89 protein-coding genes and 5 pseudogenes (2 of these 94 running past the window's edge) are annotated in these 115,069 nt (G+C 68.3%); 48 read left to right on the forward strand and 46 right to left on the reverse strand.

The genetic code is table 11. From position 1 onward, the window contains the following. From M5C98_RS07430 to nirB, 9 genes are all read right to left on the reverse strand, one after another. On the reverse strand, positions 1–139 hold the beginning of the coding sequence (locus tag M5C98_RS07430; protein WP_272551929.1) for a hypothetical protein. Its footprint begins 212 nt before the window's first position; the window shows 139 of its 351 coding nt (coding positions 1–139); the start codon lies at positions 137–139; its stop codon lies off the left edge, out of view. Between the two features lie 30 nt (positions 140–169). Beyond that, positions 170–8,737, reverse strand: a complete 8,568-nt coding sequence (locus tag M5C98_RS07435; RefSeq protein ID WP_272551930.1) for an RHS repeat domain-containing protein — start codon at positions 8,735–8,737, stop codon at positions 170–172. Between the two features lie 90 nt (positions 8,738–8,827). Further along, complete coding sequence (locus tag M5C98_RS07440) at positions 8,828–9,151, reverse strand: hypothetical protein (RefSeq protein ID WP_272551931.1); 324 nt, start codon at positions 9,149–9,151, stop codon at positions 8,828–8,830. Positions 9,152–9,348: 197 nt separating this feature from the next. Continuing rightward, positions 9,349–9,585 (reverse strand): hypothetical protein, encoded by a 237-nt coding sequence (locus M5C98_RS07445; protein ID WP_272551932.1) that lies wholly within the window; start codon positions 9,583–9,585, stop codon positions 9,349–9,351. 354 nt (positions 9,586–9,939) lie between these two features. Beyond that, entirely contained in the window at positions 9,940–10,776 is an 837-nt protein-coding gene (gene cobA, locus M5C98_RS07450; RefSeq protein WP_272551933.1) for a uroporphyrinogen-III C-methyltransferase, read from the reverse strand. Beyond that, positions 10,773–11,696: a DNA-binding protein YbiB gene (gene ybiB / locus M5C98_RS07455; protein ID WP_272551934.1), complete on the reverse strand. Its 924-nt coding sequence runs from the start codon at positions 11,694–11,696 to the stop codon at positions 10,773–10,775. The genes cobA and ybiB overlap by 4 nt, the downstream gene beginning before the upstream one ends. Before the next feature lie 64 nt (positions 11,697–11,760). Then, positions 11,761–14,709, reverse strand: a complete 2,949-nt coding sequence (locus M5C98_RS07460) for a nitrate reductase (protein WP_272551935.1) — start codon at positions 14,707–14,709, stop codon at positions 11,761–11,763. Between the two features lie 751 nt (positions 14,710–15,460). After that, positions 15,461–15,856 (reverse strand): nitrite reductase small subunit NirD, encoded by a 396-nt coding sequence (gene nirD, locus M5C98_RS07465; protein WP_272551936.1) that lies wholly within the window; start codon positions 15,854–15,856, stop codon positions 15,461–15,463. A 77-nt stretch (positions 15,857–15,933) separates the two neighbouring features. Then, positions 15,934–18,384 carry a nitrite reductase large subunit NirB gene (gene nirB, locus M5C98_RS07470; protein WP_272551937.1) on the reverse strand — a complete coding sequence of 817 codons (2,451 nt, stop codon included), beginning with the start codon at positions 18,382–18,384 and terminating at the stop codon, positions 15,934–15,936. A 628-nt stretch (positions 18,385–19,012) separates the two neighbouring features. Between nirB and M5C98_RS07475 the strand changes: the two genes are divergently transcribed. Next, positions 19,013–19,423 carry a hypothetical protein gene (locus M5C98_RS07475; RefSeq protein WP_272551938.1) on the forward strand — a complete coding sequence of 137 codons (411 nt, stop codon included), beginning with the start codon at positions 19,013–19,015 and terminating at the stop codon, positions 19,421–19,423. Positions 19,424–19,649: 226 nt separating this feature from the next. Here M5C98_RS07475 and M5C98_RS07480 read toward each other — a convergent pair. Next, positions 19,650–20,114 (reverse strand): annotated as a pseudogene (locus M5C98_RS07480) (TolC family protein); the annotation flags it as partial. A 406-nt stretch (positions 20,115–20,520) separates the two neighbouring features. Here M5C98_RS07480 and M5C98_RS07485 point away from each other — a divergent pair. The 3 genes from M5C98_RS07485 (at position 20,521) to M5C98_RS07495 (ending at position 24,675) form a co-directional block, all read left to right on the forward strand. Then, positions 20,521–23,373 (forward strand): IPTL-CTERM sorting domain-containing protein, encoded by a 2,853-nt coding sequence (locus M5C98_RS07485; protein WP_272551939.1) that lies wholly within the window; start codon positions 20,521–20,523, stop codon positions 23,371–23,373. Positions 23,374–23,720: 347 nt separating this feature from the next. Further along, positions 23,721–24,344, forward strand: coding sequence for a hypothetical protein (locus M5C98_RS07490; protein WP_272551940.1), 624 nt, complete (start codon positions 23,721–23,723; stop codon positions 24,342–24,344). A 208-nt stretch (positions 24,345–24,552) separates the two neighbouring features. Continuing rightward, positions 24,553–24,675 (forward strand): hypothetical protein, encoded by a 123-nt coding sequence (locus tag M5C98_RS07495; RefSeq protein WP_272551941.1) that lies wholly within the window; start codon positions 24,553–24,555, stop codon positions 24,673–24,675. A 66-nt stretch (positions 24,676–24,741) separates the two neighbouring features. On the opposite strand, the gene M5C98_RS07500 is transcribed toward M5C98_RS07495, so the two are convergent. Continuing rightward, positions 24,742–24,987, reverse strand: a complete 246-nt coding sequence (locus M5C98_RS07500) for a hypothetical protein (protein ID WP_272551943.1) — start codon at positions 24,985–24,987, stop codon at positions 24,742–24,744. 421 nt (positions 24,988–25,408) lie between these two features. Further along, on the reverse strand, positions 25,409–25,582 hold the full coding sequence (locus M5C98_RS07505; RefSeq protein ID WP_272551944.1) for an IPTL-CTERM sorting domain-containing protein: 174 nt from the start codon (positions 25,580–25,582) through the stop codon (positions 25,409–25,411). 209 nt (positions 25,583–25,791) lie between these two features. Between M5C98_RS07505 and M5C98_RS07510 the strand changes: the two genes are divergently transcribed. Both M5C98_RS07510 and M5C98_RS07515 read left to right on the forward strand, forming a co-directional pair. Beyond that, a complete protein-coding gene (locus M5C98_RS07510) occupies positions 25,792–26,679 on the forward strand; it encodes a LysR family transcriptional regulator (protein WP_272551946.1) in 888 nt (295 codons plus the stop codon). A 188-nt stretch (positions 26,680–26,867) separates the two neighbouring features. After that, positions 26,868–27,407: pseudogene (locus M5C98_RS07515) on the forward strand (transposase); the annotation flags it as partial. Between the two features lie 90 nt (positions 27,408–27,497). Here the strand turns inward: M5C98_RS07515 and M5C98_RS07520 are convergent. Further along, on the reverse strand, positions 27,498–28,052 hold the full coding sequence (locus M5C98_RS07520) for a MarR family winged helix-turn-helix transcriptional regulator (protein ID WP_272551947.1): 555 nt from the start codon (positions 28,050–28,052) through the stop codon (positions 27,498–27,500). A 110-nt stretch (positions 28,053–28,162) separates the two neighbouring features. On the opposite strand from M5C98_RS07520, the gene M5C98_RS07525 reads away from it, so the two are divergent. The 3 genes from M5C98_RS07525 (at position 28,163) to M5C98_RS07535 (ending at position 30,711) form a co-directional block, all read left to right on the forward strand. Next, entirely contained in the window at positions 28,163–28,963 is an 801-nt protein-coding gene (locus tag M5C98_RS07525; RefSeq protein WP_272551949.1) for an SDR family NAD(P)-dependent oxidoreductase, read from the forward strand. A gap of 93 nt (positions 28,964–29,056) precedes the next feature. Continuing rightward, the gene (locus M5C98_RS07530) at positions 29,057–30,133 is read left to right on the forward strand and encodes an alkene reductase (RefSeq protein WP_272551950.1); all 1,077 of its coding nucleotides are present in this window, start codon (positions 29,057–29,059) and stop codon (positions 30,131–30,133) included. 143 nt (positions 30,134–30,276) lie between these two features. After that, entirely contained in the window at positions 30,277–30,711 is a 435-nt protein-coding gene (locus tag M5C98_RS07535) for a GNAT family N-acetyltransferase (protein WP_272551952.1), read from the forward strand. Positions 30,712–30,783: 72 nt separating this feature from the next. Here M5C98_RS07535 and M5C98_RS07540 read toward each other — a convergent pair whose 3' ends face one another. The 4 genes from M5C98_RS07540 to M5C98_RS07555 all read right to left on the reverse strand — a co-directional run bounded on the left by M5C98_RS07540 (position 30,784) and on the right by M5C98_RS07555 (position 38,996). Then, positions 30,784–32,496 carry a methyl-accepting chemotaxis protein gene (locus M5C98_RS07540; protein ID WP_272551953.1) on the reverse strand — a complete coding sequence of 571 codons (1,713 nt, stop codon included), beginning with the start codon at positions 32,494–32,496 and terminating at the stop codon, positions 30,784–30,786. A gap of 374 nt (positions 32,497–32,870) precedes the next feature. Beyond that, positions 32,871–34,496 carry an efflux transporter outer membrane subunit gene (locus tag M5C98_RS07545; protein ID WP_272551954.1) on the reverse strand — a complete coding sequence of 542 codons (1,626 nt, stop codon included), beginning with the start codon at positions 34,494–34,496 and terminating at the stop codon, positions 32,871–32,873. Beyond that, positions 34,493–37,651: an efflux RND transporter permease subunit gene (locus M5C98_RS07550; RefSeq protein WP_272551955.1), complete on the reverse strand. Its 3,159-nt coding sequence runs from the start codon at positions 37,649–37,651 to the stop codon at positions 34,493–34,495. Before M5C98_RS07550 ends, M5C98_RS07545 begins: the two co-directional genes overlap by 4 nt. A gap of 13 nt (positions 37,652–37,664) precedes the next feature. Next, positions 37,665–38,996: an efflux RND transporter periplasmic adaptor subunit gene (locus tag M5C98_RS07555; RefSeq protein WP_272551956.1), complete on the reverse strand. Its 1,332-nt coding sequence runs from the start codon at positions 38,994–38,996 to the stop codon at positions 37,665–37,667. Positions 38,997–39,521: 525 nt separating this feature from the next. On the opposite strand from M5C98_RS07555, the gene M5C98_RS07560 reads away from it, so the two are divergent. Beyond that, positions 39,522–41,192: a methyl-accepting chemotaxis protein gene (locus tag M5C98_RS07560; RefSeq protein WP_272551957.1), complete on the forward strand. Its 1,671-nt coding sequence runs from the start codon at positions 39,522–39,524 to the stop codon at positions 41,190–41,192. 136 nt (positions 41,193–41,328) lie between these two features. Further along, the gene (locus M5C98_RS07565; protein WP_272551958.1) at positions 41,329–41,964 is read left to right on the forward strand and encodes a DUF937 domain-containing protein; all 636 of its coding nucleotides are present in this window, start codon (positions 41,329–41,331) and stop codon (positions 41,962–41,964) included. Positions 41,965–42,171: 207 nt separating this feature from the next. On the opposite strand, the gene M5C98_RS07570 is transcribed toward M5C98_RS07565, so the two are convergent. Further along, positions 42,172–42,450: a hypothetical protein gene (locus M5C98_RS07570; RefSeq protein ID WP_272551959.1), complete on the reverse strand. Its 279-nt coding sequence runs from the start codon at positions 42,448–42,450 to the stop codon at positions 42,172–42,174. 209 nt (positions 42,451–42,659) lie between these two features. Here M5C98_RS07570 and M5C98_RS07575 point away from each other — a divergent pair, with 209 nt between their 5' ends. From M5C98_RS07575 to M5C98_RS07585, 3 genes and pseudogenes are all read left to right on the forward strand, one after another. After that, entirely contained in the window at positions 42,660–43,052 is a 393-nt protein-coding gene (locus tag M5C98_RS07575; protein WP_272551960.1) for a hypothetical protein, read from the forward strand. 104 nt (positions 43,053–43,156) lie between these two features. Beyond that, positions 43,157–43,780: pseudogene (locus M5C98_RS07580) on the forward strand (hypothetical protein). A gap of 329 nt (positions 43,781–44,109) precedes the next feature. Beyond that, the gene (locus M5C98_RS07585) at positions 44,110–44,952 is read left to right on the forward strand and encodes an endonuclease NucS domain-containing protein (protein WP_272553198.1); all 843 of its coding nucleotides are present in this window, start codon (positions 44,110–44,112) and stop codon (positions 44,950–44,952) included. A gap of 69 nt (positions 44,953–45,021) precedes the next feature. On the opposite strand, the gene M5C98_RS07590 is transcribed toward M5C98_RS07585, so the two are convergent. Next, a complete protein-coding gene (locus M5C98_RS07590) occupies positions 45,022–46,005 on the reverse strand; it encodes an IS5 family transposase (protein ID WP_272547916.1) in 984 nt (327 codons plus the stop codon). A 137-nt stretch (positions 46,006–46,142) separates the two neighbouring features. On the opposite strand from M5C98_RS07590, the gene M5C98_RS07595 reads away from it, so the two are divergent. Then, complete coding sequence (locus M5C98_RS07595; protein WP_272551961.1) at positions 46,143–46,736, forward strand: hypothetical protein; 594 nt, start codon at positions 46,143–46,145, stop codon at positions 46,734–46,736. 338 nt (positions 46,737–47,074) lie between these two features. On the opposite strand, the pseudogene M5C98_RS07600 reads toward M5C98_RS07595, so the two are convergent. After that, positions 47,075–47,197: pseudogene (locus tag M5C98_RS07600) on the reverse strand (IS5/IS1182 family transposase); the annotation flags it as partial. A 54-nt stretch (positions 47,198–47,251) separates the two neighbouring features. Between M5C98_RS07600 and M5C98_RS07605 the strand changes: the two are divergent. Together M5C98_RS07605 and M5C98_RS07610 are read left to right on the forward strand one after the other, a co-directional pair. Further along, positions 47,252–47,882 (forward strand): annotated as a pseudogene (locus tag M5C98_RS07605) (hypothetical protein). Positions 47,883–48,094: 212 nt separating this feature from the next. Continuing rightward, positions 48,095–48,541 (forward strand): CBS domain-containing protein, encoded by a 447-nt coding sequence (locus M5C98_RS07610; RefSeq protein WP_272551962.1) that lies wholly within the window; start codon positions 48,095–48,097, stop codon positions 48,539–48,541. A 28-nt stretch (positions 48,542–48,569) separates the two neighbouring features. Here M5C98_RS07610 and M5C98_RS07615 read toward each other — a convergent pair whose 3' ends face one another. From M5C98_RS07615 to M5C98_RS07625, 3 genes are all read right to left on the reverse strand, one after another. Then, complete coding sequence (locus M5C98_RS07615; protein WP_272551964.1) at positions 48,570–49,544, reverse strand: DUF2145 domain-containing protein; 975 nt, start codon at positions 49,542–49,544, stop codon at positions 48,570–48,572. Beyond that, on the reverse strand, positions 49,544–50,005 hold the full coding sequence (locus M5C98_RS07620; protein ID WP_272551965.1) for a hypothetical protein: 462 nt from the start codon (positions 50,003–50,005) through the stop codon (positions 49,544–49,546). The genes M5C98_RS07615 and M5C98_RS07620 overlap by 1 nt, the downstream gene beginning before the upstream one ends. Positions 50,006–50,088: 83 nt before the next feature. Continuing rightward, positions 50,089–50,757 carry a DUF3313 domain-containing protein gene (locus M5C98_RS07625; protein WP_272551967.1) on the reverse strand — a complete coding sequence of 223 codons (669 nt, stop codon included), beginning with the start codon at positions 50,755–50,757 and terminating at the stop codon, positions 50,089–50,091. Between the two features lie 163 nt (positions 50,758–50,920). Between M5C98_RS07625 and M5C98_RS07630 the strand changes: the two genes are divergently transcribed. Continuing rightward, positions 50,921–51,541, forward strand: coding sequence for a TetR/AcrR family transcriptional regulator (locus M5C98_RS07630; protein WP_272551968.1), 621 nt, complete (start codon positions 50,921–50,923; stop codon positions 51,539–51,541). Between the two features lie 147 nt (positions 51,542–51,688). Then, on the forward strand, positions 51,689–53,386 hold the full coding sequence (treF, locus tag M5C98_RS07635; RefSeq protein ID WP_272551969.1) for an alpha,alpha-trehalase TreF: 1,698 nt from the start codon (positions 51,689–51,691) through the stop codon (positions 53,384–53,386). Between the two features lie 80 nt (positions 53,387–53,466). Here treF and M5C98_RS07640 read toward each other — a convergent pair whose 3' ends face one another. The 5 genes from M5C98_RS07640 to M5C98_RS07660 form a co-directional block, all read right to left on the reverse strand. Continuing rightward, positions 53,467–54,891 (reverse strand): hypothetical protein, encoded by a 1,425-nt coding sequence (locus tag M5C98_RS07640; RefSeq protein ID WP_272551971.1) that lies wholly within the window; start codon positions 54,889–54,891, stop codon positions 53,467–53,469. A 508-nt stretch (positions 54,892–55,399) separates the two neighbouring features. Further along, on the reverse strand, positions 55,400–56,206 hold the full coding sequence (locus M5C98_RS07645; protein WP_272551973.1) for an ABC transporter ATP-binding protein: 807 nt from the start codon (positions 56,204–56,206) through the stop codon (positions 55,400–55,402). Beyond that, entirely contained in the window at positions 56,203–57,150 is a 948-nt protein-coding gene (gene ntrB, locus M5C98_RS07650; protein ID WP_272551975.1) for a nitrate ABC transporter permease, read from the reverse strand. The genes M5C98_RS07645 and ntrB overlap by 4 nt, the downstream gene beginning before the upstream one ends. Positions 57,151–57,206: 56 nt before the next feature. Continuing rightward, positions 57,207–58,451, reverse strand: coding sequence for a CmpA/NrtA family ABC transporter substrate-binding protein (locus tag M5C98_RS07655; RefSeq protein WP_272551977.1), 1,245 nt, complete (start codon positions 58,449–58,451; stop codon positions 57,207–57,209). A gap of 441 nt (positions 58,452–58,892) precedes the next feature. Then, positions 58,893–59,519 (reverse strand): ANTAR domain-containing response regulator, encoded by a 627-nt coding sequence (locus M5C98_RS07660; protein WP_272551978.1) that lies wholly within the window; start codon positions 59,517–59,519, stop codon positions 58,893–58,895. Between the two features lie 243 nt (positions 59,520–59,762). Here M5C98_RS07660 and M5C98_RS07665 point away from each other — a divergent pair, with 243 nt between their 5' ends. Beyond that, positions 59,763–60,914, forward strand: coding sequence for a branched-chain amino acid ABC transporter substrate-binding protein (locus M5C98_RS07665; RefSeq protein ID WP_272551979.1), 1,152 nt, complete (start codon positions 59,763–59,765; stop codon positions 60,912–60,914). 93 nt (positions 60,915–61,007) lie between these two features. Further along, on the forward strand, positions 61,008–62,048 hold the full coding sequence (gene tsaD / locus M5C98_RS07670; protein ID WP_272551981.1) for a tRNA (adenosine(37)-N6)-threonylcarbamoyltransferase complex transferase subunit TsaD: 1,041 nt from the start codon (positions 61,008–61,010) through the stop codon (positions 62,046–62,048). 170 nt (positions 62,049–62,218) lie between these two features. On the opposite strand, the gene M5C98_RS07675 is transcribed toward tsaD, so the two are convergent. Next, positions 62,219–62,644, reverse strand: coding sequence for a CopD family protein (locus M5C98_RS07675; RefSeq protein ID WP_272551982.1), 426 nt, complete (start codon positions 62,642–62,644; stop codon positions 62,219–62,221). Beyond that, positions 62,641–62,967 (reverse strand): DUF3817 domain-containing protein, encoded by a 327-nt coding sequence (locus M5C98_RS07680; protein ID WP_336298493.1) that lies wholly within the window; start codon positions 62,965–62,967, stop codon positions 62,641–62,643. The genes M5C98_RS07675 and M5C98_RS07680 overlap by 4 nt, the downstream gene beginning before the upstream one ends. A 113-nt stretch (positions 62,968–63,080) precedes the next feature. Between M5C98_RS07680 and M5C98_RS07685 the strand changes: the two genes are divergently transcribed. After that, positions 63,081–64,064, forward strand: coding sequence for a GlxA family transcriptional regulator (locus M5C98_RS07685; protein WP_272551984.1), 984 nt, complete (start codon positions 63,081–63,083; stop codon positions 64,062–64,064). 122 nt (positions 64,065–64,186) lie between these two features. On the opposite strand, the gene M5C98_RS07690 is transcribed toward M5C98_RS07685, so the two are convergent. Next, positions 64,187–64,564 (reverse strand): Hsp20/alpha crystallin family protein, encoded by a 378-nt coding sequence (locus M5C98_RS07690; RefSeq protein ID WP_272551986.1) that lies wholly within the window; start codon positions 64,562–64,564, stop codon positions 64,187–64,189. A gap of 313 nt (positions 64,565–64,877) precedes the next feature. On the opposite strand from M5C98_RS07690, the gene M5C98_RS07695 reads away from it, so the two are divergent. The 5 genes from M5C98_RS07695 to M5C98_RS07715 all read left to right on the forward strand — a co-directional run bounded on the left by M5C98_RS07695 (position 64,878) and on the right by M5C98_RS07715 (position 70,375). Continuing rightward, positions 64,878–65,759: a DUF2242 domain-containing protein gene (locus M5C98_RS07695; protein ID WP_272551988.1), complete on the forward strand. Its 882-nt coding sequence runs from the start codon at positions 64,878–64,880 to the stop codon at positions 65,757–65,759. A 402-nt stretch (positions 65,760–66,161) separates the two neighbouring features. Beyond that, positions 66,162–67,412: a branched-chain amino acid ABC transporter substrate-binding protein gene (locus M5C98_RS07700; RefSeq protein ID WP_272553200.1), complete on the forward strand. Its 1,251-nt coding sequence runs from the start codon at positions 66,162–66,164 to the stop codon at positions 67,410–67,412. Between the two features lie 832 nt (positions 67,413–68,244). After that, on the forward strand, positions 68,245–68,721 hold the full coding sequence (locus M5C98_RS07705) for a hypothetical protein (protein ID WP_272551989.1): 477 nt from the start codon (positions 68,245–68,247) through the stop codon (positions 68,719–68,721). A gap of 87 nt (positions 68,722–68,808) precedes the next feature. Next, positions 68,809–69,051: a hypothetical protein gene (locus M5C98_RS07710; RefSeq protein ID WP_272551992.1), complete on the forward strand. Its 243-nt coding sequence runs from the start codon at positions 68,809–68,811 to the stop codon at positions 69,049–69,051. 94 nt (positions 69,052–69,145) lie between these two features. Beyond that, on the forward strand, positions 69,146–70,375 hold the full coding sequence (locus M5C98_RS07715; RefSeq protein WP_272551993.1) for a hypothetical protein: 1,230 nt from the start codon (positions 69,146–69,148) through the stop codon (positions 70,373–70,375). A 29-nt stretch (positions 70,376–70,404) separates the two neighbouring features. Here M5C98_RS07715 and mltB read toward each other — a convergent pair whose 3' ends face one another. From mltB to M5C98_RS07735, 4 genes are all read right to left on the reverse strand, one after another. Further along, complete coding sequence (mltB, locus tag M5C98_RS07720) at positions 70,405–71,487, reverse strand: lytic murein transglycosylase B (protein ID WP_272551995.1); 1,083 nt, start codon at positions 71,485–71,487, stop codon at positions 70,405–70,407. A gap of 8 nt (positions 71,488–71,495) precedes the next feature. After that, the gene (locus M5C98_RS07725) at positions 71,496–73,544 is read right to left on the reverse strand and encodes a transglutaminase TgpA family protein (protein ID WP_272551997.1); all 2,049 of its coding nucleotides are present in this window, start codon (positions 73,542–73,544) and stop codon (positions 71,496–71,498) included. 129 nt (positions 73,545–73,673) lie between these two features. Next, entirely contained in the window at positions 73,674–74,714 is a 1,041-nt protein-coding gene (locus tag M5C98_RS07730) for a DUF58 domain-containing protein (RefSeq protein WP_272551999.1), read from the reverse strand. Between the two features lie 80 nt (positions 74,715–74,794). Then, positions 74,795–75,715 carry an AAA family ATPase gene (locus M5C98_RS07735; protein WP_272552000.1) on the reverse strand — a complete coding sequence of 307 codons (921 nt, stop codon included), beginning with the start codon at positions 75,713–75,715 and terminating at the stop codon, positions 74,795–74,797. A gap of 37 nt (positions 75,716–75,752) precedes the next feature. On the opposite strand from M5C98_RS07735, the gene M5C98_RS07740 reads away from it, so the two are divergent. The 8 genes from M5C98_RS07740 (at position 75,753) to M5C98_RS07775 (ending at position 85,033) form a co-directional block, all read left to right on the forward strand. Further along, entirely contained in the window at positions 75,753–76,712 is a 960-nt protein-coding gene (locus tag M5C98_RS07740; protein WP_272552001.1) for a histone deacetylase family protein, read from the forward strand. 25 nt (positions 76,713–76,737) lie between these two features. Beyond that, positions 76,738–77,538, forward strand: coding sequence for an enoyl-CoA hydratase (locus M5C98_RS07745; RefSeq protein ID WP_272552002.1), 801 nt, complete (start codon positions 76,738–76,740; stop codon positions 77,536–77,538). Positions 77,539–77,651: 113 nt separating this feature from the next. After that, positions 77,652–78,974, forward strand: a complete 1,323-nt coding sequence (locus tag M5C98_RS07750; RefSeq protein ID WP_272552003.1) for a mechanosensitive ion channel family protein — start codon at positions 77,652–77,654, stop codon at positions 78,972–78,974. A gap of 139 nt (positions 78,975–79,113) precedes the next feature. Beyond that, the gene (locus M5C98_RS07755) at positions 79,114–79,863 is read left to right on the forward strand and encodes an electron transfer flavoprotein subunit beta/FixA family protein (protein ID WP_272552004.1); all 750 of its coding nucleotides are present in this window, start codon (positions 79,114–79,116) and stop codon (positions 79,861–79,863) included. Positions 79,864–79,865: 2 nt separating this feature from the next. Then, positions 79,866–80,798 (forward strand): electron transfer flavoprotein subunit alpha/FixB family protein, encoded by a 933-nt coding sequence (locus tag M5C98_RS07760; protein WP_272552006.1) that lies wholly within the window; start codon positions 79,866–79,868, stop codon positions 80,796–80,798. Positions 80,799–80,874: 76 nt separating this feature from the next. After that, on the forward strand, positions 80,875–82,665 hold the full coding sequence (locus M5C98_RS07765) for an acyl-CoA dehydrogenase (RefSeq protein ID WP_272552007.1): 1,791 nt from the start codon (positions 80,875–80,877) through the stop codon (positions 82,663–82,665). Between the two features lie 106 nt (positions 82,666–82,771). Then, positions 82,772–83,728 carry an NAD(P)H-dependent flavin oxidoreductase gene (locus M5C98_RS07770; RefSeq protein ID WP_272552008.1) on the forward strand — a complete coding sequence of 319 codons (957 nt, stop codon included), beginning with the start codon at positions 82,772–82,774 and terminating at the stop codon, positions 83,726–83,728. Between the two features lie 162 nt (positions 83,729–83,890). Further along, a complete protein-coding gene (locus M5C98_RS07775) occupies positions 83,891–85,033 on the forward strand; it encodes an acyltransferase family protein (protein WP_272552009.1) in 1,143 nt (380 codons plus the stop codon). 71 nt (positions 85,034–85,104) lie between these two features. On the opposite strand, the gene M5C98_RS07780 is transcribed toward M5C98_RS07775, so the two are convergent. The 3 genes from M5C98_RS07780 to M5C98_RS07790 form a co-directional block, all read right to left on the reverse strand. After that, entirely contained in the window at positions 85,105–85,509 is a 405-nt protein-coding gene (locus tag M5C98_RS07780; RefSeq protein WP_272552010.1) for a hypothetical protein, read from the reverse strand. Between the two features lie 158 nt (positions 85,510–85,667). Further along, positions 85,668–94,220: a GH36-type glycosyl hydrolase domain-containing protein gene (locus M5C98_RS07785; RefSeq protein ID WP_272552011.1), complete on the reverse strand. Its 8,553-nt coding sequence runs from the start codon at positions 94,218–94,220 to the stop codon at positions 85,668–85,670. 96 nt (positions 94,221–94,316) lie between these two features. Continuing rightward, positions 94,317–94,571, reverse strand: a complete 255-nt coding sequence (locus M5C98_RS07790; RefSeq protein ID WP_272552012.1) for a DUF1488 family protein — start codon at positions 94,569–94,571, stop codon at positions 94,317–94,319. A gap of 323 nt (positions 94,572–94,894) precedes the next feature. Between M5C98_RS07790 and M5C98_RS07795 the strand changes: the two genes are divergently transcribed. The 8 genes from M5C98_RS07795 (at position 94,895) to M5C98_RS07830 (ending at position 101,610) form a co-directional block, all read left to right on the forward strand. Next, the gene (locus M5C98_RS07795; protein WP_272552013.1) at positions 94,895–95,599 is read left to right on the forward strand and encodes a Crp/Fnr family transcriptional regulator; all 705 of its coding nucleotides are present in this window, start codon (positions 94,895–94,897) and stop codon (positions 95,597–95,599) included. Positions 95,600–95,803: 204 nt separating this feature from the next. After that, positions 95,804–96,019 (forward strand): transcription antiterminator/RNA stability regulator CspE, encoded by a 216-nt coding sequence (cspE, locus tag M5C98_RS07800; RefSeq protein ID WP_272552015.1) that lies wholly within the window; start codon positions 95,804–95,806, stop codon positions 96,017–96,019. 92 nt (positions 96,020–96,111) lie between these two features. Beyond that, positions 96,112–97,179, forward strand: coding sequence for a S1 family peptidase (locus M5C98_RS07805; protein WP_272552016.1), 1,068 nt, complete (start codon positions 96,112–96,114; stop codon positions 97,177–97,179). A 340-nt stretch (positions 97,180–97,519) separates the two neighbouring features. Further along, positions 97,520–97,816: a hypothetical protein gene (locus tag M5C98_RS07810; RefSeq protein WP_272552017.1), complete on the forward strand. Its 297-nt coding sequence runs from the start codon at positions 97,520–97,522 to the stop codon at positions 97,814–97,816. A 128-nt stretch (positions 97,817–97,944) separates the two neighbouring features. Further along, positions 97,945–99,054, forward strand: coding sequence for a PA0069 family radical SAM protein (locus M5C98_RS07815; protein WP_272552019.1), 1,110 nt, complete (start codon positions 97,945–97,947; stop codon positions 99,052–99,054). A 206-nt stretch (positions 99,055–99,260) separates the two neighbouring features. After that, positions 99,261–99,959: an HAD-IA family hydrolase gene (locus tag M5C98_RS07820; RefSeq protein WP_272552021.1), complete on the forward strand. Its 699-nt coding sequence runs from the start codon at positions 99,261–99,263 to the stop codon at positions 99,957–99,959. After that, positions 99,956–101,176: a M20 aminoacylase family protein gene (locus M5C98_RS07825; RefSeq protein WP_272552023.1), complete on the forward strand. Its 1,221-nt coding sequence runs from the start codon at positions 99,956–99,958 to the stop codon at positions 101,174–101,176. Before M5C98_RS07820 ends, M5C98_RS07825 begins: the two co-directional genes overlap by 4 nt. Positions 101,177–101,256: 80 nt before the next feature. After that, positions 101,257–101,610 (forward strand): cupin domain-containing protein, encoded by a 354-nt coding sequence (locus M5C98_RS07830; protein WP_272552025.1) that lies wholly within the window; start codon positions 101,257–101,259, stop codon positions 101,608–101,610. Positions 101,611–101,631: 21 nt separating this feature from the next. Here M5C98_RS07830 and M5C98_RS07835 read toward each other — a convergent pair whose 3' ends face one another. Continuing rightward, entirely contained in the window at positions 101,632–102,066 is a 435-nt protein-coding gene (locus tag M5C98_RS07835; RefSeq protein ID WP_272552027.1) for a RidA family protein, read from the reverse strand. A gap of 173 nt (positions 102,067–102,239) precedes the next feature. Between M5C98_RS07835 and M5C98_RS07840 the strand changes: the two genes are divergently transcribed. After that, positions 102,240–103,166 carry a LysR family transcriptional regulator gene (locus tag M5C98_RS07840; protein WP_272552029.1) on the forward strand — a complete coding sequence of 309 codons (927 nt, stop codon included), beginning with the start codon at positions 102,240–102,242 and terminating at the stop codon, positions 103,164–103,166. Between the two features lie 10 nt (positions 103,167–103,176). On the opposite strand, the gene M5C98_RS07845 is transcribed toward M5C98_RS07840, so the two are convergent. From M5C98_RS07845 to M5C98_RS07875, 7 genes are all read right to left on the reverse strand, one after another. Next, a complete protein-coding gene (locus M5C98_RS07845) occupies positions 103,177–104,349 on the reverse strand; it encodes an NAD(P)/FAD-dependent oxidoreductase (protein WP_272552030.1) in 1,173 nt (390 codons plus the stop codon). Next, positions 104,346–105,758 carry an FAD/NAD(P)-dependent oxidoreductase gene (locus M5C98_RS07850; RefSeq protein WP_272552032.1) on the reverse strand — a complete coding sequence of 471 codons (1,413 nt, stop codon included), beginning with the start codon at positions 105,756–105,758 and terminating at the stop codon, positions 104,346–104,348. The genes M5C98_RS07845 and M5C98_RS07850 overlap by 4 nt, the downstream gene beginning before the upstream one ends. Next, positions 105,755–106,129 (reverse strand): (2Fe-2S)-binding protein, encoded by a 375-nt coding sequence (locus M5C98_RS07855; RefSeq protein ID WP_272552033.1) that lies wholly within the window; start codon positions 106,127–106,129, stop codon positions 105,755–105,757. Before M5C98_RS07855 ends, M5C98_RS07850 begins: the two co-directional genes overlap by 4 nt. Before the next feature lie 16 nt (positions 106,130–106,145). Continuing rightward, positions 106,146–106,640 carry an Lrp/AsnC family transcriptional regulator gene (locus M5C98_RS07860; protein ID WP_272553201.1) on the reverse strand — a complete coding sequence of 165 codons (495 nt, stop codon included), beginning with the start codon at positions 106,638–106,640 and terminating at the stop codon, positions 106,146–106,148. Positions 106,641–106,728: 88 nt separating this feature from the next. Next, positions 106,729–108,132: an aspartate aminotransferase family protein gene (locus M5C98_RS07865; protein ID WP_272552034.1), complete on the reverse strand. Its 1,404-nt coding sequence runs from the start codon at positions 108,130–108,132 to the stop codon at positions 106,729–106,731. A gap of 190 nt (positions 108,133–108,322) precedes the next feature. After that, entirely contained in the window at positions 108,323–109,258 is a 936-nt protein-coding gene (locus M5C98_RS07870; protein ID WP_272552035.1) for a 2-hydroxyacid dehydrogenase, read from the reverse strand. Between the two features lie 38 nt (positions 109,259–109,296). Continuing rightward, complete coding sequence (locus M5C98_RS07875; protein WP_272552036.1) at positions 109,297–110,196, reverse strand: GNAT family N-acetyltransferase; 900 nt, start codon at positions 110,194–110,196, stop codon at positions 109,297–109,299. 234 nt (positions 110,197–110,430) lie between these two features. On the opposite strand from M5C98_RS07875, the gene M5C98_RS07880 reads away from it, so the two are divergent. From M5C98_RS07880 to M5C98_RS07895, 4 genes are all read left to right on the forward strand, one after another. Then, the gene (locus M5C98_RS07880) at positions 110,431–111,924 is read left to right on the forward strand and encodes an aldehyde dehydrogenase family protein (RefSeq protein WP_272552037.1); all 1,494 of its coding nucleotides are present in this window, start codon (positions 110,431–110,433) and stop codon (positions 111,922–111,924) included. A 215-nt stretch (positions 111,925–112,139) separates the two neighbouring features. Further along, entirely contained in the window at positions 112,140–112,805 is a 666-nt protein-coding gene (locus M5C98_RS07885) for a haloacid dehalogenase type II (protein WP_272552038.1), read from the forward strand. Between the two features lie 38 nt (positions 112,806–112,843). After that, complete coding sequence (locus M5C98_RS07890) at positions 112,844–114,133, forward strand: NAD(P)/FAD-dependent oxidoreductase (RefSeq protein WP_272552039.1); 1,290 nt, start codon at positions 112,844–112,846, stop codon at positions 114,131–114,133. 93 nt (positions 114,134–114,226) lie between these two features. Then, positions 114,227–115,069, forward strand: partial view of an ABC transporter substrate-binding protein gene (locus tag M5C98_RS07895; protein WP_272552040.1) — the 5' portion only. 777 nt of this gene lie beyond the right edge of the window; 843 of the gene's 1,620 nt are visible here — the first part of the coding sequence; the start codon lies at positions 114,227–114,229; its stop codon lies off the right edge, out of view.

The raw sequence follows: 115,069 nt of genomic DNA on the forward strand, positions 1-115,069 counted from the left end.
GCTCGAGCACGATGGTGGCGTCGATCATCGCGTCTCGTTGTCCGCATCCTGCCAAAGCCTTGAACACCCGTTGCCATACGCCGCTTTGACTCCAGCGCGAGTCGCGGGGCTGGACCGCATGCTCGTTGGGTGTTTCCACACAGCCTCGGCCCATCCACCGCATCGCGCGTCAACGCGGATCGAAACGGATCCAGGGTGTCGCCACATCGGGGTTCGGGTTGACTACCCACCAGTGGGCGTACACGCTGACCCCCATCTCGTTGGCGAGCGATTGCGCCAGGCTGAACCGTCCCGGCATGCCGGCGAAGCAGGTGACGAGCTTGATGGGCTGGTTCGTTCCGGTTGCACCATAGCCTTCCTGCCTGAGGAAGGCTGCCAGCGTCTGGGCGGAAACCGGGCGGTTGATGGATGTGCCGTTGGGTGCTGCCCACTCCACCATCGCACTGCCGGCAATGCCGTGGGTCGCCACCACGTCCACGCTGGCGCCGTTGACGGTGGTGAGGTTCTGCTCGAACGTGGCGCGTTGCGCGGGATCCAGGTGGGTCCAGGTATTTTCCATGGACTGGGTGACAGGGTCGTTGGGCATCAGGATCCGTACTTTTCCCCTCAGCATCCCGTCCCCGGCGTTTCTCGGAAAATTGGGATTGCCCGTCGGGTCCGGGAAGGACGGGATCTGCGTGTGCTCCGTGAGCGGCGTTGGATTGACCCCCAGCGATTTGCCCCCGGTGAAAAAGGTCAGGTGCGCACCTGCCGCCATGAGTCCCGCCCCGCCACCCGCGATGCCGCCGATGGCGATGTTCAGCAACGTGGCGCGGCTGAAGAAGGGCTGCCCGGACATGTAGGCAGAAACACCCGAGCCTGCCGCGGCACCCGCCACGCCACCGGAAATGCCGGATACCACCGAGATCGATATCGTGGTGGCCGCCTTGCCAGCGCCGACGGCCAGCGCGGCGCGCGCGGTCAGCGAGCCCAGCGCGCCGCCCGCCAGCGCGCCGGCCGCCCCGGATGCCGCACCCGCCAGCGCATCGATGCCGAATTGCTTCCAGGAGATTGGGTCTCCCGTGGCCATGCTCACCAGATCGCCCGCCATCGACCCCACCACGCCTGCCACGACGCCGACGAGAATCGCAGCGCCCACGCCGGTCCCCAGCAGCAGCACGCCCGCCACGCCGATCGCCAGGGTCGCCACCGCCCCCGCGATGATCCCCCACACGTTCATGCCCTGGGGGTCGGTGAAGCACAAGGGATTGTTGCCCACGTACACGTAGGGCGAGGGGCTTTCCAGCAGCGGGTCCACGCTGAGATAGCGACCCAGCAGGGGGCTGTAGAAGCGGGCATTGCAGTCGTACAGGCCTGAGTCTTCGTCGTAGTTGTGGCCGGTGAACAGCCGCGGCCATGGCACCTGGCAGGGCACCACCGCCGTCGGCGCGCCGTAGATGTCGTAGCGCCATGCCCCGACCACCACGTTGTCGGCATCCAGCACGACACGCACGCTTCCCAGATGGTCCAGCAGTCCGAAATAGAACTTTCCATCGATCCACGCCACCTGCACGTCGATGGCGGAGATGAAGCGGGCGATGGAGGTCGACGTGCCCGAATCCTGCACGAGCACCTCGCCGCCGGGCGAGGGCATCTGCCAGCGTTGCTGCCGCTCTCCGGTGCCGGCCGTGCGCGTGACCTGTGCGCGGTGGCCGTCGGCGTCACGCAGGATGTCCAGGGACGTTCCGTCGCCGCCCCGGTAGAACACCGGGCGGCCGGTGCAGGCGTCATAGCCGGTTTCCCATGCAGTCGCGCCGCCGGGACCGCGGGCCTGGGCAATGGCCCCTGCACGGTCGTATTCCATGGTGAGCGTGCCGTCTGCCGCTGCATAGCTGGAGAGCCGATTGGTCCCATCCTGATAGGCATAGGTCGCGCTGCTGTCCGCCCGGTCGTGGCGGGTGAAGTTGCCGTTCAGATCCATCTGCCAGCTCTGGGCGTTCATGCCGGTGCCGCAGCCGGTCAGCCTGCCCAGCGCGTCCATGTGCGTGCACAGGGGAGGCTCAGGCAGGTCGGCGATGCTGGAGTCGATACCCTGCCGGGCGATTTCCCCGTTGTAGTAGCCCTCGCCGTCGCACGCACCGCTGGTGTAGTTCAGCGTTTCGTTCCACAGCGGGCCGGCGTCGAGGGTTCGCGGCCAGCCCGGCGCTTCGTAGGTGAAGGTGCGCTCCAGCAGGGCGCCCGAAGGGGTCGGCAGCAGCGTCGTCGTTTCGGGCTTGCCCTGCGGGGAGTAGGTGTGCGCGACGAGGACCGTGTCCAGGCCGTTCACTCGGGCCGACACCGAGGTCACGCGTGCGAGCGGGTCGTAGGCCAGCAGGCTGGTCAACTGGGTGGACGAATCGGTACTCGACAGCAGGTTGCCGCCTCGCGACCAGGTGTTGGTGACGGTGCAGGAGCCCTGCGGCGAGCCGGGAATCGTCCGGGCGCGCCGCTCGATCCTCCCGGCCCGGTCGTAGGCGAAGGTCTCCACCAGTTGCGCGCCGCCTTGTGCGCCTTGCTGCATCTCCACCTTCCAGAGCCGGCCTACGAGGCTGTCGGCCTGCGTCGCCTCGCTGCCGTCGCCGTCGAAGTAGCGGCGAATGCCCCATGTCGTCGGCGTGGGGGGCCAAGAGGCGTCGTCGGCCTTTTGCTGCAGCAGCTCCCTGTCCCACGCCTGCTGTACCGTGCCTTCCTCCACGATCCGGCTCAGCGAGTCGTACTTGCGGTAGATGATGTGGCCGTCGGGCAAGCCGCTGCCGTTGGACAGGAAGCGTGCCAGGCCTGAAGTGCTGTACACCATTTCGCAGTTGCCGCTGTCGGGGTCGGTGGTGCCGATGCGGTGGCCCGCGAAGTCGTAGGTGGCGGTCGCACTGCCCGCCGGAATCCCGTTTTGTGACGCTCCAGCGGCCGCATAGGAATTGGGCGGCACGGAGGCGATGGTGCGGCCGGATGCGTCCTGTACCTGGCTCATGCGCCAGTTCAGCGATGTGTCCTGGGCGGAGGTCTGCACCACCCGGCCAACGAGGTTTTCCGCGGTGTCCTTCCAGGCCTGCGTCACCGCGCCGTTGGGGTCGGTGTCGATGACCAGGTGGTATTCCCCGAGCGGCAGCGGGTAGGCGAATTCGCCGGGCGTCTGATTGGTGGAATAGGCCCGGGTGGCGTAGTGCGCGCTGCCCGGCCGGATCGCATAGTCGAAGCCGGGTTGTCCCATGGCCACGGGCCGCGCTAGCGGGGCCGCCTCGAAGGCCGTGCGTGAAAACGGATAGCCACCGGCCTGCGGATGGTATTGGCTGGACAGCAGGCCTTCCAGGGGCGCTCCGCTCCAGAGGCTGCCACCGTCTCCGGCGTTGGTAACCATGCCCGCCTGGTATTCGAAAAGCGCTGCATTTCCCTGCACGGTGATGCGGCTGTTGAGCGCCTTGACCGCGATGTTGCCGCGATCGTCATACAGCCCCATCTCCAGGATGGCGCTGTCACCGGACTCCAGGGAGAGGGTCTGCAAGCTGCGGGACAGGCCGTCGGCATAGCTCACGCTCAGCGCGATGTCCTGCGCCACCACGAAGCCACTGAAGGTGCCGGGTGCGCTCATGCCCACCTGGATGCCGAAGGGGGCCGTGACGTCCTGGCCGGCGTATTCGAAGACCTTGAGGCCGTCCGCGAAAAACAGCAGCCTGCCGGGCGTGGCCACCAGCAGCCACTCGCGCGCACGGCCATCGGCGGCGGCCTGTGCGGACACCGCGCCGGCCGCGTTCCGAAGCTGCCATTCGGGTTCGTCACCCCCGGTGCGCGCCACGAACCATTCGCCCGTGCCCACGAGGACCTCGCCCAGGCTGGCCGGGTCCACCAGGATCCGCGCGGCCAGGCTCTCGGCCGTGAATCCCGTGCGCGCCAGGCGCGCGCCGAGCGGCTGTTGCGACTGCCCCTGGTAGATGAGCCGTCCCTGGCCGCAGGTCCATTCGGATTCGGAGCCGGAGACCGCCGTGTAGCTTTGCAGGGCATCGTCGGCGAAGGGGTCGTAGAAGCCGTCGCCGTTGCCCTGGATGTTGATGGCCGCATTGGGACGGTCCGTGGGGAAGGGATGGGTGCTGTCCACCACGTGGTCCTGCCGGCAGAAGTAGGCCATGCAGATCAGGCTCGGGTTGTTCCACGGGCCGATGGTCGCGGCGGGTTCCGACACCGGGTTGTAGACCGTGCGGGAGATGTTGCCGTTGGGGGTCAGCGCTCCGACCGTCCGAAGGCTCGCGCTGTCGTACACCACGGCCTGGAACTGGCAGTCCAGGGGGGCGAAGGCGATGTCGTCCAGGCGGATCCAGGGGACGGATGGTCCATCGATCTGCACCGCGATCGCCAGGGTTACGGTCGCCGGGCCCGCAAGCCCCAGTCCCGACATGTCGATGGTCCACTGCAGGGGCTGCCATTGCCCGGCGGTCGGCTTCAAGGGGCGCTCCAGGTTTTGGCCTTGGGACGAGGTGATGCGCAGGGTGGCCGAGAAATCCGTGCCGGCGGCGCCCTGGGGCGTTTTCATCCAGAGCGAGAACACCTGCGGCGCCTGGCCCTGCGCGATGGACACGCTGCGCGTCAGCGTGCCCGACGCACTGACCTGCAGGCAGGATTGGCCGGTGGCGGCATCGCCGGCCTGGACGACGCTGCCCTCGGGAAGGCTCCAGGTGGGGGCCTGGTAGTCCTCGAAACTGTCGTAGGCATTGCCCGAGGCGGAGTTGACGAACCCGGCGATGCGGAACCTCGCCCGGTCGTCGTACAGGGAGGCCATGGGGCGGCCCGCGAGGTCATAGGACAGCAGCACCTGCCCCAGTCCGTCCCGCTCGGAGATGCGTTCCTGCAGGAGCCAGCCCTGGCCGGGGTCCGTGCCGTCCCAGGCGGTAAAGGGCACCGCATCGGCCTCGTTCGCCACCCAGGTGTCCGCTTCCGCCCAGTAGGGCGTTCCATCGGCATGCTGCCAGGTCCGGAAGGTCTGCACCTTGCCCGCCTGAAACTGCCAGGCGCCGTCGTCGTCCTGGTTGTGCATCAGGGCCTGCGCCACGGGAGCCAGGATGTTCGCGCTCCAAAGCGCCGGATAGACCTCGAACCCGAAAACGGACGAGCGCCTGGTGGCCCGCCATTGCCCGGTGCTGCCGTAGTACCCGGTCTGTACGGTATCGGGACTGCCGCCGGCAAGGGAATAGGTGAACGTCATCGTGCGTGAGACGCCCTGCAGCACCTCCGTGGACGAGGTCACCTGCGGAACGCCACCATACAGGTTGCGCAGCGTGCCGCCGGCGGGCGCCGTTGCGACCTGGTCGACATAGGTCCATTCGCTGATCTGCGACGACAGGGCGCTGCCGTCAGCGCCGAACACCTGCTTGGAGATGAGCATGCCCGCCACGAGCGAGTAGGCGTCTTCCACTGCGAAGCGGGTGTCCGCCAGCGCCCCGGCCCGCACCTGCCGCTCGGCAGCGGCCTGGAAGCTGCGCGCTGGCAAGCCGTTGTAGAAGTGGCTGGTCGTCCCGCCGTACTGCTGGAGCGCGGGATCGGTGGTGGCCGCGTATTCGGTGACCGTGGCGAACTGCACCACACTGCCGGAACTGTCGGTGGCCGCAGAGACATCGGTGTAGGCGTAGGCTTTTTTCAAGACACCGTAGCCGCTGTCCTGCGTGAGCGCGGTGACCACGAAGGCCCTCAGCGGCGCTTTCACGGAATGGTTGGCATAGCGGTGCAGTGTCATCTCGACGGACGCATCGATGTCGCTGCCGGTCGGGAAGGTCACGAAGCCCGATGGAATGGCCGGCAGTTTCCCGGAAACGGCGGTCTCGTAGCGCAGGGTGTGGTTCAGCATGCGGAACATCTGCTGTCCGGCGAAGGTCTCGCGCACCAGCTCGCCTTGCGCATCTTTCAGGAGCCCGCCATTGCGGAAGAACAGCACCTGCGTGTCCTGGGGAGCGCCGTCGGCGTCCAGCGTCATGTAAGCCAGGAAGTCCGGCGCCTGGTCGATGACCGTCGTGCTGTCGAAGGAGGCCGCGGTGATCTCACCGAGCCGGTGCGACTGCACCGGAGCCCAGCTGGGCCAGACGGACTGCGAATACAGCGTTCCCCCCTGCGAGGCATAGGTGCCCGCGAGGGTGGGAAAGCCGAGCGTCTCGCGCGATGGCGGCGGAGGATCTTCGTCCTGCAGCACCTGCGTGGTCCAGCCCGCGGCCGGATCGCTGGGGTCGAAACTGTCCAGGGCGGAGTACAGCGCCGAAGTCGTGTTCTCCGTTTTCAGCACCGCTTGCCCGTTCCAGGCATACCAGTAGAACTGGGTGCTGGGGTCGGCGCCGGGTGCGTACTGGATCCCGGCGAAGTGGTAGGACCAGTCGACGCCATCGAACCGCAGCACGTTCGGTCCGGAGCCCACGAGGCTGCCGCCGACGAGGGAAGGCCCCAGGGTCTGCAGGAAGGCCGTGGAGAGGTTGGTGAAGCCGGGGCCGTCGAAGACGTCCGGCAGCGCCTGGAAGGCGAGATCGCCGTAATCCGCGTCCCAGCGCAGCACGGCCAGGCGATAGTCGAACGCTTGGATGGCGCTGCCTTTCGCGGTGAACTCCGTGATCCACGCGGCCGCCGCCATGCCGCCTTCGGTGGTCATCTGAAAATACGACGTGGTCCCGAAGGCTGGAATCACCACCTGCGTCGTCGCCAGCGACGCACCCTCATGCCAGGCCAGCAAGGGGTCCCGAAAGCGAAGGTTGAAGAGTCCCTGCTCAGTGTCCGGGTCGTAGCAGAAGGTCAGATAGTGCTGGCCCGCGGCGCAGGCGAACAGACGGGCGTTGTTCCCGCTCTGCGGCGCCTTTTCCGTGGCGATGTCCCAGGACCGGGATTGCCAGTTCAGCGCATAGCGGGTGAACTGGCGGTTGTCCTTGTCCACCACCACATAGAAGTCGCTGCCGCCCACGACCTGCAGCTGGCCGCTGGCATGGGGATAGGGCTCGGGTTGGCCGCCCTCGGAGGCGAAGGCCCAGTCGGCCACCGCGATGGGGCGGCGAGAGGCCAGATAGACCGCGGTGGCGCTGTCGTCCAGGCGAGGCAGCATCAGCACGAAACTGTGCTCGCTGGTGGTCGCGCCGATGCGGTCGACATCCAGGGCGCCGTCGAAACGCTGCCAGGTCTGCCAGGCGGGCATCCATCGGCCCACCCAGGTCAGAACATTCGCCAGCAAGGCGTTCTGCGCGCTGTCATACCAGGCCATCACCACGTAGTCCGAGCCGTACCAGACCCGGGGCGTGGCAGCCGTGTCGCTGCCGAAGGGGTTCGCAATCGTCAGGTTGCGGGCGCCGGGGTCCAGTTCGGCATCGGCCCCGACGTCGATTTCCGAATATTCGTAGCGGGTGATGCCACCGGTCGGCAAGGTGATGGCGGTCAGGGCGCCTGGGAGCGGCCCCTGCCCCTGCAGGTCGTACTCGAAGGAGATGCCGGGCCTGCAGGCGCCCCCGGGAAGGACATCGGTGACCGCCTTGAGGTACCGCTTGAAGCACGCCCCCGTGCCCAGCGGATTGCTGGCATCCGGGGCCGTGAGGTTCACGAGGTCATACCATTCGAAGTTCAGGCGGACCTGGGGTGCGCCTGCGTCGTTGAACACATCCACGCTGTCCAGATAGACCGATTCGAAACGGTCCTGCCAGGCGTTGGGCACCTGGCCGGGGCGCTGCCGTGGGTCCGAGTGAAGGGCGAGGTATTCCTTGGGGGCATCCAGCGACGTGTTGTCGTACGTCATCGGGCTCCAGTTGAATCGGCAGGACCAGCCCAGGTCGTTTTCCATCCGGGCCATCTGGCATTCGCGGGTGTAGGTGAGCGTGCCGGCGCCGACGGTCTGCTCCGACGTGCGGTACGCGAAGGCGATCCAGTTCCCCGCCGTGTTGCGCAGCTCCGCCAGGTTCCAGGCCTGTGCATGGCGCGCCTGCCCTTGCGCCTGCGTGCTCGGCCCGGTCCAGTTGTCCCAGTGGATGCCCCACTGCACGAGATGGCGGTCTTCGATGCCGTCGAGCTGGCGGTCGCTCTCGCCGTAGATCGCGACCGAGCCGTCGGGGCGCACCACTTCCCAGCTGTTCCATTGGGGATAGAACGTGACCTGCCAGAACTGGTAGGGCTCGGTCTCATAGGACTGGCCCGCCGTCTCGATGCCCAGCGTGCCGTCCGCTTGCGGCACCAGTGCGTGGGAGCGGCGCTGCTGCGGATCGTCCAGGCGCCATTCGCCCGGCCGCTCCGTGGGCCGGATCAACGCCGCGCTGGAGGGGCGCCAGCCATGCGTTTCCAGTGCCGTGACCAGCCCCGGCGGCACCCGCCCCGGCAGCGCGCCGGCGAGCACCTGCGCGCTGACCGTGCCACGGCTCCACTGCGTCGGAATGGGCACGAGGCGCAGAGCCTGCCCCTGGTTCATCAGGTAGTACTCGGCATCCTGCAGCGGAGCGCTGCCGGTGTTCGCCACGATCTGATCCATCGGCATGTTCCACCCCACGCCGAGCCCGCCGCTGGGGTGCGTGAGGTTCCACTGCGCCACCTGGTCGGCCACGCTGCTCTGGTACATGAGCGTCAGATCGCAGGCCAGTCCGCCCCGCGCCGGGAGCGTGAGCAACTTGAGCGGAAAGGCCAGGTTGCCCCGGAACAGGTTGACGCCCGTGCCCAGGCTGCCTGCGTCGAACTGGAGAATTCCGAGGGCTGGGGCGCTGGATGACTGACCGGCGGTGGATGGCATGGCGACTCCTTGGAAAAAGAAAAGGCTCCAATGGGAACGGCCCTCCTTCACGCAGCAAAGGAGGGCCGTCCGGTCGGTGAATCAGTGGATTTACTGTGCCCAGGCAATCACCGAGGCGGTCAGGCTGCAACTGGCCGGGTTGAGCTTGTTGTTGCTGTTGTCCAGCAACTGCAGGGTGCCCGTGATCGTCACCGTGGGGGAGTTGGCCTGGGTTTGGACCTGGACGCTGGCGCCCACGGTCCGCAGATGGTGGTCCGTGTTGCCGAAGGACGCGGTGTAGGCCGCAACGGAGGCTCCGGCCGAAATCACGTTCGTCGGGAAGCTGTAGGTCGTCTGTGCTGTGACGATGCCCGCGTCGGACACCGAGGCGTTGGCGACCGGAATCGAAATGTTCTGAACGTACATGGATGGCATGGATTACTCCTTGTTCAAGGTGGGGTGGAATCGGCCCTGCCGCGCCCTCGCGTGCGGACCCAGGTGAACCATGGAGCCACGGCATGGCCCACCGGGCCCGCAGCCAGTGCCGTGAATGCATGGAATACAAAAAAATGAAGGCGGGTGGTGCTTGCCGGCCCGGCGCCGCGCGGCGCCGGGGGCCCGCAGCGCCGTGCTCAGGGGACGGTGATGCCGTGCTTGTCGTTTTCCCCGGTCACACCGGACGACGTCACGCTGTTGGTGGTCCAGAAGATGTAGAGGTATTTCCGCTCGCCTGGAGCCGGATCGCCCCAGTTGTTGTTGGCGGTGAAGACGCGGGTGCCTTTGGCATACGCGTCCGCCACCTGCGCGGTCACATCGATGGTCTGGTTGTAGACGCCGTATCCAGCGTTTTCGATCACGGTAATCGCCATGGTTCTTTCTCCCTTCGAATGTTGTTTTTGGCGGTGCCGCATCGTGTGATAGCGGTGCCTGCCAGGGAGAAATGTACCGATGCGCAGCCGGCTTGTCGCTGACGCGCGGCGCGTTTGAAGCGGGATTCAGAACACTTCAGCTTCTGAAAAATGGCGCCGTATTTCGGCGCCTGCCAGCCTTGCCGCGTGTGTCTGCGATCGAGCCCGGCGCGCTTGGATGCCCGCAGCCGTTTGGCCGGTTTCCGAGGGCTTGGGCGAGCCCCTGGCGTTGCCCGGCACAGTGCGTCGGGCGGTGCTGGGGCGGGGTTGTTTGGTGCAGACTGGCGCCGGTCTGCGGCCAGCGCTGCGGGCCTGTCAGCCGCCCACGGCGTTGCGCAGCGAGACGGGAGTGGTGGTGGCAGGGCGCGCCGCGCGAGGGCCGCCGGCCGCCGCCACGCCGCTCACCACGTCGCCCACCACGATGACCGAGGGGCTGGCGAGTTGCTCGCGCTCGATGGTGGCGTGCAGCTCGCCCAGGGTGGTGAGCGCGTGGCGCTGCTGGGGCAGGCTCACGTGCTGGATGACGACCACCGGGGTGCTGGCGGGCAGGCCGGTGAGCAGCTCCTGCTGGATGTGCGCGGCGCTGCTCACGCCCATGTAGATGACCAGGGTCAGGCGTGCGGCGCGTGCCGTGGCGGCCAGCTGGCGCCAGTCGGTGCCGCTGTCGCCGGGCTTGGCGTGGCCGGTGACGAAGACCACGCCATGCGCGTGTTCACGGTGGGTGAGGGGCGTGCCCAGCAGCGTCATGCCGGCCAGGCCCGCGGTGATGCCGTTGACCACCTGCACGTCGATGCCGGCCGCGCGCAGGTGCTCGACCTCTTCGCCGCCGCGCCCGAAGATGAACGGATCGCCCCCTTTGAGGCGCACCACGTTCTCGCCCTCGTTCACGGCCATGACCATGAGCTTTTCGATGAAGGCCTGCGGCGTGCTCTTGCAGCCGCCGCGCTTGCCCACGTGGACGATGCGCGCGCCGGGCGGGGCCATGGCCACGATCTCGTCGCTCACCAGGTCGTCCACCAGCAGCACGGTGGCCGCCTGGATGGCTTTCAGCGCCTTGATGGTGAGCAGTTCCGGATCGCCCGGGCCGGCGCCGACCAGCGTGCAGCGGCCGGGGGGAACGCCTTCGAAGGCGGGGGGGGATGGGCGATTCATGGGGTTGTCTCCAAAGGGATTTGCCCGGCCAGACGCAAGATGTGTTCCACCTGGCGGGACAGAGGTGCGGGCACCGGCAGCGCGCCGGAAAGCACCTGGCGCGTGTAGCGGGCGGTGGTGTCCACGTCGATCTCCTGGGGCAGGCCGGGCACCTCGCTGGCGGTGCCGGGCTGCTGCTCTTCCCACAGATGGTGCGCGCCGGCGACGAAGGCGTCGTAACGGGGCGTTCGGCGCGGATCGGCGGCCACTTCGCCCTCCAGCCCGCGCGAGAGCAGGGCGTTCATGCCCAGCGTGGCGAAGGTGGCGTGCAGCATCTCCTGGTATTCGGGGTGGGTGTAGGCGGTGACGACCAGCGACGGACCGGCGCAGGGGTTCATCAGCTTGACCACGCTGTGGCCCGGGTTGCGCAGGCCGATGGCTTCGCGCGCGGCCAGCAGGCGGGCCAGGCCCGGGTGCAGGGCTTCGGTGTGGAGGTGGGCCACGTTGCCGTTTGCTATCTTTTCAGGAGCATTCAGGGCAGATATTCCTAGGGCGTCGAGCACATCCGATGCCAGAATGCGCCGCGCCTCGGTGCGCATGCCGTGCAGCAGCACGGGCAGGCCCTCGCGCGCCAGCAGCAGCGCCAGCAAGGGTGTGAGCACGGGCAGCTTGCGCGCGCCGTTGTAGCTGGGCAGCACGACCACGGGCCGGTCGCTGGCGGGCAGGCGGGCCAGGCGGGCGTGGGTGGCGTCGAGAAAGCCGCACATCTCCTCGGCGGTCTCGCCCTTGATGCGCATGGCGATGCAGAAGGCGCCGATCTCCAGGTCGGTGACCTGGCCGTCCAGCACCTGGCCGAACAGGTCGTTGGCCTGCTCGCGGCCGATGGCGCGGGCGCCGCGCGCGCCGCGGCCGAGGTCCTTGAGATAGTGGCTGATGGCCATGGCGTGGGGGTTTTCTGGCGGATCGAAGGGGAGCGAATTCTCCCGCACTTCTGCCAACTTCTGGTTATATGGAGACGGCGGCCGACGCTGCCTGCGGCGTGGTCGGAGCGAGCGGCCCGGTGGCGCGCACCATGCGCTTGAGCTCGGGCACGCACGAGCCGCACTGGGTGCCGCAGCGCAGCGCGCCCTGCAGCTGGGCGAGCCGGTCGGCATCGGTGCCGTGGCACTGCGCCAGGTGGGCGGCGATGGCGGCGTCGGTCACGTTCAGGCAGGTGCACACGGGCTTGCCGCGCGACTGCACGGCCTGCGCGCCGGAGGGCGCCTGGGCGCCGGGCACGAGCAGCAGGCGGCCATAGCCTTGAGCGGGCAGCTCTTCCTGCAGCAGCGTCTTGAGCCAGCCCTCGGCCCGGGTGTCGCCGGCCAGCAGCATGCCGGCCAGCAGGGTGTCGCCGCCCTGGCGCTCCAGGCGCAGCGCGCGGCGCTGGCCCTGGCGGCGGTCGGCGTAGCGCAGGGTTTCGGCGGTGGCGAGGCCCAGCAGGGCTTCGATGCGTTCGATCAGTTCGTCGGGCGCGGGCCCGTGGCCGGCGGCGCGCAGCAGCACGCCGTGGCGCTCGCGCTCGGGGCCCGCCAGGGGCGCGTTGTTGCTGAAGGGCACGCAACTGGCGAAGGGCAGGGCGGGCATCAGCGCGGCCAGCGCCTCGCGCGCGGCCAGGGCGCTGTCGGCCGGCAGCCAGGCCATGGCGAGCAGCCGCCAGGGCAGTTCGGCCTTCAGGATCTTGACGGCGGTGTGCTTGAGTTCGGGCTGCTTGGAGGTGGGGCAGAAGGCCGGCGTGGTGAGCGCGTTCACGCCCGCCAGCGGCGTGCCGGTGGACGACTGCCCGCTCAGGTATTCGCTGCCCCAGTGCATGGCGATGAAGGCCTGCGACAGGCCCACGTCGGTGCTGCCCTGCACCGGCACCACGATGGCGCCGCGCGCGCTGGTGACGTGCACCAGGTCGCCCTCGGCCAGCTGGCGGCGCGCCATGTCCTGCGGGTGCATCTGCACGCTGGGCTCGGCCACGTGGCCGAACAGGCGGCCCAGGGTGCCGGTGCGGCTCATGCCGTGCCACTGGTCGCGCAGGCGGCCGGTGGTCAGGCTGAACGGGTAGCGCGCCTGCCGGGGCTCGGCCACGGGCTGCCAGGCGTTCGCCGTAAAGCGCGCGCGGCCGTCGGCGGTGGGGAACACGCCGTCTTCGTACAGGCGCGCTTTGCCCAGCGGGCGGGGCGGGGCCGAAGGGTCGGCATCGGCATCGGTGTTGTCGGCGGCGCCGGCCGGGCAGGGCCACTGCTGCGGGCCCTGCGCATCGAGCAGCGCCCACGACAGGCCGGTGATGTCCAGGTCGCGCCCGCGCGTGCTCTCGCGGTGCTCGTTCCACACGGCCTCGGCGCCGCGCTCGGCCTCGCCGTCGCCGGTGGCATAGGGGAAGAGCGTGGGCGCACCCGGGCGCAGCCGCGCCTCCAGCCGGTGGGCGAACTGCACGGCGATGGCCCAGTCGTGGCGCGTGTCGCCGGGTGCGGGCACGGCGGGGCGCACGCGGGAGATGCGGCGCTCGCTGTTGGTGACCGTGCCGGTCTTCTCGCCCCAGGTGGTGGCGGGCAGCAGCAGGTCGGCGTACTGCGCGGTGGCGGTGGTGGCGAAGGCCTCCTGCACCACCACGAACTCGGCGCGCTCCAGCGCGCGGCGCACGGTGGCCTGGTCGGGCAGGCTCTGCGCCGGGTTGGTGCAGGCGATCCACAGCGCCCGGATCTCGCCGTCGGCCGCGGCCTGGAACATCTCCACGGCGGACTTGCCGGGCACGCTCGGCACCCCGGGCACGCCCCAGAGCGCGGCCACTTCGGCGCGGTGCTCGGGGTTGGCCAGGTCGCGGTGGGCCGACAGCAGGTTGGCCAGGCCCCCCACCTCGCGCCCGCCCATGGCGTTGGGCTGCCCGGTGAGCGAGAACGGCCCCGCGCCCGGTTGGCCGATCTGGCCGGTGGCCAGGTGCAGGTTGATGAGCGCGGCGTTCTTGGCGGTGCCGCTGGTGCTCTGGTTCAGGCCCTGGCAATAGAGGCTGAGCGTGGGCTGGCGCGCGGCCGGGGCGGCCCCCGCGCCCGGGGGATTGCCGACGCCGGAGAACCAGCGCGCCGCGGTGGCCAGATCCGCCTCGGTGATGCCGCACACCTCGGCCACGCGGGCGGGCGTGCAGTCGCGCACCAGGGCCTTGAGCGCGTCGAAGCCGGTGGTGTGCGCGGCGATGTAGGCGTTGTCCACCCAGCCTTCCCACAGCATGAGGTGCAGCATGCCGTGGAACAGCATGACGTCGCTGCCTGGCTGGATGGGCAGGAACAGGTCGGCCAGCCCGGCGGTCTCGGTGCGGCGCGGGTCGGCCACGATGATCTTCATGCCCGGGTTGGCGGCCTTGGCGTCCTCGATGCGGCGAAACAGGATGGGGTGCGCCCACGCGGTGTTGCTGCCCACGATGAAGAGGCACTGCGCGTGCTGCACGTCGTCGTAGCAGGTGGGCGGCGCGTCGGCGCCAAGCGTGGCCTTGTAGCCGGCCACGGCGCTGCTCATGCACAGGCGCGAGTTGGTGTCGATGTTGTTGGTGCCGACGAGGCCCTTGGCGAGCTTGTTGAAGACGTAGTAGTCCTCGGTGAGGAGCTGGCCGGAGACGTAGAAGCCGACGGCGTCGGGGCCGTGCCGGGCGATGGTGTCGGCGAATTTCTGGGCGGCGGTGTCGAGGGCTGCTTCCCAGGCGATGGGCTGGGGTTTGTCGCCGCGCTGGGGGCGGTGCTGTGGGGTGAGCAGGCGGGTCTGGAGGGTGACGGGGCTGGCGGCGGTGAGGTGGAGGGTGGAGCCTTTGGTGCAGAGGCGGCCGAAGTTGGCGGGGTGGGTGGGGTCGCCTTTCACGTGGGTGATCTGGGCGCCGGTGGATTCGATGATCACGCCGCAGCCTACGCCGCAGTAGGGGCAGGTGGATTTTGTTTGTTTCATGGCGTGGGTTCTTTTGGGTGGCTGGTTGCCGGCTTGTTTGTTGGGTGTTGTGCTATTGATTTTATAGTTGCTGGATGGTTACGTTCCGGGGCCGGGAGTTGCGCCCGGCGGCGCACTCACTTTCTTTTGCTTCGCCAAAAGAAAGTAAGCAAAGAAAAGGCGACCCTGCTGGCTGCGTCCCCGTTCGCCTTTCGGCGAACGGGGAAACCTGCGGTGCTCGGTCGCGGGTCGCGCTGCGGAACTCGCTGCGTTCACTGCGTGAACTCCGCTCAAACAACCGCAGCGAGTCAGATGACGAAGGCAGGTGTGTCCTGCGGCACACCTGCCCGCCCCGCGCCCTGCGCTCCTCGGCGCATCCAGAAGGGAACCCGCCAGCCGGGCCATTGCTTCGCTCGGCCCTGGGTGCGCGGCGCCACGCGCTCGCGCACGGGCGGCCGAGCGGAGCGATGGCCCGTGTGGGCTGTTGGGCCGCTGGGTTCCCTTCTGGATGTGCCGAGGAGCGCAGCGGCTGGCGGAAAAAGGGCCGCGCGCTGTTTGAGCGCAACGCAGTGGAGCGAGTTTGCGCGGACCCCGCCAGCCGCGAGCACCGCAGGTTGCCCGAAGCGAAGCGCAGGGACGCAGCCAGCAGGGTCGCCTTTCTTTTGGGTACGTTTCTTTGGCGAAGCAAAGAAAAGTACCTCGGCCGCCGGGCCGAGACCCGGCCCCGGGAGAAGAAGCCGCAGCCACTGCAAAAACAGAACACAGCCAACACTCAAGCCCCCAACCCAGACCCAACCACTCGCCTCAAAGGCCCCGCCACCGGCCGCCCCCACTCCACCGCATGCCCCGCCAACTCCACAGCATCCAAAAACACCTCCCCCCCCTCCACCTTCACCGCAAACTTCGGCGTACACCCCTCATCCGGCGCCGAAGCCTGCCCATCGCACAACCCGATCGTCCAGTTGTGCAGCGGACACGCCACGCTCGTCCCGAACACGATCCCCTGCGACAGCGGCCCCCCCTTGTGCGGACACCGGTCCAGCAGCGCGAACACCTCGTCCGCCCCGTTGCGGAACACGGCCACGTCCAGCCCCTGCGGCCGTGCCACGCGGCGCGAGCCCAGCACGGGAATGTCGTCCACGCGGCAGATGTATTTCCAGTCGCTCATGGCGGCTCCTTGCGAATCGGGGTGATGAATGATGGTGGGTGGTGGTTGTAGTCGCTGCGGCAATGGCTGGGCCGCGCTCATGGCGCGATGGCGGCGAACTGCCGCGTGTCCACGCGCGCTTCCTGAAAGTCGAACCACGGGTCGGGCTCGCCATCCAGCGCGAACTGCAGCTGCTCCCACAGCGCGCGGCGGCCTTCGTGGTCTTCGAGGATGCGTTTCTTCACGTGATCGAGGCCGACGCGGTTCACGTAGTGCACCGTGCGCTCCAGGTACCAGCCCTCCTGGCGGTACAGCTCGCAGAACGCGCCGGTGTACTCCAGCACCTCGGCGGCGGTCTTGAGCTTGGTGAAGAAGTGCGCCACCTCGGTCTTGATGCCGCCGTTGCCGGCGATGTACATCTCCCAGCCGCTGTCCACGCCGATGATGCCCACGTCCTTGATGCCGCTCTCGGCGCAGTTGCGCGGGCAGCCGCTCACCGCGAACTTGACCTTGTGCGGGGCGTACATGCGCCACATGGCGCGCTCCAGGTCCTTGCCCATCTGCGTGCTGTCCTGCGTGCCCATGCGGCACCATTCGCTGCCCACGCAGGTCTTCACCGTGCGCAGGGCCTTGGCGTAGGCGTGGCCGCTGGGCATGCCGATGTCCTTCCAAACGGCCTGCAGGTCCTCCTTCTTCACGCCCAGCAGGTCGATGCGCTGGCCGCCCGTCACCTTCACCGTGGGGATCTGGTATTTGTCCACCACGTCGGCGATGCGGCGCAGTTCACTGGCCGTGGTCTCGCCGCCCCACATGCGCGGGATCACGCTGTACGTGCCGTCTTTCTGGATGTTGGCGTGGCTGCGCTCGTTGATGGCGCGGCTTTGCGGGTCGTCCTTGGCCTCTTTGGGCCAGGTGCTGATGAGGTAGTAGTTGACGGCCGGGCGGCAGGTGGCGCAGCCGTTGGGCGTCTTCCATTCCAGGAAGGCGAACACGTCGCCGATGGACAGCAGCTTGTTGGCGCGGATCGCGTCGCGCACGGCCTGGTGGCCGTGGTCGGTGCAGCCGCACACCGCCTTGGTCTTGGGCGTGGCGGAGTAGTCGCCGCCGGCCGTGAACATGATGATCTGCTCCACCAGGCCCGTGCACGAGCCGCAGCTGGCGCTGGCCTTGGTGTGCTTTTTCACGTCGTCCAGCGTGAACAGGCCCTTGTCCTTGATGGCCTTGCAGATCGCGCCCTTGGTCACGCCGTTGCAGCCGCACACCTCGTCGGTGTCGGCCATGGCGGCGGCCTTGCTGTGGCCCTGGTGGCCCGCGTCGCCGATGTTGCTCTCGCCGAACATCAGCTTGTCGCGGATGTCGCCCACCGTGCGGCCGTCGCGCAGCAGCTTGAAGTACCAGCTGCCGTCCACCGTGTCGCCGTAGAGGCACGCGCCCACGAGCTTGTCGTCCTTGATGACGAGTTTTTTGTACACGCCGCCGAAAGGGTCGCTCATCACGATCTCCTCGGTGCCTTCGCCGCCCTGGAAGTCGCCCGCGCTGAACAGGTCGATGCCCGTCACCTTGAGCTTGGTGGAGGTGAGCGAGCCCTGGTAGCGCCCGATGCCGAACTCCGCCAGGTGGTTGGCCAGCACCTTGCCCTGCTCGAACAGCGGCGCCACCAGCCCGTAGGCGATGCCCCGGTGCGCGGCGCACTCGCCCACGGCGTAGATGCGCGCATCGGTCGTGGTCTGCAGCGTGTCGCTCACCACGATGCCGCGGTTGACGTGCAGGCGCATCTTTTCGGCCAGCTGCGTGTTGGGGCGAATGCCCACCGCCATCACCACCAGGTCGGCGGGCACTTCGGTGCCGTCCTTGAACCGCACGGCCGTCACGCGGCCTCCGCCGTCCGGGCCGCCCACCAGCTCCTGCGTCTGCGCCTTCATCAAAAACTGCATGCCGCGCTCGGCCAGCGACTTTTGCAGCATCTTGCCGGCCACGTCGTCCAGCTGCCGCTCCATCAGCCAGTCGCCCACGTGCACCACGCTCACCTGCATGCCGCGCTTCATCAGCCCGTTGGCTGCCTCCAGCCCCAGCAGCCCGCCGCCGATGACCACTGCGTGCTTGTACGTGGAGGCGGCGTCGATCATGGCCTGCGTGTCGGCGATGTCGCGGTACGCCAGCACGCCTTGCAGGTCCTTGCCAGGGATCGGCAGGATGAACGGGTTGGAGCCGGTGGCGAGGATCAGCCGGTCGTACTCGGCGCTGATGGCCTCGCCCGCCGCGTTGGTGGCGTGCACCACCCGGCGCACGCGGTCCACTTCATGCACCGTGAAGCCCGTGTGCAGGTGAATGCCGTGCTCTTCGTACCAGGCCCAGTCGTTCAGGATGATCTCGTCGATCGTCTGCTCGCCCGCCAGCACGGGCGACAGCAGGATGCGGTTGTAGTTGGGGTGCGGCTCGGCGCCGAACACCGTGATGTCGTACAGGTCCGGGGCGATCTTGAGCAGCTCTTCGAGCGTGCGCACCCCGGCCATGCCATTGCCCACCATCACCAGCCTGGATTTTTTCATCGTGACCCCCAATGGGTGTTCGTGCCAAAAAACAAAAAAGGCGTCCGCACAGAGCGCGGGCCGTTTCAGCCTGCACATCGGTGGGGACGCCTTCGTCCTGGCCGCCCCGTTTCCGCCATTGGAAGGGGCCAGCCATGTGACCGGCATTGGTCACGGGGTGGGTGTTGCAATGCGCGTGCCAGGTGAAGGCAGTCAGAGGTGTTTCAGGAGAATATGGCTCCACCGCATATGGGACTAGGGGAGTTTGCTATTGATATCGTAGTGTTCTGCCACCCGGTACTGCTCGACGGCGGGGCAGGTGCGAACCGCTTTGGTGCTTGGGGTGGTGCGCAGCAGATGCATCACGAGGCGATGTGCTCATCGCACCATCGCTGCTTCGGTAATCCAATCAATGCTTCGCATCCTTTTTTCCATTAGATGGAATGGAAGACACACTGGGGTTTTCAACTTTTCAAAGGAACCCCCCATGGGATGCGTTCAATCCAGCACGTCGCGCCGTTCCACGCCGATTCAGACCCCTGCGGCAAACACCCCCGTCGCAACCCCAGGGAACCGATCACCGCTGCAACATGGCTCGCCGTATGCAGGCCCAGGTCCAGGCCGAGGACGGACGAGTGCGGCGGGATCCATGGCACCGCGCTCCCCACTACACGCGACAGAGCCAACCACGCGAAACGCCGCACGAACTCTCCGACAGCAGCAGGAAGCCATATCGCTTTTGCTGGAGCATGCGATTCAGTACCCCGACCATGGCGGCATGAAGAGCGCCGTGGCAGCGTGCGAGAAACTGAGTGCAAAAATTCAGAGCTACCTTGTCGGAACAGGACGTCCCGTAGGACCGGATGATGTCAGCAGAAAATTGCAGCGACTTACCAGAATCGTGAACGAACACCGTGCCGAAGTGGTTGCGGCGATGGTTGATCGAGACGAGAGTATTCCTGCTCAGTCGCCGGTTCGGCCGCATTACAACCCCGCTGATTTCGAGGTATCGACCGTTTTCCCTGGAGGAAATCTCGATTACGGCAACTACTATCGTTAGAGCGGGTTCATCAGCAGGCCTGGTGATGACTGAATGCATGCAGCTTTCTTCGGGGCGGGGGGCTCGGACCTTCGCCCATGGATTCGCGCAGCGTAGGGGCAAGAGGCTCGGCTCGGTCCAGCCCTGCCCGCCGCATCGATTTGCCGCCTGCCGCCCGCCTTAGGCCGTCAATGCATTGCTTCGTTGGCAGGCTGGGGTACACCGAGCGCACCCGTCGCATCTCGCGTCAGCGCAGAACCGGATCGTCCGCCGCCGCGCCCGCACCGCCGGCGGCCCAGCCGCCGCCCAACACCTTGTACAGCGTGACCCGGTTCGTCTGTTCGGCCAGCAGCAGGGTGATCTGCGTTTGCTGCGCGGCGTACAGCGAGCGTTGTGCATCCAGCACCGTCAGAAAGCTGTCGGCCCCCAGCCGGTAGCGCGCATCGGACAGGTCCAGCGCACGCTGGGTGGCGTCCAGCAGCGAGCGCTGGGCGGCCAGGCGTTCGCCCAGCGTAGCGCGGTCGGCCAGGGCGTCGGACACTTCGCGGAACGCGGTCTGAATGGATTTTTCGTACTGGGCCAGCGCCGTGTCGCGCGCCACTTCGGCCACGCGCAGGTTGGCGTTGTTGCGGCCGGCGTCGAAGATCGGCAGGCGGATCTGCGGGGCGAAGCTCCAGGTGCCGTTGCCGCCGTCGAACAGGCCGGATCGCCGGCAATTTGCCCCGCCACCTGCCTCGGGCGTCGCCCTCAAATTCACCAATTTCAGGTAACGACAAAAACGGCAACCACTCGTAACATGCCGAATCGGTCGAAGAGACACACCCTCCGGTCCGATGTCACACCCGTGTGCGGAAACCTGAATGGTTCGTCGCGCAACGTTACCAACCCATGGCAGTGGATTCCCGGTCAGGGGCCTGAGCGCGCGAGTCGATCGAGCGCGGGTCTCTATCGGCTCAGGATGGCCTCCTGCCTGACCAAAACCAGTCCGAGCGACTCTGAATATGACCCTGCATCCTGTCTTGGACTTCGCCTGGTTTCGGCGATTCTGGGTATTTCTTGTCGCCTCTCTGCTTCTTGGCGCCAGTGGCGCTGCCCTGGCGCAGCCCGCCTGGAGCACTGTGGCCAGCCTTACCACTGGACGCTACGCATCTGCGGCCACGCTGCTGCCCAGCGGCAAGGTGCTGGTCACGGGAGGTCAAGGCAACAGCGGCGATTCCCTCGCCAGCGCGGAGCTGTACGACCCGGCCACCAATGTCTGGAGCAGCGCGGGCAGCCTGGACACTTCACGCGCCTACCACACGGCCACGCTGCTGCCCAGCGGCAAGGTGCTGGTCACGGGAGGTGCAGGTAGCGGCCTCGTCGCCAGCGCGGAGCTGTACGACCCGGCCACCAATGGCTGGAGCAGTGCGGGCAGCCTGGTCAATGCGCGTGCCTCGCACACAGCGACGCTGCTGCCCAGCGGCAAGGTGCTGGTCACGGGAGGTCAATTCAACAACAGCAATTTGCTCGCCAGCGCGGAGCTGTACGACCCGTCCACCAATGGCTGGAGCAGCGCGGGCAACCTGGTCAATGCGCGCTTTGGGCACACAGCGACGCTGCTGCCCAGCGGCAAGGTGCTGGTCACGGGAGGTGCCGGTAGCGGCTTCGTCGCCAGCGCGGAGCTGTACGACCCGTCCACCAATGTCTGGAGCAGCGCGGGCAACCTGGTCAATGCGCGCTACTACCACACGGCCACGCTGCTGCCCAGCGGCAAGGTCCTGGTCACGGGAGGAATCGGTAACAGCAGCCTCGTCGCCAGCGCGGAGGTCTATGACCCGGCTACCAATGTCTGGAGCAGCGCGGGCAACCTGGTCAATGGGCGCTACTACCACACGGCCACGCTGCTGCCCAGCGGCAAGGTCCTGGTCACGGGAGGAATCGGTAACAGCAGTATCGGCGCCAGCGCGGAGCTGTACGAACCGGCCACCAGTGTCTGGAGCAGCGCGGGCAACCTGGTCAATGGGCGCTACCTGCACACGGCCACGCTGCTGCCCAGCGGCAAGGTGCTGGTCACGGGAGGGGGCAGCAGCAGCGGCAATTCTCTCGCCAGCGCGGAACTGTACGACCCGTCCACCAATGGCTGGAGCAGCGCGGGCAACCTGATCAATGCGCGCTTTGGGCACACAGCCACGCTGCTGCCCAACGGCAAGGTGCTGGTCACGGGAGGGTACGGCAGCGCCCTCGTCGCCAGCGCGGAGCTCTATGACCCGGCCACCAATGTCTGGAGCAGCGCGGGCAACCTGAGCGATGCGCGCGCCGAGCACACGGCCACGCTGCTGCCCAGCGGCAAGGTGCTGGTCACGGGAGGTTTCGTCAACAGCGGCACCGTCGCCAGCGCGGAGCTGTACGACCCGTCCACCAATGTCTGGAGCAGCGCGGGCAACCTGGTCAATGCGCGCTACTACCACACGGCCACGCTGCTGCCCAGCGGCAAGGTGCTGGTCACTGGAGGACTCGGTAGTTCCTTCGCCAGCGCGGAGCTGTACGACCCGTCCACCAATGGCTGGAGTAGCGCGGGCAACCTGGCCAATGGGCGCTATCAGCACACGGCCACGCTGCTGCCCAGCGGCAAGGTGCTGGTCACGGGAGGTGCCGGTAGCGGCACCGTCGCCAGCGCGGAGCTGTACGACCCGGCCACCAATGGCTGGAGTAGCGCGGGCAATCTGGGCACTGCGCGCTATCAGCACACAGCCACGCTGCTGCCCAGCGGCAAGGTGCTGATCAGGGGAGGTCAAGGCAACACCAGCCTCGTCGCCAGTTCGGAGCTGTTCACATCAGACCTGGGCGCCCCCATCACCCGCCAACCGGTTCTGACCAGTGCCAGCCCAGGCGCCCTGCGGCCAGGGGCTGCGTTGACCCTCAGCGGCACGCTGCTGCGCGGTGACAGCGAGGCCAGCGGAGGCTCTACCAACAGCTCGGCGACCAATCTGCCGCTGGTGCAGCTGCAGCGCCTGGACGGCGGGGCAACCGCATGGCTTGCACCCGCCGCGGCCAGCAGCACCAGCTACACCTCGCAGCCTTTGCCGTCTTCGCTCGCCAGCGGCTGGTATGCCTTGCGTGCGGTGGTCAACGGCATTGCTTCCGACGCACTGCTGGTGCGTGCCGTCACCGTACCCAACCCGCCGACGGCGGTAACGTCCTCGACGGGCGACGGTGCCGTTGCATTGACCTGGGCCTCGCCAGCCGATGACGGCGGCAGCGTTGTCACCGGCTACACCGTGCTCAAGCAAGCTGTGCCTGCGGGCGCCAGCACGGTGGCGTGCACGACGACCGGCGCTTTGGGCTGCACGGTCTCGGGGCTCACCAACGGCCAGGCATATTCCTTTACGGTGCGGGCCGCCAACGGGGTGGGCGACGGCGCCCTGTCAGCGGCGGCCCTGGCCACACCGCAGCAGTTCGTCAACCCGAGCGTGCCTTTGACGGGGGTGCCGGGCGGGGGCAACGCCTCCGTGCAGATCGCTGGGGGGCCTGCGGGATGCACGGTGGGCGCGCTGAACATCGACACCTCCGTGCCTCCTGGGGCACCCAGCAACGCGAGCTTTCCGCTGGGCGTGCTGCGCTTCACCGCCACGGGGTGCGACAACGCCACGCTCACGGTGAAGGTGACCTATCCCAGCGCCATTCCGGCTGCGGCCCAGTTGCGCAAATACGGTCCGCAGACGTTCGGAGCACCGAACAGCTGGTTCTCGCCCAGCGGCGCCAGCATCAGCGGTGACCGCTTGACGGCAACCTACCAGGTGACGGACAACGGGCAGGGCGACAGCGACGGCACGCTGGGCAGCATCAGCGATCCATTCGCTCCCATGGTGCTGGCCGCAGTGCCGGGTCCTAGTGGCGTGGCCGCGATTCCCACGCTCAGCGAGTGGGGCCTGATCCTGATGTCGCTGATGGCGGCGGGGCTGGGAATGCTGGCGGTGCGCAGGCGCACTTGAGACGGCAGTGCGTGTGGGCTAGGGTGCTACCGCGAGGGGTGGCGTTGGGCTCTGAGTCGTCGGTGGACAGCGTAGCCCCAAAGCTGCCGTTGATTCAAAACATATGGATCGGTGTCTGCAGAGCGCACAGTTGGCGAGCTCGGTTGGGCTCACTGTCACGCCATAGTTTGCCTACTTCACGCTTGCCGGGTTTCATGAGAAATTTATACCTGTTTATTTACGCCGCATCCTGCTTCGCAAGCCAACGGGCAAGCGGGTTGCGAGACCTTTTTTCAAAGGGTGTATCGTCACGCCCCGGATGTATCAACCGTGTTTTGCCGTCGACATTGAATTAGAGCTTGCCAGCCATGCCATTTCCCAATTGTCATAACAGGTCGAATCCAAACAACCGGAAGAGCCTTGCTTCCGCATACGTAATCACGCCTTTAGCTCATACGAAATTGTTGCCAGGGCAGAAGCTAACGGGATGCTGCGGCCCCATTAAGGATGAGTGCTACACGTTCTCCTATCAAAACAAGTCGGCCGCGACGGATACTGGGCTTTTCAGTGTTGGCCGCCACTGCGCGCTAGATTTTTTGACCCTAATAGGTCAATCTGCCCCTCCTTGTTTTAACCCGCTGACATCACCGTCCAGCAGCGGAGGGGGAGGGGCTGCATCCGCGGCAAGTTCATCGACAATGTGCGCCTTAAATATTGAGGTATATCAGGCCGTCAACTTGCTTACGCTTGATTGGGGGCCACCTAAAGCCTCACTTCAAACGATCTTGACAGCTATTTTTTTAGCTCCCACGAGTGCGATTTCGAATAACCATGTCATACACCTGAACAATATTATTGGCAAAGACCACCAAGGAAGAAAATTTGCTGCGATTATCACTGCACTGAAAGCCATGCACCCAAATATGAGGATTTTCACCTTTCCAAATATTCAAGCTGTGCTTTTCAATGCCAATAAAGCCAGCAATTTCTAGGCAATCTCTAACCCATTACTCCAACAGACCTGCGCGAAAAGCCGCGCAGGCCGGTGAATTCAGACGTTAAAGCGCCATGGTCTTCCTTGCACTCACTCCTGCGGGTCTACACCGCGCAATCGCCCATTCAAAGGCTTCTCCGTTCCCAATTTGGTGCGGCGCGGACGCTATCAGCGAGTCCGACTACTAAGCTCTTGAATCTGTCGATGTGTCGCGCTTCATCTATCCGCTTGCCGGTGAGCCTGGTGAAATTCTGCAGGGCGCGATTGAAACGATTGCAGAGCATCACCCCAACGCAACTATCTGGGTTGAGCATGTGTCCGCGCTTTAACAAGTACGTCAACGGGACGCCAAACTGCTGCGCAGTTTGGTTCCCCCCGTTGCGCTACGGCGCTCGTTACGTCCAACGTTGAACACCATGAGACCCCGCCGCGACGAAATCATCGAAGCCCTCGCCGGCATGTCGCGAGCCGAAATCGCCGAAGTTGTATGCGAGGCACTTCGTGGCTTCGACGCTGAGGGGCTCCGCTTGTGTCTGGTTGAGGTCCACACGCCGTCGCCAGAAGCTCCGCCGGATGTCGAGTTTGTCGCCTTGCCTGCGCCTGGGTATGACCGTCCGGGTGTTGACGATCTGAACGAGCAAGGGAAATGCGAGAGTTGCGGCACGCGCGTGGTCGCGGTCGCCAAGCTGGCATCTTGCCCCGTATGTATGGGAGAAGTCAGGTGCACCTGATGTTCAACCTTTCGCTGCAGCGGACGGCTTGGCCGTCCGCTGAGCTTGCACGTTGAGCGCCCGCCTCACTTTGAGTTGACTGGCTGCTACTGGCCGAAAGCCGTCGCCGCCCGCCAAGCGGCGCAAATCAGGCACTGTCGCGCGCTCAATCGAGACAGGCGTCCAGTATTCCGTCCCTTGGCAGCCTGTTCGTTTTCCACACATCCTGTTCCCGCGAGAAACGACTCTCGATAGCCCATTCGGCCCGGCTTGCAAGCCGGTCACCATTGGGGCCCTGGAGATTCGCCCACCGTCCCTGCTCGGATTCAATTCAAGTGGCGTGTCGCATGCGTCAAGCCATCAGGCCGAGCAGCAAACTCATCAGCACCAGTCCCCATTGAGACAGAGCGGGCACACCGGTTATCCCGGCCGCAGCCAGGACGACCATCGGCGCGAACGGATCGTCAATGGCGCCCACTGAGGTGTTCGAATCACCGGCTTGGTTGTCGGTGACTGAATAGGCCACCGTGCGGCGGTCGCTGCTCAGCGAATAGCTCGCCGCTGGCAGCTCAAATCATGCAGCTCACGGGTTGGCCACCAAACCTGAAGATCAGCGCGCAAGTTCTAAAGCCAGCGGCGTACCGCAGTTGGATGCCCTTCTCGGGCTTCTCCCATTCAATAGCTGGGCTGGATAGACTGCGCGCTGTTTGATGCATTCAGCATCTGGAGTGCTCAATGGACTTGCTCGACAGCATGCAGGTGTACGTGCATACGGTGGAAAAAGGCAGCCTGAGCGCTGCCGCACAAGCCTGCGGAATCTCCGCCACCATGGCCGGCAACCACCTGCGCACGCTAGAAAAGCGGCTGGGCATGCAACTGCTGAACCGGACCACGCGGCGCCAGCACCTGACGGCCCTGGGCGAGGACTACTACGCGCGCTGCAAGGAGATCCTGCGGCTCGTGGCCGAAACCGACGCGCAGGCGCAGAACCTGCAGCTCGCCCCCGCCGGCAAGCTGCGCATCAGCGCGCCGGTCACCTTCGGCACCGAGGCGCTGATGCCGGCGCTGTCGGTGTACCTGGCGCGCTACCCGGACGTGAGCGTCGATGTGTCCTTGAGCGACCGCGTGGTCGATCTGATCGAAGAGGGCTTCGAAGCCGCGATCCGCATCGGCCAGCTGCCCGATTCGGCACTGATCGCCAGGCCGCTGGCGCCGTACCGGCTGATGATCTGCGCCTCGCCCGGGTACCTCGCGCGCCGGGGCACGCCGGCCCGGCCCGAAGACCTGAGCGGGCACGAATGCCTGTCCTTCAGTCCTGCCGCCCTGGCCAACTGGCGGTTGTACAGCGGCGACGACGACGGGCTTTGCATTCCCGTGTCGGGCCGCGTGCAGGTCAATAACGGCCAGGCGCTGCGCGTGGCCGCGCTGCATGGTCTGGGCATCGTGCTGCAGCCTGCGATCCTGCTGGAGGCCGATGTGGCGGCCGGGCGGCTGGTGCGGCTGTTTCCCGGGCATGACCTGCCCGTGCGGCCGATGAGCGTGGTGTACCTGCAGGACCGGTACCGGTCGCCCAAGCTGCGCAGCTTCGTGGAGTTCCTGGTGGAGCGGTTCACTGACGGTTGAGGGTGCGGCGGCCGGGATTCGCTGTGCGATTCGGCCAAAGCCACCCTGATCCCGGAAAGTATTTAGTCCGCGCTGAACAACGCGCAAGCCGTTGATCTTGCTTGCATTTTTTCAGGTTGATGGATGCAGCATTTGCAAGGTATGGTTTTGCCAGTACCTGTTTTCTTGCAAATTCCTCCGGAGATTCCATGGGCCCGAAGCCTTCGCAGCCGCAGAGCGACGAGTTGTTCATCTCCCGGCTGGACGAGTTGATCAACATGCGTCACCCGCTGGTCAAGCTGGCCGCGTTGATCGACTGGGCCGAGATCGAACGCACCTTCGCGGTCTCGTTCACATCCGGCCGCGGCCGGCCCGCCTTGCCGGCGCGCCTGGTGGCCGGCCTGCCGTACCTGCAGCACACCTTCGACGCCTCCGATGAGGCAGTGGTGAACACCTGGGTGGAGAACCCGTACTGGCAGTTCTTCTGCGGCGAGACCTACCTGCAGACCGAGGCGCCCATCGACCCGTCCAGCCTGACGCGCTGGAGAAAGCGCGTTGGAGAAGAAGGCGTGGAGACGCTGCTGGCCGCCAGCATCCAGGCTGCCCGGCGTGGTGGTGTTGTGAAGAGGTCCAGCTCGCAGCAGGTGATCGCGGACACCACCGTCATGCCCAAGGCGATTGCGCACCCTATTGACAGCCGGCTGCTGGACAAGAGCCGCCAGCACCTGGTCAAGGCCGCCGAAGACAACGGGGAGTGAGGAGGGCGGGTGCGACCCTGCCTTGGCGCACAGCGCCCAGGCCGGTGCGCATGGGTCGGGCCGTTCCGCCTGCGGCACGCCTTAAGGGGCCGGCGGCACCCGTGCCGGGTTTTCCGCCTGGTAGGCCACCATGAACGCATCCGACGCCACCTGATCGGCCAACGCCCTCAAGCTCGCTGCCGAGGCGGGGCCGAGAACGGCCTCGACCCGTTCGTTCGCCGTGGCCCATCGCACGATCGCATCCGAAAGCAAACGCTTGCCGAGCGGCGTCAGCACGCCCCGCTTGGTCCGCCGGTCCTGGGCGTCGGGCCGCAGCTCGACGATGCCGTCGCGCACCAGCGGCCGCAGCGCATGGGTCAGGGCCGACAGCTGGATGGCGAGCCGGCCCGCCAGGTCCTGCAGCGCCGGTCCTTCGGCTTCGGCGCTCTTGAATTTGGCGATCTCCCCCATCAGCGCCAGCTGCGTCGCCTTGAGGTTCAGCGGCGCGAGGGCGTCGTCGTACAGCTGCCCCAGCCTGCGGGCCGCCAGGCGCACCGCCGTGTTCGTGCAGACCTGCACGCCGGCCAGGACAGGCTCTGCGGCCGTGGCCTGGACCCCTGCGTTGGGCGTGTCCATCGGGTTGTCGGTAATTCCCATGCGTTTTAAAAGGTTGAGTGCTGCACCATTGAAATCAAGCCGAGGTTCGGCTCTACATTTGAGCCCTCAATCAATTTGGTTGAGCCCTCAATTTTATCGGAGAGATAGCAATGACCCATCCCCCATCCCGGAAAGTCGCACTGATCACCGGGGCTTCGGCCGGCATCGGCGCCGTGTATGCCGATCGCCTGGCGGCCCGTGGATACGATCTTATTCTGGTCGCCCGGCGCGCCGACCGCCTGCAGGCCCTGTGCGACCGGCTTGCCAAGGCGCATGGCATCCAGGCCGAGCCGATCGTGGCGGACCTGGGCCAGGCCGACGACCTGGCGCGTGTCGAAGCGATTTTGTCCACCAACGACAACCTGCATGTCCTGGTGAACAACGCCGGCATCGCGCGGCTGGGCAAGGTGTCCCAGCGGTCGGCGGACGATGCGCTGTCCCAGATCGCCCTGAACATCACCGCGCTCACGCGCCTGACCCAGGCGGTGGTGCCCCGCTTCATCGCGAGAAACGCGGGCCTGATCGTCAACATCGGTTCCGTTCTGGGCATCCATTCGCTGCCCATCAGCGCGGTCTATAGCGGCACCAAGGCCTTCGTGCTGCACTACAGCACGGGCCTGCAGCAGGAACTGGCCGGCACGCAGGTGAAGGTCCAGGTGGTCCTGCCGGCATCGACGGCCACCGAGCTGTGGGACCTGTCGGGCGTTCCGCTGGCGGCGCTCAACAAGGACGGGTTGATGACGGCCGAGCACATGGTCGATGCGGCGCTCGCAGGGCTGGACCAAGGCGAGACGGTCACCTTCCCATCCGTGGCCGATGCGGGCCTGTGGGACCGGTACGAGGCCGCCCGCTCCCAGCTGTTCGCCGCCACGCAGGTCGGCACGCCCGCCCCTCGCTACCAGGTTCTTTGACGCGAGCCCATCGGATGCCTTTCTTTCGCAGCCCGATGGTTTCTTCTTCTGCTTCTTCTCTCCCTTCGCGCCCCTTCTTTTCCAGGACCCCCCATGCTTTTCGAACCCTTTTCCCTGCGCAACACACCCCTTCGCAACCGCGTGGTGATGTCGCCCCTCACGCGCCACCGCGCGGTCGAGAACAACACGCCCAATGGCCTGATGGCCACCTACTACGCGCAGCGCGCGGGCGCCGGGCTCATCATCACCGAGGGCACGTCGCCTTCGCCGAACGGCCTGGGCTATGCCCGCATTCCCGGCCTGTTCAATGATGCCCAGGTTCAAGGCTGGAAGCAGGTGACCAGCGCGGTGCATGCCCAAGGCGGCAAGATCGTCGTGCAACTGATGCACACGGGCCGCGTGTCCCATCAGGCCAACATGCCGGCCGGCGCCGACGTGCTCAGCGCGTCGGCCGAGGTGTGTCCCGGCGAGATGCGCACGGATTCGCAAGGCAACCAGCCGCACACGCCGCCACGCGCCATGACCGAGGCCGACATCCAGGCCGTGATCGGCGAATACACCACGGCGGCGCGCCTGGCCATCGAAGCCGGGTTCGACGGCATCGAACTGCACGCGGCCAACGGGTATCTTCTGGAGCAGTTCCTGAATGCCAACATCAATCGCCGCACGGACGGCTATGGCGCAACCGCCGAAGGGCGCAACCGCCTGGTGCTCGAAATCGCGCGTGCGGCGGTGAAGGAGATCGGCGCTGAACGCGTGGGCATCCGCCTGTCGCCGCATGGGGTGGTCAACAGCGCCGGCCCGTTCGACGGCGTGGATGCGCAGTACCTCGCCCTGGTGAAAGCGCTTTCCGCGTTCGGCCTCATGTACGTCCACGTGCTGGACCACTCGGCCATGGGCACGCCACCAGTTCCCGCCCAGCTCAAGGCCGATCTGAGGGCGGCTTTCGACGGCCCGTTCATCCTGGCCGGCGGACTGGACAAGGCCGGTGCGGAGCGCGCGCTGGAGGGCGGCCTGGCCGACCTCACCGCCTTCGGCCGGGCTTTCATCGCCAATCCGGATCTGGTCGAACGGATGCGCCAGGACGCGCTGCTGAACGCGCCCGATCCGGCCACGTTCTACACGCCCGATGCCAAGGGCTACACGGACTATCCGGCGCTCGCCGGGTAACCATGGTTGGGTTTGTACAGAGGCTGCGGGGGGAGCACCGCTCCCGGGCCGATGGCCTTCGGCTGCGGCCACTTTCCTTCGGGCGCCTGACCCGGTCCGAGCGGGCGCCAGCCTAGGCTCGGTGCCCACGGAGGTTTAAAACGATGTCGTACCAAGAGATGAAGGCCAGCGTCGAGCGGCTGCCCACCCAGGCCCCGAAATTCGATACCGAGCGATGCCTGGTCGTCCCGCTCGGCCCCGACAAGGCGCGCGAGCTTCTCGCCGTGCTGCTGCAAGATGAACTTCTGGCCGCGCAATTGCCCTGGATGGTGGAGAAAACCGCCGACGGCGCGCGCAAGGAGGCGTTCCTGATCGGCATGCAGTGCGCTGCCGAGACCACGCTGGTCTGGGGCATCGTCGAGCGGGCACGCGGCGCCTACATCGGCGCGGTGATCGCCCGCAGCGCGATCGAAGGGCTGGACGTGGAGGTGCTGTGCGCCTCGCAGTTCTGGAACCAGGGCATTGCCGACGAGGCCGGCTGGCCCGTCGCCGAGTGGCTGGAAGAGCACGCCGCCGTCGAACTGGTGCCGGCGGGCTGAGGCTGGCCTTTCAATTCGTCGGCGGAACCGGCGTGGCAAGGCGGCCGCCAGCCCTGCCAGGCGTGACGGCCCTCAGTGGGCTGCCCACTCGTCCTGCCGCGCCGCACTGGCGGGCTTTGCCAGGGCCGGCCGGCTCGTCACCGGCGCAGTCCGCAACGCGGCAGATGCCGCGGGCACCTTGCGAGGGGCTGCCGGCACGTGCACGGGCACGGGCGTGAAGCCATGGAAACTGCTGTCGTCCAGGTCGATGCGGAAGGTGCGCACGATCTCGGTGAGCCGCTGGGCCTGCTGGCTCAGGTTGTCGGCCGCGGCGGAGCTTTCCTCCACCAGGGCGGCGTTCTGCTGCGTTGTCTGGTCCAACTGCGTCACGGCCGCGTTGATCTGGCCGATGCCCTGGGTCTGCTCGCTGGTGGCGGCGCTGATTTCAGCGATGAGGTCGGCCACGCGCTTGACTTGCTGGACGATGTTCTCCATCGAGGTGCCTGCGTCGCCGACAAGTTGCGAACCGGTTTCCACCTTTTCGACGCTGGCGGAGATCAGGGCCTTGATTTCCTTGGCGGCGTCGGCCGAGCGTCCGGCCAGGCTGCGCACCTCGCTGGCCACCACGGCGAAGCCCCGGCCCTGCTCGCCGGCGCGGGCCGCTTCCACGGCGGCGTTGAGCGCCAGGATGTTGGTCTGGAAGGCGATGCCGTCGATCACGCTGATGATGTCCGCGATCTTGCGCGAGCTGCCACTGATCTCGCCCATGGTGTCTACCACCCGGCGCACGACCTCGCCCCCCTGTTGCGCGGCGGCGCTGGCAGAGTTGGCCAGCTGGGTGGCCTGAAGTGCCGTGTCTGCGCTGCTGCGCACGGTGGTGTTGAGCTGCTCCATCGAGGCGGCCGTCTGTTGTAGGTTGCTGGCCTGCTCTTCGGTGCGGTGGCTCAGGTCCACGTTGCCGGAGGCGATCTCCCGGGCGCCGGTGGAGATGCTGTCGCTACCCTGTCGAACGCGGCTCACGATGTCGCGCAGGCTGTTGCGCATTTCGTTCATGGCCGCGAGCACGCTGTCCTTGTCTTCGTTGCGTGTGGAGATGTCCACCATCAGGTTGCCCTGGGCCACCTCGCGCGCCACGTTGGCGGCGTAGGCGGGCTCGCCGCCGAGCTGGCGCAGCAGGTTGCGCACCAGCAACAGGCTGCCGGCAACACCCAGCAAGGAGATCAGCACCAGCGCCACCAGCGCCACCGTGCGGGTGCTGGCACCCGTCGCCAGTTGCTGCTGGAGCTGGGTCTGAGCGCCTTGCTTGATGCGCGTGGCGATCTTGTCCAGCGTCGTGAAGACGGCGTTGGCGTTGTCCTTCACCTCTAGCCGGTTCACCTCGGCGCCGCCCGGGATGTCGTTCGCCTCGATGCGTTCGATCTGGCGGTTCATGCCCGCGCGCATCTTGGTGTAGGCCGACTGCAGATCAGTGGCGAGCGGCTTGGCATCGTCGTTGATGTTGCGCGACAACGCCTCGATGAGCTTGTCGGCCTTGGCGAAGCGCTCGGTGTTCTCAGCCTTCCACGTCTTGATGAGGGCCGGGTCGCCGATGGCGATCATGCGCAGGATGTTGATGTCCACGCGGGTGAGCAGCCCATCGAGTTCGCTCACGTAATAGGAGTTGGTGAAATCTTTCTGGTAGAGCTGGTCCAGCCCCTGGGTGATGTCGGACATCTTGACCAACTGGAACACGCTCAGGCTAGAGAAGGCGAGCAGCACTGCCGTGATGACACCCAGAAGCTTTTGGCGGATGGTTAGGTTACGCATTGAAAGCCTTTCGAGTGAAGTAGGACAGATGCTCAGTTTGATGGGATTCTGAAAATTGGTGAAATTTTGTTTACCGCGCGTTGGAATTTGCACAGAAACCTAAATTTGATAATTTAATTAATCTTGCAGTCTTTTTTATCATTTTAATCATATTTTTGGGGTGAAAATTGCTATGAGGCCGATTGCAACTGCGATTGCAGCCGCGATCTCATGCGCGGATTGGCATGTGCTCGGACGTGCGGGCATGGGTTGAGGCAGGAACGGCCGGCCGCAGGCGGCCCTTGGCCTGCCTGCCAGAAAGAAGGCCTTCTTCGCCTGTGTTGCAGGCCAGTGGGCGTGGATGACCTACCGGGCGGCCCCGGGATGGCTCAAGGTCAGGGGGCCACGTTGGGGGTGGCGGCCCAGCCGCCCCCCAGCACCTTGTACAGCGTGACCCGGTTGGTCTGCTCGGCTTGCAGCAGAGTGATCTGCGTCTGCTGCGCCGCGTACAGCGAGCGCTGCGCGTCCAGCACCGTGAGGAAGCTGTCGGCCCCGAGCCGGTAGCGCGCATCGGACAGGTCCAGGGCGCGCTGGGTGGCGTCCAGCAGCGAGCGCTGCGCGGCCAGGCGCTCGTCCAGCGTGGCGCGGTCGGCCAGCGCGTCGGACACTTCGCGGAACGCGGTCTGGATGGATTTTTCGTACTGGGCCAGGGCGGTGTCGCGGGCCACTTCGGCCACGCGCAGGTTGGCGTTGTTGCGGCCGGCGTCGAAGATGGGCAGGCGGATCTGCGGCGCGAAGCTCCAGGTGCCGTTGCCGCCGTCGAACAGGCCCGACAGCGCATTGCTGGCCGTGCCGATGGAGCCGGTGAGCGTGATGGACGGAAAGAACGCCGCGCGCGCCGCGCCGATGCTGGCATAGCTGCCCTGCAGCGTGCGCTCGGCCGCGCGCACGTCGGGGCGGCGCAGCAGCACATCGGAAGGCAGGCCGGCGGGCACGGCGAGCAATGTGGCGGCGGGCGTGGCGGGGACCACGGCGGTGCTGGTGTTGCGGGGGGCGCTGCTGCGCGAGGTGCCGTCGGCCGGGGCCGTTGCTGTGGCGGGCGACACCGTGGTGGGCGCTGCATTCGCTGCGGCGGCCAGGGCCACGGGCGGCAGCAGGTCGTCGGGCACGGCGGCGCCCACCAGCAGCGCGAGCGCGTTGCGGTCGCGCGCGACCTGGGCGGTGTAGGTGGCGACGTCGGCGCGCGCGGTGTCCACGGTGGTCTGCGTCTGCGCCAGGGTCAGGCCCGAGATGGCGCCCAGCGCATGGCTGCGCTGCGTGAGGTCCAGCGACTGCTGGCGCGTGCGCAGCGTGTCGCGGGCCAGTTGCAGGCGGCGGCCGTCGGCATCGAGGGTGAGCCACGCGTTCACGGCCTCGGCCACCAGGCTCAGCTGCACGCTGCGGCGGTTTTCGGCGGCGCGCAAGAACTCCTGCAGTGCGGCGTCGTTCAGGTTGCGCACACGTCCGAAGAAGTCGATCTCGTAGCTGGCAAAGCCCAGCTGCGCGCTGTATTGCCCGCCCACGTTGGAGCGGCCCGCGGTGGTCAGGTCGTCGGCGGTGCGGCTGCGGCTGCCCGCGCCGGTGGCGTTCACGCCGGGGAACAGGTCGGCGCGCGAGACGCCGTACTGCGCCCGCGCCCGTTCGATGGCCAGCACGGCCACGCGCAGGTCGCGGTTGTTGGCCACGGCCATCTCGGCCAGGGCGCGCAGGCGGGGTTCTTGCAAAAATTCGGCCCACTCCAGGGGGCGGTCCAGCGGATCGGCCGGGAGCGCCGTGGCGGACCCGTCACCTGAGGTGGCGGGTGCGGTCACGGTGACCGGCACCGAGCCCGTGCCCAGGGACGCCGGCACCGGCAGCGCGGGCGCCTGGTACGGTGGCGCCAGGTTGGTGCAGCCGGGCAGCGCGGCCAGCGCCACGGCGGCGGCCGCTGCCCAGGCCAGCGGGCGGTGGGCGGTGAAGGCGGGGGCTTGGCGCGGCGTCATGCGGGGGCTCCGGTGGGCTGGCCACCGGCCTTGGCGGCCCGGTCGGCGAAGAAGCCGCGGATGAGAACGAAGAACACGGGCACGAAGAAGATGCCCAGCACGGTGGCGGAGATCATGCCGCCCAGCACCGCAGTGCCGATGGCCTGCCGCCCGCCTGCGCCGGCGCCTGTGCCGATGGCCAGCGGCAGCACGCCGAAGCCGAAGGCCAGCGAGGTCATGAGAATCGGGCGCAGCCGCAGGCGCACGGCCTCCAGCGTGGCGTCGATCACGCTCTTGCCCTGGGCTTGCAGCTGGGTAGCGAACTCCACGATCAGGATGGCGTTCTTGGACGACAGCCCCACGGTGGTCAGCAGCCCGACCTGGAAGTACACGTCGTTGGACAGCCCGCGGATGCCGATGCCCAGCAGCGCACCCACGATGCCCAGCGGCACGACCAGGATCACCGAGAACGGGACCGACCAGCTTTCGTACAGCGCCGCCAGGCACAGGAACACGAACAGGATGGACACGGCATACAGCAGCGGGGCCTGCGAGCCTGACAGCCGCTCCTGGTAGGAGGCGCCCGTCCATTCGTAGCCGATGCCGGGCGGCATCTCCTTCATGATGGTTTCCACCGCGTCCATGGCCGCGCCGGAGCTGACCCCCGTGGCCGCGTCGCCCACGAATTCGTAGCTGGGGCTGCCGTTGTAGCGCTGCAGCTGGGGCGAGCCGTAGGTCCAGCTGGTGCTGGAGAACGCCGAGAACGGCACCATGAGGCCCTGGCTGTTGCGCACCGTCCAGGGCGCGATGTCCTGGGGCAGCATGCGGTAGGGCGCATCGCCCTGCATGTACACGCGCTTGACCCGGCCCTTGTTCAGGAAGTCGTTCACGTAGGTGCCGCCGATGGCGCTGCCCAGCGTGTTGTTGACGTCGGTGGTGGCCAGGCCCAGGGCGCCGGCCTTGGCGTCGTCGATGGCCACGCCCAGCTGCGGCGTGTCGTCCAGGTTGTTGCTGCGGGTGTTGGACAGTTCGGGCCGCTGGCCGGCCAGCTGCAGCACCTTGTCGCGCGCGGCCACGAGCGCGTCGTGGCCCAGGCCGTTCAGGTCCTTGAGCTGGAAGTTGAAGCCGGCATTGGCGCCCAGGCCGCGCACGGCCGGCGGCAGCACGACGAAGATGCGCGCGTCGCGAATCTTGGACAGGTCGCGCGTGGCCTTGCGGGCGATGGCGTCGGCGCTTTGCGAGGCCAGGGGGCGCTCGCTCCAGTCTTTGAGGCGCACGAAGCCGCGCGCCGAGCTTTGGTCGCCGTTGGAGCCGGTGATGGAGTTGAAGCTCACCACGTCGGGCTGCGCGGCGAAGTACTTCTGCACCTCGTCCATCACCACCTGCAGGCGGGTGTTGGAGGCGCCTGGCGGCAGGGTGATCTGCACCTGCACGGCGCCCTGGTCTTCGTTGGGCAGGAACGAGGTGGGCAGGCGCAGGAACAGCACGGCCATGCCGCCCACGATGAGCGCATACACCAGCATCATCCGCCCGCCCCGGCGCACCACGCGGCCCACGCCGCGCTGGTAGCCGTCGGCCGTGCGGTCGAAGCGGCTGTTGAAGCCGGTGAAGAAGCGGTCCACCCAGCCCAGCACGCCCCGGCGCGGCGCGCCGTGCGGGCTGTGCTGGCCCTGGGGGATGGGCTTGAGCAGCGTGGCGCACAGGGCCGGCGTGAGCGTGAGCGCCACCAGCACCGACAGCACCATGGCCGAGACGATGGTGATGGAGAACTGCCGGTAGATCACCCCGGTGGAGCCGCCGAAGAACGCCATGGGGATGAACACCGCCGACAGCGTGAGCGCAATGCCCACCAGCGCGGGCGTGATCTCGGCCATGGACTTGCGCGTGGCCTCCTTCGGGGGGAGACCCTCCTCGCTCATCACGCGCTCGACGTTCTCCACCACCACGATGGCGTCGTCCACCAGCAGGCCGATGGCCAGGACCATGCCGAACATGGTCAGCGTGTTGATCGAGTAGCCCGCCACCGACAGCACGCCGAAGGTGCCCAGCAGCACCACGGGCACCGCGATCGCCGGGATCAGCGTGGCGCGGAAGTTCTGCAGGAAGATGTACATCACCAGCACCACGAGCAGCATGGCCTCGACCAGCGCCTTGACCACCTCTTCGATGGAGGCGCTCACGAAGGGCGTGGTGTCGTAGCTGGTGAAGGGCTTGAGCTGGTACGGAAAGAACGGCTGCAGCTCGGCGATCTTGGCGTTCACCGCGTTGGCCACCGCCATGGCGTTGGCGCTGTCGGCCAGCACCACGCCCATGCCGGCGCCGGGCTGGCCGTTCAGGCGCGAGGTGATGGTGAGGTTCTCGGCGCCCAGCTCGATGCGGGCCACGTCTTTCAGGCGCACGATGGCGCCGTCCACCGTGGACTTGAGCACAATGCCCTCGAACTCCTCGCGCGACTGCAGCTTGCTGCGCGCGGTGATGGTGGCGTTGAGCTGCTGCTCGCCCACGGCGGGCAGGGCGCCCAGCTGGCCGGCGGAGACCTGGGCGTTCTGCGCGTTGATGGCGTTGCCGATGTCTGACGGCATGAGCGCATATTTCTCGAGCTTGGCCGGGTCCATCCACACGCGCATGGCGTAGGGCGTGCCCAGCGTGGCCACGTCGCCCACGCCGTCGATGCGGCTGATGACGTCCACCAGGTTGCTGGAGATGTAGTCGCCGATGTCCACCTGCGTCACGCTCGGGTCGGGCGAGGTGAAGGTGACGATCATCAGGTAGTCGTTGCCGCCCTTGGTGACGGTGACGCCCCGGCTCTGCACCGCGGGCGGCAGGCGCGACATGGCCTGCTGCAGCTTGTTTTGCACCTGCACCTGCGCCACGTCGATGTTGGTGCCGGCATTGAAGGTGAGCGTGGTGCGCGAGCCGCCCGAGGCATCGCTGGTCGAGCCCATGTAGATCAGGTTGTCGAGGCCCTTGAGCTGCTGCTCGATCACCTGCGTGACCGATTCCTCCACCGTCTTGGCCGAGGCGCCGGTGTAGGTGGCGCTGATGGACACGCGCGGCGGCGCGATGTTGGGGTACTGCTCCAGCGGCAATGTCTTGATGGACATCGCCCCCGCCAGCATGATGACGATGGCGATGACCCACGCGAAGATGGGCCGGTTGATGAAGAACTGTGCCATGGCGGGCGGTCCTTCAGCGGGCGGCCGGGGCCGCAGCGCCGGATGCCGCGGGTGCCGCAGCCGGTGCGGCCGAGGACGCCGAGGACGCGCCGCCTGCCGGGGCTGCCGCCGCCTTGGCCGCCACCTCCACCGGCTTGACCGTGTCGCCCACCTTCACGCGCTGCAACCCGTCCACCACCACGCGGTCGCCGGCGGCCAGGCCCCCCACGGCCTGCCAGCGGTTGCCCACGGCGGCCTCGACCTGGATCTTGCGGCGCTCGACCTTGTTCTCGGCATTGACCAGCAGCACGCTGGCGTTGCCGGCGGTGTCGCGCGTCACGCCCTGCTGGGGCACGAGCAGGGCCTGCTCGTTCACGCCTGTCTCCAGCACGGCGCGCACGTACATGCCGGGCATCAGCAGGCCGTCCGGGTTGGGGAACACCGCGCGCAGGGTGACCGCGCCGGTGGCGGGGTTCACCGTGACGCCACTGAACTGCAGCCGGCCGGCCTGGGCGTAGGTGCTGCCGTCCTCCAGCTTGAGCGCCACGCGCGCCTGGCCTTCGCCCGCGCGCTGAAAGCGCCCCTTGGCCAGGTCGGTCTTCAGGCGCAGCACGTCGGTGCTGGACTGGGTCACGTCCACGTAGAGCGGGTCGATCTGAGAGATGGTGGTGAGCGCCGTGGTCTGGTTGGCCGTGACCAGTGCGCCCGGCGTCACGGCCGAGGTGGTGGTGCGGCCCGAGATGGGCGCCTTGATGCGGGTGTAGCCCAGGTTGATGCGGGCGTTCTCGACCGCCGCGCGGTTCACGGCCAGGTCCGAGCGGGCCTGCACCAGCACCGCCTGGCTGTCGTCATACACCTGGCGGCTGATCGCATCGATCTTGACCAGCTCGGCATTGCGACGCGCGTTGGTCTCGGCCGTGCCCACGGTGGCCTGCGCCTTGCCCAGCGACGCTTCGGCGCTCGCCAACGCCACCTCGAAGGGCGAGGCATCCAGCTGGTACAGCACCTGGCCGGCCTTCACGTCCGCCCCTTCGGTGAAGAGCCGCTTTTGCACGATGCCGCCCACCTGCGGCCGGATCTCGGCCACCAGGAAGGCGCTGGTGCGCCCGGGCAGCTCGGTGGTGATCGACTGCCGCTCGGGCTGGATCGTGACCACGCCGGCTTCCACCGGGGCGCGCGGCGCAGGCTGCTTGGCGGCCTTGTCCGAACACCCGGCCACCGCGAAGGCGGCGGCCAGCACGGCGGCGCCTGCCCAGCGCAGGGCGGCGGGTGTGGCGGACGTGGGGGTGAATGCGAGAGAGGGCCGTGGGGCGAGGGCAGCGGGGGCGGCGGGCAGCGAGCGTGTGGCGGATCGTGAGGAATTCATGGGCGAGGCGCGGCTTTCGTTGTGGCGAGCATTCTGACGGTCAATTGAAAAGATCGTGTGAAGCTGTAGCAGTCAGGAAAACCCGCTCGGGCGGGCCCCGTGTCCGGACCTTGCAACCTTCATGCCGCCTGCTGTCCCCCGGCGGGCACGGTGCCAGCAGGAGCGGCCACCGGGGGCGCTGGCAGCGGAGTGTGAAGCCGCGGTCCGGCGCCATGCCGAGGGCCTGCCGGTGTCGCGGCGGTTTTCTGTGGGGCGGAACGGTGTTTTTGGGGCAAAAAGGGCTCTATGCCGCCGTATTTATTGCCTTTGTTGCTATTAAATAAATAGCAAATGGGTGGCTTGTAAACGACTGCCCCGCGTCTGCGGGGCCCTGCGCTCTTGACCCAGATCAAGCCTCGGCCGAAAGCTTTCCACAAGCCGGGATGCCGCCCCTACCATCGGCCGCACTGCTCCCAAGACAGTGGCCTGCGGCGCCGTGCCGCACCGTCTATGCGAGACAAAGCTTCTTCTCCAGAAAGGCTTCCCATGCGAAGAAATCTTCCGGTCAGCACGCAGGAATACCCGTTTCCTTCCGGCGAGACCCTGGTGTCCACCACCGACCTGAAAGGGCGCATCCTCTACTGCAACCCGATGTTCATCGAGGTGAGCGGCTACGAGCGCGATGCCCTGCTGGGCCAGCCCCACAACCTGATCCGCCACCCCGACATGCCCGAGGAGGCCTTTCGCGACATGTGGGACACCATCGGCCAGGGCCGGCCCTGGTCGGCCGCGGTGAAGAACCGGCGCAGGAACGGCGATTTCTATTGGGTGATGGCCAACGTCACCCCGCTGATGGAGGGCGACCGCCCCGTGGGCTACCTGTCGGTGCGCACCGAGGCCACCCCCGAGCAGGTGCAGGCGGCCGATGCGCTCTATGCCCGCATGCGCGCCGAGACCGAGGCCGGCCGTCCGGTGCATGCGCTGCGCGCGGGCCGCGTGGTGCGCCTGACGCCGATGGGCCGCATCGCCGAGTGGACCCAGGTGGGCGTGGGCGGCAAGGTGGCGATGGCGTTCTTCACGGTGCTGGTGGCCGCCTTCCTGGCGGGCCTGGTGGATGGCGAGCAGGGCCTGTTCTCGGCAGCGGCTTGGGCCGCCGTGGCCGGCGTGGCACTGGCCGGGTTTGCCTACGTGCGCCGCGTGGCCGTGGTGCCGCTGTCGGACATGGTGCGCGCCGCCAACCGCATGGCGGCCGGCGACCTGACCGAGCGCATGCGGGTGAGCCGCTCCGACGGGGTGGGCGACCTGCAAAAGGCGCTGAGCCAGCTCAACGTGAACCTGCAGTCCATCGTGCGCGATGCGCTGCAGGAGACCGAGAAAATGCGCGTGTCCAGCCGCGCCATCGCGCAGGGCAATCAAGAGCTGTCCGCGCGCACCGAAACCCAGGCCAGTAACCTGGAGGAAACGGCGGCCTCGATGGAGGAGATCACCGGCACCGTGCAGCACACGGCCGAGTCGGCCCGCCAGGCGGCCGAGCTGGCGCGCCAGGCCACGGGCGTGGCCGAGCGCACCAGCGGCGCGGTGGACGGCGTGGCCGCCACCATGCAGCAAATCCAGGCCGCCTCGGGCCGCATCGGCGAGATCACGCAGCTCATCGACTCCATCGCCTTCCAGACCAACATCCTCGCGCTGAACGCGGCGGTGGAGGCGGCGCGGGCCGGCGAGCAGGGCCGGGGCTTCGCGGTGGTGGCTGCCGAGGTGCGCAGCCTGTCGCAGCGCACGCTGACCGCCGCGCGGGAGATCCGCCAGCTCATCGACCAGTCGGCCGAGAAGGTGGGCGAGGGCCGCCAGCGCACCGAGAGCGCGCAAAAGACCATGCAGGAGTCGCTGGACCTCGTGCGCCGTGTGGGCGCGCTCATCGGCCAGATCCACAGCGCCGCCGACGAGCAGCGGGCAGGCATCTCGCAGGTGAACAGCGCGGTGGCGCACCTGGACGGCATCACCCAGCAGAACGCCGCGCTGGTGGAAGAAAACGCCGCCTCGGCGCTGGAGCTGCAGTCGCAGGCGCAGACCGTGTCGGACGCGGTGCAGGTGTTCCGCGTGCACGGCGGCTCCCGCGGTGCGGCGGTGCCGGATGCCGTGGCGCTGCGCAAGGCGGCACGGGCCGTGCCACCGGCAGGGCGCCTGCTGCGCGAGCGGCCTGCGCTGGCCGAGCGCTGATGGCGGATCGCCGGGCGCGGGGCCGGCCCGGGATCGGACGGCGCCACCCGGATAGCATTCGTGCCCAGGGCCGATGTCCGGCCGCTACGCCCACGGCAATGCCGTCGCATTGCCAATCGCCAATGAAGGAGCGCCCATGAACCCGTCTTCCCCCTCTCTCGCCGATGAACTGATGGCCCAGCTGCAAGGGGCGCCGCTCCAGCAGCTGTCCAGCCAGCTGGGCACCGACGCCACGCAAACCCGGTCCGCCGTGGAGACCGCGCTGCCCCTGCTGCTGGGCGCGCTGGGCCGCAACGCTGCGCAGCCGCAGGGCGCCGAGGCGCTGCTGGGGGCCCTGCAGCGCGACCACTTGCCGGCGGCCACCGGCAGCGGGGGCGGGCTGGACCTGGGCGGGCTGCTGGGCTCGCTGCTCGGCGGTGGCGGTGGCAGTGCCGGCTCGGGCGCCGACATCCTGAGCCATGTGTTCGGCAGCCAGCGCCCGCAGGCCGAGGCCGGCCTCGGCCAGGCCACGGGCCTGGGGGCCAACGCGGGGCAGTTGCTCCAGTGGCTGGCGCCGATCGTCATGTCGTTCCTCGCGCAGCGCGTGCAGTCCGGCGGGCTCGATGCCGGCAGCCTGGGCCGCACCCTCGGCCATGAGCGCGAACGTGCCCAGCAGCAGGGTGGCCTGGGCGGCGGCGTGCTGGGCAGCCTGCTCGACCAGGACGGCGACGGACAGGTCGGCCTGTCGGACCTGGTCAAGCTGGGCGGCGGATTGCTCGGCGGGCGCCGCTGAGGGGGCCCGGCGGGCGGGCGCTGCGGCCCGCGGCGCCCCTGCGGACTGGCGCGGCCGGGTTTGCAACCCATTGCTTTGCCGCCCCATTCCGGCAGGGAAACTCTCAAAATCTCTGAATTTGCAAGTTTGAGCGCCGTAAGTCTTTGATTTAAAGGGCGCTGAGTGCCGGGTATCGGGGTTTTGAGAGGTTCCCAGTGGAAGAATGAATCAGCGCTCAGCAAGTCGTCCGGGCAATGCTGGAAGCAGCGGCCACGGCAGGCAGCTATCCGGCCACAAGCCGCCGTTCATGTGCCACAGTTGGACTTCCTTTGAATCTTGAATCTGAATGTGGCAAATGAGTGTCGTCCGTTGCAAACCAATCACCGCCCCGTTCTGGGTCCGGACAGCTATTGCGTTCTTACTGGCGTGCGCATCGACCTTCTTGGCGCTTTTGCTCACATCGGGTGGTTTGGAACTCCAGAACAAAGGAACGCTGTTGGCAGCCATCCTTGTTGTTCCTTTGGCTTTCGCTGCGAAGCTGGATTGGCCTCCAGGAGCTTCCATCGCATTGGCTGGCGTGACCTACTTCTTATTCTGGATGGGTGCGGTCTGGTGGGTGACGCATCCAAAGACAATGGACAGCACGTGAACTGCGGGTGCCAAGACTTGGCGAACGCTGATTGTGGTCAGTCCTCACAGCAGATACTTAAAGCAAAATGGAACCAACCAAGGACGGTCGCAGAGTGGCAATAAGTCTTGTGTGCTGGCTCTTCTCCAGCGTTGGTGTCTTGCTGTCGCTAACGATGATCGTGGGCTCATCGATTGTTGCCGTGATCGCCGATCCCGCTTCGGCAGTCAGGGGAACGGGTTTCTACCTTGGAATTGCAGCTGCTTTCGCTTGGTTGGCACTTATCGTGATGAACCTCGCCTGGCTGAGGGAAGAGCGAACGTCCCTGCTCTGGCCGATGGCTGGTGGATTGGCTGGCATGGTATGTACAGCGGCCTTCTTGCCCTTCATTTTTCTTTTCCTACCCTGCGTCTTGCTGGGCCTGTATCTGTGCAGCGTGCATTTGTCCGGCAGCGCCAGCGATGAGACAAGCGCTAATTAGTCGCTGGTTCTCCGTAGCTCACGATTTTTTCGCTAACTTTTTGGAACCTCTCAAAACCCAGCCGCTCTCTTTCTGACCCGAGAAACCCTGCCCCTCCGCTTGCCATGATCACACCCCGCAGCCCACTAAAGTTGGGCCTGTTCGCCGAGGCCTCGCGCCAGCACAAAAGGGATGCGGTGGGCGATCCGCTGCAAATGATCGCGCGGCACATCGACTTCGGCGAACTGGCCGGGCTGGCGGATGCCCTCATCGAGCGGGGCGATGGCCGCAAGGGTGGGCGGCCTAGCTACCCCACCGAGAACGGGCACGGCCAGCGAGCACGACGGGCACCACTTCGATGAGGTGCTGGACATGCACAACACCGGGCGGGCGGTGCATGCGGACGAAGCCTAGCCGAGCCGCCAAAGGCGCCAGATGCTGAAAGTGCTGGGATTCGTGGATGCGATGCAGCGCAGGGCCCGGGCAGGCAAACCTTTGAGTGAGTGGCAGAACAAACGCAACCAGCGGATCGCAAAGAAACGGGCCAAGGTGGAGGACATGTTCGCCGGTATCCGCCACCTGGGGGCAAGTTCGGGCAGGCGCGCGCCACGGTGGGGATGACGATGATGGCCGCCTGCTACAACATGAAGCGCCTGGCATCGTTCCTGCAGCGTGGCGTGGATGCTTTCTTCAAACCCGAACCCGGTACTTGCACGGCACAGATGCGCCTGCAAACAGCGAAAGCATGAGCCTGTGGGGCCGCGAAGCCCCACGGTCACGGAGGCTCAGGCCCCCTGAACAGGCGCTATTGCGCATTCAAGGCGCTGAACTATGCGCACATGGCCTGGGGCTCTCCAGGTCAGGGGTTTTGAGAGGTTCCCGTAAGCTATGTCGATAAAACTGAATATGCTTCGCCTCCGAGGGCATTGAAGCTAGCTTTATAAGCGGTAAACCAAATGAATCTTTACGAATCGGCAATTAGAGACTACTTGAGCGAAAATTTAGGCTGCGTTGACCAGAACCTCGCTTTAGTAAAAAAAGAATTCAAACTCAACAGTGCGCTAGGAGCTGGGGGGCAATAGATATACTTGCCAAAGATGAGCTGGGACATTTTGTTGTAATTGAAATAAAGCGAAGTAACCAAGCCGCTAGAGCAGCGCTCCATGAATTGACGAAATACGTTGCGCTTTTGAAATCGACACTGGGCGTTCAGTTGGAGAGAATTCGTGTTCTTTTGATTTCTACTGATTGGCATGAACTGGCGGTCCCTTTTTCTGAGTATCTTCGGACTGTGGAAGTACCTACAGAAGGGCTGGTGATACAGGCTGAACCAAACGGCGAGGTGACGAGTGTCAAAAAGTTTACCCCTGTCACCCTCGAAAGACCGCTGAGCCTAGAACGCATGCAGCAGATATATTTATACGAGAATGCTGAAAAGCGTGACCAAGCTCTGGCTCAGATCGCTAATGCCGCCCGCCAGGCATCAATAGTCGACTTTATAATCTTGAAGGTTGACTATGAGGGCGACAAAGTTCAAGTTATTAATCCGCATGGCGCGTATTTTCTCTTCTCTGCGCCAGTTGACTACAACGACAAAGCTAGCCTAGATAATTTTATTGCGAGAACAGGAATTAATTGGGAAGAGCTTGATTCTCCCAGTGAGAATTTCCTATGTTGGATGCAGGAATTCGAAGAGGTTGACTACGACAGCTTCGAAATCGGCTATCCCGAAAAGCTTTCATCAATTTGCTCAACTGGGTGGCGACCTAAGTTGACGTACCGTGCGGGTCGATATGAAACCAACTCAGAACTGATGCCAGATGAATCGCTAAGGAAGGTCTGCAAAACCCCATTCGTCAGCCCGGCACAGCCTGATGTTGAACGGAAGGTCCGCCTGATTCCTGCGCAATCCGCTGCTTAGGCCCGATTGGCACGGTTTACAGGCCCGTTTCAGCCCTTGCGGCGCCACCTCGGCACCCCGCAGACGCACCTATCCCTGCAGCGCCAGGATCCGCTTCCTGGCCATCCACAGATTGCCCAGCGCAAACAGCATCATGAGGCGCGCCGTGTTCTTTTCCAGACCTCGGTAGCGCACCTTGGCGTAGCCGAACTGCTGCTTGATCACGCGGAACGGGTGTTCGACCTTGGCTCGCACGCTGGCCTTCAGGCGCTCGGCTTTGTCCAGCAGCTTGTGAAGTTCCCGCTCGGGATCAAGTGCCTTGCGTTTGCCCGGGCGCATGGCCACGTGCCACTTGATCTTGGCCTTGGCTTTGCTCCCTTGCATCTCCTGGCGCTTGTCCACGCCCTGGTAGCCTGCATCGCCCCAGGCATGCTTTTCTTTGCCATTCAGCAGGCCTGCTGCCTGCGTCACGTCGTTGACGTTGGCGGCTGTGCCGATGACGGTGTGCACCAGTCCCGAGTCGGCATCCACGCCAATGTGCGCCTTCATGCCGAAGTGCCACTGGTTGCCTTTCTTGGTCTGATGCATCTCGGGGTCTCGCTCACCCTCTTTGTTCTTGGTCGAACTGGGCGCTGCAATGATGGTGGCGTCCACGATGGTGCCTGTCTTGAGCATCAGGCCCTGCTGGGCCAGACCGGTGTTGATGGCAGCCAGCACCTGCGGAGCCAGTTGGTGCTTCTCCAACAGATGGCGGAAACGCAAGATGGTGGTCTCATCGGGCATGCGCGCTGCACCATCGAGGCCGGCGAAGCGGCGGTACAGGGGCCGCTCGTGCAGTTCTTCTTCCATGGCCGGATCGCTCAGGTTCCACCACAGCTGCAGGCAGTGGATGCGCAGCATGGTTTCGATGGGGAATGGAGGGCGGCCACCCAGGGCCTGGTGCGCGCCCCGGGCGAACGGAGCAATGAGGGCCACCAGCGTTGCCCAGGGCACAACCTGGTTCATCTCTTCGAGGAAGATCTCCTTGCGGGTCTTCTTGGGCAGTGGGTCCAGGCCCAGGGTGTATTGATCCATGGCGCCATTGTCTTGAATGCTTGGCGCTGGGGGAGGATCAGGCGGGGAGGTTTTGCAGACCTTCCCTAATTCGTGAAGCCATGCATTTGGAAAGCGGGGGGGCTTTCTATCTTTATCGGACGTCCTCGCCGCGATTCATGCCCAGTTGGACTTCATTTAAAAAAGACAGTGATAAAGTTGTGCAAGGATGCCGCGTTTGGGCGGAATTCCTTGAGCAAGTGATAGAAAGAGCCGAAAAAAGCACTTCGCCTCCGACCCTCTCCTTATGCTTATACCATTATGGCGACCTGCCCTATGGTTTAGCCAAGGCCTTCGAAAGTAAGGAATACGAATATATTTCTTCGTTGCAGTTGATCGAAAATAATTCAGAAAGTGTTAATTTTTATATTGGATTATTAGCTTGGTCTGGGGAGAATGTCGCAATAGGCGGCGAGGATTTTATAAATAGAATATTTGGTGATTTTATGCACTATGTTGGCTCACGTCATTTTTTTGAGCATAGAAAACTCTATGATAAGTCTTGTGAAATTTTGGGCTTAGAGAGTGTTATATTAAAAATATCGAATCCCGGCTCTGATTCAGAAGCAGTTGAGCTATACCATCGATCCGACAAGTCGACGTCGAACCGGCCCGCCAAGCTATTAAGTGATTTTCTAAATTACAATCAGGCATTTCTTGCTGATTTATCGGCATTTCTTCGGGCGCGCACCTTTGATTTTGGATTAAATTAAACCATTTAACGATTTATTTTGCGGCGGATATTATCCTTTGCATCTTTATTTCGGAAGTGCCAAATTCTTGGGGATGCACCCTAAAATTCTTTCTATTAAATCCCTGGTGTATTTTTTATCTCTTATTTCTCTCTCAGGGACACTCATCCGAGTGAGCATAGAGTTGCACTCCGCCTAAGGATGGTCTGCAAAACCCCATTCGCCAGACCAGCGTGATGCAACAGTGAACTTACGCATCGTCTGATGCCTGGGTCATCTGCCTGTTTGCACCTGTCTTACGGGGACAGCAGACCTGTTTGTGCTTCGGCAATGTCCAGTTTGGCACCCCGCTGGCGCACCTATCCCTGCAGCGCCATGATGCGCTTGCGAGCCATCCACAGATTGCCCAGTGCAAACAGCATCGACAACTGCGCCGTGTTTTTCTCCAGGCCCCTGTAGCGCACCTTGGCGCAGCCGAACTGTAGGGAACCTCTCAAAACCCATCCGGTCCCTTGTTGATCGAGAACGCATGCTCCATCCTTTGCCATGATCACCCCCGTAGCGCCCTGAAGTTCGACCTGTTCGCCGAGGCCTCGCGCCAACACAAGAGAGATGAGGTGGGCGATCCGCTGCAGGTGATCGCGCGGCACATCGACTTCGCAGAACTGGCCCGGCTGGTGGATGCCCTCGTCGAGCGGGGCGATGGCCGCGAGGGTAGGCGGCCTAGCTACCCCACCGAGAACGGGCACGACCAGCGAGCACGACAGGCACCACTTCGATGAGGTGCTGGACATGCACAACCGGGCGGGCGGTGCATGCGGACGAAGCCTAGCCGAGCCGCCAAAGGCGCCAGATGCTGAAAGTGCTGGGATTCGTGGATGCGATGCAGCGCAGGGCCCGGGCAGGCAAACCTTTGAGTGAGTGGCAGAACAAACGCAACCAGCGGATCGCAAAGAAACGGGCCAAGGTGGAGGACATGTTCGCCGGTATCCGCCACCTGGGGGCAAGTTCGGGCAGGCGCGCGCCACGGTGGGGATGACGATGATGGCCGCCTGCTACAACATGAAGCGCCTGGCATCGTTCCTGCAGCGTGGCGTGGATGCTTTCTTCAAACCCGAACCCGGTACTTGCACGGCACAGGTGCGCCTGCAAACAGCGAAAACATGAACCTGTGGAGCCGCGAAGCCCCACGCTCACGGAGGCTCAGGCCCCTGAACAGGCGCTATTGCGCATTCAAGGCGCTGCACTATGCGCACATGGCCTGGGGCTCTCCAGGTCAGGGGTTTTGAGAGGTTCCAGTCAGGGTGATGCCTGTTGCGCCCGACCCGGGGTTGGGCGGAAACTGCGGCCATCCACGCCACTTCACAACGGGAGGCCCCATGACCGCAGTCGCCGACATTCTCAAGACCAAGCCCAACGCCCAGGTCCACACCATCGGGCCGTCGGATTCGATGCTCGACGCGCTGCGGCTCATGGCCGACAAGGGCATCGGCGCGCTGCTGGTGATGGAGGGCGCGCAGATCGCCGGCATCGTGACCGAGCGCGACTACGCCCGCAAGGTCGCGCTGCTGGGCCGCACCTCCGGCGCCACGCAGGTGAGCGACGTGATGACCCGCGCCGTGCGCTTCGTGCGGCCGCACCAGACGAGCGAGCAGTGCATGCAGCTCATGACCGACAACCGCCTGCGCCACCTGCCGGTGGTGGACGATGCCAACCGGCTCGTGGGCCTGATCTCCATCGGCGACCTGGTGAAGAACATCATGTCGGAGCAGCAATTCATCATCGAGCAGATGGAGCAATACATCACCGGCGGCCAGCGCAACTGATGCCGGTGGCGCGCCGCCCGGTCCCCATCTAGGGATCGAGGGGGATAGAGTCGTCCTGCGGCCCGGCCTCGCACCCCGGGCCCAGTGCCTGCCAGCCGCGCCGCACGACGATCTTGCGGCGGTCGTGGCACAACTCGATGCGTTCGGCGCCCGGCAGGCGCCCGTGCACGAAGGTTTCCAGCGACGTGGGCAGGCTCACCCGCATTTGCAGCGCATACAGGTCGTCCCTCGGGTGGTCGTCCACATGCACCAGCGGCGCGAAATGCGCGGCGAACAGCACGCCGTGCGATCCCAGGCCGATCGGCTCGGGCCGGAAGCCCTCCGAGCGCAGCCACGCCTGGGCGCGCTCGCGCGGCGATGGCTGGGTGCTGCCAGCGCGGTCCGCGCTGCCGGCCGGCGCCCAGGCGCTGGCCATCAGCTCCGCCACCCACTGGTTGCAATTTTGGTAGCGCGTGCTGAACGGGTAGGCGTTGGCGCTGTAGTCGGCGGCCAGCAGCTCCAATGCCGTCCGTTGGTCGAGGGCGGTGCGCTCCAGCGCGTCGCTCTGCGGCGCGGGCAGCAGCACGATGGAAACATACCCCTGGGACGGGTCGTCCCGGCCCATCAGAAACCCCGGAATGCCCTGGTCGAACAGCCGGGGCCGCGACTCGTCGCAGGTGTAGTAAAGCTGGCGCACGGACCAGGGTTTGGCTGCGTCCGGCCGCAGGGCGAGGCCGGCGTGCGAATAGCGCACCCCGAAGCGGCTCAGGTCCAGGCCCGAGCGCGAGATCAGCGCCACGCGCTGCCCCGATGCGTCCAGCACCTGCTTGACCACGGCGGCAAAGCGCAGCATGCGGTCCTGGTCCGTGGCGCTGATGGGCGCGGGGGCGTCGCACAGGCCCCAGGTGCCGGCGCGGGCCGGCGTGTCCACGCCGAGTGCCGCGAGGCCGATGGCGGCGATCCCGGTCCAGCGGGCCAGCGCCTGCCGGGGACGTGCGCCGGCAGGCAAGGCGGCGGGCGGCATCACAGGGCGAGCGGCCGGGAATCCATTTCCCCGTACCAGTCGTCGGTCAGCACCAGAAAGAAGGCTTCGCGGGTGTCGCCGCGCGCGAACTCGAAGCCATAGGGCCGCTGCCGCGCCTGCACGAGGTCGCCGGCGGCGAGCGGCTGCGCGCCCTGCGCCTGGCGTGGCAGGTTCAGCACGAACTCGTGCGGGGCGCCCGCTTCGGTCGCGCGCAGCTTGAGGCCTGTCGCATCGGGCCGGCCAGGCACCTGCACCACTTCGATCACGCGGTATTCGCCCTCGGCCAGGTGCCGGTCGCGGCCCCCACCGCCGCTGGAGTGGCCGATCGAGTCGGACGCGCTGGAGGCTGCCGACCCCGCGCTGGACGCCATGGAAGTGAACAGTTCCGCATGGCCGGGCAGCGCGGCAACGGCCAGGAGCGAGGACACGCACGCGGCGCGAACGAGGGTGGGCAGGGTCATGGCAATCCTTGGGGCCGTGGTGGAAATGGGGGCGCGTGCCGTGTGCTGGGGCCGGGGGCGGAGGGCGGGGCGGGTCATGGCACTCACTGGAACTGTTCCACCAGTTCGTCCGCCCCCTTGGCGATGCCGGCCTGCGCCGCATCCAGGGTGCCGAAGGTGGCGCCGATGTTCAGCGCGTTCGGGTACTGCTTGGTCACGAAGGCGTCGAGCAATTGGTTCGACACCGCATCGAAAATCTCCACGGCGTAGCTGACCGATCCGGTGAACGTGCCTTCCTTGCCGCGAATGCCCTGCACCAGGTTGTAGGGCCCGCCGCCGATGTCGAAGCGCGTGAACGTGCTCAGGCCCCGGGTGGTGAGCTTGGCACCCGTGAGCGTCACGCGAAGGCGCAGTGTGCCGGGGGAGGGCTGGGTCACGATCTGAAAGCGCGATGCCAGCCGGGCCGTGAACTGCGAGCGCATGTCGCTGGCCAGCTTGCGCCGGTGCGCCTCGGGCACGTCCTCGAACTGGTGGTCCGGCCCGGTGTAGATCACGATGGGGTCGAGGATCGCCTTGGAATACTGGCCCCAGTCCCGGTGCGATGCCACGCGGTACGGAATGCGGCCGGTGTCGTCCTCCAGGTTGGGCCGCAACTGGGGCGCGGACTGCAGCCCCGAGTAGGCGACGGGTTGCGTGCTGGCGCAGCCGGCCAGGGCCGCGACGCACAGCAGGGCCAGGAGCGCCGCGGGGCGCGAAAAGGTTTTGGCATGCATTGGAGGGTTCCCCGCAAAAGAGTGGATGAAAACGTCCCAGCCCCCGGGGTCGGTGCCCCGGAAACCAGTTCATAACTGAACATGTGTGTACGCTATAGTATGATTTCACGCAGGGAGCCCTGTCAAGTAAAGAGTACAAGTTAGTTCACTTTTGGAGATGCGAATGCGGGTCAGGACCCAGGCGCGGCGGGATGCCATCGTGGAAGCGGCGGCCAAATTGTTCGAAGAGGTGGGATACGAGGCGGCGTCGATGAACGAGCTGGCCAAGCGGCTCGGGGGCTCCAAGGCCACGCTCTACGGTTATTTCCCGTCGAAGGAGCCGCTCTTCGTCGCCGTGGTGCAGTCGCTGGCGACCTCCCATCTGGCCGATGCCACCTCCCACCTGCTCACGGCGCTGGAGACGCGCCCCCCGATGCGGCCCACCCTGACGCGGTTCGGGGACGAGGCGCTGCAGGTGATGCTGAACGACCGCCGCGCACTGTCGGTGTACCGCATGGTGCTGGCGGATGCGGGCCGCACCAACATCGGCGAGCTGTTCGACGGTGCCGGCCCGCGCCAGTGCATCGACGCGCTGGCCCGGTTCATGGGCGCCGCCATGGCGCGTGGCGAGGCGTGCGAGGGCGATCCCCAGATCATGGCGATGCAGTTCATGGCGCTGCTCACCGCAGAAACGGGCCCGCGCCTGTACCAGCAGGACCCACCGTCCGTTTCCGTCGCGGACATCCACGCGCGCGTGGTGCGGGCCGTGGACTTCTTCTTGAAAGGCGCGGCGCCCGGGCCCTAGGCGTGCGGCACGGGGCATACGCCGCCCTACCGACGCCGCCTCGGCGCCTTGTCCTGCGCATTTGCCGGGGCTGCGGAGCGAGCCCGCCTGCCCGGCCGTCGTTCAATAGAGCCATCCCCAAAGTCCGCCCCTTCGCCTGGAACCCGAATGTCCGCTTTGCCTTCTTCCCGCACCGAATCCCCCGTCGCCACGCCACTGTCCGCAGCGGGCGGCGACCCTTCTTCCCACATTGCATCGCGCCGCGCCGCGGCCGCCCTGGCGCCGGCGGCAGACGCCCACACACCCGCGGACCGCTACGAAGAACTCTTCATCGAGGTGCAGCGCCAGCGCATCTTCGAAGACTCCAAGACCTTCGTGGACTGCGCCCCGCGCCAGGCGCCCGAGGCCATCCTGGCCGCCTACCGGGCGCAATGCCAGGCGCCGGGCTTCGACCTGCACGCCTTCGTGCACCGGCATTTCAAGCCGCAGACCCGCGCCTGCGATGGCCCCACGGTCGAACCCGGGCTGACCATGGCGGCGCACATCGATGCGCTGTGGGACGAACTCACCCGCCACCCCGCCCACCACCCCTCGCGCGGCTCGCTGCTGGCGCTGCCGCATGCCTACGTGGTGCCGGGCGGCCGGTTCGTGGAGATGTATTACTGGGATTCTTACTTCACCATGCTGGGCCTGGTGCGCAGCGGCCGGCGGCACCTGCTGCACACGATGACGGACAACTTCGCTTACCTCATCGACACCTACGGCCACGTGCCCAACGGCACCCGCACCTATTACCTGAGCCGCTCGCAGCCGCCCGTGTTCTCGTTGATGGCCGAGCTGTGCGAATCGTGCGCGGGCCGTGGCGCCCTGCAGTACCTGCCGCAGATGCGGCGCGAATACGCTTTCTGGATGGAGGGCGCCGACACGCTCGCCCCGGGCGGCGCCCACCGCCGCGTGGTGGCGCTGCCGGACGGCGCCGTGCTCAACCGTTACTGGGACGACCGCGACACGCCGCGCGAGGAATCCTGGCGCGAGGACGTGGAAACCGCCGCCCACTGCCAGCGCCCCGCGAACGAGGTGTACCGCGACCTGCGCGCCGCCGCCGAGTCGGGCTGGGACTTCAGCGCGCGCTGGCTGGACGACGGCGCCTGCGGCACCTGCCGCACCCAGACGCTGTCCAGCATCGGCACCACGCGCATCCTGCCGGTGGACCTGAACGCGCTGCTGCACAAGGCCGAGACCACCATCGCCCGCCTGAGCCGCACGGCAGGCGACACGGCCACGGCCGACGCGTTCGACCAGCAGGCCCGCCGGCGCGCCGAAGCCATGTCCCGCGTGCTGTGGAACGCCGAGGCCGGCGCCTTCCTCGACTACGACTGGCGGGCCGGCACGCCGCGCCCCACGCTCAATGCCGCCACCGTGGTGCCGCTCTTCACCGGCACGGCCACGCCCGAGCAGGCCCAGGCGCTGGCCGCCACCGTGCGCCGCCGACTGCTGGTGCGGGGCGGCCTGTCCACCTCGGAGACCGCCAGCGGCGAGCAGTGGGACCGCCCCAACGGCTGGGCGCCGCTGCAATGGATGGCGGTGGAAGGCTTTGCCGCCTACGGCGCGGGGGACGAAAGCTGCCGGCAGTTGTCAGAGGACATCCGCACGCGGTGGGTGAAGACCGTGCAGGACGTGTACGACCGCGAGGGCAAGCTGGTCGAGAAGTACTCGCTGTGCGAATCCAGTGACAGTGCCTCCACCGGTGGCGACGGCGGCGAATACCCGCTGCAGGACGGGTTCGGCTGGACCAACGGGGTGGTGCGGGGCTGGCTGCCCGATGCGGCCCGGCCGGAGACCGGCGGCAGGCCGCCTGAAAAATAGCCCCACGGAGGCCCGTGGCCCCGGCGCTGCCCGGCGCTGCCCGGTGCTTCATCCGGGCGTGCGCCAGGCCGATGGGCCGGCTACGAAGGAATGGCCCAGACCGAGGTGGTCTTCCGGTCGGCGGTGTTGGCCTGGGTGGTCACGATGCAGGCATTGCCGTGGGTGCCGTCCGTGCCGAAGGACATCACCACCGTCGGATTGCTGGCGGGGTACGCCAGGATGTACATCAGCGGCACGTAGATGATGCTGTCCATGTCGATCCCGTTGTAATGGACCTCGTTGTCGTTGTTGACGGTGAGGGTGTCGGACTGACTGTTCGTCATGGGCGCGCCCTGGAAGGCGGACAGCGGAACCGGGTTGAACAGCGTCGAGCCGGTGATGGCCTGGCCGTTGATCGTTCCGCTCAGCGACGCCAGCGATCCGTTGGCCGCGCTGTAGCCCCGCGTCAGCTGCAGCGTGATGCCCTGGTCCGGCATGCTCAGCGTGCCCCCTTTGAAGGACATGGTGAAGGGGTTGAAGTAATGCCCCTGCGAGGTCACGCCATCCAGCGACACGCTGATCATCACGAAATTCAGATCCCACCCGGTGTCGGGCAGCACCGTGGCGTACTGGGACTGGATGGACACGAAGGCCGTTGGCTGCAGGGGCTGGGCCGCCGTGCCTTGAATGGTGTAGTAGCCGCTGAAATCGGCCAGCTGGCAACTGCTGAGGTCGTACAGTTCCAGCGCTGGCTTCTGGGCCTTGGGAATGGTGACCAGGGACCGGGACACCAGCGGGACTCCGGTGCCCGCGATCATGTTGTTGCAGGCGAAACCTTGCTCGGCCGCCGTGCCCATGATGAGGTTGACCTTGGCGCTGCCTTGCATGAAGGTGAAGAAGTACATGTTCAGGTTGTACAGGTACGTCGTCACCGGGGCCAGGGTGCCGGTGTTGGTGCCTCCGTCGTACTGCAGCTGGTTGCCTGCCCCGATTTGCGCCACCTTGCTGCCACTGTCCTCATCGAAGTAGTCCCCTGCGAACAGAGAGGCCGGAATGGGGTTGTTGTAGGTGCCGCCTACCACCGGCACCGCCGCTTGCCCGGGCAGGGCGATGGTGCCTGAACAGGAGGCGACCGGGCCGAAGCCGCCCTGCGGCCGGGTGAATGTCAGCTGGATGGACAGCCCCCCCGTCTCCCAGGTCTGGCTGAGGGTGGTGCCGTCGAAGGTGCCGGTGAACGCATAGCGGGTGGCCGTCTTGCCGTCCAGCGAGATGATCAGCGTCAGGTCGAAAAACGGTGCGGCGGCCTGCGGGTGGACCACCATGTTGGTGTCCACGGCGAAAAAAGCCCCCACGGCATTGGCGAGCGGGTAGTAGCCGTTGAAGGGCATCAACGCCTGCGTGTCGGCATTGGCCGGAATCAGGATGCCGGGATTCTCGGCAATCCTGCCCAGGAGTTGCTGGTAGTAGGCCTCGGTGTCCTGGGTGGTGGCCGAGCGCCGAACGGACGATTGAATGTCTTGGGTCATGATGGAACGATGAGAAATGCTGGAATGGCAGCGGCGGCCACGCGGATCGGGCCGACGCCGGATGGGGCGAACGGTGGCGGTCGCCGCTTATCCGGACCCATTCCATTCCCATCGTTGGTGGTTGAACGGCTTGCGCATCGGGAACCCCCTCTCTTTGGGTGGACGAACGAATTCTTCTGCTGGGCGACGCTCCCCCGCTGCAGCCGGGTGCGCCGAAGCCACGCGTCTTTTGCCTGTCTTGCAAAAGCCGTGCGGTGCCTATTTTTCGGAAGATCGTCGCCTCAGGTCAATCCGGGCACGCCAGCTTTCGCTCACAGGCTATCGGGGTTGGACTAAGCCGGGATGACAAGGCCGTGAAGCCTTCGTGCGGGCCGCGGCGCCCGCGGCCCCGCCGTTCAGGGCGCGGCCGCCGCACCCGCCATGGCGGCAGGCGCGGGGGTGCCTCGGGCAGCGCGGCGGTGCGCCGTGCGGCCACCGCTGCGGCCTGGAACCATTCGCCGGCCCTGGTTCAGGCTGCCTTCTCCACATGCGCCTGGCGCGTGTACAGGAAATCGATCACCGCCTTGCGGCTGCGCAGGTAGCGCGGGTCTTCGGCCAGGGCCACGCGGTTGCGCGGGCGCGGGATGTCCACCGCCAGCACCTCGCCGATGGTGGCGGCCGGGCCGTTGGTCATCATCACGATCTTGTCGGACAGCAGCACGGCCTCGTCCACGTCGTGGGTGACCATGACCACGGTGCTCTGCGTGCGCGCCACGATCTCCAGCAGCTCGTCCTGCAGCTTGGCGCGGGTGAGGGCGTCCAGCGCGCCGAAGGGCTCGTCCATCAGCAGCACCTGGGGCTCCATCGACAGCGCCCGGGCGATGCCCACGCGCTGCTTCATGCCGCCCGAGATCTCGCCGGGGCGCTTTTGCGCCGCGTGCGTGAGGCCCACCAGGGCCAGCGCGGCCTCGGTGCGGGCCTTGAGCTGGGCCTTCGGTTCCCGCTTGCCGAACACGCGCTCCACCGCCAGGTGCACGTTGCCTTCGCAGGTCAGCCAAGGCAGCAGGGAGTGGTTCTGGAACACCACCGCGCGCTCGGGGCCGGGGCCCTTGATCTCCTTGTTGGCGCACAGCAGCGCGCCGGCCGTGGGCACCGTGAGGCCGGCGATCAGGTTGAGCAAGGTGGACTTGCCGCAGCCCGAGTGCCCGATGAGGGCGACGAACTCGCCCTTGGCGATGGACAGGTCGATATCGCGCAGCGCCGGAAACAGCCCCTTGGCGGTCTTGAAGGTCTGGGCGACGCCTTGGACCTCGATGAATTTCGCGGGGTTGTTCATGCCTTCACCTCTTCGAACGTGAATGCCGTGGCCAGCTTGACCAGGGCGTATTCGAGCAGCAGCCCGACGATGCCGATCACGAAGATCGCGATGATGATGTTCTTGACGTTCAGGTTGTTCCACTCGTCCCACACCCAGAACCCGATGCCCACGCCGCCGGTCAGCATCTCGGCCGCCACGATCACGAGCCAGGCGGTGCCCACGGCCAGGCGCACGCCGGTCAGCATGTAGGGCAGCACGGCGGGAAACAGGATGGTGGTGGCGATCTTCCACTCGGAGAGGTTGAGCACGCGGGCCACGTTCATGTAGTCCTGCGGCACGCGCTGCACGCCCACCGCGGTGTTGATGATCATGGGCCAGATCGAGCAGATGAAGATGGTCCAGATGGCGGCCGGGTTGGCGCCCTTGAACACCAGCAGGCCGATGGGCAGCCACGCCAGCGGCGACACGGGCCGCAGCAGGCTGATGAGCGGGTTGAACATGCGCGACAGGAAGTTGAACCGCCCGATCACGAAGCCCGCGGGAATGCCCACCAGCGCGGCCAGCCCGAAGCCGACCGCCACGCGCTCCAGCGAGGCGAGCACGTTCCAGCCCACGCCCTGGTCGTTGGGGCCGTTGCGGTAGAAGGGGTTGCTGAACACCTCCAGCGCCTGCTTCCAGGTCTCCAGCGGGCCGGGAATGCTCTGCCCGGTGGTGGAAGACACCACGGCCCACAGCCCGATCAGGAGGCCCAGGCCGCAGGCCGGCGGCAGCACGGCGAGCCAGAAGGCGCGCGAGGCGGCCGCCCAGTCGCGGGGCGCCCGCGGCGGGCTGGGCGGTGCGGACTGCAGGGGTTTTTGCCCCGATGCCGGCGTTTTGATTGCCGGTGTTGCTATCGTTTGCATAGCATTCGGGGCCGCGGCGGGGGTGGGCTCCGGCGGGGCGTGGAAGACGGCGCTGACCATGGTGGGGTTCTCCTGGCGGGGGCTGGGGGCGTTTCAGGCGGTGGCCACGGGATCGATCAGGCTTTGATCTTGAAGCTGTCGGCGTACTTGGCCGGGTCCTTGCCGTCCCAGACGATGCCGTCCATGAACTTGCTCGACCGCATGTCGCTCTTGGGCACGGGCGCCTTGGCGGCGGTCGCGGCCTGCTTGTACAGGTCGATGCGGTTGATGGACTGGGCCACGGCCAGGTAGTTGGGATGTTCCTTGAGCAGGCCCCAGCGCTTGTGCTGCGTGAGGAACCACATGCCGTCGGACAGGTAGGGAAAGTTCACCGCGCCGTCGTTGTAGAACTTCATGTAGTTGGGATCGTCCCAGGTCTTGCCCAGGCCGTTCTGGTAGCGGCCCAGGATGCGCTGGTTGATGGCGTCCACGCTGGTGTTCACGTAGGCCTTGCCGGCGATGGTCTCGGCCATCTTGTTCTTGTTGGCCAGGCCCTCGTCGATCCAGCGGCCGGCCTCCAGGATGGCGGCCGTCACGGCGCGCGCGGTGTTGGGGTACTTCTGCACGAACTCCGAGGTGGTGCCCAGCACCTTCTCGGGGTGGTCCTTCCAGATGTCCTGCGTGGTGGCGGCGGTGATGCCGATGCCGTCCATGATGGCGCGGTGGTTCCAGGGCTCGCCCACGCAGAAGCCGTCCATGTTGCCCACGCGCATGTTGGCCACCATCTGCGGCGGCGGCACGGTGATCACCTTGGCGCCCTTGAGCGGGTCGATGCCGTTGGCAGCCAGCCAGTAGTAAAGCCACATGGCGTGCGTGCCGGTGGGGAAGGTCTGCGCGAAGGTGTATTCGCGCTTTTCCTTGGCCATGAGCTGGGCCAGGCCCGCGCCGTCCACCGCGCCGGCATCGGCGAGCTTCTTGCTCAGCGTGATGGCCTGGCCGTTGTTGTTCAGGGTCATGAGCACGGCCATGTCCTTCTTGGGGCCGCCGACACCTAAGTGCACGCCGTACACCAGGCCGTACAGCACGTGGGCGAAGTCCAGCTCGCCGTTGGCCAGCTTGTCGCGCACGCCCGCCCAGCTGGCTTCCTTGGAGGGCACGATCTTCACGCCGTACTTCTGGTCGATGCCCAGCACCGAGGCCATCACCACGCTGGCGCAGTCGGTCAGCGGGATGAAGCCGATCTTCACTTCCTTCTTCTCCGGCGCATCGGAGCCGGCCGCATACACTACCGAACGCAGCGCGGGGCTCACGCCCACGGCCCCCACGGCGGCCGCCTGCAGCACGGTGCGGCGGTGGAGACTGGTTTTGGACAGATCGGTCATGGATGGCATCCCTTGGCTTTTGCAACGTGAAAAACAAAAAAAGGCGTCCTCACACGACCGCAGGCTGCCTTGAGAGGCAGCGCCGCGAGCGGTGGGGACGCCTTTGTCCGGATTTTGCCAGGACCACCCGCCATTGGATGGAGCCCGGCAATCGACCAACGTTGGTCTTGCCCAGGGTCGTTGCAAGCCTTGTGCCAGTGCGGCCAGCAGGATGCATTTGCTATTTTTTTTATAGCTATATGCCCTAGTGCTAATTGCGGTAGAGGCCTTTTTGGTTCTGACCGCTTCGGGGCGAGCGCCACGCCGGTGTGGGCCATGGCGGGCCTTGGCGCGTGCAGGGCGGGGCGCCCCAGGGCGCGCGATGGTGCACTGCCGCACTGCCCTTGTGCAGCGCCGCCCGCCCGGCCGGTCCAACGATCAGTCGATCAACAGATCGATCGATCAGCCCAGCAGGTCCGCCACATCCAGCATGCGCTGGGCCACCTCGACCAGCTTCATGCCCTTGTCCATCGCGCTCTTGCGCAGCTTGTCGTAGGCGGCCTGTTCGGTCAGGCCCTGGCGCTGCATCAGCAGGCCCTTGGCGCGGTCGATGGTCTTGCGGTCCTTCAGCTCGCTGCGGGCGTCGGCCAGTTCGGCGCGCAGGGCCTGCTCGTGCTGGAAGCGCGCCATCGCCACGTCCAGGATGGGGCGGATGCGCTGGGGCGACAGCCCGGCCACGATGTAGGCCGACACGCCCGCGGCCACTGCCTGGCGCACGTGGGCGGGGTCGTCGTCGTTGGTGAACATCACGATGGCGCGCGGCGCATCGCGCGTGGCCATCACCACGTGTTCGAGCGCGTCGCGAGCGTCGCTCTCGGCGTCCACGATCACCAGGTCGGGCTGCAGCTGCGCGAGCCGCTCGCTCAGGAACACGTCGGCCGGCAGCGTGGCCACCAGATTGAAATTGTTTTCCAGCAGGCCGATGCGCAGCGCCCGCGAGCGTTCGGCCTGCAGCTGGGCGTGCTCGTCGTCCTCGGCGCCCACCGCCAGATCGGGGGCCACCACCACGATGCGCAAGGAGTCGGTCATGCCCCAAGCTTAAGCAATAAATACGCCCATCCTGGTGCGCCGCAGCGGTGCAGAACGGCGGATTCAGCGCTTTGGCCCGAAAGGCGCACTGTGCGGGTGCATTAGCGTGGCTTTCTGCCTGGGATGGAAATTGCTAATGGATGTAACTTGCTATGGAGCAGGGGTTACCCGATAGCGTAAGACTCTTCGGTCTTATATACATCCGGATACATGTAAACCACTGAATGGATTGGAGCTGGGTCTATGAGCACACAAGGAAGCAGGCGTGCCGCGCTGCTGGCGATCGCGGCGCTGGCCGCCACGTTGGGGGCGGGTTGCAGCAAGGTGCCCGACACGATCAAGATCGGCGTGGCGCAGCCGCTGTCGGGGCCGCTCGGCGCGCTGGGGCAGGACATGCTCAACGGCGTGATCCTGGCGGTGCAGGAGATCAACAAATCCGGCTTCGTGGTCGATGGCAAGACCGTGACCCTGGAAGTGGTCGCGCAGGACGACCGGGCCGACGCCGAATCCGGCAAGAAGGCCGCGCAGCAGCTGGTGGAGTCCGGCGTGGTGGCGGTCATCGGCAACCTGAACTCGGGCGTCAGCATCGCGGCGGCGCCCATCTACGGCGAAAAGGGCATCGCGCAGCTGGCCATCTCCACCAATCCGCGCTTCACCGAACTGGGCCTGCCCACCACCTTGCGCCTGGTGGCCAACGACAACCTGCAGGCCCGCGCGATGGGCTCGTTCGCCGCCACGCAACTGGCCACGGCCAGCTACGCGGTGCTGGACGACGGCACGCCCTACGGCAAGGGCCTGGCCGATGGCGCCGCCAAGCAGTTGGCGACCGACAAGAAGGAAGTCACCGTGCGCCAGTCGTTCGACGACAAGACCACGGCCTTCGACGAGGTGGCCCGCCGCATCCAGGCCGCCAAGGTCGGCGTGATCGTCACCACGCTCAACGACTTCCAGGTGCTGGAGTTGCTGCAGGCGCTGCAGAAGATCAACTACACCCAGCTGTCCGTGCTGGGCGGCGACACCATCAAGACCACCGACATGGTCAAGGGAATGGGCATGGTGACGGCCATCTATGCCACCTCGCCCGTGCTGGAGGCGCGCGAGTTCGTCTCCGGCCGCCAGTTCCTGGACCGCTACAACACCGCCTTCAAGAAGCCGCCCGCCTATGGCGGCCACTACAGCTACGACGCCACCTACGTGCTGTCGGCCGCCATCAAGCAGGCCAAGTCCGCCGATCCGAAGGAGATCACCAAGGCCCTGCGCGCCATCAACGGCTACGCGCCCGTCACCGGCACCATGACGTGGGACGACAAGGGCGAGCAGCGCTACGGCGCCGTGGGCGTCTATAACCTGCGCGCGGGCAACTGGGAACTGCGCATGCGCTCCGACCGCTGGTGACCGGGCGGCTGCGGTCCGGCGCCGCGAAGCGCCCCGGGCCGCGCCATTGCACGGGGTGGGGAAGGGCGGCCCCCAGGTCCTACACTTGCGCGCATGAGTCTGTTGATCCTCGGAATCGAATCCTCCTGCGACGAAACCGGCGTGGCGCTGGTGCAGTCGCCCACCGGCGAGGGCGTGCCCACGCTGGTCGCCCATGCCCTGCACAGCCAGATCGAAATGCACCAGGCCTACGGCGGCGTGGTGCCCGAGCTGGCCAGCCGCGACCACATCCGCCGCGTGCTGCCCCTGACCGAAACCGTGCTGGCCGAATCCGGCCGGCGCCTGGCCGACGTGGACGTGGTGGCCTACACGCGCGGCCCGGGGCTGGCCGGCGCGCTGCTGGTGGGGGCCGGCGTGGCCTGCGCCCTGGGCGCCGCGCTCGACAGGCCCGTGCTGGGCGTGCACCACCTCGAAGGGCACTTGCTGTCGCCCTTCCTCAGCGCCGACCCGCCGGAATTTCCTTTCATCGCGCTGCTGGTCTCGGGCGGCCACACCCAACTGATGCGCGTGGACGGCGTGGGCCGCTACGAAATGCTGGGCGAGACCATCGACGACGCCGCGGGCGAGGCTTTCGACAAATCCGCCAAGCTCATGGGCCTGGGCTACCCCGGCGGCCCCGCGCTGTCGCGCCTGGCCGAGCAGGGGGACCCGGCGGCCTTCAAGCTGCCGCGTCCTCTGCTGCACAGCGGCAACCTCGATTTCTCGTTCGCCGGCCTCAAGACTGCCGTGCTCACGCAGGCCAGGAAGCTGGGCGACGACCTCCAAGCGCGCAAGGCCGACCTGGCCGCCAGCACGCAGGCCGCCATCGTCGATGTGCTGGTGCGCAAGACCGCCACGGCGCTGCAGCAGACCGGGCTGCGCCGCGTGGTGGTGGCCGGCGGCGTGGGGGCCAACCGGCACCTGCGCGAGCAGCTCAATGCCGCCTGTGCCCGCGCCCAGGTGCGCGTGCACTACCCCGAGCTGCACCTGTGCACCGACAACGGCGCCATGATCGCCATGGCCGCCGCCATGCGCCTGCAGGCCGGCCGCCAGCAGGCCAACCGCGACTACGCCTTCGACGTCAAGCCGCGCTGGCCGCTCGATACGCTGCAATAAGGAGTGGCGGCCAAACCGCTGAGCAACCGCTGGCAGGCGACCGCGCCGGCGAGCTGACGCATTGCCAGCCGGGTGCACCGTTGCCGCTCTAAGCGGATGCACCGCTGGCCGCAGCCCGCGAACCAGGCATGGGGACCCTCGGCCACCGGACGAGCGAACTCCGGCTACGGCTACGGCTTTACCGTCACCAACACGGCGATGGCCGCCGAAAGCGCGGCGACTGCCGTGGGGCCGTGTCGAAGCAGCGACGGCGGGGGCGCGGTCCCGCTTTGCAGGCGCCGGCGAAGCGTTGCCGACAGCACCCCGTGAATCGCTGAAAGGGCAATGACCAGCGCCATCTTGCCGAAGAGCCAGGCTTGTCCGATCCAGCCACCCCCTACCGCGAGGCCAAGGCCAAGCACCCACACCAGCGCCATGGACGGCGTGGTGACGCGCCGGTCCCACTGAAGCACCGCCGTACCCAAGCGCTTTTCATGCGGCAGGAGCACGCCGCCGGCCGGCGGCCATCGCGATGCCACCACAGAAAGCAGCAGCAGGCCTCCCACGAAGATGAGGGCCGCGCCGACGTGCAGGCCCTTGATCCACAGGTACATCATCGAAGAACCCACCTGCTGTACAGCCCTCCAAAGGGCAGGCAGGCCGCGAGCATCAGCTTCCCCGCTGCTTGCTTTGAAATGCCTCCGCTTGCCGCTGTTCGCACCACGGTCCATCCCAACGCGAGGAACGCAAACCCGTGTATCGGCCCCATCACGGACACGGCCATTGGAAAGCCTCCCAGATGCTTCATCGGCACCGCGACAAAAAGCAGCGCCAACAGCGTTGTCGCTTCCAGGACGCACCAGGTGCGAAGGGCTGCGAAACCGTGAACGGGCCCATCCGGGCGGGAGGAAGAGCCAGGGGCTGGATCGTGATGAGTCATTCCCCATTCTTGCGGGAACCCCTACACTGGGACAGTGGCAAGAATGCCAGTATTCGATGGTTTTGAGACAGGGCCTCCGGATTGCGCCGCGCGGCCCTTGTGCCCCCTCCCGTATGACCTCAACGAGACCTCCGCCCCAAAGACCCCATCGCATTGCATGTCTCGCGCTCCCGGGCGTCTTGTCGTTCGATCTGGCGACCGCCTGCGAATCCTTTCGATTTGCGACGAATGCTTCTGGCATGCCCTGCTACCAGATCGCGGTATGCGCGGAGCAGCAGGAACTCGATGCAGGCCCCTTCGCCATACGCATCAGGCACGGCCTGGAACCGCTCGAGACGGCTGACACGATCGTCGTGCCGGGCGTCCTGCTGCCTTCGCCGCCCCTGTCTCTGGCCGCCTCGCAGGCTCTGCGCCGGGCGGCCGAGAGAGGCGCGCGCATCGCTTCCATCTGCTCCGGTGCCTTCGTTCTCGCCGAAGCGGGTTTGCTGGATGGGCTGCGGGCGACCACCCATTGGTTGGCCGCGCCGGCATTGGCCCACCGGTATCCCGCCATCGATGTCGATCCGTCGGTGCTGTTCGTCGACAACGGGCAGATACTGACCTCTGCAGGGGCCGCTGCGGGCCTGGACCTCTGTCTGCACATGATCCGTGCAGACTTCGGCGCAGCCGTCGCTGCGCACGTGGCTCGGTTGTCCGTGGTGCCGTTGCAGCGCGAAGGGGGGCAAGCGCAGTTCATTCCAGCCCCGGCGCAGGCCACCGACAAAAGCCTGCAGCCCCTGGTCAGCTGGGCCCTGGCAAACCTTCATCGGCCAATGACCCTCACGTCCCTGGCCCAGCAGGCGTGCAGCAGCACCCGGACGCTGCACAGGCGGTTCAGGGAGCAGTTCGGAGAGTCGCCCGCGCAGTGGCTGTCCCGGATGCGCGTGCAGAGGGCGCAAGAACTGCTGGAACGCAGCAGTCTCTCGGTGGAGCAAATTGTCAGCCAGGTGGGCCTGGGTTCTGCCGCGAACTTCAGGCTGCAGTTCCAGCGGATCGTCGGCGTGAGTCCAAGCCACTACCGCAAGAGTTTCGGCCGGCGCATCGATACGGGCGATTAGCCCATTCGCAGCCCGTTCAGCCGTCAAGCAGCGGTCTTTCCGTGGAGACGCCGGGGCACAGAAAAGCGCCCTGGCGTTTCGGCCAGGGCGCTTTGCGTTCTGCTTGCCTCGGCGGGACGGCCTCAGGCGATGGTCAATTGCGTGGAGCGGCTCACCGGCACCACCTTGCCCAGCACCAGCGTCAGCACGCCGTTCTCCAGCTTGGCGGAGCTGGTGGACACGTCGATGTCCGCCGGCAGTTCCCAGGCGCGCTGCACCTGGCGCGGCGCACCCTCCACGCTGGCCAGGCGCACCTGGTTGCCTTCGATGGTCAGCTGCAATTGGTCGCGCGACAGGCCGGGCAAATCCATCTGCAGGGTGACGGTCTTTTCGTCCTGCTGCACGGTGTAGCCGGCAGCGGCCGGGGTGGCCAACGTGTGGTTCAGAAAGCGCTGCAGTGCCACGTCCGCGGAGCGGGGAGCGTTGAAAGCGGCGCGGCGGATCACAGGGGCGAAAATCATGGAAAAAACTCCTGAAACACAGTGTTTTCGCGGCTCCCGGGTTGTTCGCCGCATGGTCCACAAATGTGTGTGGCGCGCTGCATTTCAAGGGCTTTTGATCACGCGAATCGGCGCTGGACACGCATTGGATCGGCCTGGGGATGCATGCCGTTTTTACAAGGTGCCGCCGCGCACGGTGTCGCGCTGCCGGAACCCGCGCGGCGCTGCCGCATCCCATGCGCAACCTCTGCCGCGCCGGTTGCGCGGGGTTACACCCCTTTGTCCGGAGGCGTCTTTCGCAGCCTTCACAATGTACGCTGATCAGGGAACCGCCATGCCAACTTTTCGTCCTCCATCACCCCCCAGCCTTCAGTCCCCGCGCCGTCCCCGCCATCTCGCCGTGCTCGCGCTGTCCGCCGCGCTCGTCGCCATCCTGGCCGGCTGCGCCAACAGCTCGGTCCCCGGCCTGGACCGCGCCCCGCGCTTCGATCCGGACGACTTCGACAGCGCCAGCATGCACACCCGCCACATCAATGCGCCCCAGGCCCGCGTGTGCGAAGGCGCCCGCCGCGCGCTGCTGAGCCAGGGCTACCTCGTGAGCACCGCCAGCGCCGAAGTGGTGGCCGGCCGCAAATACTTCCAGCCCTCCAGCGACATCCACTACGAAGTCGAAATGCGCGTCGTCTGCGCCACCGAGGGGGGCGACAAGACGCGCACCGCCGCCTTCGCCAGCGCCCTGCAGGACCGCTACGTCATCAAGAAGATCAACAACTCCGCCTCGCTCGGCGTGGGCGCGCTGGGCTCGGTCTCGCTGCCGTTTTCCGCCAGCGACGACACGCTCGTCAAGGTGGGCAGCGAAACGGTGACCGACCCGCGCTTTTACGACCGCTTCTTCCAGCTGTTCGACCGCTTCGTGCCCGCCGCGCGCGAGCAGGTGGGGCAGGCATCGCCCTCCGTGCCGCCCACGCCCGCGAACGAAGCCGCGAAGAAAGAAGCGCGCGAATCCGGCGAGGTGCACGAGATCCTGCCCATGCCCGTCACCATTCCGGCCCCGCGCCCGCCGGCCGTCACCGGCTTTCCGCTGCCACCGGCCGCGGCGGCTGGCGTGGAAGCGCCAGCGGCCGAACCCGCTGCGGCGCCGGCGGCTGCCCCCGCACCCGCACCCATATCCGCACCGGCTTCGCCGGCCGCACCCGCCTCCACGCCCTCGAACTGAACCCGGCGGTGTGAGGCCGTGGCCCGGCGCCGCGGGGCCGGCTGCACAGGGAGCGCTGCGATGAATGGTTCGGCGGCCTGAACCCGCGCACAGGGCGCCGCGTGGCCCCAGGGGTGGCTGCCGCGATGGCGGAGCGCGCCGGCCCCGTCCGGACCGGGCCGCTCCGATACACTGCGCGCCTTTCCCATCCCGGGCGGCTGCCCTGCCGGCAGCGCGGCCCACAGGACCGCTCGCATGACCCAATCTCCGTTCCGCGCTGCCCACCGGGCACGCGCTTTGGCCGTGGCCGCTGCCACGCTCGTTCTCCCCTTGGCTCTGGCTGCGGCCAGCGCTGTGCACGCCGCCCCGGCCGCCGCCACCCCACCGTTACCCAGCCCGGCGGCTGCGCCATCGGCCACGCTCATGGCCCAGGCCGCGCCCGCCAGCGCATCGCGCAGGGCGGCCACCGCGCCCACCGGCGCCCCCATCAAGATCGCGCTCATCGAAAGCATGTCCGGCCCGTTCGCCAACACCGGCGAGGCCGTGTTCCGCAACGTGCTGTGGGCCACCGAGCGGGTGAACGCGCGCGGTGGCGTGCTCTTGCCCGCCACCGCTGGCGGTGCCCGGCCGCTGGCCATCGAGCGCTACGACAGCAAGGGCCAGAACGAAGAGGCCCTGTCCGCCCTGCGCGCCGCCATCGACGACGGCGCGCGCGTCATCCTGCAGGGCAACTCGTCGGCCACCGCCGCCGTGCTGATCGAGGCCATCAACAAGCACAACGAGCGCGAGCCAGGCAAGCGCGTGCTGTTCCTCAACTACTCGGCCGTCGATCCCATCCTCACCAACGAAAAGTGCAGCTTCTGGCACTTTCGCTTCGACGCCCATGCCGACATGCGCATGGCCGCGCTCATGGACGTGATCCGCGAAGACAAGGCCCTGAAAAGCGTGTACCTCATCGGGCAGGACTACAGCTTCGGCCAGGCCGTGCTGCGCGAGGCCAAAAAGCAGCTGGCTGCCCAGCGCCCCGACGTCGCCGTGGTGGGCGACGAGCTGCACCCCGTCGGCCGCGTGAAGGACTTCGCCCCCTACGCCGTCAAGATCAAGGCCAGCGGCGCCCAGGCCGTCGTCACCGGCAACTGGGGCAACGACCTCACCCTGCTCGTCAAGGCCGCGCGCGAGGTCGGCTACGACGGCATGTTCTACACCTTCTACGGCAACGCCCTGGGTGCCCCCGCCGCGCTCGGCGATGCCGGCGTGGGCAAGGTCGTGGCCGTGGCCGACTGGCTGCCCAACGTGCCGGGAGCGCAGAGCGAAGCCTTCTACCGGTCCTTTCGCCAGCGCTTTCCGCAGCCTGCGGACGACTACGTGCACATGCGCATGCAGCTCATGGTGGAGACGCTGGCCCAATCCATCGAACGCGCCGGCAGCACCGACACCACCGCCATCGCCCGCGCCATGGAAACCGCAAAGGTGCAGTTGAACGGCCAGGCCGGCACCATGCGCGCGGCCGACCACCAGTTCCAGCAGCCCCTGGCCGTGGGCGTGATGGACCGGCAGGGCGCGCCCGGCGTGCCGTTCGACGTGGAGGGTTCGGGCTATGGGTTTCGCGTGGTGCGCCGGATCGCGGCGGACCAGGCGGAGATGCCGCAGCGCTGCGAGATGCGCCGGCCTTGAGCGGCGTCGCCCGTTCCCCTCGTTTTTTCCAACGCAGGCCCGGCCTGCCGCCGTGCAAGGCATTTTCCTGTCGGAGATCCGGATGCAAAGAGTGATGACCCTTCTGGCCGTAGTCGGCGTGCTCGCGGCGCTGTTTGTCGCCTACCGGTACGGCGTGTTCTGAGGCCCGTGCGCGGTTGCGGCGCGCAGGGCCGTACGGTGACCGGGACACCGACGGTTACATCCGCCCTGCCCGAGAGGGGGTGACGCCGCCCGCCACATGGATAAGATCCGGGGCGCGCAAGAGCGGCAGCGTCTTTGTTGCCGCGACGACCCGGAACCCGGACACACCGGTCCATCCCCCGCCCCAGCCTCTCCGGCCCCGCTGCGGGGATCCGCGGCCGTTCTGCTGCCCTCCAGCCGCGCGCGCCATCCAGCCGCCTCCCGCAGTGCCCACGCCCTTTCGGCCCCGGCGCATGGGCGGCCTGGAACTTCTTTTTCCCGCCATCCCGAACAGGAGAAACCGTGAAACTCAAGACCATTTCCAGGGCAGCCGCCGCGCTGCTCGGCACGCTGGCCGTTGCCGGCACCGCGCATGCGGGCGTGATCGCCGGCACCGGCGCCACGCCCACCGGTGTGCAACTGGGTGCTGCCGATGCCGTCAACGTCCGGGTGGTCGAAGGGCAGACGGGCCATGCGCTGATGGTTCCCTACTTCATGGCGCAGAACGGCCAGATGTCCGTGCTGCACCTGGTGAACACCGACTTCGAGAACGGCAAGGCCGTGAAGGTGCGCTTTCGCGGCGCCAACAACGGCGACAAACAGCGCGGGCCTGCCGGCGCGCGGCAACTTCATGGTGTTCCCGCCTACGGACGCGGACGTGCCGCAGCCCGAGCGCTTCACCTCCGATCCGCTGCTGGTGTCCGGCGGCCTCGCGGCCCGCAACAAGGACATCCTGGGCAATACCTCCATGCCCACGACGGCCGCCGTGATCAAGGCCCGTTTCAACGACCTGCCCGACCTCTCCACCCCCATCTACCTGCCGGGCACCGCCGCCAGCGCGCGGGTGGCGGCCGGCGATCTGTCGCGGCTGCTGTCGGTGCGGGAATTCAAGAACCAGTACGTGCTGGACAGTTCCATCTCGGCCCGCACCGACTGGGTGGTGGCCACCCCCACCAAGCGGTACAGCGTGGCGCGCGACTACCGCCAGACCGACCGCTCCAACCAGGGGGTCTACTCCGTCGTGCCGCCGGTGGGCGGCGGCGAGCAGTATTTCCACTCGGGCAACACCGAAACCGGCCAGAGCGTGTGCAGCACCTCCGGCACCTAGACGCTGCGCATCGCCGACCGCGACGCCGCCGTCGTCAGCAGCCAGACTCCGCTCGACCCCTCCGCCAAGCATGAAAGCTGCGGCGCCGTGTCCGTGCTGTCCTTCGGCGGCGCGGGCGCCGACGTGCCCTCGGCGCTGTCGTCGTCCGTGAACCGGCGGGCGCTGTACCTGGGCTCGTTCCCGAACGGCTGGGCCAACCTGCCGGTGCCGGACGGCCGGGGCGTGCCGCTCATCGGTGCCGCGTTCGTGAAGCTGAGCAATCCCGGCGCGACGCCCGGCGTGGCCGCCAACTACGGGCTGACCTTCCCGCACATCGTCCGCGTGCCTTGAGATTTCTGTGGAAGACGCGCATGGGTCTTCCCAGCGCTTCTTTCTACGGCCGATTGCGGACCTCTTTACCGTTGCCCCGTTGACAGTCCACCGAATGCTTTTGGAAAAGCAATCCCGTGTCGTGGCGGAGCAGGTGACGCTGCCGCAGCGCCGCGAGAGCAGCGGGAGGTTCTTTGAGGATGGCGGGCAAATCGTTTTTGGAAGGGCTCTTCGCGCACTGCCCGGTTGTTTCGCTCACGCCGATCCAAGCCGGTCGGTCGGGCAAGAAGATGCGAGGCCGATTGTTTTCACTTATTGCATCATGGATTTCTTCCACGACCTCGCTGCTTACACTGCGCTGCGACGGCAGACTGTCGATCGCGACAATGCCCATTCCCCTGAATCGCCACCGGCGTCGCCCAGGGGGTCTTCTTCCTTTTCGACCCATTCACTGCGCGAAGCTTTGCCCTCTCTTCCGCGCCGCGCAGCTTCTCCCGAACCGGACGGATCATCCAGTTGGCAAAGGGAAGCATTTTCCGGCTACGAGAGTCATGGCGGCTGGCAAGAGCACCACGGCGGCTGGCATGGTTCGTCCGCTGACTGGCACGGCGCGCCGGGCGGTGAATATCCGGCTGCCCCTGTCGATGCGTGGTCGTCTCCCGCCTGGGGCGCTCATGCCGGTTCCGACGTGGGCAGGGCCTCTGGGCACTTCCCAACCCCTTCCGCCGCTCCAGCGCTCGAGGCGCGGGCCCGAGAGTGGGTGGAGCTTTGCTCCACCACCTTGAGACACGACGGGGCGGACGAGCGGCTCGCGCAGGCGGTCCAGAATCTTTTCATGGTATTCGTCGATTCCCCAACGTTCCGGCAGACCATGGCGACGATCGAGGCGGAGGGCCCGGTAGGGATGCGCGTCGATCCCGAAGTGGCCACTGCGTATTTCGACGGGCAGCGAAGGCAAGTGGTACTGGGGGAGATGATGGCGCGCGACCCCTCCGTGGCAATGGGCGTTCTTGCCTTCGAATTGAGCAATGCTTCGTTGAGCAGTGCATTTCTGCAATGCGAGCGCAAGGCGGCCGAAACCCGGATGTCCCCCCGCGAATATGCCGAGGCCATAGAAGGGGTCGAATACAACTCGAGCCGCAACGTTCAGGCTTACTTCATGGAGGCGCTGCAGACAATGCGCCGGGCGGGCCTCGCCAACCAACCCCACGTATGGCATTGCAGGGTGACGGACCAGGGGCACATCGAGCCTAGTAACCAGTCGGAACAAGAGAATTTGGCCCAAACGCAGGTTTCTGGTCACTTCGGCCGCTACGAGCAGTCATACGCACAACGAAATAGCTGATCTCAGGCGCGGGCGCATAGCCCGTCGCCCTACCGCGCCGCCGCCACTTCGCGCCCCAGTTCGATCACCGCCATGGCGTAGTAGCTCGACCAGTTGTAGCGGGTGACGGCGTAGAAATTTTCGGTGCCGGCGAAGAAGGCCGGCGAGCCCACGCCGTTCTGCAGCTCCACCAGCGCCAGCGGGCCCCGGTGGGTGGCGCCGTCGCCTTGCACCATCGCGCCCAGTTCGGCCATGCGGGCCACGGTGAAGGTGGGCAGGATGTCGGGGGCGAGCAGGTCTTCGAGGCGCAGCCTTGCGGGGTCGAACTCGACGGCGTAGTGCGTGGGCATTCCGGTGGTCCAGCCGTGGCCCTTGAAGTAGTTGGCGACCGAGCCGATGGCGTCGGCAGGGCTGTGGAAGAGGTCGATGCGGCCGTCGCCGTCAAAGTCCACCGCATAGCGCGCCCAGCTGGAGGGCATGAACTGGCCCAGGCCCATGGCGCCGGCGTAGCTGCCGCGCGGCTCCAGCGGGTCGGCGTTGGTGCGCTGCATGAGGCTCAGGAACTGCTCCAGCTCGCCCCGGAAGAACGCCACGCGTTCGGCCGCGCGCGGGTGGGCGGCGGGAAAGTCGAACGACAGCGTGGCCAGTGCGTCGATGACGCGGAAGTTGCCCATCTGCTGGCCGTAGATGGTTTCCACGCCGATGATGCCGACGATCATTTCCGCGGGCACGCCGTATTCGCGCTCGGCGCGGGCCAGGGTGTCGGCGTTGTCGCGCCAGAACCGCACGCCGGCGCGGATGCGCACGGGCTCGACGAAGCGGCTGCGGTACACGCGCCAGTTCTTGGGCGTGCCGGGCGGCGGCGGCAGCATGAGGCGCGGCACCTGGCTCAGAAAGCGCGCCTGGCCGATGGCTTGGCGCACCCATTCGCGGTCCAGGTCGCGGCGCGTGGCGATGTCGTCGGCGAACTGCATGGCATCGGCGCGCTGGTCGTAGAAGATCGCCGGCTGCGGGGCCGCGGCCGGGGCCCGGGGCGGGTTTTTCTTGGCAGATTTCTGGGCGATGGCGCCCGGGGACAGGAGGGCGGCGGCGATCAGCAGCAGGGCGTGGCGAAGGAAGGCGAAAGAGGGCATGGAGGCGGTCAAGGGGTCGGCGTCTGGCGGGCGGGCCAGGGCAGGCGGCGCAGGTCGCGCCGCAGGTCGGCCAGGGCAGTGGCCGGTTCGGGGGCGTAGCGGGTGTGTTCCAGGCGCAGCAGCCAGTCGGCGATGGGGGCGCTGGCGGCGTCGCCGAACTGCGCCCGGGCCCGCTCGGCCATGGCGCGCGGCGGCAGGGTGGCGGGCAGGGGCAGGCCGGCGCGGGCGAGCCGGTCGCGGGCGTGGGCCAGCAGGCGCAGCCAGGGATCGTGCTGGCTGCGCTCCCACAGCGTCCAGCCGGCGCCGATGAGGGCGGCCAGCGCGGCCAGCCCGCCCAGTGCGCGCGCCAGGTCTTCCCAACTGGGCGATTCGATGCCCAGGGCCTTCAGCATGTCCAGCTGGCGGCTTTGCGTGTAGTTGAGCACCCACTGGTTCCAGCCGTTGTTGACGGCTTCCCACACGGCGCGCATCTGCTGCACCATCCCGGGGCTGATCATGGTGTCCATGGCGTTGCCGAACACGCCGCGCGGGGCCTGCAGGCGCTGGAAAGCACCGATGCGGCCGGGTGAGACGGCGCCGGTGGGGTCCACGCGCACCCAGCCGCGGCCTTCGAGCCAGACTTCGGCCCAGGCGTGCGCATCGCTCTGGCGCACGGTCCAGTAGCCATCGACCCCGTTGCGCTCGCCGCCCTGGTAGCCGGTGACGATGCGCGCGGGAATGTCCATCGCCCGCATCAGCACGACGAAGGCCGAGGCGATGTGTTCGCAAAAGCCTTCCTTGATGTCGAACCAGAACGCGTCGGCCGTGTGCTGGCCGTACACGCCGGGCTCCAGCGTGTAGTTGTAGCCGCCGGTGCGCAGCCGGGCGAGGGCGGCGTCGATCAGGGCGGGCGGGCCGCCGGCGGCCAGGCGCGGGTCGGCGAGCATCTCCTGCGCCAGGGCGCGGGTGCGCGGGTCGAATCCGTCGGGCAGCTCCACGTAGGAGCGCATCTGCCCGGTGCGCTGCGCCGGGCCGTGGGTGAAGCGGGGGTAGCTTTCGGCGCGGTAGCGCATGACCTCGTTGACTGGCCGGTTGACCACCCACTGCAGCTCCTGCGTCATGAAGGCCGACAGGCCCTCGGGCAGCTCGGGCCGGTCCCGGGCCGTGTCCAGGGTGAGCAGCCAGGGGCGCCGCAGGGGCTCCAGCGTGACGGCGTAGCGGATGGGCTCGCCCTCGGTCCGCAGCCGCGCGGGCGCGGGCGGGCGAAAGGCCGAGGCCGGTGCGCCCGACTGCCCGAGGGCAAACCACTGGCGGCCGTTGAAGGCGGTGAGCACCGGGCCGCGAAAGTACAGGTCGCTCTGCGGCGGCGCCGCGCCGCCCGGCGTGTCGAACTGCACGCGCATCGCCACGCTGTCGTCCAGCGCCAGCGAGGCGACGTTGCCGATCTCCATCTCGCCCGACAGCCCGCTGCGCCCCGAGGGGTTGTCGTTGGGCATGCCCCACAGGGGCGCCATGCGCGGAAACAGCAGGAACAGCGCCAGCATGATGGGCGCGCCCAGCAGCGCCATCTTGCCGGCCGTGCGCATGGATTGCGCCAGCGGTGGGCGGCCCACGGGCATGTGCGCGTTGACCAGGGCGGTGAGCAGCCCCAGCAGCGCGACCAGCATGGCGGTGGCCGTGAGCAGCGACTGCGAGAAGAAGAAGTTGCTGAGCATCGTGAAGAAGCCCAGGAAGAAGATGACCATGGCGTCGCGCCGCGCGCGCAGCTCCAGCGTCTTGAGCGCCAGCAGCATCACGATGAGCGTGACGCCCGCATCGCGCCCCACGATCGTGCGGTGCGACGCCAGCGTGAGCGCCACCGACACCGCCAGCAGCCCGCCGGTGGCCCAGCGGCCCGGCAGCGGCCGGCCCTCCAGCGCCAGCCAGCCGCGCCACGCCAGCACCAGGGCGGCGAGCGCCGTGGTCCACACGGGCAGGTTGGCGGCCTGCGGCGCGATCACCCAGGCGATGACGACGATGAGGAACAGGGTGTCGCGGGTGTCGCGCGGCAGGGTGGCGAGCGTCTGGCGCAGGCTCATGGGCGGGCACTCCGCGCCACCGGCAGGCGTTCGGCCGGCACAGACAATGCATTGCTACTATTTTTGTAGCGGTATGCCCTAGTGTTGATTGCGCTGGATGGCATTTTGATCATGAAAGGTGGGCGCCGTTCAGCACAGGGCCAGCGCTTCCAGGCAGCGGCGCCGGTGGGCGGCGCCGCTGTCCTGGGCGATCTCGCCGCTGGGCAGGCGCAGGCCGTATTCCACGCCCAGCCGGTCGGCCTGCAGCACCCAGGCGGCCAGGCGCGACAGGCGGGCTTCGGGGTCGCTCAGGCCGGTGACGGCCGGGTCGAGCCACAGTTCCTGCCGCTGGGCCTGCTGGGCGTCGCGGCTCACCAGGTCGTCGGTGCCGGTGGCCAGCGACTTGGCCGCCTTCTTCCAGACCACCAGCTTGAGCGGGTCGCCCCGGCGGTAGGCGCGCACGCCGTCGAATTCGCCGATGCCCTGCGTGGGCGTGCTGCCCGCGCCGCCCGAGCGCGGCTCGCCCGCGGGCAGCGGCGGCGGCGGCACTTCGGGCTGGGGATACACCAGCACCTGCGCCGCGGGCCGCCAGAGGGTCCAGACGCGGAAGGTGCCCAGCGGAAAGCGCGTCTCGGCCGTGAGCGTGGGCGCGTCGTGCAGCCCGCGCCGCAGCGGCTGGTAGGCCACCTGCACGCTGGCCGAGCCTTCGGCGGGCACGTCGGTCCAGACCCATTTGGTGTCCGTGCCCGCCCCGTGCACCGCCACCGCGATGCCGTGGCGCGCGGTGCGCCGCGTGTGGCTCAGTTGCACCTCCAGCGCGGTGCTGGTGCCCAGGAACTGCGGCTCGGGCGCCACCAGGTGCAGGGTGAGCCCGCGCAGCGTGCCGTGGCAGATGTGGATGCCCACCACCGCGCTGCCGGCCAGCAGGAAGGTGAGCAGGTAGCCCAGGTTGAGCTGGAAGTTGATGGACGCCACCAGCAGCACCAGCAGCGTGAGCGCCAGCATCCAGCCCGCGCCCGTGGGCAGGATGTACACATTGCGCTGGGTGAGCGTGACGGTGTCGGTGCGCTTGATGCGCGACTGCCACCAGCGCTGCCAGCGCCGCTGCAGGGCGGACAGCGGCCAGGGAGCCGCGCGCGGGGCGTTCGGCGGCAGCGGCGGGGTGAGCGGGGGCGGAGCGGCGGCCGGCATGGCGGGGCTGGGCGATGTGGTGGGGGTCGGGGGAACAGGGAAAGGGGGATCGATGGGCGGGCTGGCGGCAGAGGGCGGATTCAGGGCAGCGGCACGGCGTCCACCATGGCCCGCACCTGCTCCACGGCGCCGCGCCCGGCATCGCCCACGGGCACCAGGCGGTGGGCGATGGTCTGGGGCAGCACGGCCTGCACGTCGTCCGGGGCCACGTAGTCGCGCCCCGAGATCAGCGCCTGCGCCTTGGCCGCGCGCACCAGCGCGATGCCGGCGCGGGGCGACAGCCCTTGCAGGAACCACCGGCCCGAGCGGGTGGCGGCCATCAGGTCCTGCACGTAGTTCAAGAGCGGGTCGGCCGTGTGCACGGCCAGCACCTGCTGCTGCAGCTGGGCCAGCTCGTCGCCCGAGAGCAGGGGCAGCATGCTGTCCACCATGTCGCGCCGGTCGGCCCCGGCCAACAGCAGCCGTTCGGCCGCGCGGTCGGGGTAGCCGATGGAGATGCGCATCAGGAAGCGGTCCAGCTGCGATTCGGGCAGCGCGAAGGTCCCCAGCTGGTCGTGCGGGTTCTGCGTGGCGATCACGAAGAACGGATGGGGCAGGGGGCGGGTTTCGCCCTCCACCGAGACCTGCTTTTCTTCCATGGCCTCGAGCAGGGCGCTCTGGGTCTTGGGGCTGGCGCGGTTGATCTCGTCGGCCAGCAGCACCTGCGCGAACACGGGGCCGGGGTGGAACACGAACGACTCCTTGCCGCGCTCGTACACCGAGACGCCGGTCAGGTCGCTCGGCATCAGGTCGGCGGTGAACTGCACGCGCGAGAACTGCAGCCCGAAGGTGCGTGCCAGCGCGTGGGCCAGCGTGGTCTTGCCGACGCCCGGAACGTCCTCGATCAGCAGGTGGCCGCCGGCCAGAAGGCAGGCCACGCAGTCCTGGACCTGGGCGCTTTTGCCCACGATCACCGTGTTAAGCTGGTCCAGAAGCGACTTGATTTTGTGCTGTGCGTGCATGGTGCGACGTTATCCGAAAAAGAACGAGGCTACGGGAATGACTGTGGGCATGACAGGCTATTTCACCCATCGCGAATGCTGGAAGCACGAGATGGGCCCGGGGCATCCCGAATGCCCGGCGCGGCTGGATGCCATCGAGGACCGACTGCTCGCCACCGGCGTGGCCGACGCGCTGGAACGCATCCAGGCCCCCGAGGCGTCGCTGGCCGACATCGAGCTGGCGCACGACCGCCGCCATGTGGACGCCCTGCGCGGCATGTCCGAGCGGCTGGCCGAAGAGCTGCTGGCCGGCGGCCCGGCGCATGCGCAGATCGACCCCGACACCTCCATCAACACCCACACCTGGAACGCCGCGCTGCGCGCCGCCGGCGCGGCCCTGGCCGCCACCGATGCGGTGATGGCGGGCGAACTGGAGAACGCCTTCTGCTGCGTGCGCCCGCCCGGCCACCACGCCACGCGCGACAAGGCCATGGGGTTTTGCTTCTTCAACAACGTGGCCATCGCCGCGCGGTATGCCTTGAAGCGCCACGGCCTGCGCCGCGTGGCGGTGGTGGATTTCGACGTGCACCACGGCAACGGCACCGAGGACATCCTGGCCGGCGACGACCGCGTGCTGATGGTGGGCATCTTCCAGCACCCGTTCTATCCCTACAGCGGCGACCGCGACCCGGCGCCCAACATGCTCAATGTGCCCGTGGCCGCCTACACGCGCGGCATGGACATCCGCGAGCTGATCGAGATGCTGTGGATTCCGCGGCTGGAGGCCTTCAAGCCCGAGATGATCTTCGTGAGCGCCGGCTTCGACGGCCACCGCGAGGACGACATGGGCCAGCTCGGCCTGACCGAGCAGGACTACACCTGGATCACCCAGCGCGTGAAGGACGTGGCCCGCCGCCATTCCAAGGGCCGCATCGTCTCGTGCCTGGAGGGCGGCTACATGATGGATGCCCTGGCGCGCAGCGTGGAAGCCCACGTGCGCGTGCTGGCCGACCTGTGACCTTCTGCCTTAGCCGCCCTATTGCATGACGACCCCTTCCGCTCCCCCGAACCCCCTGGCCGTTTCGCGCGATGCGCGGGGCGTCGTCACCTTCACGCTGGACGACCCCGCGCGCTTCAACGCGCTGGGCGACGGCATGCTCGCCGCGCTGCAGCAGGCGCTGGCCGACGTGGCCCGCGACGACACCGCGCGGGTGGTGGTGCTGGCCGCCAGCGGCAAGGCCTTTTGCGCCGGCCACAACCTGAAGGACATGGCCGCCCACCCCGACAAGGCCTGGTACCAGAAGCTCTTCGCCCAGTGCAGCCGCATGATGCTCGCCATCCAGCAGCTGCCCGTGCCGGTGATCGCCCGCGTGCAGGGCATGGCCACGGCGGCTGGCTGCCAGCTGGTGGCGCAGTGCGACCTGGCGGTGGCGGCGGACGACGCCACCTTTGCCACCAGCGGCATCCACTACGGCCTGTTCTGCGCCACGCCCAGCGTGCCGCTGGTGCGCAACGTGCCGTTCAAGCGCGCCATGGAAATGCTGCTGACGGGCGACTTCATCGATGCGAGCACTGCGCAGGCGCAAGGGCTGGTGAACCGCGTGGTGCCGCAGGCGCAACTCGATGCCGAGGTCGAACGGCTCGTGCAGTCCATCCTGGAAAAGCCCCGCGCCGCGGTCGCCATGGGCAAGGCCCTGGTCTACCAGCAGCGCGAGCTGGGCGTGGAGGCGGCCTACCAGCTCGCGGGCCAGGCCATGGCCACCAACATGATGGACGCGGCGGCGCAGGAGGGCGCGCGCGCCTTCGCCGAAAAACGCACGCCGGCCTGGAAGCCGGCGCGCTGAGCCCGCTGGCCATGCCGCCGTCCCCGGTTCCCGATCCCTGCACCCCTTCCGATCCTGGCGCCGCCGCGTGTGGCGCCTTCTTCTGCCTCTGCTGCTGCTTCTTCTGACTGCCGATGGAAATCTTCGACACCCTGTCGCGCGACTTCAATAATTCCAGCACCTGGCTGGAGATCGCCGTGCTCGCGGCCTGCATCGCCCTGGCCTACCTGGCCAGCCGCGCGGTGGGGCGCCAGCAGCCGGCCGATTCGGTGTGGTTCGGGCGGCGCACCGTCGATGGGCTGATGTTCCCGCTGCTTTCGCTGGCGCTGGTGTATGCGGCGCGCGTGGGCGTGGAGCATTACCAGCCCGTGTTCCTGCTGCGCGTGGCGGTGCCGGTGCTGACCTCGCTGGTGCTGATCCGCTTCTTCGCGCGGGTGCTGACCGCCGCGTTCCCGCGCTCGGCGGCCATGCGGCTGGTCGAGCGCATCGTCTCGTGGGTGGCCTGGGGCGTGGCCGTGCTGTGGATCGTGGGGCTGCTGCCGCTGGTGCGCCAGGAGCTGGCCGACATCACCATCAGCTTCGGCAAGTCGCAGGTCAGCCTGCTCATGCTGCTGCAGGGCGTGCTGTCGGCGGGGCTGGTGATGGTGCTGGCGCTGTGGGTGTCGTCCACGTTCGAGCGCCGCGTGCTGAGCAATGCCGTCAACGACCTGTCCATGCGCAAGGTGGCGGTGAACGCCACGCGCGCGGTGCTGCTGATGATCGGCATGCTGTTCGCCCTGTCGGCCGTGGGCGTGGACCTGACCGCGCTGTCGGTGCTGGGCGGCGCGGTGGGCGTGGGCCTGGGGTTCGGGCTGCAAAAGCTCGCCTCCAACTACGTGAGCGGCTTCGTCATCCTGCTGGAGCGCTCGCTGCGCATCGGCGACAACGTGCGCGTCGATGGCTTCGAGGGCCGCATCACCGACATCAAGACGCGCTACACCCTCATCCGCGCGGGCAACGGCCGCGAGTCCATCGTGCCGAACGAAACGCTCATCACCCAGCGGGTGGAAAACCTCTCCGACGCCGACCGCAAGTTCAACGTCACCACCAACATCGTGGTGGGCTACGACAGCGACGTGGCCCAGGTGCAGCAGATCCTGTGCGAGGCCGCTGCCGCCCAGGCGCGTGTGCTGAAAGAGCCGCAGCCCGTGGCCTATCTGGTGAACTTCGCGCCCGATGGGCTGGAGTTCAGCCTGAACTTCTGGATCAGCGACCCCTCCGCCGGCTCGGTCAACCTGCGCTCGGCCATCAACATCGCCATCCTGGAAGGCCTGCGCGGGGCGGGCATCGACATCCCCTACCCGCAGCGGGTGGTGCAGATCCGGGGCGACGCCGTGCCCCCGGCACCGGCCGGTGCTGTCGCCGATGTGCCAGTGCCTGCACCGCAGCGTCCGGAGGCCGGCGCCGCTGGCCTATAATTCGCAAAAAAGCACGATCGTTCTTTTTGTGGATGGGCGGCATCCCACGGCCCTGGCAGGGGTATGCGCCAGGGGCGCGGCATAGAATGTTTCGGTTTACGTTAACGTCAATTAATCAACAACTCTAGGAGCCGCAGCAATGAAGGTTTTGGTCCCTGTCAAGCGCGTGGTGGACTACAACGTGAAGGTCCGCGTGAAGTCGGACAACACGGGTGTGGACATCGCGAACGTGAAGATGAGCATGAACCCCTTCGACGAAATCGCCGTCGAAGAGGCCGTCCGCCTGAAGGAAAAGGGCGTGGTGACCGAAGTCATCGCCGTCTCCTGCGGCGTCGCCCAGTGCCAGGAAACGCTGCGCACGGCCATGGCCATCGGCGCCGACCGCGCCATCCTGGTGGAGACCACCGAAGAGCTGCAGCCCCTGGCCGTGGCCAAGATCTTGAAGGCGCTGGTGGACAAGGAGCAGCCCCAGCTCATCATCCTGGGCAAGCAGGCCATCGACGACGATGCCAACCAGACCGGCCAGATGCTCGCGGCCCTGGCCGACCTGCCGCAGGCCACCTTCGCCTCCAAGGTGGAAGTGAGCGGCGACAAGGTCAACGTGACCCGCGAAGTCGATGGCGGGCTGGAGACGATCTCCCTCACGCTGCCGGCCGTGATCACCACCGACCTGCGCCTGAACGAGCCGCGCTACGTCACCTTGCCCAACATCATGAAGGCCAAGAAAAAGCAGCTCGATATCGTCAAGCCCGAAGACCTGGGCGTCGATGTCAAGCCGCGCCTGAAGACCCTCAAGGTCTCCGAACCCCCGAAGCGCGGCGCCGGCATCAAGGTGCCCGACGTGGCCACCCTGGTGGACAAGCTCAAGAACGAAGCAAAGGTGATCTAAAAATGACAGCCCTCGTAATTGCCGAACACGACAACGCCAGCATCAAGCCCTCCACCCTGAACACCGTCACGGCCGCCGTGGCCTGCGGCGGTGACGTGCACGTGCTGGTCGCGGGCAACGGCGCCGACGCCGCCGCCCAGGCTGCCGCGCAGATCGCCGGCGTCGCTAAGGTCATCCTGGTCGACGGCGCCAGCCTCAAGGACGGCCTGGCCGAGAACGTCGCCGCCCAGGTGCTGGCGATTGCCAGCCAATACAGCCACATCCTGTTCCCCGCCACCGCGGGCGGCAAGAACGTGGCCCCCCGCGTGGCCGCCAAGCTCGACGTCGCTCAAATCTCGGACATCACCAAGGTGGACAGCCCCGACACCTTCGAGCGCCCCATCTACGCCGGCAACGCCATCGCCACCGTGCAGAGCAGCGATGCGACCAAGGTCATCACCGTGCGCACCACCGGCTTCGACGCCGCAGCCGCCACCGGGGGCTCCGCCGCTGTCGAGAAGCAGGATGCCGCCGCCGACTCCGGCAAGAGCAGCTTCGTGGGCCGCGAGGTCACCAAGAACGACCGCCCCGAACTCACCGCCGCCAAGATCATCGTCTCAGGTGGCCGGGCGCTGGGCAGCAGCGAGAAGTTCACCGAAGTGATGACGCCTCTGGCCGACAAGCTGGGTGCGGCCATCGGCGCCAGCCGCGCGGCGGTGGATGCGGGCTACGCGCCCAACGACCTGCAGGTGGGCCAGACGGGCAAGATCGTCGCGCCGCAGCTGTACATCGCGGCCGGCATCTCGGGCGCCATCCAGCATCTGGCCGGCATGAAGGACTCCAAGGTGATCGTCGCGATCAACAAGGACCCCGAAGCGCCGATCTTCAGCGTGGCCGACTACGGCCTGGAGGCCGACCTGTTCACGGCCGTGCCGGAACTGGTCAAGGCGCTCTGACCGCGCGGCCCCGTTCCCCGGAAGGCATCGCTTGCGATGCCTTTTTTTCCGACATTTTTCGCCCCGGAGACCCCCCATGAGTTACACCGCCCCCGTCAAGGACATGCTGTTCGCGATCGAGCACCTGGCGAACATCGAGCAGGTGGCCCAGTTGCCCGGCTTCGAGGACGCCGGCCTCGACACCGCCCAGGCGGTGCTGCAGGAATGCGCCCGCTTCAATGAGGGCGTGGTGGCGCCATTGAATGGGGTGGGGGACCGCAACCCGTCGTCCTGGAAGGACGGGGCCGTCACGACCACGCCGGGCTTCAAGGAGGCCTTCCGCCAGTACGCCGAGGGCGGCTGGCAGGGCCTGCAGCACCCGGCCGACTTCGGCGGCCAGGGCCTGCCCAAGACCATCGGCGCGGCGTGCATCGAGATGTGCAACAGCGCCAACCTAAGCTTCGCGCTGTGCCCGCTGCTGACCGACGGCGCCATCGAGGCGCTGCTCACCGCTGGCAGCGATGACCTGAAAGCCACCTACCTTGAAAAGCTGGTGACCGGCGAGTGGACCGGCACCATGAACCTCACCGAACCGCAGGCCGGCTCGGACCTGGCGCTGGTGCGCACGCGCGCCGAGCCGCAGGGCGACGGCTCCTACCAGGTGTTCGGCACCAAGATCTTCATCACCTACGGCGAGCACGACATGGCCGAGAACATCGTGCACCTCGTGCTGGCGCGGGTGCAGGGCGCGCCCGAGGGCGTGAAGGGCATCAGCCTGTTCGTGGTGCCCAAGTTCCTGGTCAACGCCGATGGCAGCCTGGGCAAGCGCAACGATGCGCACTGCGTTTCCATCGAGCACAAGCTGGGCATCAAGGCGTCGCCCACCGCGGTGCTGCAGTTCGGCGACCACGGCGGCGCCGTGGGCTACTTGGTGGGCGAGGAAAACCGCGGCCTCGAATACATGTTCATCATGATGAACGCGGCCCGCTACGCCGTGGGCGTGCAGGGCATCGCGGTGGCCGAGCGCGCCTACCAGCAGGCCGTGGCCTACGCGAAGGACCGCGTGCAGAGCCGGCCCGTGGACGGCAGCGTGAAGGCCAGCGCCACCATCATCCACCACCCCGACGTGCGCCGCATGCTCATGACCATGCGCGCCTACACCGAAGGCTGCCGCGCCATGGCCACCGTGGCCGCGGCCGCCTACGACGCCTCGCACCACCACCCCGATGCCGAGACGCGCCGGCAGAACACGGCGTTCTACGAATTCATGGTGCCGCTGGTCAAGGGCTACAGCACCGAGATGAGCCTGGAGGTCACCAGCCTGGGCGTGCAGGTGCACGGCGGCATGGGCTTCATCGAAGAGACCGGCGCCGCGCAGCACTACCGCGACGCGAAGATCCTCACCATCTACGAAGGCACCACCGCCATCCAGGCCAACGACCTCGTGGGCCGCAAGACGGAGCGCGACGGCGGCCAGACGGCCAAGGCCATCGCCGCGCAGATCGCGGCGACCGAGGGCGAGCTCGACGCCAGCGGCACGCCCGCTGCCCGCGCCGTGGCCCGGCGCCTGTCCCAGGCCCGCGCGGCGTTCCTGGAGGTGGTGGATTTCATCGCCGCCAGCGCCAAGGCCCAGCCCAACGCCGCCTATGCGGGCAGCGTGCCGTACCTGATGCTGGCCGGCAACCTGGTGGCGGGCTGGCAGATGGGCCGCGCGCTGCTGGCCGCGCAGCGGCTGTTGCCGGAGGGACAGGACGAAGCCTTCCTGCGCGCCAAGATCGCCACCGCGCAGTTCTACGCGGACCACATCCTGGTCAAGGCCGGCGGCCTGCGCGATGCCATCGTGGAAGGTGCCGACAGCGTGACCGCGCTGGCGCCCGAGGCGTTCTGACACTGCTCTGGCTGTCTTGATTGCTATTGAATCGATAGCTGAATGCCCTAGAGCAATATGCGCTGGGGCCGTTTTTCGTCATTAATACCAACCCCGGAGACCGTCCATGTCCCAGTTGCCACCGGCGCTTCAGAAACTCTCGCTGCCCGTCATCGGTTCGCCGCTGTTCATCATCAGCAACCCCCAGCTGGTGATCGCGCAGTGCAAGGCGGGCATCGTGGGCTCGATGCCCGCGCTCAACGCCCGCCCGGCCGAGCAACTGGACGACTGGCTGGCCGAGATCACCGAGGCGCTGGCGGCGCATGACAAGGCGCACCCCGACCGGCCGTCGGCCCCGTTCGCCATCAACCAGATCGTGCACAAGAGCAACGACCGCCTGGAGCACGACATGCAGGTCTGCGCCAAGTACAAGGTGCCGATCGTCATCACCAGCCTGGGCGCGCGCGAAGACGTGAACCAGGCCGTGCACGGCTGGGGCGGCATCGTGCTGCACGACATCATCAACAACAAGTTCGCGCACAAGGCGATCGAGAAGGGCGCCGACGGCCTCATCGCCGTGGCCGCGGGCGCGGGCGGCCATGCGGGGGTCAAGAGCCCCTTCGCGCTGATCCAGGAGATCCGCCAGTGGTTCGACGGCCCGGTGGCGCTGTCCGGCGCGATCGCCTCGGGCGGCGCCGTGCTGGCCGCGCAGGCCATGGGCGCCGACTTCGCCTACATCGGCTCGGCCTTCATCGCCACGCACGAAGCGCGGGCGCAGGAGGCCTACAAGCAGGCCATCGTGGACGGCAACTCCGACGACATCGTCTACAGCAACCTGTTCACGGGCGTGCACGGCAACTACCTGGCGCCCTCGGTGCGCGCGGCCGGGCTCGACCCCGACCACCTGCCCGAGTCCGACCCGAGCCAAATGAACTTCGGCGGCGACGCCAAGAAGGCCTGGAAGGACATCTGGGGCTGCGGCCAGGGCATCGGCGCGATCACCGAGGTGACCAGCGCGGCCGACCTCGTGGCCCGCCTGCGCCGCGAGTACCAGGCCGCGCGGGGCCGCCTGGCCGTCCTCTGAGCCGCGCCGCCGGGCCGGCTGCCTCGGCCCGGGAAGCTATACTTTTCGACCCCCGCGCTCCCTGCGCTGCCGTACGGCAGTGCCGGGAGCGCTTTTTTGCGGGCCCGCAGGCGCCTTGGTGCGCGCGGCCCGTTCCATGGTTCGTCCCTCGCCGGTTTCCGCATGTCCTCCGCCTCCCGCAGTTCCTTGATCGACACGGTCAAGGGTCTGGCCTGCGCGACCATCGTCGCGCACCACCTGGCCTTTTACGGCCCCATGTCCGACGCCGCCCTGCCGCTGATGCCGCAGGTGATGGCATGGCTGTCCCAGCATGGGCGCATGGCCGTGCAGGTGTTTCTGGTCCTCGGCGGCTACCTGGCCGCGGCCAGCCTGGCGCCCACCGGCGCGGCGCGGTTCGACAGCGCCTGCGAGCAGATCGGCCGGCGGTTCGTGCGGCTGGCCGTGCCCTACGCCGTGGCCCTGGTGCTGGCCGTGCTGGCGGCCGCTGCGGTGCGGCCGTTCCTGGACCACCCGTCGGTGCCGGGCGAGCCCAGCCCCGCGCAACTGGTGGCGAACGCGCTGATGATCCAGGACATCGTGGGCGAGGAGGCGCTGTCCGCCGGGGTCTGGTACGTGGGCATCGATTTCCAGCTCTTCGCGCTGGCGGCGCTGCTGTTCTCGGCCGTGCGCCGCTGGCCGGGGGTGAACCGGCCGCAGTCGGAGCGCCTGGGCAAGGCGCTGGTGCTGGGAGGCACGGCGCTGTCCCTGCTGTGGCTCAACCGGGAGCCGGGGCTGGACATGTGGGCGTGCTACTTCTTCGGCTCGTACGGCCTGGGCATGCTGGCGTGCTGGGCCGTGCGGGCGCCGAGTGCGCGGGCAGGGCTGCTGGCGATCATTGCGTTGGGTGCAGGGGCGTTGGCGGTCGAGTTCCGCGAGCGCATCGCGGTGGCCTGGGGGTGCGCGATGCTGCTGGTGTTCTGGCTGCGCTGGGGCCAGCCCTGGTGGTCGGCCCGCTGGCCGGCGAATGAGGGCGCTGCCACGCCCCATCCCCTGGAGCGCCTGGGGCGCATGTCGTATTCGGTCTTCCTGGTGCACTTTCCCGTGTGCCTGCTGGTCAATGCCGCTTTCCTGCACGGGTGGCAGGACTCCGCCGCGATGAACCTGCTGGGCATGGCGATGGCCTTCGGGCTGTCGCTGGCGGCGGGGCGCCTGCTGTACTGGCGGGTGGAGCGCCACGTGCCGTCATGGACGGTGGCGCTGCGCTGGCAGGCCGGGCTCGTGGGCACCGGCGTGGTGGTGGCGTTCGCGGCCGGGCGTTTCGGCTGATCTCAGCCCAGCGCCAGACGGGCGGCGGGCGGTGCTATGGGTGGGCCGTCACCGCAGGCCAGGCCAACCGTTCAGGCCGGGTCTTTCATCACCTCGCGCCCGCGGCGGCGCCAGTCGATGAACCAGGCCATGAACGGCAGGATGAGCATGGAGCCGGGCACCACCCACACCAGCAGGTAGGGGCTGACCGACGAGGCCGAGCGCATCACGCTGCGCAGCCGTTCGCGTTCCTCGGCTGTCCACAGCCCCTGGCGGCGCTGCTGCACCAGCCACGTCACCGACCCCTTCATGGTGGCCAGTTCCTTGAGGAAGCGGTTCTTCTCCCGGTTGCTGCCCGCCAGGAAGGCGCAGAACCACTCCGGCGCGCACTCGACGCGGCGCTGCAGGGCCGCGGCGGACGCGGGATCGGACGCCTGCGTCAAGGCGGTGTCGGGCGGAAGCGGGGGCTCCGGATCGTGGGAAGAAGCGGTGGTCATGGGCGGGGAGGGCGTTCACTGCGCAGTGCCGGGCGGGTTGCCTGCAGGCGTGCCCTCCGACTGTGCCACAGAGCGAAATCCATGGTGGGCCAGAGTGTACTGAGTGTCTGTATTTAAATACAGTATGGGCAGGCTTCGGTGCATGGGGCGCGCCGCGATCAGAGCGTCAGCAGCAGGTCGTGCCCGCCGCCGTCGAGCGGCACGCGAACGCCGGTGTCTTCGTACGGCGCAGAGGCGCCGTCCAGCCAGGCCTGCGGCGGGCCGCTCGCGCCCGGGGTGCGGGAGACGCGGATCGCGCAGTGGCTGGTGCCGATGGTGACCGTCGCCTCGAACCCCGGCCAGTCCGCAGGAATGCAGGGCCGCACGCGCAGCGCCGTGCCTTCGCGGCGCAGCCCCAGGATGCCTTCGATGCCCGCGCGGTACATCCACGCGGCCGAGCCGGTGTACCAGGTCCAGCCGCCGCGGCCGGCATGCGGGGGCACGGCATAGACGTCGGCCGCGATCACGTAGGGCTCCACCTGGTAGCGGGCGACCTGCTCGGGCGTGCTGGCGTGCAGGATGGGGTTTACCAGCCGGAACAGCGCAGCGGCCCGGTCGCCATCGCCCTGCTGCGCGAAGGCGAGGATGGACCACATGGCGGCGTGGCTGTACTGGCCGCCGTTCTCGCGCAGGCCGGGCGGGTAGCCCTTGATGTACCCGGGGTCCCGCGGCATCTGGTCGAACGGGGGGGCCAGCAGCAGGGCGAGCCCGTCGTCCTGGCGGATCAGGTGCCGCTCCAGCGAATCCATGGCCTGGGCGGCGCGCGCCGGGTCGGCGGCCCCCGACAGCACGGCCCAGGCCTGGGCGATGGCGTCGATGCGGCATTCCCCGCTGTCCTGCGAGCCCAGCCAGGTGCCGTCGTCGAAGGTGGCGCGGCGGTACCAGGCGCCGTCCCATGCCACCGCCTCGATGGCGGTGCGCACCGATTCGGCGTGCGCGCGCCAGAGCGCGGCCCGGGCATCGCCCCGGCCTTCGGCCAGCGGCGCGAAGAGGGCGACGGTGCGGATCAGCAGCCAGCCGAGCCACACGCTTTCGCCTTGCCCTTCGGCGCCCACGCGGTTCATGCCGTCGTTCCAGTCGCCGGTGCCGATGAGCGGCAGCCCCTGCCGGCCCGTGAGTTCCATGCATTGGTCCAATGCGCGGGCGCAGTGCTCGAACAGCGAGGCCGACAGCCCGGACGGCATGGGCTGGAAGAACGCATCGTGTTCGCCGGGCTGCAGCGCGGGGCCTTCGAGGAAGGGCACGGCTTCGTCCAGCACGGCCAGATCGCCCGAGGTGGCGATGTACTCCGCCGCCGCATAGGCCAGCCAGGCGCGGTCGTCCGAGATGCGGGTGCGCACGCCCTGGCCGGAGTGCGGCAGCCACCAGTGCTGCACGTCGCCTTCCGGGAACTGGCGGCCGGCGGCGCGCAGCAGGTGCGCGCGGGTCTGGTCCGGGTGCGTGAAGCGCAGCGCCATCCCGTCCTGCAGCTGGTCTCGGAACCCGTAGGCGCCGCTGGCCTGGTAGAAGGCCGCCCGCGCCCACAGCCGGCAGGCGATGGTCTGGTAGAGCAGCCAGCCGTTGAGCAGGATGTCCATGGCCCGGTCGGGCGTGCGCACCTGCACCGCGCCCAAAGTCTGCCGCCAGCCATCGGTCACCTGCGCCAGCACGGCATCGAGATCGCACGTGCGGTAGCGGGCGATGAGCGCCTGCGTCGCTTCCAGCGAGTCGCCTTGCCCGAGCAGGGACACCACCTCCACCGAAGCCCCCGGGGCCAGTTCGACCACGCACTGCAGCGCCGCGCAGGGGTCGAGCCCGGCCCCCGTGCGGCCCGACAGCGGGTCGTTGCCGGCGAGCGCGGCGGGTGCCCCAGGCCCGCCGTGGCGGCCCAGGAACTCGGTGCGGTCGGCCGTCCAGGCCGTCTGCTGACCGCGCAGGTCCGCGAAGGCCACCCGGCCGGGAAAGGCCATGTCCCAGGGCTTGTGGGCGAGCAGGGCGCCGCTGCCTTCATCCACGGAGGTCACGATGAAAGGCGCCGACGCGCCGCGCGAGGTGCCCAGCACCCATTCGGCATAGGCCGTGACGGTCAGGCGCCGGGCCTTCTCCGAGGTATTGCGCAGCGTGAGGCGCGAGATCTTGACGGGGTCTTCGCCGGGCACGTACTGCAGCAGTTCCAGCCCCAGGCCGCGTGCCGCATGCGCGAACCGGCTGTAGCCGTGGCCGTGGCGCGCTTCGTACAGGCCATCGTCGCCCAGGGGCTGCGCGGTGGCGGTCCACGCTTCGCCCGTGGCTTCGTCGTGCACGTAGATCGCTTCTCCCGACGGATCGCTCACGGGGTCGTTAGACCACGGGGTCAGCTGGTTCTCGCGGCTGTTGGTGCACCAGGTGCAGGTGCTGCCGCGCTCGGACACCTGGAACCCGAACCCCGGGTTGGCGATGACGTTGATCCACGGCGCCGGGGTGGCCCGGCCTGCGCCCAGCCGCACGACATACTCCCGCCCGTCCAGTGCGAATCCGCCCAGGCCGTTGAAGAATTCCAGGTCCTCGGGGGCAGCCGCGGCGGGGGCCGCGCCAGCCGCCGGAGGGGCGGGTGGCGGCACCCAGGCCGGCCGGGCGGGGGCCGGTGCCACGCTCGGGGCGTGCGGCGCCATGCGGGCGAGCCGGTCGGCGACCGGGCCCTGGCGCGCGACGAGCTCCAGGCGCGCCGCCGACTGCAGCAGCGCGCGCCCTTTCACCCCCAGCAGGTCGGCCCGCAGCACATGGACCGCGCCCTGCGCCAGGCCCGACGCCATGGCCGGGCGCGCCTGGCTGCTGCGCACCGCGGTCTCGATGGCCACCTGCAGGTCCTGCACGTAGGAAGACGCGCGTTCGTTCAGGATGACCAGGTCCACGCTCAGCTGCTTCATGCGCCAGTATTCGTGGGCCGTGAGCAATTGCCGCACCTGCGGCATGTCTTCGATGTCATCGATGCGCAGCACCACGATGGGCAGGTCGCCGGAGACCGCGTGCGGCCACAGACCCGACTGCGGCCCGGCCCCCTGCAGCAAGGTCTCGGGATGGGCGCGGAAACGGCGGTCGGCATACAGCAGCGGCGCGGCCAGGCGCTGGAAGTCGGCGGCTTCCTCGCCGTCCACCCCCAGGTGGCGCAGCTGCACCTGGGCCTGCGTCCACGACAGCGTGGCGGCGCGGTCGAAGGCGCTGCGCTCATGGTGCTGGTCGATGAGGTCCAGCAGTCCCGCACGGGTCGATGCCACCACGGTCCAGAAGGCGATGCGCGCCAGCCCGCCCGGTGCCACGCGCACCCGCTGGCGCAGCGCGAACACCGGGTCCAGCACCGTGCCCACGGCGCCCGACAGCGGCAGGCCCTGCAGCACGGCGGCGGCGGTGGCGGGGTTGCGCCCCCGGCCCAGGAAGCCCGCGCGGTCGGAGCCGTACTGGGGCGCCGCGGTGATCTCGCCTTCCAGCACCGCGAAATGCCCGGCCCATGCCTGCGGCTCGTGGGGCGTGCGCGGCCGGCGCGTGGCGATCAGCGCGCCGAATTCCGGCAGGTACTCGGTCAGCACGAAGAGCTTGGAGAACGCGGGGTGCGCGTCGTCCGCGGCCTGCGGCGCCAGCACCACCTCGGCGTAGGAGGTCACATCGACCTCGCGCGTCCGCCGCCCGCTGTTGGCCAGCGAGATGCGGCGCACCTCGCCATCGGTCTCGCCGGACACCAGCACGTCCAGCGTGGTGAGCAGGCCCTTGTCGTGGTGCGAGAACGTGGCGTGGTCCTCGCCGAACAGCACGTCGCCGTGGTGGTGGCTGGCCCCAAGGGGCTGGGTGGTGGGGGACCACACCTGGGCGCTTTGCACATCGCGCAGGTAGATGAAGCTGCCGTGCGAATCCCGCGTGGCGTCTTCGCGCCAGCGCGTCACCGCCACCCCGCGCCAGCGGCTGTAGCCCGCGCCCGCGGCCGTGAGCATGACCGTGTAGCTGCCGTTGGACAGCAGGTGCGTGACCGGCCCGGGCGCCCCGGCGCCCAGGCGGCGCACGGTGGGCGGCTGGATCACGCTGCCGTCCAGCGAGGCTTTCACCTCTTCGGCGCGCGGCCGGTCCACTGCCACGTTGCGCGGCGTGCGCTCCTGCATCAGCAGTTCGCTGGACTGGACCATGGGCTCGCGGTGAAAGCGCTCCCGCATGCGGCCGCCCATCAGCACGTTGAGAAGGGCCACGATGGTCATGCCCTGGTGATGGGCCATGTAGTTGCGCACGATGGCCACCGGCTGCCCTTCGGGCAGGCGCGTGGGCGTGAAATCCAGCGCTTCGTAGAAGCCATGGTGGCCGAGCGCCCCCATGGCGGCCAGGCGCTCGTAGTTCAGCAGTGCCGCGCGCGGCTCCACCATGGCGGCCAGGCCGGTGGCGTAGGGGGCGATGACCCGGTTGTCGCCGAGCCCGCGCTTGAGGCCCAGGCCCGGTACGCCGAAGTTGGAGTACTGATAGGTGAACTCCATGTCGCGCGCGTTGTAGGCGGACTCCGAGATGCCCCACGGGATGCCGAGCGCCTGCCCGTATGCGATCTGCCGCTGCACGACGAGACGGTTCGTCTGCTCCAGCAGGCTGTCCGCGGGCGCCCGCATGACCAGCGAGGGCATCAGGTATTCGAACATCGAGCCGGACCAGGAGATCAACGCCGAGCCGCCCGAAAGCGGCGTGGCGGCGCGCCCCAGCCGGAACCAGTGGCGGGTCGGCGCATCGCCCTTGGCGATGGCAAAGAGGCTGGCCAGCCGCGCCTCGGACCCGAGCAGGTCGTAGCAGTTCTCGTCCAGGCGCTGTTCCGCCAGCGCATAGCCGATGGACAGCAGCTTGCGCTCCGGATCCATCAGGAAAGCGAAATCCATGGCCAGGGCCATGTCACGCGCCATGCCGGCCAGCGCCTGCAGCCGGCCGGCCAGCATCGCCGGCGAGGTGGGCGACGTGGGCGAGGTGGGCGAGGTGGGCGCCAGGGCATCTTCGGCATGGGCCGCGGTTGCGCGGGCGATCTCACGGGTCCAGAACAGCATTTCGTCCACGCCGGGATCGTCCTGCGCCGTGCCCGCCGGCTTGGCCGCACTGGCCGCCTTGTCGGCCAGGCGGCCGAGCGTGGGCGCCAGCTCCTGCAGGGTCAGGGGGCCATCGATCAAGGCGGCCATGCTGTCCAGCAGCTCGCCCATGCGCTGCGCCAGGGGCACGCCGCGTGCGCTGGCCAGGCCCGGCAGGCCCGCACGCGCCAGTTGCAGGGCGTCGCCGATGCCCGTGCGCGCTTGCGCCGGGGGCGTTGGGTGGTCGCGCCACTCGTCGCAGGTGTTGGCCAGTGCGATCAGGTGGCCCGCCAGGTTGCCGCTGTCCACCGACGACACATAGGGCGGATCGAGCGCGCGCAGGTCCGCCGTGCCATACCAGTTGAAGAAGTGGCCCCGAAAGCGCTGGAGCTTTTGCAGCGTGGCGAACGTCGCCTCCAGGCGCACCACCGTCTCCAGCGTGCCGGCCCAGCCGAAATCGCGCGCGGCGGCCGTCGCCAGCAGGTACAGGCCGATGTTGGTGGGCGATGTGCGGCGCGCCACCACGGGCCGGGGTGTCTCCTGGAAGTTGTCGGGCGGCAGCATGTGTTCCGCCGGCGTGACGAAGGTCTCGAAGTAGCGCCAGGTGCGCCGCGCGATCAGGCGCAGCGCCAGGGCCTGCGCGGGCTGCAGGTCCAGCAGGGGCGCCGTGCCTGGCGGCCGGCTGGCCCATGCGGCGAGGGCGGGCGCCGCCAGCCACAGCGACACCATCGGCAGCAGCAGCGCCAGCGTGGCCGCCCAGTGCGATGGCGCCAGCGCGATGGAGGCCATTGCCACGGCCAGGCCGAGCGCCATGCCCGGGGCCATCTGGCGGTAAAAGCCCCGCACGCCCGGCCGGGGGCGCTGGCTGGACTGCGCCGCGGTCGTCCATTCCAGCAGGTGGCGGCGGGTGAAGAGCATTCTGGCCAGCGTGCGCACCAGGGCATCGCCCATGCGCCAGGCCTGGTCCGCCAGCAGGCTCCAGGACAGGACGGTTTGCGCGCAGGCCATCCGCGCATCGGCGGCCAGCACCCGCCATTGGCTGCGCAGCCGCACGCCCGGCCGGTGCGACCAGGCGCTGGAGAGCACCGGCAGGCAGGCGGGGACGGCCAGCATCAGCAGCACCAGCAGCATGGCGATGGCGGCAGGCGCCGTGGGCATCGCCCAGGCCATGGCCAGCGCCAGCAGCGCCGACGGCGCCAGCAGCGAGCGGCGCAGGTTGTCGATCATCTTCCAGCGCCCCACGGCGGACACGGCCTGGGGGCCGCTCCAGTGGCCCACGATCCAGGGCAGCAATTGCCAGTCGCCCCGCGTCCAGCGGTGCTGGCGCCGCGCGGCCACGTCGTAGCGGGCCGGGGCATCCTCGATCAGTTCGATGTCGGAGGCCAGGCCGGCGCGCGCGAAAGTGCCTTCGAAGAGATCGTGGCTCAGCAGGGTGTTGTCCGGCACCCGGCCCTGCAGCGACGCCTCGAAGGCGTCCACGTCGTAGATACCCTTGCCGGTGTACGAGCCTTCGCCGAAGAGGTCCTGATAGACGTCCGAGATGGCCATCGCGTACGGGTCCATGCCGCCCGGGCTGGAGGAGATCCGCTGGTAGAACGAGCCCTGGCTGCCGGTGGGCAGCGACGGCGTGATGCGCGGCTGCAAGATGGCGTAGCCGCCCACGACGCGTTGCGACACGGGGTCGAACCGGGGGCGGTTGAGCGGGTGGGCCATCTTGCCCACCAGGCGCAGCGCCGCATCGCGCGGCAGCCGCGTGTCGGCGTCCAGCGTGATCACGTAGCGCACGCCCCGCGGTACGGCCGGGGTCACGAAGCTGGTGTCCGCCGCACCGCGCAGCAGCTGGTTCAGCTCATGGAGCTTGCCCCGCTTGCGCTCCCATCCCATCCAGGTGTTCTCCGCCGCATTGAACAGGCGGCGGCGGTGCAGCAGCAGGAATCGCGGCCCCTGCGGCGCTGGGCCATGGCGCAGGTTCAGCGCAGCGATGGCCTGCTCGGCCAGCGCGATGAGGGGGGCGTCGGAGGGCAGGTCCTGCGTGGGCGCATCCATCCCGTCGGCGACCAGCGCGAAGGCGATGTCTCCCTCGCCGCCCGCCAGGTAGTGCACCTCCAGCCGCTCGATCTGCTCCAGCAGGTCCGCCGGGCTGGTGAACAGCGTGGGCATGGCCACCAGCGTGCGCATCGAGGCCGGGACGCCTTCGGCCAGCTCCAGTCCGGGCAGGGGCGCCGCGCCCAGGCGCCAGGCCACCAGCCGGTGCACCAGGCTGGTGGCGACCTCGGAGGCGGGCAGCAGCAGGCCCAGCAGCCACAGTGCGGTCAGCCACGCGCCCGCACCCACGGGCAGCACGAGCCAGCCCGCGGCGCACAGCGCGGCCGTGGTCAGCGCGATGGCGCCCACGTAGCCGCGCAGGCTGTGCTCGCCCCGCAGGCGCGCCAGGCGCCAGTGCAGCGGCGCATGGAAGCCGATGGCCTGCTCGAGCGCCCTGCGGCCCGCGGAAATGAGGTGGTAGCCCGGGTCGTCGGCGCCGTCGCTGCGCTCCGCACCCGGGGCACTGGCGGCGGCCTTCGCGGCGGCCAGTGCGTGCTCGGCGATATCCAGCTCCGAATGGCGGGACCGGCGCGCCAATTGCTCGATGGCGTCGCGGTAGAGGTTGCGCGTGGGAAAGTCCATCGCTGCGAAGTGGCTGCCTTCGCGCAGGCGCTCGTCCACCAGGCTCACGCTCTCGAACAGGGCGGCCCAGTCGATGTCGGACATGAGCCGCAGGCTCGTGATCACGTTGCGCACGGTGACGTTGGAGGCGCCCTGGCGCTGCTGGGCATGCGACACCACTTCGTCGATGGTGGTGCCCTGCTGCTGCAGGCGCTCCTGCAGCCAGCCCAGCGCCGGCATGGTCCGCGGGTCGTGGTCGCGCAGCCGCTTGGCGAGCTGGGCGGCGAACAGTTCGGACAGCGCCAGGGGCGACCGCGCGGCGATGTCCTCGTCCAGCGCCGAGCGGGCGGAGCCCAGGGCCATCAGGTGCGTGGCGAGCCGGTCGGCATCGGCCCGCGCGGCGCGGCCCACGGTCATCTGGTCCACCAGCCGGCGCAGGTTTTCGATCAGCACGATGCGCAGCGTGATCGCCACCGCCCACAGCTCGCCGATGGTCAGCGGCTGCACGCGCTGGTAGGCCTGCAGGAAGGCCCGCAACGTGCCCGCATCCACGTGGCTGTCGGTATGGGCGACGAAAGCCCAGGTCAGGCCCAGCACCCGGGGATAGCCCGCGAACGGGCCCGATGCGAGCTTGGGCAACTGCCGGTAGTAGTCGGCCGGCAGGTCGCCCCGGATGTCGCGCACCTGCTTTTCGACGAGGTGGTAGTTGTCCAGCAGCCATTCGGCGGCGGGCACGACCCGCCGGCCCGCCTCCAGCTCGGCCGCGCTGGCGCGGTAGGCGGCCAGCAGCACCCGGGCGTTGTCGTCCAGGCGCCGGCGCAGCGGGGCGACGGCCGGGGGCTTGGCGCTGACGGCTTGCGCGGCGGCCAGGCTCTGGGCGTGCTGCTCCAGGCGCTCCAGCCCGAACAGTTCGCCGCGCACCGGCGCCGAGCCGGACCACAGCGATGCATCGTTGCCGCGAAACAGAAGGCGTTGAAGGAAGGGGAGCATGGTGCCTTTCGGTGGGCAGTGGGCGGTGGTGCGCCCAGGCGACTGAACGGCGGATCGGGCAAAGGAAAGGAGGGGCGGGGTGCGCGGGCGGCCGCGCTAGGTGGCGCGCAGGTCGAACTCGCGCAGCATCACGGGCTCGATGGCGCCCTGTTCCACGCGGCGGCGCACCGCGGCCTCGATCTCGGATGCGTGGCTGCGGTAGGTGTCCAGCGGGTCTGCATCCCCGGTGCCGGTGCCATAGCGGTAGTGCAGGGCGTCCTTGCCGACGCTGGCGCCGATCCATTGCGACTGGACCTCGACCCAAAAGCGCACCGTTCCCGAGGCTTCATGGAAAAAGGGAGGCTGTGACATGGGGAACTCCAAAAAGGTGGTGTGGGGGATCGCATGCCATGGAGCGGCATGCCGAGGTATGCCGAGGCCCCGCGCGGCGGGGTGGCCGTGGCGGTGGGTGCACCGGCACGGGCATGGGGTGGTGCGTGCGAAGGGTGGCAAGAGACGGGCGAAAGGCTTGCCACCGCTTGGCCTGCGAGGCTATGCCCCGATCGCCCGACTGTCTGTGCGCTGACACACACAGGGTGGCCGGCGCGTGCGCGGGCCGCGACCTATACTGAATCGGGCGAATCGTTGCCGGTGGGTGTTCCATCGCTGATGCATCCGGCTTTTTGGAGAGTGCGATGCCCCACCGTGAAGAACCCCATCGCAATCGCCTGCTCGCGGCGCTGGACGAAGCCGGGCGGCAGCGCCTGCACCCGTACCTCGAATCCGTGAGCCTGGACGTGGGGCAGGTGCTCAGCGAGCCGGGCGAGCGCGTGGGCCATGCGGTGTTTCCCTCCACGGCCATCGTCTCGCTGCTGCATCGCCTGGAAGGCGGCGGCTGCGCGGGGGTCGCCGTGGTCGGCTTCGAGGGCATGGTCGGTGCGTGCCTCGTGCTGGGCGGGGATTCGATGCCCAACCGTGCCGTGGTGCAGTGCGCGGGCCACGGCTGGCGCGTGCCGGCCCATGCGCTGCTGAACGCGCTGCAGCAGTCCGCCGCGTGGCAGCGGCATTTGCTGCGCTACGTGCAGGCGCTCCTGGGGCAGATCGCGCAGACGGCCGTGTGCAATCGCCACCACTCGCTGGACCAGCAACTGTGCCGCTGGCTGCTGACCAGCCTCGATCGCCTGGAGGGCCCGGACGTGGTGGTGACCCAGGAGCTCATCGCCCACATGCTGGGCGTTCGCCGCGAAGGGGTGACCGAAGCGGCGGGGCATCTGCAGCAAGCCGGATTGATCCGCTACCGCCGTGGCCGCATCACCGTGCTGGACATCGATGGCTTGCTGCAGCGCACCTGCGAATGCCACCGGCTCGTGCAGCGGGAGTACGAGCGCCTTTTGCCGTGAGCCCGGCGCTGCGCCAGGGCGGTTGCGGGAACGGGTGTACCATGGGCCGCGTAGACATGTGCAAGACCGTCACTCCCTAGGTCTCTCCCCAGTTGCCCGCCGGCGCCCTGCCGGCGGATGTTGTCGAATATCCCATCGATGATTTTCTTGGCGTCTCTGCGCCGCAGGCACGTTCGCGCCGCGGCAACTTGAAAAGGAATCGATATGACGACACAAACCGGCACCGTGAAATGGTTCAACGATGGCAAGGGCTTCGGCTTCATCGCCCCCGATGACGGCAGCAAGGACCTGTTTGCCCACTTCCGCGAAATCCAGGGTGGCAGCGGCTTCAAGACCCTGGCAGAAAGCCAGCGCGTGCAGTTCGAAGTGACGCAAGGCGAAAAGGGACCGCAGGCGTCCAACATCCGCGCCGTCGAATAAGGCGCAAGGCCCGGGCGGTGACCCGTCCCGGCCGCACCCTCTCCCGAAACGCGGCCTTGGCCGCGTTTTCTTTTTTTGGAAGGCGCATCCCCATGAAAAACCTGCAAGACGTCACCGAGCGCATCTGCGAACTCAAGGGCAGCCTCATCGCCATCGACGCGCTGCTGCCGGCCCTGCTCGATGCCCTGCCGCCCGGGGCGCACGGCACCCTGGCGCGGTCGTTCGACGCCCACGTCGAGGCGGCCCGGACCGTGATGCTCCATGCCCCCATCTCCGACCATGTGCTGTCCACCTTCGAGCGCGATGCCGCCCGCATGCACGGCGTGATCGCCGCGCTGGCCGGCACGCCGGCGCCTCCGGCCGACTCCGAGCCCGAGCCCGTGGCGCAGTCCCCGGCTTCGGCCACCGAATCCGTGCTGCTCACCACCACGCGCATCAGCACGTTCGACGGGCCGCGCTCGCTGACGGGGGCGAGCGGGTTCTTCTTTCGGCGCGACGGGCGGCTTTTCCTGGTGACGAGCCGGCATGTGCTGGCCGACGCGCCCAGCGCCCATTTTCCGGACCGCATCGAAATCGATCTGCACCTGCACCCGCAGGACCTCACGCGCGTCGCCGTGTTCTCGCTGCTGCTGTACCGCGACGGGCTGGGCCTGTGGCGCCAGGCGGTGGACAGCGGGGGCGAGGTGGACGTGGCCGCGATCGAGATCGACATCGCCCGCCTGCCCGAGGGCTGCGTCTTCGAGGCGTTCGACGCCAGCCATCTGCAAGCCGCGGGCGATCCGCCCCAGGTCGGCGATGCGCTGGTCGTGATCGGGTTCCCGCTGGGGTTTCACGACACGGTGCACCGCCTGCCCGTGGTGCGCGCGGCTTCGGTGGCCTCGGCCTACGGGGTGCGGTTCCAGCAGCAGGGCTATTTCCTGACCGATGCCCGCACCCACCGCGGCAGCAGCGGCGCCCCGGTGCTGCGCCGGCGCGCTGGCGCGGGCCCGGCGCCGCTGCCGTGGCAACTGCTGGGCGTGCACTCCACGCGCATGGACATGAGCACCCGCGATCTGGTGCAGGACGAATCGCTGGGCCTGAACTGCGCCTGGTATGCCGACGTGCTGATGGCGCTCACCGGGCCGGGCCCGGCGGGGGCTTCGCCCGTTGCGGCCTCCTGATCCAGGGCGCGCGGAACGGCGCATCGCAGCCCTGCCGGGGGTGGCGGGCCTGCAACGCATTGGCCACCGGGCGGGCCCCCCGCATGGGCGCCCAAGGCGGCCCGGCTTTGTTTTGCTATTAAATTAATAGCGATATGCCCTGGTTTTTATTGCGGCAGAGGCCTAAAACACCATGAATTCTGCGAGCGCCGCCACCGCGACCTCCCGTCCGGCCGCGCTTGTGCTGCACTGCGTTGTGGCCTACCGTGTGTTCTCCAAAAGGGCTGCAGCCTGGGCGCCACGGATTCGATCCCCGAGTTCCGGGCGGTGCGCTCGCCAGCCCCCCGAAGAAAGTGCGCATATGAACGTTGTGTTCCTGGGCAAGGTGGCAGAACAGCCCCTTCCCTTCACCACCTCCGACCCCGAGGAAGTTCAGCATTTCGAGCTGCTGCGCTCCGCTGGCCTGCTGACCGGCACCACCTCGGCCGAGCAGGAGGGCGGTCCGGTGAGCGCCCAGATCACGGGCTTCACCGCGGAAGGCCGTGCGATGCTGGCGCTGGATGTGCAATTGCAACGCATGCACCTGCGCGGCCTGCTGCGCCGGCTTTCCCTGGCCGCCGGTGGCGGATTCCCGGGCAGGGCCACGGCATCGCGGTGACCTCCCCGCCGGAAGACGGCAGAGGCGAACGGCGCTAATATCTGTGTTTATATACAGTTTTTTGCTTGCCGCAGGCGCGCGTTGAACGGGCGCCATGCGCGGCCAAGCCCGCAGCCAAGGCGCCGTCCATGTCCGAATTCCAGATCCCACTGCACGCCATCAAGGGGCGGGGCGCCGCGACGCAGATCCCGCACCGTTTCCTGCGCGATGCGCGCGACGCCTTCGACGATGGCTGGACCGAGCCCGGCGAATGGCCCGACGCCCCCGAACCACAGGCCACGCGGGTGGTGCTGGAGACCGCGCGCAGCGCCATCTGCGCCAACGACTCGCCGGACATCTTCTTCGACCACTCGGTCAACCCGTACCGCGGCTGCGAGCACGGCTGCATCTACTGCTATGCGCGGCCCACGCACAGCTACCTGAACCTGTCGCCGGGGCTCGACTTCGAGACGCAGATCATCGCCAAGCACAACATCGCCGAGGTGCTGCGCGGCGAGCTGGCCCGGCCCGGGCATGTGCCGCAGCTGCTCAACATCGGATCGGCCACCGACTGCTACCAGCCCGTGGAGCGCGAGCTGCGCCTGACGCGCGGCCTGATCGAAGTGCTGGGCGAGGCCCGCTACCCGTTTTCGGTCATCACCAAATCGAGCGGAGTGGAGCGCGATCTCGACCTGCTCGCGCCCCTGGCGCGCGACCGCCTGGCCGCCGCCTACGTGACCATCACCACGCTGGACGCCGCGCTCGCCCGCCGCCTGGAGCCGCGCGCCGCCGCCCCGCACCGGCGCCTGCGCACCATCCGCGCGCTGGCCGACGCCGGCGTGCCCGTGGGCGTGAGCGTGGCGCCGCAGATTCCGTTCATCACCGAAGACATGGAGCAGGTGCTGGAGGCCGCGCGCGATGCCGGCGCCACGACCGCCTTCTACACCGTGGTGCGCCTGCCCTGGGAGGTGGCGCCGCTCATGCGCGAGTGGCTGGCGCTGCACTACCCGCAGCGCGCGGCGCGCGTGATGGCCCGCATCCAGGACCTGCACGGCCTGAGCGCCGAGGCCCGCGCGGCGGGCAAGAGCTACCACAGCGACTTCGCCACGCGCATGAAGGGCACGGGCCTGTGGGCCGACCTGGTGCGCCAGCGGTTCGCCACCGCGTGCCGGCGCCTGGGCCTGAACCGCCAGCGCGTGGAGCTGGACCTGTCGCAGTACCGGCCCGGGCTGGCGCGGGGGCAGGGCAGCCTGTTTTGAGACCGTGGGGAGCGGCGCGGCCGGGTGGGCTGCAAACAATCTTTCGCCAAGCGCCGGACAACGCAACTTGCTGCTGTCGCCGGCCCCCGCTTCAGTGCCACGCAGGGCGACGGCGGTTCTAAGCTCGGCGGTGAATGTTCTGTGGCCGCTGCAGGTTCCTGCCGTGGCCAGCCTTCCGCCGTTTCCTGCTGTCTGGAGTGCGACCCATGGCCTTGCGTGATTTCAAAGTGCTGACCTTCGACGTGGTCGGCACCCTCATCGATTTCGAGGGCGGCATGCTCGCCTATCTGCGCCGGGCCGTGCCCGGCAGCCCCGTGACCGACGAGGCGTTCCTCGCGGCCTACCGCGCCGCGCGCAAGAGCGGCGACACCTGGGCCTATCCCGACGATCTGGAGCGCTGCTGGCATGCGATCGCGCCGTCGCTGGGCCTGCCCGACAGCGAGGCGCTGGCGCGCGGCCTGCGCGACTCGGTGGCCGACTGGCCGGCGTTCCCCGACTCGGTACAGGCGCTGCAGCGCCTGCGCGGGCATTTCAAGCTGGTGACGATGACCAACGCCCAGGCCTGGGCGCTGGAGCACTTCCAGAAAGCCCTGGGCTCGCCCTTCGACCTGCTGCTCAGTTGCGACGACGCCTTGTGCGAGAAGCCCGACGCGCGCTACTTCGCCTATGCCCGCGGCCGCTACGAGGGCGCCTGGGGCTACCGGCAGGCCGACAACCTGCACGTGGCGCAGAGCCAGTACCACGACATCGGCATCTCCAAGCGGCTGGGCATCACCACCTGCTGGATCGAACGGCGGCACGGCATGAAGGACTCGGGCGGCACCATCGAATCCGAGCACACCGTGCCGGACTACCACTTCCACACGCTGGCCCAGCTGGCCGACGCGGTGGAGGCGGGGCAATGAGCCTGGAAGGCCACGAGCGCTTGCCGGCGCTGGAGGGCCTGGAGCGCATCGCCCGGCCGGTGGCCGACCTGCTGCCCGAACTCGTCGCGCTGCGGCGCGACCTGCACGCGCACCCCGAGCTGGCTTTTCAGGAGCGGCGCACGGCCGGCATCGTGGCGCAGTCGCTGCGGCTGCTCGGCCTGGAGGTGCACGAAGGCATCGGCGGCACGGGCGTGGTCGGCACGCTGCGCTGCGGCAGCGGCCACCGCAGCGTGGGCCTGCGCGCCGACATGGATGCGCTGCCCATGGTGGAACTGGGCACGGCGGCCCACGCCAGCCGCCACCCGGGCGCGCACCACGGCTGCGGGCACGACGGCCACACCAGCATGCTGATCGGCGCGGCGCGCCAGCTGGCGCGCACGCGCGGGTGGGGCGGCACCGTGCACTTCATCTTCCAGCCCGCCGAGGAAGGCCAGGGCGGCGCGCGCAAGATGATCGAGGACGGCCTGTTCGAGCGCTTTCCTTGCGACAGCGTCTATGCGCTGCACAACTGGCCCGACCTGCCGCTGGGCCAGGCCCAGACTCGGCCCGGGCCCATCATGGCTGCGGCCGACCGCTTCGACATCGCCGTGCGCGGGCGCGGCGGCCATGCCGCGCAGCCGCACCACACGCCCGATGCCATCCTGGCCGCGAGCCAGTTGGTGGCCCAGCTCAACACCATCGTGGCGCGCCGCATCGACCCAGGCGAGTCGGCCGTGCTGTCGGTCACGCGCATCGAGGGCGGCCACAGCCACAACGTGCTGCCGGCCGAGGTGCAGATCACCGGCACGGTGCGCAGCTTCGACGCCGCATCGCAAGACCGCATCGAGGCCGCGCTGCGTGCCACCGCCGAGGGCATCGCCCTGGCCAGCGGCACGCAGGTGGACGTGACGTACCTGCGCTACTACCCCGCGACGGTGAACACCCCGGCCGAGGCGGATCTGGCACTGGAGGCCGCACGCGCCATCGGCCTGCAGGCCGGCGTGGCACCGCGCGCCGCCTTCACCTCGGAAGACTTCGCCTTCATGCTGCAGCGCCGCCCGGGCGCCTACCTGTGGCTCGGCCAGGGCCGCGCCGAGCCCGGGCCCGACGGCGAGCGCGCGCTGCACCACCCGTGCTACGACTTCAACGACGACGCGCTGCCGCTGGGCGTGCGCTGGTTCTGCGAGGTGGCGGCGCGCGCCTTGGCGCCCACCTGATGCGGGCGTGAAGCCTGGCATCGCCCCGGCGCCGCACTTTGATTCCTTCCATCCACTTCATCGACCAAAGCGACCATCCCATGAGCATCACCGTGCTGCGCCAGTCCGCCACCCTCGGCGGCTTCGAACACCAGGGCACGCCCGCCCGTCCGCTGACCCTGCCGCCGTGCGAGTTCAGCGGCATCGACGTCGATCTGCAGGGCGCGGGCGAGAACCGCTCGGGCCTGTGGGAATGCACGCCCGGCCGCTTCGAGCGCCAACTGGCCAATGCCGAGGTCATGCACATCCTGGCCGGGGCCTGCACCTTCACACCCACGGGCGGCGAGCCGCAGGCGATCCGCGCGGGCGACACGCTGTTCTTTCCGTCGAACACCACCGGCGAGTGGCATGTGACGCAAACGCTGCGCAAGGTGTTCGTGGTGCTGGCGGCGTAAAGCCTCCATCGGCGCTGGCGCTCAGGGTCGTGCAGCTCCGTCGCCGTTCGGCGCGGGCAGCTTCGCGATCACCTTGATCTCGAACTGGAAGCCGTAGAGCCAGGTCACGCCCACGCCGGTCAGCGTGGGATGGGGCGCGTTGCCCCAGTACTCCGGCACGATGGCCCACACCGTCTCGAACGTCGATTCGGGATCGACGAGGAAGACCGTGACATCGACCACGTCGTCGAAGGTGCAGCCGGCGGCTTGCAGGATGGCGTTCAGGTGGTCGAACGCCAGCCGCACCTGCGCCGGCAGGTCGGGCTCGGGCGAGCCGTCCTCGCGGCTGCCGACCTGGCCCGACACGAAGAGAAAACCGTTGGAGCGGACCGCTGGCGAATAGCGGTTGCGGTCGTAGAGCGCGCGGCGCCCGGGGGGAAAGACGACGTCGCGTTGGGGCGTGCTGGTGGAGTTCATGAAGGGTTCATCGGGGCGAAGCCGCCCGGTGGTTGGCGATGAAGGCACTGTAGGCAGCGGCGTGCGGGGGATAAAGGGCCCAGTCCACCCATCACTGTTTGTAGACTCCAAACAATCCCTCCGCCACTGCCACCGCCACCGCCACCGCCACCGCCACCGAAAGCACAGCGCCCATGGACCGTTTCGATGCAATGCAGGCCTTCGCCCGCGTGGTGGAGGCCGGCAGCTTCACCAAGGCGGCCGAGACCCTGCACATGAGCAAGACCACCGTGACCCAGCTCGTCCAGCAGCTGGAGGCGCGGCTGCGCGTGAAGCTGCTGAACCGCACGACCCGCAAGGTCAACGTCACCGCCGATGGCGCGGCCTATTACGAGCGGGTGGTGCGCCTGCTGGCCGACATGGACGATGCCGAGGGCAGCCTGTCCAGCGCCTCCGCGCTGCCCCGGGGCCGCCTGCGGGTGGACGTGCCCAGCCCGCTGGCCCGCGCCATCCTGGTGCCGGCGCTGCCGGCCTTCCACGCCCGGTACCCGGACATCCAGATCGACATGGGCGTGAGCGACCGCATCGTGGACCTGATCGGCGAGAACGTGGACTGCGTGGTGCGCGGGGGCGAGCCCACCGATCCGTCCCTGGTCGCGCGGCGCGTGGGCGATCTGCAGCTGGGCGTGTATGCCGCGCCCGGCTACCTTGAGCGCGCGGGCACGCCGCTGCACCCGAACGAGCTGGAGAACTCGCACCACCGCACGGTGGGCTTTCTGTGGGCACGCACCGGCAAGGCCTTGCCGTACGCCATGCACCGCGAGGGCGAACGCCTGGCCGTGCAGGGCCGCCATGTGTTCTCGGTGGACGACGGCAACGCGTACCTGGCGGCCGGCGTGGCGGGCCTGGGCGTGCTGTGGCTGCCGGACTATCTGGCGCGCGAGCCCCTGGAGCGGGGCGAACTGGTGCGGCTGTTCCAGGACTGGCGCCTGGACCCGATGCCGCTGTACATCGCGTATGCGCCGCACCGGCACGTCAGCCCCCGGCTGCGCGTGTTCATCGAGTGGGTGGCCGGCCTCATGGAGCGGCATGCGCCCCTGGCCGGCCGGCCACGGGCGTGACGCGGGCCTGTCAGGCGGCCTTCTGCGCCGGCTGCGGTGCCGCGAAGCGCCCGATGAAGTAGGGCGCCAGCGGGATCGATGTCTGGCCCGTGGCGATCAGTTCGGCCATGGTCTCGCCCACGCCGGGGCTGATGGCGAAGCCCTCGCCATTGAAGCCGAAGGCGTAGTGCAGCCCTTCCACCTTGGCGCTCGGCCCCATCACCGGCTGCCAGTCGGGGGTGTAGCCCTCGATGCCGCTCCACACGCGGATCAGCTGCACGTGCTCGAACGCCGGCACGAAGCGGCGCAGCTCGCGCAACTGGCGCAGCACGTTGTCGGGCTTCACGTAGGCGCGGATGCGGTCGGCGTGCGCGGGCCCTTTCAGGCCGCCGCCGAAGACGATGTTGCCGCGCGCAATCTGCCGGAAGTACAGGCCCTCGGTCTCGATGGGGGACGACAGGCCAATGGACGGTCCGAGCGCATAGGGCAGGGGCTCGGTCACGCCCATCTGCGGGCCGCGGGCCTCCAGCGGCACGGGCTCGCCGAACTGTTCGGCCATGCGGTTGGACCAGGCGCCGCAGGCCACCAGCATCTGCGGGGCGCGAAAGCGCCGGCCATCGGCCGTGTGGGCGACGAAGCCGTTGGCGTCGCGCTCCACCTGCATCACCTCGGCATGCTCGACGATGTTCGCGCCCGCACGCCGCGCCGCGCGGGCAAACGCCGGGCCGGCCAGGCGGGGGTTGGCGTGGCCGTCCTGGGGCGAGTAGGAACCCGCCACCACGCCGGGCGCGAAGATGCCCCAGCGCTGGCGCAACTGCTCGGCGGTGAACAGCTGCAGGTCCAGCCCCAGGGGCTTGACGTCGTGCGCGTGCTTTTCGAGCACCGCGGCCTGCTTTTCGGTGTAGCACACGCGCAGGTGGCCGTAGGGCACGAACTCGGCGTCTTCGCCCAGCAGCGACCGGATGCGGCCCCACACGGCGCGCGCGCGGTTGGCCAGCGGCATCTGGTGCAGCTCGCGCCCCTGGCGGCGCACATTGCCGAAATTGGTGCCGCTGGCCTGGCGGCCCACCAGCTCGCGCTCCAGCAGCGTGATGGACAGGCCGTGCTGGCGCAGGAAGAAGGCCGTGGTGGTGCCCATCAGGCCACCGCCCAGCACCAGCACGTCGGTGTCGTACGCCGTGGCGTTCTGGCTGCCGTGGTTCATGCCTGCACCTCGCGCGTGTTCATCATCAAAGGCTTGACCGGCGCCTGCGACCGCAGGCGGCCCACCTGTTCCACGGGAACGTGGCAGGCGCTCGCGACGATCTCCGCCGCGGCATGGCCGCAAAAGCGCCCCTGGCAGCGCCCCATGCCGACGCGGCTGAAGGCCTTGGCGCGGTTCACTTCCTGGCTGTCCATCTCGGTCACGCAGCGGCGCAGTTCGCCCGCGGTGACGGCCTCGCAGCGGCACACCACGGCTGCATCGGGCAGCGCCGCGGCCTGCGCATGCGGCCAGGGGAATGCCCGCGCCAGCCCCTGGCGAAAGCGGTCCATCTGACCCAGCGTGCGGCGCAGCGCGGGTGCCTCCTGGCCGTAGCGGGCGCTGCCGGCGGAATGCTTCAGGTCGGCCAGCGCCGCCAGGGCGGCCAGGCGGCCCGCGGCCTCGGCCCCGTCGGCCCCCAAAATGCGCACGCCGTCGCCCGCCAGATACACGCCGGGCGTGCTGCTGCGGCCGTCCGCGTCGATGCTGGGCAGCCACTGGCGGCTCACGGGTTCGAAGGCGAATTCGCAGCGCGCCAGATCGGCCAGTTGCGTCTCGGCCCGCAGGTGCCAGCCCAGGCCCACGGCATCGCATTCGAAGCGTTGTTCGCGGCCCTGCGCATCGCGCACGGCCACGGCCTGCACGCCCAGGCGGTCGTCGCCGTCGATGGACAGCGGCGCCACGCCCTGCAGCACCGGCACGCCCGCTGCCCGCAGGCCGCGGATCAGCCCCAGGCCGCGCAGCGCGAGCATGGGCCGCGCCAGCAGGCCCGCGATGGCGGCCCAGGGCTTGGCGGCGGGCGCGGTGTCCAGCACCGCCGCCACGCGCGCGCCGGCCTGCACGTACTGCGAGGCCACCAGGTACAGCAGCGGCCCGCTGCCCAGAAAGACGACCTGCGAGCCGATGGCGCAGGCCTGGGCCTTCAGCGCGATCTGCGAGGCGCCCAGGCTGTAGCAGCCGGCGCGGTGCCAGCCGGGCACCGGCATGAGGCGGTCGGTGGCGCCGGCGCACACCAGCAGCGCGTCGAACGGCAGTGTCTGCTGCTCGCCGGCATGCACCACGTGCAGTTCGCCCGCGGTCACGTTCCAGGCCAGGGTGTCGGGCCGGTAATCGACCGATGGGCGCAGGGCGTCGAAGTCGCGGTGCAGCGCCTGGGCCTTGCCGGCCTCGCTGCCGTAGAGCTTGGCGTAGGGCCGCTTGAAGCCTTCGGGCTGACGGCGGTAGATCTGCCCGCCGTCGCGCCGGCTTTCATCGACCACGGTGGGGCGCAGGCCGGCCTGCACCAGCGCCTGGGCGGCGCGCACGCCGGCCGGGCCGGTGCCGACCACCACGATGCGGGGCGAGCCTGTGAGGGTGGCGGTGGGGGCGCTCATGCCGCGTCCCCCGGCGCATGGCGCGCCAGCGATTCACGCAGGTCCGGCGTCACCGGCCAGTGCGCCGCGGGCGGGTGGGTGAGCACCTCCATGCCCGCTTCGGCCGGCGTGGAGCAGGCGCGCAGCCGCCCGCCCGAAGGCGTCCACACCCAGCAGTCCTGGCAGGCGCCCATGAGGCAAAAGCCCGCGCGCGGTCCGTCGCCGAACTCGCTGTCGCGCACCCGCCGGCCGTGCTGCAGCAGCGCCACCAGCAGGGTGTCGCCAGCGAGTGCGGCGGCAGGCAGGCCATCGATCGTCAGGGCGATCCGGGGGCGATCGGTCTCGGCCAGCCGCACGAAGCGGGCCGGCGGGCGGTGGGCGGTATCGGGCATGGGCGTCTGGAGGGGGTCAGCGCTGGTGGGGAAAAAGCCGTTCGATGGGACAGTGCGTCTTGATGAACGGCGTCTTGATGACGATGTAGCTGAAGTACTTGGAGATGCCGAGGTTGCGTTCGAGCAGGTCCTCGATCACCTCCTGGTAATGGTTCACGCCGCGCGTCAGAAAGCGCAGCAGGTAGTCGTAGCCGCCGCTCACCAAGTGGCATTCGAGCACCTCGTCCACCTCGCGGATCGCGGCCTCGAAGCGCGTGAAGTCCTCGCGGCGGTGGTCGGTGAGCGTGACTTCGGTGAACACGGTGAGCGTGTCGCCCAGCTTTTCCAGGCGCAGGTGCGCGCCGTAGCCGGCGATGTAGCCCGCCTGCTCCAGGCGCTTGACGCGGATCAGGCAGGGGCTGGGCGACAGGCCCACCGCGTCCGCCAGGTCCACATTGGTCATGCGCCCGTTCTTCTGCAGCTGCGCGAGGATGCGCAGGTCCAGGCGGTCGATCTTGAAGGCTTCGTTCATCATGGCGGCATCGGGGCGTGAAGGAGGCTTCGATTCTGCGGCGGCGCGGGGTTGCCGTGTTGGCGTTGCTCGGGCGTGGCCGCTGGTTTCAGCCCTTGAGCGCGGCGCGCACGTCGGGCGCGTCCAGCACGTCGTCCAGCGTCTTTCGCAGGCGCTTGAACATTTCGGCGAACTCGTCCTCGGTGTAGGTGAGCGCGGGCGCAAAGCCCAGGATGTTGTCGCCGAAGGCGCGGAACACGATGCCGTTGCGGTACGCCGTGGCCGCGATGCGCTCGGACAGGCCCAGCGCCGGATCGAACCCGCGCCGGGTCGCCTTGTCGCTCACCAGCTCCAGCGCGCCCAGCAGGCCGCGGTGGCGCGAATCGCCCACCAGCGGGTGCGCCAGCAAGGCATCCAGTCCGGCCGCGAAAGGCGCGGCGCCGCGCTGGCCGTTGGCGAGAATGCCGCCTTCCTCGTACAGCCGCAGCACCTCCAGCGCCACCGCCGCGCTCACTGGGTGGGCCGAGTAGGTGGCGCCGTGGCCGATGGGCGCGCCCTCGGGTGCGCCGTCGGCGATGCCGGCGTAGAGGGCGTCCGAGATCATGGTGGCCCCCATGGGCACGTAGCCGGCCGTCAGGCCCTTGGCCAGCGTGAGGATGTCGGGCGACACGCCTTCGGCTTCGCAGGCGAACAGGGGGCCGGTGCGGCCGAAGCCGGTGATGACCTCGTCCACCACCAGCAGGATGCCCAGCTCGCGCGTGGCCTCCCGCATGGCCTTGAGCCAGCCCTGAGGCGGCACGATCACCCCGCCCGATCCCTGGATGGGCTCGCAGAAGAAGGCCGCCACGTTGTCCGCGCCCAGCTCGGCCACCTTGGCCCGCAGCGCCGCCACCGAGGCCGCGATGATGGCCGGGCCGTCCGATGGGTCCGCGGCGCGGTAGGGGTTGGGCGAGGGAATGTAGTGCTGCGTCGGCAGCGGCAGGTCGAACCCGCGGTGGAAGGCGGGCAGGGCGGTGAGCCCGGCGCCAGTGGACGACGAGCCGTGGTAGCCGCGCTCCAGCGCGATGAAGTGCTTCTTGGACGGCTTGCCGATGGCATTGTGGTACTGCACGATGAAGCGCACGGCGGCATCCACCGCCTCGGAGCCGCCCAGCGTGAAGTACACGTGGTTCAGCGACTTCGGCGCGAGCTGCACCAGCTTTTCGGCCAGAAGAATGGCCGGCTCGCTGCTGAAGTGGAAGTAGCCCGTGGCGTAGGGCAGGCGGCGCATCTGCTCGGCGGCTGCCTGCACCACGCTCTCCTGGCCGTAGCCCACGTTCACGCACCACAGGCCGGCGAAGGCGTCCAGCAGCTCGTTGCCCTTGGCATCGGTGAGCCACGCCCCCCGGCCCGAGGACAGCACGGTCGGGCCGCGGCGCTCGTGCGCTCGCCAGGGCGAGACGGGGTGGATCAAATGCGCCCGGTCGATGGCATCGAGCGAGGCGAGCTGGGGCAGGTCGGTGAGTTGGGTCATGGCAGGGTCCGGTCGCGGGCCAGGGGTTCGGTGGCGGTGGTGAGGCGTCTGTCGATGGCCCCAAGGTTAGGCCAGGGGCCGCTGCGCGTGGTGCTGCTTTGGCGGGGTTTCGCGCAGCACGCTGCGGTTGTTGGCGCGGTGGCAGCAGATCGTGCCGTGCCTCTTGGGCGCTGGCGGCCGGCCGCCTGCGTCAGTAGCCGCGCGAGCGGTCCACCAGCCCCACCATGGGCTCGCCCGCGTCGAACCGGCGCAGGTTGTCGATCACCACGTTGGCGGCGCTCAGGGGCTGGGTCATGCTCGCGATGTGCGGGGTGAGCTGCACGCGCGGGTGCCGCCAGAAGGCGTGCGACGGCGGCAGGGGCTCGGGGTCGGTCACGTCGAGCACCGCCTCGCCGATCTGCCCCACGGCCAGCGCGGCCAGCAGGTCGGTGTCGATCAATTGCGGCCCGCGCCCCACGTGCACCAGCGCGGCACCGGCCGGCAATTGCGCGAACAGGTCCTTGTTCAAGAAGCCCCGCGTGGCATCGGTCAGCGGCAGCAAACACACCAGGATGTCGGTGCGGGCCAGGAAGGCCGGCAGTTCGTTCTGGTCCGCGTAGCAGTGCATGCCGGCGATCTGGTGGCGCGAGCGGCTCCAGCCCGCGCAGTCGAAGCCCAGGCCCCGCAATGGGGCCAGCACCGCCTGCCCCAGCGAGCCCAGGCCCAGCACGCCCACCCGGCGTTCGCTGGCCGGGCGCACCGGCAGTACGCGCCATTCGCCTTGCTGCTGCTGGCGGCGGTACTGGGGCATGTCGCGGTGCAGGCCCAGCACGGCGTGCGTCACGTACTCCACCATGCCCTGCACGATGCCCGGCTCCACCATGCGCACGACAGGCAACTGGGGCGGCAGCGCGGCGAAGTCGAACTGGTCCACCCCCGCGCCCGATGAAAACAGCACCTGCAATTGCGGAAAGCGCGTGGCCAGGTCCTGCGGCGGCTCCCAGGCCGCGAGAAAGCGCACCAGGGCCGGGTCGCCGATGTCGGGCCAGATGCGAAAGTCGATCTCGGGCGCGCGTTCGCGGAACACGCCGGCCCACTGGCGCCCGCGCACGGGGTCGGATTTGTAGAGGAAGGTGGTCGGTGTCACGGCAAGGCTCGGCAGGGTGGATCGTCAAAGGGGCGGGCTCAGCCCAGCGCCTGGGTGGCCAGGGCGAACAGCCGCGGTGTGCCGTGCGGGGCGTCCGATGCGGTGGGCAGGGTGCCGCCGCGCACCATGGTGGTGGGCGCGTCCACGCGCAGCAGGCCGATGCTCTCCAGCCACTCGGCCAGGCCGCTGTCGAAATCGATGTCGATGCGCGTGAAGTGGCCGGCGTTCATGCCCGCCAGGTGGGCGATCAGCGCCTTGGCGCTTTCCGCATCCGGTGCCACCACGGGGCCGATGGCATGCCCGCGGCCGAAGCGCCGCAGCAGCGCGAAGCCGCGCTGCTCGCCATCGTGGTCCAGCACCACGCAGGCATCGCTGCGCGCCAGCAGGTCGTCGATGAGCGCATCGCGCGGCATGCCGCGCGCCTGGGCGTCGAGCCGGTGCAACGCGGCCGCCTCGTTCAGGCCGGAGGGGCGCAGGCGCCAGCTTGGCGGCAGGGCGATCAGCGGCGTGGGCCGGGCCACGCCCTGGTGCTGGCGCACCTCGCCCGTGCGCACGAAGCCCAGGCGCTCGTACAGGCCGCGCCCTTCGGCGGTGGCATGCAGCAGCACCGTGTGGCCGTCCAGGCCGTCGAGCAGCGTGGTCATCAGGCGGTGGCCGATGCGGCGGCCCTGGCAGGCCGGGGTGACGAGCACCAGCCCGATGGTGGCGTGCCGATCGCCCCACTTCCAGCGCTGGGCGGTGGCGATGGTCTGCCCGTCGCGCTCGGCCACGAGGCCCTCGGAATGCGCGAACACCTGCTCCCAGTCGGCCAGCCGGTGCGGCCAGCGCAGTTCGGCCGACAGCGCCTGCGCCTGCGGCAGGTCGTCGGGCGTCATGGGGCGCAGCAGCACGCCGTCCTCGGCGGTGGCGGGGGTGGCGGGCAGGGCGGTGGAGAGCATGGGCGGCGTCCTCGTTGCGAAGGGATTGGGCGTCTATCTTGGACGACATCGGCAGGCCGCACCACCCCGAATTCGGGTTTGCCCGCAACTTGCAAGCTTCGTCTGCGGGGCGCGTGCGTTTTGCAATTCGCTGCGGTGCCGCGGGGCGTTACGGGCACAAATGCTGGGGCTTCCTGCCTAGCATCGAAGCACCTTTTTCCAACGGTGCGCAGGCCCTTGCGCGCCCCTTGTTCCATGCTGCTTTTCGATCCCCGGTCCATCGCCGTTCCCGCCGGCCACTTCATTGGCGGGCGCCTCGTGCCCGATGCCGGCCGCATCGCCGTGCTGCGCCCCTCCGACGGCCAATGGCATGCCGACCTGCCGCTGGCCGATGCCGCCACCGTGGACGCCGCGGTGCAGGATGCGTGGCAGGCCTGGCGCACCACCGACTGGGCGCGGCGCGCCCCGCGGGAGCGCGCCCGCGTGCTGCGCCGCTGGGCCGACATGATCGAGGCCGACGGCCTGCAGCTGGCGCCGCTGGAGGCCGTGTGCTCCACGCGGCCGGTGCGCGATGCCGCGGCGTGGGATGTGCCCTTCACGGCCGAAGGGCTGCGCTTTTTTGCCGAGTACGCCGACAAGCTCGGCGGCGAGGTGGCCGCCACGCGGCACGACCACCTGGGCATGGTGGTGGCCGAGCCCTACGGCGTGGTGGGTGCCATCACGCCGTGGAATTTCCCGCTGGTGATGATGTCGTGGAAGGTGGGCGCTGCATTGGCCGCAGGCAACGCGGTGGTGCTCAAGCCGTCCGAGATGACGCCGTTTTCCGCCGTGCGGCTGGCCCAGCTGGCGGTGGAGGCGGGCGTGCCGCCCGGGCTCTTCAACGTGGTGCAGGGCGATGGCCGCACCACCGGCGATGCGCTCACGCGGCACCCCCGGATCGCCAAGATGACCTTCACCGGATCGACGCGCACGGGCGCCGCCATCATGGCCACCTGTGCGCTGCAGGGCCCCAAGCCCGTCACGCTGGAGCTGGGCGGCAAGAGCCCGCAGCTCGTCTTCGACGACGCGCCCGACATCGACCGGCTGGCCGGCCTCATCGCCGGCGCCATCACCGGCAACGCGGGCCAGGTGTGCGTGGCGGGGTCGCGGCTCATCGTGCAGCGCGGCATCGCGGCGGAACTGGTGGAGCGCATCGGCGCACGGTTCGCCGCGCTGCGGCCCGGCGCCACCTGGGACGACACCGCCACGCTGCCGCCCATCATCTCGGCGCCGCAGGCCGCGCGCATCCTGGACATCGTGGAGCGCGCGCGCGACGCGGGCGCGCAGCTGCGCTGCGGCGGGGGGCTGTTCGACGACGTGGCCGGCGGCGTGGCGGGTGGCGCGTATTTCCAGCCGACGCTGCTCGAAGGCGTGGCGGCCGACAGCCCCGCCGTGCAGGAAGAGATCTTCGGCCCCGTGCTCACGGTGCAGACCTTCGACACCGAGGAAGAGGGGCTGGCCCTGGCCGGGCACGCGCACTACGGCCTGGCGGCCGGCGTGCACACCGCCGACATCGGCCGCGCGCTGCGCGCCATGCGCGGCATCAGCGCGGGCACGGTCTGGATCAACCGCTACGGACGCAGCGCGGACTTCGTCATTCCCACCGGCGGCTACCACCAGTCCGGCATCGGCAAGGACCTGGGCCGCCAGGCGGTGGAGGCGAACCTGCGCTTCAAAAGCGTGCTCATCGACTTTGCTGCGGCGCACTAACGGTGCACGGTTGCACGCCGGCGGTGCAGACCGCACGGCATGCCGCAAGGCCCCTGGCAAACCGCAGCTTTCGCGTGCCGCACCCCTGTATTTCCCTATGACACCCGCGAAACCGCGTGCTTCAATCACTTCGTAATGACACTGTCGCAAACGCCAAATAAGGCGCTGCGAACCGCCCCGGTCGGTGACCGGCCCAACCCGAGGATTCCGAGACCATGACCTTCCGTCCCAAGTACGTGACCTTCGACTGCTACGGCACGCTCACCCGCTTTCGCATGGGCGAGATGACGCGTGAACTCTTCGCCGACCGCATTCCGGCCGAGCGCATGGAGCAGTTCATCGCTGACTTCAGCGCCTACCGCTTCGACGAAGTGCTGGGCGACTGGAAGCCCTACGAAGCGGTGCTCAAGAATGCCGTGCGCCGCCTGTGCAAGCAGTGGAAGATCCAGTACCTGGACGCCGACGGCCAGAAGTTCTACGACGCCGTGCCCACCTGGGACCCGCATGCCGACGTGCCCGCGGGCCTGGCCAAGGTCGCCAAGGAGATCCCGCTGGTGATCCTGTCCAACGCCTCCGACGACCAGATCCAGAAGAACGTCGCCATGCTCGGCGCGCCGTTCCACCGCGTGTACACCGCGCAGCAGGCCCAGGCCTACAAGCCGCGCCTGAAGGCGTTCGAATACATGCTCGACTCGCTGGGCTGCGGCCCGCAGGACGTGCTGCACGTGTCCTCCAGCCTGCGCTACGACCTGATGTCGGCCGACGACATCGGCATCAAGAACAAGGTGTTCGTGAACCGAGGCCACGGCCCGGGCAACCCGGCCTACCACTATGTGGAGATCGAAGACATCGGCGGACTGCCGGGTGTCGTCGGCCTCTGAGCGGCTTTTTCTTCCACCCAGCCCGCACGCCCCCTGCCATGAAGCTCGAGTCCTACTGGAACGATTCGGTCCCGCCGCTGGCGCTGGCACCGCACGATCTGCCGCGGCAGGTCGATGTCGCCATCGTCGGCGCGGGCTTCACCGGGCTGTCGGCCGCCCTGGCCCTGGCCCGGCGCGGCGCGAGCGTGGCGGTGCTGGAGGCGGGCGCCACCGTGGCGCCCGAGGCATCGGGCCGCAACGGCGGCCACGTCAACAACGGCCTGGCGGTGGACTACGCCGAGGTGGCCGCCAAGGTCGGCGTGCCCCAGGCGCGCGACTGGTACCACGCCTACGACGCCGCGGTGGACACCGTCGCCCGCATCGTGCGTGACGAGGCCATCGACTGCGATTTCCTGCGCCACGGCAAGCTCAAGCTCGCCACCCGGCCCCACCACCTGGAGGCGCTGCGGCGCAGTGCCGAGCGGCTCATCGCCGACGGGGTCGATACCGACGTGGAGATCCTCGACGCTGCCCGGGTGCGCGCCGAAGTGCAGAGCGACCGCTTCGAAGGCGGGCTGCTGTACCGGCGCAGCGCGCAGATGCACATGGGGCGGTTCGCCCAGGGGCTGGCCCTGGCCGCCCAGCGCCAGGGCGCGCAGATCCACACCGGCACCTGCGTGGACCGCATCGAGCGCGTGCAGGGCCAGGTGCACCGGCTGCACACCGCGCGCGGCGCGGTGCAGGCCAGCCAGGTGCTGCTGGCCACCGGCGCCTCGCGCCATGGCGGCTACGGCACGTTCGGCTGGCTGCGCCGGCGCATCGTGCCCATCGGCAGCTTCATCGTGGTGACCGAGCCGCTGGGCGCGGCGCGCGCGCAGGCCCTGCTGGCCGAGCGGCGCACCTACGTCACCATCGCCAACATCCACCACTACTTCCGCCTCACGGCCGACCACCGGCTGGTGTTCGGCGGCCGGGCGCGCTTTGCCATTTCCAGCCCGCAGCAGGACGCCGCCAGCGGCGAGATCCTGCGCGCCGGCCTGGCGCAGACCTTCCCGCAACTGGGCCGCGTGCGCATCGACCACTGCTGGGGCGGTCTGGTGGACATGACGCAGGACCGCCTGCCGCACGCCGGCGAGCGCGATGGCCTGTTCTATTCCATGGGCTACAGCGGCCACGGCACGCAGATGTCGGTGCACATGGGCGAGCGCATGGCCGCCGTGATGGCCGGCGACGGGCAGGCCAATCCCTGGCGGGGCCGCGACTGGCCCGCCGTGCCCGGCCACTTCGGCCCGCCGTGGTTCCTGCCGGCGGTGGGGCTGTACTACCGCCTGAAGGACCGGCTGGCCTGACGCCCTTGCGGGCGCCTGCCACCTTCCCTTGATTCGCACCATTCCAAGATCCCCGTTCACCCCCTCACTGCCACCCGTCACAGGAGCATCACCATGAGCGACAGCCGCACCCCGTTCGACACCCTCGTCGGTCCCCAAGAAAGCCTTCGCGTGATGGACTCGCTGCGGCGGGGCGCCACGCGCCGCGACGTGCTCGCCATGCTGATGGCGGGCGGCATGCAGGCCACGCTGGCCGGCGGCCTGGCGGGCATGGCGGTCACCGCGCATGCGCAGACGCCCCGCCGCGGCGGCCGCATCCGCGTGGCCGGCGCCACGGCCGCGGCCACCGACACGCTGGACCCGGCCAAGCAGTCCAACCAGACCGACTACTCGCGCGGCACCATGCTCTACAACGGCCTGTTCGTGCTGGACGGCTCGCTCACGCCGCAGCCCGCGCTGGCCGAATCGTCCGCCACGCAGGACGCCAAGACCTGGGTGTTCACCCTGCGCAAGGGCGTCACCTTCCATGACGGCAAGGCCCTGTCGCCGGCCGACGTGGTGTTCTCCATCCTGCGCCACAAGGACCCGGCCACGGCCTCCAAGGCCAAGGTGCTGGCCGACCAGATCGAAACCGTCAAGGCCTCGGGCCCGAACGAGGTGACCATCGAGCTGAGCGCGCCCAACGCCGACCTGCCGGTCATCCTGGGCACCTTCCACTTCCACATCGTCAAGGAAGGCACCACCGACTTCAACGCCGGCATCGGCACCGGCCCCTACAAGCTCAAGGAGTTCAAGCCCGGCGTGCGGTCGCTGATGGTGCGCAACGACGCCTACTGGAAGCCCGGCAAGCCCTACCTGGATGAGATCGAATTCGTGGGCATCGGCGACGAGAGCGCCCGCGTGAACGCGCTGCTGTCCGGCGGCATGGACCTGGTGGCCTCGGTCAACCCGCGCGCC

Origin of the sequence: Acidovorax sp. NCPPB 3576 (genome assembly GCF_028473605.1) — a bacterium.
In the GTDB taxonomy this organism is placed as follows: domain Bacteria; phylum Pseudomonadota; class Gammaproteobacteria; order Burkholderiales; family Burkholderiaceae_C; genus Paracidovorax.

What these genes read in the sequence shown, in the direction of transcription:
- M5C98_RS07435 (WP_272551930.1), bottom strand. Translation starts at nt 8,737, where the DNA reads ATGCCATCCACCGCCGGTCAGTCATCCAGCGCCCCAGCCCTCGGAATT.
- M5C98_RS07440 (WP_272551931.1), bottom strand. Translation starts at nt 9,151, where the DNA reads ATGCCATCCATGTACGTTCAGAACATTTCGATTCCGGTCGCCAACGCC.
- M5C98_RS07445 (WP_272551932.1), bottom strand. Translation starts at nt 9,585, where the DNA reads ATGGCGATTACCGTGATCGAAAACGCTGGATACGGCGTCTACAACCAG.
- cobA (WP_272551933.1), bottom strand. Translation starts at nt 10,776, where the DNA reads ATGAATCGCCCATCCCCCCCCGCCTTCGAAGGCGTTCCCCCCGGCCGC.
- ybiB (WP_272551934.1), bottom strand. Translation starts at nt 11,696, where the DNA reads ATGGCCATCAGCCACTATCTCAAGGACCTCGGCCGCGGCGCGCGCGGC.
- M5C98_RS07460 (WP_272551935.1), bottom strand. Translation starts at nt 14,709, where the DNA reads ATGAAACAAACAAAATCCACCTGCCCCTACTGCGGCGTAGGCTGCGGC.
- nirD (WP_272551936.1), bottom strand. Translation starts at nt 15,856, where the DNA reads ATGAGCGACTGGAAATACATCTGCCGCGTGGACGACATTCCCGTGCTG.
- nirB (WP_272551937.1), bottom strand. Translation starts at nt 18,384, where the DNA reads ATGAAAAAATCCAGGCTGGTGATGGTGGGCAATGGCATGGCCGGGGTG.
- M5C98_RS07475 (WP_272551938.1), top strand. Translation starts at nt 19,013, where the DNA reads ATGGCACCGCGCTCCCCACTACACGCGACAGAGCCAACCACGCGAAAC.
- M5C98_RS07490 (WP_272551940.1), top strand. Translation starts at nt 23,721, where the DNA reads ATGCCATTTCCCAATTGTCATAACAGGTCGAATCCAAACAACCGGAAG.
- M5C98_RS07510 (WP_272551946.1), top strand. Translation starts at nt 25,792, where the DNA reads ATGGACTTGCTCGACAGCATGCAGGTGTACGTGCATACGGTGGAAAAA.
- M5C98_RS07520 (WP_272551947.1), bottom strand. Translation starts at nt 28,052, where the DNA reads ATGGGAATTACCGACAACCCGATGGACACGCCCAACGCAGGGGTCCAG.
- M5C98_RS07525 (WP_272551949.1), top strand. Translation starts at nt 28,163, where the DNA reads ATGACCCATCCCCCATCCCGGAAAGTCGCACTGATCACCGGGGCTTCG.
- M5C98_RS07530 (WP_272551950.1), top strand. Translation starts at nt 29,057, where the DNA reads ATGCTTTTCGAACCCTTTTCCCTGCGCAACACACCCCTTCGCAACCGC.
- M5C98_RS07535 (WP_272551952.1), top strand. Translation starts at nt 30,277, where the DNA reads ATGTCGTACCAAGAGATGAAGGCCAGCGTCGAGCGGCTGCCCACCCAG.
- M5C98_RS07540 (WP_272551953.1), bottom strand. Translation starts at nt 32,496, where the DNA reads ATGCGTAACCTAACCATCCGCCAAAAGCTTCTGGGTGTCATCACGGCA.
- M5C98_RS07545 (WP_272551954.1), bottom strand. Translation starts at nt 34,496, where the DNA reads ATGACGCCGCGCCAAGCCCCCGCCTTCACCGCCCACCGCCCGCTGGCC.
- M5C98_RS07550 (WP_272551955.1), bottom strand. Translation starts at nt 37,651, where the DNA reads ATGGCACAGTTCTTCATCAACCGGCCCATCTTCGCGTGGGTCATCGCC.
- M5C98_RS07555 (WP_272551956.1), bottom strand. Translation starts at nt 38,996, where the DNA reads ATGAATTCCTCACGATCCGCCACACGCTCGCTGCCCGCCGCCCCCGCT.
- M5C98_RS07560 (WP_272551957.1), top strand. Translation starts at nt 39,522, where the DNA reads ATGCGAAGAAATCTTCCGGTCAGCACGCAGGAATACCCGTTTCCTTCC.
- M5C98_RS07565 (WP_272551958.1), top strand. Translation starts at nt 41,329, where the DNA reads ATGAACCCGTCTTCCCCCTCTCTCGCCGATGAACTGATGGCCCAGCTG.
- M5C98_RS07570 (WP_272551959.1), bottom strand. Translation starts at nt 42,450, where the DNA reads ATGGCTGCCAACAGCGTTCCTTTGTTCTGGAGTTCCAAACCACCCGAT.
- M5C98_RS07575 (WP_272551960.1), top strand. Translation starts at nt 42,660, where the DNA reads ATGGAACCAACCAAGGACGGTCGCAGAGTGGCAATAAGTCTTGTGTGC.
- M5C98_RS07590 (WP_272547916.1), bottom strand. Translation starts at nt 46,005, where the DNA reads ATGGATCAATACACCCTGGGCCTGGACCCACTGCCCAAGAAGACCCGC.
- M5C98_RS07595 (WP_272551961.1), top strand. Translation starts at nt 46,143, where the DNA reads ATGCCCAGTTGGACTTCATTTAAAAAAGACAGTGATAAAGTTGTGCAA.
- M5C98_RS07610 (WP_272551962.1), top strand. Translation starts at nt 48,095, where the DNA reads ATGACCGCAGTCGCCGACATTCTCAAGACCAAGCCCAACGCCCAGGTC.
- M5C98_RS07615 (WP_272551964.1), bottom strand. Translation starts at nt 49,544, where the DNA reads ATGCCGCCCGCCGCCTTGCCTGCCGGCGCACGTCCCCGGCAGGCGCTG.
- M5C98_RS07620 (WP_272551965.1), bottom strand. Translation starts at nt 50,005, where the DNA reads ATGACCCTGCCCACCCTCGTTCGCGCCGCGTGCGTGTCCTCGCTCCTG.
- M5C98_RS07625 (WP_272551967.1), bottom strand. Translation starts at nt 50,757, where the DNA reads ATGCATGCCAAAACCTTTTCGCGCCCCGCGGCGCTCCTGGCCCTGCTG.
- M5C98_RS07630 (WP_272551968.1), top strand. Translation starts at nt 50,921, where the DNA reads ATGCGGGTCAGGACCCAGGCGCGGCGGGATGCCATCGTGGAAGCGGCG.
- treF (WP_272551969.1), top strand. Translation starts at nt 51,689, where the DNA reads ATGTCCGCTTTGCCTTCTTCCCGCACCGAATCCCCCGTCGCCACGCCA.
- M5C98_RS07640 (WP_272551971.1), bottom strand. Translation starts at nt 54,891, where the DNA reads ATGACCCAAGACATTCAATCGTCCGTTCGGCGCTCGGCCACCACCCAG.
- M5C98_RS07645 (WP_272551973.1), bottom strand. Translation starts at nt 56,206, where the DNA reads ATGAACAACCCCGCGAAATTCATCGAGGTCCAAGGCGTCGCCCAGACC.
- ntrB (WP_272551975.1), bottom strand. Translation starts at nt 57,150, where the DNA reads ATGGTCAGCGCCGTCTTCCACGCCCCGCCGGAGCCCACCCCCGCCGCG.
- M5C98_RS07655 (WP_272551977.1), bottom strand. Translation starts at nt 58,451, where the DNA reads ATGACCGATCTGTCCAAAACCAGTCTCCACCGCCGCACCGTGCTGCAG.
- M5C98_RS07660 (WP_272551978.1), bottom strand. Translation starts at nt 59,519, where the DNA reads ATGACCGACTCCTTGCGCATCGTGGTGGTGGCCCCCGATCTGGCGGTG.
- M5C98_RS07665 (WP_272551979.1), top strand. Translation starts at nt 59,763, where the DNA reads ATGAGCACACAAGGAAGCAGGCGTGCCGCGCTGCTGGCGATCGCGGCG.
- tsaD (WP_272551981.1), top strand. Translation starts at nt 61,008, where the DNA reads ATGAGTCTGTTGATCCTCGGAATCGAATCCTCCTGCGACGAAACCGGC.
- M5C98_RS07675 (WP_272551982.1), bottom strand. Translation starts at nt 62,644, where the DNA reads ATGATGTACCTGTGGATCAAGGGCCTGCACGTCGGCGCGGCCCTCATC.
- M5C98_RS07680 (WP_336298493.1), bottom strand. Translation starts at nt 62,967, where the DNA reads ATGACTCATCACGATCCAGCCCCTGGCTCTTCCTCCCGCCCGGATGGG.
- M5C98_RS07685 (WP_272551984.1), top strand. Translation starts at nt 63,081, where the DNA reads ATGACCTCAACGAGACCTCCGCCCCAAAGACCCCATCGCATTGCATGT.
- M5C98_RS07690 (WP_272551986.1), bottom strand. Translation starts at nt 64,564, where the DNA reads ATGATTTTCGCCCCTGTGATCCGCCGCGCCGCTTTCAACGCTCCCCGC.
- M5C98_RS07695 (WP_272551988.1), top strand. Translation starts at nt 64,878, where the DNA reads ATGCCAACTTTTCGTCCTCCATCACCCCCCAGCCTTCAGTCCCCGCGC.
- M5C98_RS07700 (WP_272553200.1), top strand. Translation starts at nt 66,162, where the DNA reads ATGGCCCAGGCCGCGCCCGCCAGCGCATCGCGCAGGGCGGCCACCGCG.
- M5C98_RS07705 (WP_272551989.1), top strand. Translation starts at nt 68,245, where the DNA reads ATGGTGTTCCCGCCTACGGACGCGGACGTGCCGCAGCCCGAGCGCTTC.
- M5C98_RS07715 (WP_272551993.1), top strand. Translation starts at nt 69,146, where the DNA reads ATGCTTTTGGAAAAGCAATCCCGTGTCGTGGCGGAGCAGGTGACGCTG.
- mltB (WP_272551995.1), bottom strand. Translation starts at nt 71,487, where the DNA reads ATGCCCTCTTTCGCCTTCCTTCGCCACGCCCTGCTGCTGATCGCCGCC.
- M5C98_RS07725 (WP_272551997.1), bottom strand. Translation starts at nt 73,544, where the DNA reads ATGAGCCTGCGCCAGACGCTCGCCACCCTGCCGCGCGACACCCGCGAC.
- M5C98_RS07730 (WP_272551999.1), bottom strand. Translation starts at nt 74,714, where the DNA reads ATGCCGGCCGCCGCTCCGCCCCCGCTCACCCCGCCGCTGCCGCCGAAC.
- M5C98_RS07735 (WP_272552000.1), bottom strand. Translation starts at nt 75,715, where the DNA reads ATGCACGCACAGCACAAAATCAAGTCGCTTCTGGACCAGCTTAACACG.
- M5C98_RS07740 (WP_272552001.1), top strand. Translation starts at nt 75,753, where the DNA reads ATGACTGTGGGCATGACAGGCTATTTCACCCATCGCGAATGCTGGAAG.
- M5C98_RS07745 (WP_272552002.1), top strand. Translation starts at nt 76,738, where the DNA reads ATGACGACCCCTTCCGCTCCCCCGAACCCCCTGGCCGTTTCGCGCGAT.
- M5C98_RS07750 (WP_272552003.1), top strand. Translation starts at nt 77,652, where the DNA reads ATGGAAATCTTCGACACCCTGTCGCGCGACTTCAATAATTCCAGCACC.
- M5C98_RS07755 (WP_272552004.1), top strand. Translation starts at nt 79,114, where the DNA reads ATGAAGGTTTTGGTCCCTGTCAAGCGCGTGGTGGACTACAACGTGAAG.
- M5C98_RS07760 (WP_272552006.1), top strand. Translation starts at nt 79,866, where the DNA reads ATGACAGCCCTCGTAATTGCCGAACACGACAACGCCAGCATCAAGCCC.
- M5C98_RS07765 (WP_272552007.1), top strand. Translation starts at nt 80,875, where the DNA reads ATGAGTTACACCGCCCCCGTCAAGGACATGCTGTTCGCGATCGAGCAC.
- M5C98_RS07770 (WP_272552008.1), top strand. Translation starts at nt 82,772, where the DNA reads ATGTCCCAGTTGCCACCGGCGCTTCAGAAACTCTCGCTGCCCGTCATC.
- M5C98_RS07775 (WP_272552009.1), top strand. Translation starts at nt 83,891, where the DNA reads ATGTCCTCCGCCTCCCGCAGTTCCTTGATCGACACGGTCAAGGGTCTG.
- M5C98_RS07780 (WP_272552010.1), bottom strand. Translation starts at nt 85,509, where the DNA reads ATGACCACCGCTTCTTCCCACGATCCGGAGCCCCCGCTTCCGCCCGAC.
- M5C98_RS07785 (WP_272552011.1), bottom strand. Translation starts at nt 94,220, where the DNA reads ATGCTCCCCTTCCTTCAACGCCTTCTGTTTCGCGGCAACGATGCATCG.
- M5C98_RS07790 (WP_272552012.1), bottom strand. Translation starts at nt 94,571, where the DNA reads ATGTCACAGCCTCCCTTTTTCCATGAAGCCTCGGGAACGGTGCGCTTT.
- M5C98_RS07795 (WP_272552013.1), top strand. Translation starts at nt 94,895, where the DNA reads ATGCCCCACCGTGAAGAACCCCATCGCAATCGCCTGCTCGCGGCGCTG.
- cspE (WP_272552015.1), top strand. Translation starts at nt 95,804, where the DNA reads ATGACGACACAAACCGGCACCGTGAAATGGTTCAACGATGGCAAGGGC.
- M5C98_RS07805 (WP_272552016.1), top strand. Translation starts at nt 96,112, where the DNA reads ATGAAAAACCTGCAAGACGTCACCGAGCGCATCTGCGAACTCAAGGGC.
- M5C98_RS07810 (WP_272552017.1), top strand. Translation starts at nt 97,520, where the DNA reads ATGAACGTTGTGTTCCTGGGCAAGGTGGCAGAACAGCCCCTTCCCTTC.
- M5C98_RS07815 (WP_272552019.1), top strand. Translation starts at nt 97,945, where the DNA reads ATGTCCGAATTCCAGATCCCACTGCACGCCATCAAGGGGCGGGGCGCC.
- M5C98_RS07820 (WP_272552021.1), top strand. Translation starts at nt 99,261, where the DNA reads ATGGCCTTGCGTGATTTCAAAGTGCTGACCTTCGACGTGGTCGGCACC.
- M5C98_RS07825 (WP_272552023.1), top strand. Translation starts at nt 99,956, where the DNA reads ATGAGCCTGGAAGGCCACGAGCGCTTGCCGGCGCTGGAGGGCCTGGAG.
- M5C98_RS07830 (WP_272552025.1), top strand. Translation starts at nt 101,257, where the DNA reads ATGAGCATCACCGTGCTGCGCCAGTCCGCCACCCTCGGCGGCTTCGAA.
- M5C98_RS07835 (WP_272552027.1), bottom strand. Translation starts at nt 102,066, where the DNA reads ATGAACTCCACCAGCACGCCCCAACGCGACGTCGTCTTTCCCCCCGGG.
- M5C98_RS07840 (WP_272552029.1), top strand. Translation starts at nt 102,240, where the DNA reads ATGGACCGTTTCGATGCAATGCAGGCCTTCGCCCGCGTGGTGGAGGCC.
- M5C98_RS07845 (WP_272552030.1), bottom strand. Translation starts at nt 104,349, where the DNA reads ATGAACCACGGCAGCCAGAACGCCACGGCGTACGACACCGACGTGCTG.
- M5C98_RS07850 (WP_272552032.1), bottom strand. Translation starts at nt 105,758, where the DNA reads ATGAGCGCCCCCACCGCCACCCTCACAGGCTCGCCCCGCATCGTGGTG.
- M5C98_RS07855 (WP_272552033.1), bottom strand. Translation starts at nt 106,129, where the DNA reads ATGCCCGATACCGCCCACCGCCCGCCGGCCCGCTTCGTGCGGCTGGCC.
- M5C98_RS07860 (WP_272553201.1), bottom strand. Translation starts at nt 106,640, where the DNA reads ATGAACGAAGCCTTCAAGATCGACCGCCTGGACCTGCGCATCCTCGCG.
- M5C98_RS07865 (WP_272552034.1), bottom strand. Translation starts at nt 108,132, where the DNA reads ATGACCCAACTCACCGACCTGCCCCAGCTCGCCTCGCTCGATGCCATC.
- M5C98_RS07875 (WP_272552036.1), bottom strand. Translation starts at nt 110,196, where the DNA reads ATGCTCTCCACCGCCCTGCCCGCCACCCCCGCCACCGCCGAGGACGGC.
- M5C98_RS07880 (WP_272552037.1), top strand. Translation starts at nt 110,431, where the DNA reads ATGCTGCTTTTCGATCCCCGGTCCATCGCCGTTCCCGCCGGCCACTTC.
- M5C98_RS07885 (WP_272552038.1), top strand. Translation starts at nt 112,140, where the DNA reads ATGACCTTCCGTCCCAAGTACGTGACCTTCGACTGCTACGGCACGCTC.
- M5C98_RS07890 (WP_272552039.1), top strand. Translation starts at nt 112,844, where the DNA reads ATGAAGCTCGAGTCCTACTGGAACGATTCGGTCCCGCCGCTGGCGCTG.